This is a genomic window from Gordonia cholesterolivorans (assembly GCF_039531975.1).
GTDB classification, from domain to species: Bacteria; Actinomycetota; Actinomycetes; order Mycobacteriales; family Mycobacteriaceae; genus Gordonia; species Gordonia sihwensis.
This window is the reverse complement of the sequence record NZ_BAAARB010000002.1, coordinates 1-115343: the sequence shown is the minus strand read 5'-3', so window position 1 is coordinate 115343 and position 115343 is coordinate 1. Positions and strand designations below refer to the sequence as shown.

Annotated in this window: 107 protein-coding genes and 3 tRNA genes (1 of these 110 running past the window's edge); 53 read left to right on the top strand and 57 right to left on the bottom strand. The window is 67.2% G+C overall.

From position 1 onward, the window contains the following. The 3 genes in view from ABFX36_RS02200 to ABFX36_RS02190 are tightly spaced (at most 42 nt apart) and all read right to left on the bottom strand, a layout consistent with a single transcriptional unit that may run on beyond the window. Nucleotides 1–165, bottom strand: partial view of a nucleotide exchange factor GrpE gene (locus ABFX36_RS02200; protein WP_006896711.1) — the 5' portion only. 315 nt of this gene lie to the left of the window's left edge; the window shows 165 of its 480 coding nt (coding positions 1–165); it begins with the start codon at nt 163–165; the stop codon falls past the left edge of the window. 11 nt (nt 166–176) lie between these two features. Next, entirely contained in the window at nt 177–1697 is a 1521-nt protein-coding gene (locus ABFX36_RS02195; protein WP_346074763.1) for an Hsp70 family protein, read from the bottom strand. Nucleotides 1698–1739: 42 nt separating this feature from the next. Then, nucleotides 1740–2855 carry a DnaJ domain-containing protein gene (locus ABFX36_RS02190; protein WP_006896713.1) on the bottom strand — a complete coding sequence of 372 codons (1116 nt, stop codon included), beginning with the start codon at nt 2853–2855 and terminating at the stop codon, nt 1740–1742. 764 nt (nt 2856–3619) lie between these two features. Between ABFX36_RS02190 and ABFX36_RS02185 the strand changes: the two genes are divergently transcribed. After that, a complete protein-coding gene (locus ABFX36_RS02185; protein WP_346074762.1) occupies nt 3620–4675 on the top strand; it encodes a DUF475 domain-containing protein in 1056 nt (351 codons plus the stop codon). Nucleotides 4676–4733: 58 nt separating this feature from the next. After that, the gene (locus ABFX36_RS02180; RefSeq protein WP_346074761.1) at nt 4734–5933 is read left to right on the top strand and encodes a cation:proton antiporter; all 1200 of its coding nucleotides are present in this window, start codon (nt 4734–4736) and stop codon (nt 5931–5933) included. 83 nt (nt 5934–6016) lie between these two features. Here the strand turns inward: ABFX36_RS02180 and ABFX36_RS02175 are convergent, their stop codons facing one another. The 7 genes from ABFX36_RS02175 to ABFX36_RS02145 all read right to left on the bottom strand — a co-directional run bounded on the left by ABFX36_RS02175 (nt 6017) and on the right by ABFX36_RS02145 (nt 14332). Further along, the gene (locus ABFX36_RS02175) at nt 6017–6643 is read right to left on the bottom strand and encodes a helix-turn-helix transcriptional regulator (protein ID WP_346074760.1); all 627 of its coding nucleotides are present in this window, start codon (nt 6641–6643) and stop codon (nt 6017–6019) included. 135 nt (nt 6644–6778) lie between these two features. Then, the gene (locus ABFX36_RS02170) at nt 6779–7819 is read right to left on the bottom strand and encodes a hypothetical protein (protein ID WP_346074759.1); all 1041 of its coding nucleotides are present in this window, start codon (nt 7817–7819) and stop codon (nt 6779–6781) included. Then, nucleotides 7819–9024, bottom strand: coding sequence for a sensor histidine kinase (locus ABFX36_RS02165; RefSeq protein ID WP_062367431.1), 1206 nt, complete (start codon nt 9022–9024; stop codon nt 7819–7821). Before ABFX36_RS02165 ends, ABFX36_RS02170 begins: the two co-directional genes overlap by 1 nt. Next, the gene (locus ABFX36_RS02160) at nt 9021–9668 is read right to left on the bottom strand and encodes a response regulator transcription factor (RefSeq protein WP_006896719.1); all 648 of its coding nucleotides are present in this window, start codon (nt 9666–9668) and stop codon (nt 9021–9023) included. The genes ABFX36_RS02165 and ABFX36_RS02160 overlap by 4 nt, the downstream gene beginning before the upstream one ends. 5 nt (nt 9669–9673) lie before the next feature. Next, complete coding sequence (gene argG, locus ABFX36_RS02155; protein WP_006896720.1) at nt 9674–11089, bottom strand: argininosuccinate synthase; 1416 nt, start codon at nt 11087–11089, stop codon at nt 9674–9676. Between the two features lie 321 nt (nt 11090–11410). Continuing rightward, on the bottom strand, nt 11411–12859 hold the full coding sequence (gene gndA, locus ABFX36_RS02150) for an NADP-dependent phosphogluconate dehydrogenase (RefSeq protein WP_346074758.1): 1449 nt from the start codon (nt 12857–12859) through the stop codon (nt 11411–11413). A gap of 171 nt (nt 12860–13030) precedes the next feature. Continuing rightward, complete coding sequence (locus ABFX36_RS02145) at nt 13031–14332, bottom strand: TrpB-like pyridoxal phosphate-dependent enzyme (RefSeq protein ID WP_346074757.1); 1302 nt, start codon at nt 14330–14332, stop codon at nt 13031–13033. 36 nt (nt 14333–14368) lie between these two features. Between ABFX36_RS02145 and ABFX36_RS02140 the strand changes: the two genes are divergently transcribed. Further along, nucleotides 14369–15307, top strand: a complete 939-nt coding sequence (locus tag ABFX36_RS02140; protein ID WP_346074756.1) for a quinone oxidoreductase family protein — start codon at nt 14369–14371, stop codon at nt 15305–15307. A 36-nt stretch (nt 15308–15343) separates the two neighbouring features. Here ABFX36_RS02140 and dinB read toward each other — a convergent pair whose 3' ends face one another. After that, complete coding sequence (gene dinB / locus ABFX36_RS02135) at nt 15344–16555, bottom strand: DNA polymerase IV (RefSeq protein WP_346074755.1); 1212 nt, start codon at nt 16553–16555, stop codon at nt 15344–15346. A 63-nt stretch (nt 16556–16618) separates the two neighbouring features. Continuing rightward, nucleotides 16619–17245 carry a class I SAM-dependent methyltransferase gene (locus ABFX36_RS02130; protein WP_006896725.1) on the bottom strand — a complete coding sequence of 209 codons (627 nt, stop codon included), beginning with the start codon at nt 17243–17245 and terminating at the stop codon, nt 16619–16621. Between the two features lie 96 nt (nt 17246–17341). Here ABFX36_RS02130 and ABFX36_RS02125 point away from each other — a divergent pair, with 96 nt between their 5' ends. Both ABFX36_RS02125 and ABFX36_RS02120 read left to right on the top strand, forming a co-directional pair. Continuing rightward, on the top strand, nt 17342–18136 hold the full coding sequence (locus ABFX36_RS02125; RefSeq protein WP_346074754.1) for an LLM class F420-dependent oxidoreductase: 795 nt from the start codon (nt 17342–17344) through the stop codon (nt 18134–18136). Nucleotides 18137–18200: 64 nt separating this feature from the next. After that, nucleotides 18201–19853 carry a hypothetical protein gene (locus ABFX36_RS02120; protein WP_346074753.1) on the top strand — a complete coding sequence of 551 codons (1653 nt, stop codon included), beginning with the start codon at nt 18201–18203 and terminating at the stop codon, nt 19851–19853. Between the two features lie 27 nt (nt 19854–19880). Here ABFX36_RS02120 and ABFX36_RS02115 read toward each other — a convergent pair whose 3' ends face one another. Continuing rightward, the gene (locus tag ABFX36_RS02115; RefSeq protein WP_346074752.1) at nt 19881–21290 is read right to left on the bottom strand and encodes a phytoene desaturase family protein; all 1410 of its coding nucleotides are present in this window, start codon (nt 21288–21290) and stop codon (nt 19881–19883) included. Nucleotides 21291–21343: 53 nt separating this feature from the next. On the opposite strand from ABFX36_RS02115, the gene ABFX36_RS02110 reads away from it, so the two are divergent. The 4 genes from ABFX36_RS02110 (at nt 21344) to ABFX36_RS02095 (ending at nt 25923) form a co-directional block, all read left to right on the top strand. Continuing rightward, nucleotides 21344–23368 carry a TPM domain-containing protein gene (locus tag ABFX36_RS02110; RefSeq protein WP_346074751.1) on the top strand — a complete coding sequence of 675 codons (2025 nt, stop codon included), beginning with the start codon at nt 21344–21346 and terminating at the stop codon, nt 23366–23368. Nucleotides 23369–23515: 147 nt separating this feature from the next. Next, nucleotides 23516–23956 (top strand): MarR family winged helix-turn-helix transcriptional regulator, encoded by a 441-nt coding sequence (locus ABFX36_RS02105; protein WP_045538193.1) that lies wholly within the window; start codon nt 23516–23518, stop codon nt 23954–23956. Continuing rightward, nucleotides 23953–25191 (top strand): MFS transporter, encoded by a 1239-nt coding sequence (locus ABFX36_RS02100; RefSeq protein ID WP_006896731.1) that lies wholly within the window; start codon nt 23953–23955, stop codon nt 25189–25191. The genes ABFX36_RS02105 and ABFX36_RS02100 overlap by 4 nt, the downstream gene beginning before the upstream one ends. A gap of 45 nt (nt 25192–25236) precedes the next feature. Beyond that, nucleotides 25237–25923 carry an SDR family oxidoreductase gene (locus ABFX36_RS02095; RefSeq protein ID WP_278125540.1) on the top strand — a complete coding sequence of 229 codons (687 nt, stop codon included), beginning with the start codon at nt 25237–25239 and terminating at the stop codon, nt 25921–25923. A gap of 23 nt (nt 25924–25946) precedes the next feature. Here the strand turns inward: ABFX36_RS02095 and ABFX36_RS02090 are convergent, their stop codons facing one another. Then, on the bottom strand, nt 25947–26342 hold the full coding sequence (locus ABFX36_RS02090) for a nuclear transport factor 2 family protein (protein WP_346074750.1): 396 nt from the start codon (nt 26340–26342) through the stop codon (nt 25947–25949). A 134-nt stretch (nt 26343–26476) separates the two neighbouring features. Between ABFX36_RS02090 and ABFX36_RS02085 the strand changes: the two genes are divergently transcribed. Further along, complete coding sequence (locus tag ABFX36_RS02085) at nt 26477–26818, top strand: YnfA family protein (RefSeq protein ID WP_006896734.1); 342 nt, start codon at nt 26477–26479, stop codon at nt 26816–26818. A gap of 23 nt (nt 26819–26841) precedes the next feature. Here the strand turns inward: ABFX36_RS02085 and ABFX36_RS02080 are convergent, their stop codons facing one another. Continuing rightward, nucleotides 26842–28032, bottom strand: a complete 1191-nt coding sequence (locus ABFX36_RS02080; RefSeq protein WP_006896735.1) for an acyl-CoA dehydrogenase family protein — start codon at nt 28030–28032, stop codon at nt 26842–26844. A gap of 71 nt (nt 28033–28103) precedes the next feature. On the opposite strand from ABFX36_RS02080, the gene ABFX36_RS02075 reads away from it, so the two are divergent. Continuing rightward, nucleotides 28104–30257 (top strand): FUSC family protein, encoded by a 2154-nt coding sequence (locus ABFX36_RS02075; RefSeq protein WP_346074749.1) that lies wholly within the window; start codon nt 28104–28106, stop codon nt 30255–30257. Between the two features lie 67 nt (nt 30258–30324). Next, nucleotides 30325–31380 carry a DUF2804 family protein gene (locus ABFX36_RS02070; protein WP_346074748.1) on the top strand — a complete coding sequence of 352 codons (1056 nt, stop codon included), beginning with the start codon at nt 30325–30327 and terminating at the stop codon, nt 31378–31380. 13 nt (nt 31381–31393) lie between these two features. Here the strand turns inward: ABFX36_RS02070 and leuS are convergent, their stop codons facing one another. Further along, on the bottom strand, nt 31394–34261 hold the full coding sequence (gene leuS, locus ABFX36_RS02065; protein ID WP_346074747.1) for a leucine--tRNA ligase: 2868 nt from the start codon (nt 34259–34261) through the stop codon (nt 31394–31396). A 128-nt stretch (nt 34262–34389) separates the two neighbouring features. On the opposite strand from leuS, the gene ABFX36_RS02060 reads away from it, so the two are divergent. Genes ABFX36_RS02060 through ABFX36_RS02050 form a run of 3 tightly spaced genes read left to right on the top strand, consistent with a single transcriptional unit; the run spans nt 34390 to nt 36408 of the window. Beyond that, a complete protein-coding gene (locus ABFX36_RS02060) occupies nt 34390–34908 on the top strand; it encodes an SdpI family protein (RefSeq protein ID WP_006896739.1) in 519 nt (172 codons plus the stop codon). A 4-nt stretch (nt 34909–34912) separates the two neighbouring features. Continuing rightward, a complete protein-coding gene (locus ABFX36_RS02055; RefSeq protein ID WP_006896740.1) occupies nt 34913–35899 on the top strand; it encodes a bile acid:sodium symporter family protein in 987 nt (328 codons plus the stop codon). Nucleotides 35900–35946: 47 nt separating this feature from the next. Beyond that, nucleotides 35947–36408: a hypothetical protein gene (locus ABFX36_RS02050; RefSeq protein ID WP_045537085.1), complete on the top strand. Its 462-nt coding sequence runs from the start codon at nt 35947–35949 to the stop codon at nt 36406–36408. Here the strand turns inward: ABFX36_RS02050 and ABFX36_RS02045 are convergent. Beyond that, nucleotides 36351–37649, bottom strand: coding sequence for an MFS transporter (locus ABFX36_RS02045; protein ID WP_101841505.1), 1299 nt, complete (start codon nt 37647–37649; stop codon nt 36351–36353). The two genes, ABFX36_RS02050 and ABFX36_RS02045, sit on opposite strands and share 58 nt — an antisense overlap. A 70-nt stretch (nt 37650–37719) precedes the next feature. Here ABFX36_RS02045 and ABFX36_RS02040 point away from each other — a divergent pair, with 70 nt between their 5' ends. Next, a complete protein-coding gene (locus ABFX36_RS02040; RefSeq protein ID WP_045537089.1) occupies nt 37720–38310 on the top strand; it encodes a YqgE/AlgH family protein in 591 nt (196 codons plus the stop codon). A gap of 13 nt (nt 38311–38323) precedes the next feature. Here the strand turns inward: ABFX36_RS02040 and ABFX36_RS02035 are convergent, their stop codons facing one another. From ABFX36_RS02035 to ABFX36_RS02020, 4 genes are all read right to left on the bottom strand, one after another. After that, nucleotides 38324–39469, bottom strand: a complete 1146-nt coding sequence (locus ABFX36_RS02035; RefSeq protein ID WP_231875724.1) for an MBL fold metallo-hydrolase — start codon at nt 39467–39469, stop codon at nt 38324–38326. Between the two features lie 293 nt (nt 39470–39762). Continuing rightward, entirely contained in the window at nt 39763–40398 is a 636-nt protein-coding gene (locus tag ABFX36_RS02030) for a DedA family protein (protein WP_006896745.1), read from the bottom strand. A gap of 56 nt (nt 40399–40454) precedes the next feature. Then, on the bottom strand, nt 40455–41546 hold the full coding sequence (locus tag ABFX36_RS02025) for an aminotransferase class V-fold PLP-dependent enzyme (RefSeq protein ID WP_006896746.1): 1092 nt from the start codon (nt 41544–41546) through the stop codon (nt 40455–40457). A gap of 32 nt (nt 41547–41578) precedes the next feature. After that, on the bottom strand, nt 41579–43030 hold the full coding sequence (locus tag ABFX36_RS02020) for a CCA tRNA nucleotidyltransferase (RefSeq protein ID WP_428832039.1): 1452 nt from the start codon (nt 43028–43030) through the stop codon (nt 41579–41581). A gap of 104 nt (nt 43031–43134) precedes the next feature. On the opposite strand from ABFX36_RS02020, the gene ABFX36_RS02015 reads away from it, so the two are divergent. Genes ABFX36_RS02015 through murJ form a run of 3 tightly spaced genes read left to right on the top strand, consistent with a single transcriptional unit; the run spans nt 43135 to nt 50496 of the window. Next, nucleotides 43135–44229, top strand: a complete 1095-nt coding sequence (locus ABFX36_RS02015) for an NUDIX hydrolase (RefSeq protein WP_346074745.1) — start codon at nt 43135–43137, stop codon at nt 44227–44229. Next, a complete protein-coding gene (locus ABFX36_RS02010) occupies nt 44219–46849 on the top strand; it encodes a DUF6049 family protein (RefSeq protein WP_346074744.1) in 2631 nt (876 codons plus the stop codon). The genes ABFX36_RS02015 and ABFX36_RS02010 overlap by 11 nt, the downstream gene beginning before the upstream one ends. Further along, entirely contained in the window at nt 46846–50496 is a 3651-nt protein-coding gene (gene murJ / locus ABFX36_RS02005) for a murein biosynthesis integral membrane protein MurJ (protein WP_346074743.1), read from the top strand. Before ABFX36_RS02010 ends, murJ begins: the two co-directional genes overlap by 4 nt. Nucleotides 50497–50500: 4 nt before the next feature. Here the strand turns inward: murJ and ABFX36_RS02000 are convergent, their stop codons facing one another. Continuing rightward, nucleotides 50501–51388, bottom strand: a complete 888-nt coding sequence (locus tag ABFX36_RS02000) for a sterol desaturase family protein (protein ID WP_006896751.1) — start codon at nt 51386–51388, stop codon at nt 50501–50503. A 121-nt stretch (nt 51389–51509) separates the two neighbouring features. Between ABFX36_RS02000 and ABFX36_RS01995 the strand changes: the two genes are divergently transcribed. After that, complete coding sequence (locus tag ABFX36_RS01995; RefSeq protein WP_346074742.1) at nt 51510–52199, top strand: TetR/AcrR family transcriptional regulator; 690 nt, start codon at nt 51510–51512, stop codon at nt 52197–52199. 27 nt (nt 52200–52226) lie between these two features. Here the strand turns inward: ABFX36_RS01995 and ABFX36_RS01990 are convergent, their stop codons facing one another. Continuing rightward, nucleotides 52227–52547, bottom strand: a complete 321-nt coding sequence (locus tag ABFX36_RS01990; protein WP_006896753.1) for a hypothetical protein — start codon at nt 52545–52547, stop codon at nt 52227–52229. Nucleotides 52548–52726: 179 nt separating this feature from the next. Between ABFX36_RS01990 and sigM the strand changes: the two genes are divergently transcribed. From sigM to ABFX36_RS01965, 5 genes are all read left to right on the top strand, one after another. Continuing rightward, nucleotides 52727–53290, top strand: a complete 564-nt coding sequence (sigM, locus tag ABFX36_RS01985; RefSeq protein WP_006896754.1) for an RNA polymerase sigma factor SigM — start codon at nt 52727–52729, stop codon at nt 53288–53290. A gap of 105 nt (nt 53291–53395) precedes the next feature. After that, complete coding sequence (locus ABFX36_RS01980; protein WP_260868163.1) at nt 53396–53671, top strand: anti-sigma factor; 276 nt, start codon at nt 53396–53398, stop codon at nt 53669–53671. 154 nt (nt 53672–53825) lie between these two features. After that, nucleotides 53826–54770 (top strand): thioredoxin-disulfide reductase, encoded by a 945-nt coding sequence (gene trxB, locus ABFX36_RS01975; protein ID WP_006896756.1) that lies wholly within the window; start codon nt 53826–53828, stop codon nt 54768–54770. A gap of 48 nt (nt 54771–54818) precedes the next feature. Continuing rightward, the gene (gene trxA, locus ABFX36_RS01970; protein WP_006896757.1) at nt 54819–55154 is read left to right on the top strand and encodes a thioredoxin; all 336 of its coding nucleotides are present in this window, start codon (nt 54819–54821) and stop codon (nt 55152–55154) included. Nucleotides 55155–55317: 163 nt separating this feature from the next. Next, nucleotides 55318–56469 carry an N-acetylmuramoyl-L-alanine amidase gene (locus tag ABFX36_RS01965; protein WP_045537103.1) on the top strand — a complete coding sequence of 384 codons (1152 nt, stop codon included), beginning with the start codon at nt 55318–55320 and terminating at the stop codon, nt 56467–56469. Here ABFX36_RS01965 and ABFX36_RS01960 read toward each other — a convergent pair. The 9 genes from ABFX36_RS01960 to rpmH all read right to left on the bottom strand — a co-directional run bounded on the left by ABFX36_RS01960 (nt 56424) and on the right by rpmH (nt 63411). Beyond that, on the bottom strand, nt 56424–57185 hold the full coding sequence (locus tag ABFX36_RS01960; protein WP_045537124.1) for a hypothetical protein: 762 nt from the start codon (nt 57183–57185) through the stop codon (nt 56424–56426). The two genes, ABFX36_RS01965 and ABFX36_RS01960, sit on opposite strands and share 46 nt — an antisense overlap. Nucleotides 57186–57296: 111 nt before the next feature. Next, nucleotides 57297–58382, bottom strand: a complete 1086-nt coding sequence (locus ABFX36_RS01955; protein WP_045537105.1) for a ParB/RepB/Spo0J family partition protein — start codon at nt 58380–58382, stop codon at nt 57297–57299. Beyond that, nucleotides 58379–59323: a ParA family protein gene (locus ABFX36_RS01950; protein WP_081598115.1), complete on the bottom strand. Its 945-nt coding sequence runs from the start codon at nt 59321–59323 to the stop codon at nt 58379–58381. Before ABFX36_RS01950 ends, ABFX36_RS01955 begins: the two co-directional genes overlap by 4 nt. A gap of 71 nt (nt 59324–59394) precedes the next feature. Next, a complete protein-coding gene (rsmG, locus tag ABFX36_RS01945; protein ID WP_045537107.1) occupies nt 59395–60099 on the bottom strand; it encodes a 16S rRNA (guanine(527)-N(7))-methyltransferase RsmG in 705 nt (234 codons plus the stop codon). 627 nt (nt 60100–60726) lie between these two features. Then, nucleotides 60727–61281 carry a Jag family protein gene (locus ABFX36_RS01940; protein ID WP_045537109.1) on the bottom strand — a complete coding sequence of 185 codons (555 nt, stop codon included), beginning with the start codon at nt 61279–61281 and terminating at the stop codon, nt 60727–60729. A 45-nt stretch (nt 61282–61326) separates the two neighbouring features. Next, entirely contained in the window at nt 61327–62502 is a 1176-nt protein-coding gene (gene yidC / locus ABFX36_RS01935; protein ID WP_222110784.1) for a membrane protein insertase YidC, read from the bottom strand. A 3-nt stretch (nt 62503–62505) separates the two neighbouring features. Next, nucleotides 62506–62823 carry a membrane protein insertion efficiency factor YidD gene (gene yidD, locus ABFX36_RS01930; RefSeq protein ID WP_006896765.1) on the bottom strand — a complete coding sequence of 106 codons (318 nt, stop codon included), beginning with the start codon at nt 62821–62823 and terminating at the stop codon, nt 62506–62508. Continuing rightward, on the bottom strand, nt 62820–63242 hold the full coding sequence (rnpA, locus tag ABFX36_RS01925) for a ribonuclease P protein component (RefSeq protein ID WP_045537112.1): 423 nt from the start codon (nt 63240–63242) through the stop codon (nt 62820–62822). Before rnpA ends, yidD begins: the two co-directional genes overlap by 4 nt. Before the next feature lie 25 nt (nt 63243–63267). After that, nucleotides 63268–63411, bottom strand: a complete 144-nt coding sequence (gene rpmH / locus ABFX36_RS01920; protein ID WP_006896767.1) for a 50S ribosomal protein L34 — start codon at nt 63409–63411, stop codon at nt 63268–63270. Nucleotides 63412–63720: 309 nt separating this feature from the next. On the opposite strand from rpmH, the gene dnaA reads away from it, so the two are divergent. From dnaA to ABFX36_RS01860, 12 genes are all read left to right on the top strand, one after another. Next, nucleotides 63721–65340 (top strand): chromosomal replication initiator protein DnaA, encoded by a 1620-nt coding sequence (gene dnaA, locus ABFX36_RS01915; protein WP_006896768.1) that lies wholly within the window; start codon nt 63721–63723, stop codon nt 65338–65340. Nucleotides 65341–65889: 549 nt separating this feature from the next. Next, on the top strand, nt 65890–67092 hold the full coding sequence (dnaN, locus tag ABFX36_RS01910; protein WP_006896769.1) for a DNA polymerase III subunit beta: 1203 nt from the start codon (nt 65890–65892) through the stop codon (nt 67090–67092). 41 nt (nt 67093–67133) lie between these two features. Further along, complete coding sequence (gene gnd / locus ABFX36_RS01905) at nt 67134–68126, top strand: phosphogluconate dehydrogenase (NAD(+)-dependent, decarboxylating) (protein WP_346074741.1); 993 nt, start codon at nt 67134–67136, stop codon at nt 68124–68126. A gap of 18 nt (nt 68127–68144) precedes the next feature. Further along, nucleotides 68145–69395, top strand: a complete 1251-nt coding sequence (recF, locus tag ABFX36_RS01900) for a DNA replication/repair protein RecF (protein ID WP_346074740.1) — start codon at nt 68145–68147, stop codon at nt 69393–69395. After that, on the top strand, nt 69388–69939 hold the full coding sequence (locus ABFX36_RS01895; protein ID WP_006896772.1) for a DUF721 family protein: 552 nt from the start codon (nt 69388–69390) through the stop codon (nt 69937–69939). The genes recF and ABFX36_RS01895 overlap by 8 nt, the downstream gene beginning before the upstream one ends. Nucleotides 69940–70123: 184 nt before the next feature. Next, nucleotides 70124–72178 carry a DNA topoisomerase (ATP-hydrolyzing) subunit B gene (gyrB, locus tag ABFX36_RS01890; RefSeq protein ID WP_006896773.1) on the top strand — a complete coding sequence of 685 codons (2055 nt, stop codon included), beginning with the start codon at nt 70124–70126 and terminating at the stop codon, nt 72176–72178. 91 nt (nt 72179–72269) lie between these two features. Further along, entirely contained in the window at nt 72270–74768 is a 2499-nt protein-coding gene (gyrA, locus tag ABFX36_RS01885; RefSeq protein WP_006896774.1) for a DNA gyrase subunit A, read from the top strand. 53 nt (nt 74769–74821) lie between these two features. Further along, on the top strand, nt 74822–75736 hold the full coding sequence (locus tag ABFX36_RS01880) for a DUF3566 domain-containing protein (RefSeq protein WP_006896775.1): 915 nt from the start codon (nt 74822–74824) through the stop codon (nt 75734–75736). Between the two features lie 61 nt (nt 75737–75797). Then, a tRNA-Ile gene (locus tag ABFX36_RS01875) sits at nt 75798–75874 on the top strand. Nucleotides 75875–75900: 26 nt separating this feature from the next. Beyond that, nucleotides 75901–75973 (top strand) — tRNA-Ala (locus ABFX36_RS01870). Between the two features lie 121 nt (nt 75974–76094). Further along, nucleotides 76095–76436 (top strand): hypothetical protein, encoded by a 342-nt coding sequence (locus ABFX36_RS01865; RefSeq protein ID WP_006896776.1) that lies wholly within the window; start codon nt 76095–76097, stop codon nt 76434–76436. A gap of 97 nt (nt 76437–76533) precedes the next feature. Then, entirely contained in the window at nt 76534–77109 is a 576-nt protein-coding gene (locus ABFX36_RS01860) for a dihydrofolate reductase family protein (protein WP_006896777.1), read from the top strand. A 70-nt stretch (nt 77110–77179) separates the two neighbouring features. On the opposite strand, the gene ABFX36_RS01855 is transcribed toward ABFX36_RS01860, so the two are convergent. Continuing rightward, complete coding sequence (locus tag ABFX36_RS01855; RefSeq protein WP_006896778.1) at nt 77180–77509, bottom strand: PLD nuclease N-terminal domain-containing protein; 330 nt, start codon at nt 77507–77509, stop codon at nt 77180–77182. An 89-nt stretch (nt 77510–77598) separates the two neighbouring features. Further along, complete coding sequence (locus ABFX36_RS01850) at nt 77599–78717, bottom strand: alpha/beta hydrolase (RefSeq protein WP_039867593.1); 1119 nt, start codon at nt 78715–78717, stop codon at nt 77599–77601. 153 nt (nt 78718–78870) lie between these two features. On the opposite strand from ABFX36_RS01850, the gene ABFX36_RS01845 reads away from it, so the two are divergent. Both ABFX36_RS01845 and ABFX36_RS01840 read left to right on the top strand, forming a co-directional pair. Further along, nucleotides 78871–79083, top strand: coding sequence for a hypothetical protein (locus ABFX36_RS01845; protein ID WP_006896780.1), 213 nt, complete (start codon nt 78871–78873; stop codon nt 79081–79083). Between the two features lie 87 nt (nt 79084–79170). Continuing rightward, a complete protein-coding gene (locus ABFX36_RS01840) occupies nt 79171–79428 on the top strand; it encodes a hypothetical protein (RefSeq protein WP_006896781.1) in 258 nt (85 codons plus the stop codon). A gap of 84 nt (nt 79429–79512) precedes the next feature. On the opposite strand, the gene ABFX36_RS01835 is transcribed toward ABFX36_RS01840, so the two are convergent. After that, nucleotides 79513–79707, bottom strand: coding sequence for a hypothetical protein (locus ABFX36_RS01835; RefSeq protein WP_045537118.1), 195 nt, complete (start codon nt 79705–79707; stop codon nt 79513–79515). 144 nt (nt 79708–79851) lie between these two features. On the opposite strand from ABFX36_RS01835, the gene ABFX36_RS01830 reads away from it, so the two are divergent. Beyond that, complete coding sequence (locus tag ABFX36_RS01830; RefSeq protein ID WP_346074739.1) at nt 79852–80544, top strand: hypothetical protein; 693 nt, start codon at nt 79852–79854, stop codon at nt 80542–80544. Here ABFX36_RS01830 and ABFX36_RS01825 read toward each other — a convergent pair. From ABFX36_RS01825 to ABFX36_RS01815, 3 genes are all read right to left on the bottom strand, one after another. Beyond that, nucleotides 80525–82027: a CoA-acylating methylmalonate-semialdehyde dehydrogenase gene (locus tag ABFX36_RS01825; protein WP_006896784.1), complete on the bottom strand. Its 1503-nt coding sequence runs from the start codon at nt 82025–82027 to the stop codon at nt 80525–80527. The two genes, ABFX36_RS01830 and ABFX36_RS01825, sit on opposite strands and share 20 nt — an antisense overlap. A gap of 65 nt (nt 82028–82092) precedes the next feature. Further along, a complete protein-coding gene (locus ABFX36_RS01820; RefSeq protein ID WP_006896785.1) occupies nt 82093–83250 on the bottom strand; it encodes an iron-containing alcohol dehydrogenase in 1158 nt (385 codons plus the stop codon). A gap of 177 nt (nt 83251–83427) precedes the next feature. Next, on the bottom strand, nt 83428–85080 hold the full coding sequence (locus ABFX36_RS01815) for a sigma-54-dependent Fis family transcriptional regulator (RefSeq protein WP_346074738.1): 1653 nt from the start codon (nt 85078–85080) through the stop codon (nt 83428–83430). A gap of 302 nt (nt 85081–85382) precedes the next feature. On the opposite strand from ABFX36_RS01815, the gene ABFX36_RS01810 reads away from it, so the two are divergent. The 8 genes from ABFX36_RS01810 (at nt 85383) to mftM (ending at nt 94610) form a co-directional block, all read left to right on the top strand. After that, a complete protein-coding gene (locus ABFX36_RS01810; RefSeq protein ID WP_006896787.1) occupies nt 85383–86837 on the top strand; it encodes an aldehyde dehydrogenase family protein in 1455 nt (484 codons plus the stop codon). A 99-nt stretch (nt 86838–86936) separates the two neighbouring features. Next, on the top strand, nt 86937–88049 hold the full coding sequence (locus ABFX36_RS01805; RefSeq protein WP_006896788.1) for an NDMA-dependent alcohol dehydrogenase: 1113 nt from the start codon (nt 86937–86939) through the stop codon (nt 88047–88049). Nucleotides 88050–88142: 93 nt separating this feature from the next. Continuing rightward, nucleotides 88143–89042 carry a DUF7973 family transport facilitator gene (locus tag ABFX36_RS01800; RefSeq protein WP_006896789.1) on the top strand — a complete coding sequence of 300 codons (900 nt, stop codon included), beginning with the start codon at nt 88143–88145 and terminating at the stop codon, nt 89040–89042. Next, nucleotides 89042–90016, top strand: coding sequence for a LysR family transcriptional regulator (locus ABFX36_RS01795; RefSeq protein WP_006896790.1), 975 nt, complete (start codon nt 89042–89044; stop codon nt 90014–90016). The genes ABFX36_RS01800 and ABFX36_RS01795 overlap by 1 nt, the downstream gene beginning before the upstream one ends. Further along, complete coding sequence (locus ABFX36_RS01790; protein ID WP_006896791.1) at nt 90003–90779, top strand: enoyl-CoA hydratase-related protein; 777 nt, start codon at nt 90003–90005, stop codon at nt 90777–90779. The genes ABFX36_RS01795 and ABFX36_RS01790 overlap by 14 nt, the downstream gene beginning before the upstream one ends. Next, entirely contained in the window at nt 90772–92742 is a 1971-nt protein-coding gene (locus tag ABFX36_RS01785; RefSeq protein WP_006896792.1) for an AMP-binding protein, read from the top strand. The genes ABFX36_RS01790 and ABFX36_RS01785 overlap by 8 nt, the downstream gene beginning before the upstream one ends. A 15-nt stretch (nt 92743–92757) precedes the next feature. Beyond that, the gene (locus ABFX36_RS01780) at nt 92758–93759 is read left to right on the top strand and encodes an acrylyl-CoA reductase family protein (protein ID WP_006896793.1); all 1002 of its coding nucleotides are present in this window, start codon (nt 92758–92760) and stop codon (nt 93757–93759) included. Next, complete coding sequence (mftM, locus tag ABFX36_RS01775; protein ID WP_081598116.1) at nt 93759–94610, top strand: mycofactocin oligosaccharide methyltransferase MftM; 852 nt, start codon at nt 93759–93761, stop codon at nt 94608–94610. Before ABFX36_RS01780 ends, mftM begins: the two co-directional genes overlap by 1 nt. 16 nt (nt 94611–94626) lie before the next feature. Here the strand turns inward: mftM and ABFX36_RS01770 are convergent, their stop codons facing one another. The 8 genes from ABFX36_RS01770 to ABFX36_RS01735 all read right to left on the bottom strand — a co-directional run bounded on the left by ABFX36_RS01770 (nt 94627) and on the right by ABFX36_RS01735 (nt 100023). Then, nucleotides 94627–95250, bottom strand: a complete 624-nt coding sequence (locus ABFX36_RS01770; RefSeq protein WP_006896795.1) for a PAS and ANTAR domain-containing protein — start codon at nt 95248–95250, stop codon at nt 94627–94629. A 123-nt stretch (nt 95251–95373) separates the two neighbouring features. Beyond that, nucleotides 95374–95667, bottom strand: a complete 294-nt coding sequence (locus ABFX36_RS01765) for a hypothetical protein (protein ID WP_039867573.1) — start codon at nt 95665–95667, stop codon at nt 95374–95376. Continuing rightward, nucleotides 95664–96017, bottom strand: a complete 354-nt coding sequence (locus ABFX36_RS01760) for a hypothetical protein (RefSeq protein ID WP_006896797.1) — start codon at nt 96015–96017, stop codon at nt 95664–95666. The genes ABFX36_RS01765 and ABFX36_RS01760 overlap by 4 nt, the downstream gene beginning before the upstream one ends. Next, a complete protein-coding gene (locus tag ABFX36_RS01755) occupies nt 96014–97252 on the bottom strand; it encodes an NRAMP family divalent metal transporter (protein WP_006896798.1) in 1239 nt (412 codons plus the stop codon). The genes ABFX36_RS01760 and ABFX36_RS01755 overlap by 4 nt, the downstream gene beginning before the upstream one ends. Then, nucleotides 97252–97689, bottom strand: a complete 438-nt coding sequence (locus tag ABFX36_RS01750) for a hypothetical protein (protein ID WP_039867574.1) — start codon at nt 97687–97689, stop codon at nt 97252–97254. Before ABFX36_RS01750 ends, ABFX36_RS01755 begins: the two co-directional genes overlap by 1 nt. 55 nt (nt 97690–97744) lie before the next feature. Next, entirely contained in the window at nt 97745–98497 is a 753-nt protein-coding gene (locus tag ABFX36_RS01745; RefSeq protein WP_006896800.1) for a SigB/SigF/SigG family RNA polymerase sigma factor, read from the bottom strand. Between the two features lie 203 nt (nt 98498–98700). Next, nucleotides 98701–99129: a ChaB family protein gene (locus ABFX36_RS01740; protein WP_006896801.1), complete on the bottom strand. Its 429-nt coding sequence runs from the start codon at nt 99127–99129 to the stop codon at nt 98701–98703. 21 nt (nt 99130–99150) lie between these two features. Beyond that, entirely contained in the window at nt 99151–100023 is an 873-nt protein-coding gene (locus tag ABFX36_RS01735) for an SDR family oxidoreductase (RefSeq protein ID WP_006896802.1), read from the bottom strand. A gap of 126 nt (nt 100024–100149) precedes the next feature. Between ABFX36_RS01735 and ABFX36_RS01730 the strand changes: the two genes are divergently transcribed. Continuing rightward, nucleotides 100150–101289, top strand: a complete 1140-nt coding sequence (locus ABFX36_RS01730; RefSeq protein ID WP_222110794.1) for an alpha/beta hydrolase family protein — start codon at nt 100150–100152, stop codon at nt 101287–101289. A gap of 7 nt (nt 101290–101296) precedes the next feature. On the opposite strand, the gene ABFX36_RS01725 is transcribed toward ABFX36_RS01730, so the two are convergent. Beyond that, the gene (locus ABFX36_RS01725) at nt 101297–102082 is read right to left on the bottom strand and encodes a DUF4190 domain-containing protein (protein WP_157225326.1); all 786 of its coding nucleotides are present in this window, start codon (nt 102080–102082) and stop codon (nt 101297–101299) included. Between the two features lie 24 nt (nt 102083–102106). Then, the gene (locus ABFX36_RS01720; protein WP_169317717.1) at nt 102107–102256 is read right to left on the bottom strand and encodes a hypothetical protein; all 150 of its coding nucleotides are present in this window, start codon (nt 102254–102256) and stop codon (nt 102107–102109) included. Between the two features lie 68 nt (nt 102257–102324). On the opposite strand from ABFX36_RS01720, the gene ABFX36_RS01715 reads away from it, so the two are divergent. Further along, nucleotides 102325–102855 carry a peptidylprolyl isomerase gene (locus ABFX36_RS01715; RefSeq protein WP_006896805.1) on the top strand — a complete coding sequence of 177 codons (531 nt, stop codon included), beginning with the start codon at nt 102325–102327 and terminating at the stop codon, nt 102853–102855. A 125-nt stretch (nt 102856–102980) separates the two neighbouring features. Next, nucleotides 102981–103727: a rhomboid family intramembrane serine protease gene (locus tag ABFX36_RS01710; protein ID WP_222110795.1), complete on the top strand. Its 747-nt coding sequence runs from the start codon at nt 102981–102983 to the stop codon at nt 103725–103727. Nucleotides 103728–103739: 12 nt separating this feature from the next. On the opposite strand, the gene ABFX36_RS01705 is transcribed toward ABFX36_RS01710, so the two are convergent. Beyond that, the gene (locus ABFX36_RS01705) at nt 103740–104168 is read right to left on the bottom strand and encodes a PH domain-containing protein (RefSeq protein ID WP_308128684.1); all 429 of its coding nucleotides are present in this window, start codon (nt 104166–104168) and stop codon (nt 103740–103742) included. 108 nt (nt 104169–104276) lie between these two features. Continuing rightward, the gene (crgA, locus tag ABFX36_RS01700) at nt 104277–104555 is read right to left on the bottom strand and encodes a cell division protein CrgA (protein ID WP_006896808.1); all 279 of its coding nucleotides are present in this window, start codon (nt 104553–104555) and stop codon (nt 104277–104279) included. A gap of 55 nt (nt 104556–104610) precedes the next feature. Between crgA and ABFX36_RS01695 the strand changes: the two genes are divergently transcribed. Beyond that, complete coding sequence (locus tag ABFX36_RS01695; RefSeq protein WP_006896809.1) at nt 104611–105261, top strand: aminodeoxychorismate/anthranilate synthase component II; 651 nt, start codon at nt 104611–104613, stop codon at nt 105259–105261. Between the two features lie 12 nt (nt 105262–105273). Here the strand turns inward: ABFX36_RS01695 and pknB are convergent, their stop codons facing one another. The 7 genes from pknB to ABFX36_RS01660 all read right to left on the bottom strand — a co-directional run bounded on the left by pknB (nt 105274) and on the right by ABFX36_RS01660 (nt 114794). After that, complete coding sequence (gene pknB / locus ABFX36_RS01690; protein ID WP_222110797.1) at nt 105274–107190, bottom strand: Stk1 family PASTA domain-containing Ser/Thr kinase; 1917 nt, start codon at nt 107188–107190, stop codon at nt 105274–105276. 6 nt (nt 107191–107196) lie between these two features. Beyond that, on the bottom strand, nt 107197–108537 hold the full coding sequence (locus tag ABFX36_RS01685; protein WP_222110798.1) for a protein kinase domain-containing protein: 1341 nt from the start codon (nt 108535–108537) through the stop codon (nt 107197–107199). Further along, nucleotides 108534–110036, bottom strand: a complete 1503-nt coding sequence (locus ABFX36_RS01680) for a peptidoglycan D,D-transpeptidase FtsI family protein (protein WP_006896812.1) — start codon at nt 110034–110036, stop codon at nt 108534–108536. The genes ABFX36_RS01685 and ABFX36_RS01680 overlap by 4 nt, the downstream gene beginning before the upstream one ends. Next, nucleotides 110033–111460, bottom strand: coding sequence for an FtsW/RodA/SpoVE family cell cycle protein (locus ABFX36_RS01675; protein ID WP_346074737.1), 1428 nt, complete (start codon nt 111458–111460; stop codon nt 110033–110035). Before ABFX36_RS01675 ends, ABFX36_RS01680 begins: the two co-directional genes overlap by 4 nt. Beyond that, entirely contained in the window at nt 111457–112932 is a 1476-nt protein-coding gene (locus tag ABFX36_RS01670; protein ID WP_006896814.1) for a PP2C family protein-serine/threonine phosphatase, read from the bottom strand. Before ABFX36_RS01670 ends, ABFX36_RS01675 begins: the two co-directional genes overlap by 4 nt. Then, nucleotides 112929–113393: an FHA domain-containing protein FhaB/FipA gene (locus ABFX36_RS01665; protein WP_006896815.1), complete on the bottom strand. Its 465-nt coding sequence runs from the start codon at nt 113391–113393 to the stop codon at nt 112929–112931. Before ABFX36_RS01665 ends, ABFX36_RS01670 begins: the two co-directional genes overlap by 4 nt. Before the next feature lie 111 nt (nt 113394–113504). Then, entirely contained in the window at nt 113505–114794 is a 1290-nt protein-coding gene (locus ABFX36_RS01660; RefSeq protein ID WP_062367473.1) for an FHA domain-containing protein, read from the bottom strand. Nucleotides 114795–115055: 261 nt separating this feature from the next. On the opposite strand from ABFX36_RS01660, the gene ABFX36_RS01655 reads away from it, so the two are divergent. Then, a tRNA-Leu gene (locus ABFX36_RS01655) sits at nt 115056–115138 on the top strand. Nucleotides 115139–115343: the final 205 nt, after the last annotated feature.

The following is a 115343-nucleotide window of genomic DNA, read 5'->3' as shown; positions in this document are numbered from 1 at the left end:
GACGGGCCGGAGCACTCGCCCTACCAGCAGGGTCTCGTCGAGCGCCGACTTGGCCCGCAGCTCCCCGAGCAACTCCTGGCCACGGTTGTCGTTGAGGAGCCGTCTCCGGAAGAGCTCCGTGAGGTCGTCGAGCCGCTTCGAGACATCGGCGAGCGTCTGATCCACCGGTTCTCCGATCATGTGAACTGCGCGGACGCGACCAGCTCGCGCGCTTGCGCCATCCGCTTGGGATCCATCTCGCCGGGACGCTTCACTTCCATCTCGCCGAGGTTGATCCCTTCGGTCAGATCGATGACCTGGACGTGAATGATCCCGTCGATGTCCGCCGAGAAGATCACCCGCACGCCACTGCCCGCTGCACGGCCCGGCGGAACCTTCAGCATGCTCTCACCGAGACTCTTGACCTGCGCTTCAAGCACCCCGTCGACGTCATGCGACACGATCTGCAGCCTGATCTCCTGCTGATTCTCGACGGGTAGGCCGAAATCATGCTCCGCCTGAGCCGGAATGGACGTCTGCGGCGGGATCAACTGGGTGTAGGCAAGCTGTGAGGCGGCGTTGAGCGCCAGCACCCCGACACCTTGCGAGATGACATCTGAGAAGTCGATGCTGCCACCGGCCGGCATGTCCGGCGCCGCTCCGGCCCTGTCCGCCGACACCTTGTCGGCGACGATCGCCGCACCGAGCGCCACCGCCTGATCCGGGTGGACCGACTTGTCCGGAGTCTGACCGGTCAACCGTTCCACCAGATTCTGGACCATCGGCATACGAGTGGATCCGCCGACCAGAAGGACCTTGTCGATCGCCGAGTACGAGACCCCCGCCGTCTCGACCGATTCGTCGACCAGGAACTCCGTCGTCTTGAGCAGGAACGACGCCGCCGACTCGAACTCCTGCCGTGTCACCTGAACTTTCACGTTCTGACCCAGGGTCGAGATGAAGACGGTCGCCTTCTCCGCCTGCGACAACCGGCGCTTGGTGTCTTCGACGGCATCCATGACCTGCAGATACTGGTTGGTGGGAATCGGCTGACCGGTCTGCTCCTTGAACTTCTCGTTCACCACACCGAACAGGGCGTTGTTGAAGTCGAAACCACCGAGGTTGCGGTCGCCGAGCGAGGCCAGGACGGTGAAGTCATTGTTCTGGCAGCGCAGCACCGTGACGTCGAAAGTGCCGCCGCCGAGGTCGTAGACGAGGAGGGTTCCGGAGAATCCCGAACCGACTCCGAAGCTCAGAGCCGCTGCGGTCGGCTCGTTGATCAACTGCAGCACGGTGAGGCCGGCGATCTCCGCGGCCGTCCGCGTCGCGTTGCGGTGTTCGTCCTCGAAGTACGCGGGCACCGTGATGACCACGTCGGTGATCTCCTCGCCCAGGACGTTCTCGGCGCTGGCGACCAACTTGGTGAGGATCAGAGCGGACAGGTCCTCCGCGCGGTACTCGTTGTCGTTGCTGTCCGGAACGAAGACGAAGTCGGTGTTGCCCATCTGGCGCTTTATGAGCGACGCCACATCGCCTTCCGCCTTCGCCCGCATGTTCTCAGCGCAGACGCCGAGGGAGACCTCCTCGCCGTCGAAGTACAGCACCGACGGCGTCGTGTAGTCGCCGTCGTCGTTCCGGATCACCTCCGGCGCCCCAGCCTCGATGGCTGCCACCGCGGAGTACGTCGTCCCGAGGTCGATTCCAACGGCTCTACCCATGTCCATGAACCTTTCGTCGCAGTCGGTACCCAGCCGGCCAGGTCAGCCGATGTATCCCTGCAGGTAGCCCTTGCGCAGGTCGTCACGGTCGTTGGCCTTGTATCGCGGCACCCAGCAGGTGAAGTAGATGCCCGCACCGGCCGCGACAGCGAGGAGCACACCGATCACCGTGAGGCCGATGATCGCGCCGATGACGATGCACAGGATCGGGGAGGCGAGGATCAGCGCCTTCTGACCCCATCCGTCGCCGGGGACGCTGAAGACCTGCTCCTCGCTGGTATCGAGGAAGCGGCTGATCTTGTCCAGTTCCTTCGCCATCTCCGGATCTCGGTTGTGCGCCATCGCCTCGGCGATCAACGGTCGCATCTGCTCGATCTCGGACTTCGACGTGATCATGTACTGACCGCGCCCGTTGTATCGCGGGATGCTCTCCGCCTTGAGTGCGAGGAGGGTTGCGTAGTAGTCGAAGACGATCTGCGCGCCCTGGAAGCGCTGCAGGTGCTGCCGGATGAAGTCGAGCGCATCGTCGAGCTGCCCGTTGTCGGACATGACGTTGGCGACCGCCACCATGTACTGCGGCGCGGAAGGATCCAGCTGCATCGACACTTGGTATGCGTTGATCGCATCCTGGAACTGCGCCAACTTCTCGAAGATCATGCCCAGCTGGAAGTGGTACTCCGGGTTGTTGGCCTCGATGGTGGTCGCCTGGCGTGCCTCGTACAGAGCGTCCTGAAGGTTTCCCAGACCGGCATTGGCGCGAGAGCGGAGACCCCACGACTCCGCGCTGTTGCCGATCGAGTGAGTGGCCTCGCGAGCCGAGTACGCCGCAGAGTGGTAATCGCCTCGGCCGAGCTCCTCCCGCGCCCGAGCCACCCAGTCCGTGCCCTCGCCCGCCGCCTGCTGCGTCTGCGGCTGCGCGACGCCGGCGGTCTGCAGTTCGCGGTCATAGGCCGCGCGGCGCTGCGGATCGAGCAGCGTGTCGCTGGCCTCACGAAGCCGCGCCATCCACGTCTCCGCCTCCTGCCGAGTACTGAGGTCCGGAGAGTTCGTCGCTTTGCGCCACAACCGCAGTTTCGATTTCAAAGCCGCATTGATGGTGTCATCGTCGGCATCGCGCGCGATCTCGAGCACGGCATAGAAGTCAACACTGACTGCCATCAGGAAATTCTCCTCAAATTCGAGATACGACTTCCGGTTCGCATGGAGAATCCGGTAAATCAGATACGCGGTCGATGGTATTCGGCCATCCCAGACCGTGTCAGTCGTCCATTGCGAGTAACCGTTTCTGGTGGACCGAACCGCGTGTCCCATTTCTGGGGTCAGACGTTCAATCCAACTGCCAGGCAAAATGGGCGGGTGTCGACCATTCGGTCGACACCCGCCCATTCTTCCGATTCGTCAGTTCCCCGCGCCGCAGTGCGGACAGTTCACCGTGACCCGGTTCCACGACCGCTTACCCCAGAAAGCTCGGCTGCAACTCCGGCATCTGTGCGGTTCCGTGAAATCGCCTGACCGCGACGATGATCCAGTCTCTGCCATGGTCGTCAGCTCTTGGACGCAACCGAACAGCGCGGCAAGTTCTTGCACTGATGCACGCTCCGGTCGTTCACATTAGCCTCTTTGCAGTATGCACAACTGCAGTTGCACTGAGCCATTCTCAATTCTCCTTCTTCGGTGTCAGACAAGCATATTTTGAAAGCTCGGAAGATTGCGTCGGCCAAAGCAATTAATTTCTTACCAGGCATGCCATCGCGTGTCCGAGCCCGATTGCTGGACTGAGTGCCGCAAGTTTCATGAGTGCCTCCTGACTCGAACTGTCAGTCAGTTCCCGTTTCCCCACGGCCTGGCCGGCTCGCCTCCGGGAAGCGCCAGCGACGCCTCGCCCGGGTACCGTTGCCTGTCATGAAGGTTGGGATCCCCGCGTGACGCTTCGCATCTTCGGGATGTCGTTCGTCGTCTCGATCGCGGCGCTGGTCGCCGCGTTCCTGTACGGCGGTTCGACGGCCGTACTGCTCACCCTGGTCCTGGGTGTGCTGGAGGTCTCGCTCTCCTTCGACAACGCCGTCATCAATGCCACGGTCCTGCAGCGGATGAGCGACTTCTGGCAGCGGATGTTCCTCACGATCGGTGTCATCATCGCCGTGTTCGGCATGCGCCTGGCCTTCCCGCTGGGGATCGTCTGGCTCACCGCGGGCCTCGACCCGGTCGACGCGCTTCACCTCGCGCTCAACCCGCCGACGGACGGCTCGCCGACCTACGAGAGCATCGTGACCGCGGCGCACCCGCAGATCGCCTCGTTCGGCGGGATGTTCCTCCTCATGCTGTTCCTCGGGTTCCTGTTCGAGGACAAGGAGCTCACCTGGCTGTCGTGGATCGAGCGGCCCCTGCTGCGCATCGGCCGGCTCCGCGAGGCACCGGTGGTGGTGGCGTTGACGATCTTGGTGCTGGCGGCCACGCTCGTCGCGCCGGATCACGATACGTCGACGGTGATGGTTGCCGGCGTCCTCGGCGTGATCACCTACATCGTGGTCAACGGGCTCGGCCGTCTCTTCCACATCGAGACCGAGTCGGGGGACGGCCCGACCGCACTCGCCAAGGCGACGGGGCGCGCGGGCTTCTTCCTGTTCCTCTATCTGGAGGTGCTGGACGCGTCGTTCTCGTTCGACGGCGTGATCGGGGCCTTCGCCATCACGGCGGACCCGATCATCATCGCTCTGGGTCTGGGCCTCATCGGCGCGATGTTCGTGCGGTCGCTGACGATCTACCTCGTTCACCGGGGAACCCTGACTGAGTACGTCTTCCTCGAACACGGCGCCCACTGGGCGATCGGCGCGCTGGCGCTGCTTCTGCTGTACTCACTCGGCACCGAGGTCCCCGAGACGGTGACCGGTCTCATCGGCCTGGTGCTGATCCTCGCCTCCCTGGCGACCAGCATCGTGTACCGCCGACGGAACCACACCGAAGGTGTCCACATCTGAGACCACCGCAGACGCCGCACCGTCTCCGGCGCGTGTCACCGCGTTCTAGAATCAGCCGGTGAGCCCCACCGCGACCACCGTGCTCGTCGTTCCCCTCCTGGTCTTCGCAGCGCCGCTGCTGGCGAGATCGGTCTCTCGATGGGCGGCGATTCCGGTGGTCGTCTTCGAACTCGGCCTCGGCATCGTGGCCGGCCCCGCGCTGCTGGGCTGGGTCGGTGAATCGGAACTGTTCGGCCGGCTCTCCGACTTCGGTGTCAACCTGCTGTTCTTCATCGCAGGAACCGAGATCACCCGGTCGGCGGTTCGCGGACGCACGGCTCGGCGCGCCTGGCTCGGCTGGCTGATCAGCATCGCGGTCGGGATCGCGGCGGGCTTCGCTGTCTCACCCGGATTGGGCGCGGTGATCATCGGGATCAGTCTGGCGTCGACGGCTCTGGGAACCTTGCTGCCGATCCTCCGCGACTCCGGTGACCTCGCCACACCGTTCGGCGTCGCCGTCGGAGCGATCGGCGCCGCGGGCGAGTTCGGGCCGATCATCGCCATCTCGCTATTCCTCGGCGGCCGCTCGTTCGGTACGGCGAGCGTGGTGCTCTTGGTCTTCGGCGTCATCGCGGCGGCCGCCGTGATCCGGGCGCGCCGCACCTCTCATCGCCGCCTGCACGCCTTCGTCGAATCGACCCTGCACACGTCGGCGCAGTTCGCCGTCCGCACCGTGCTGGCCATTCTGGCCGTGATGATCTTCCTGACCGTCCAGCTCGGCATCGACATGCTGCTGGGCGCATTCACCGCGGGGATCGTCTGGAAGCTCCTCATCCGAGATGCCGACGAACAGACGCAGCGGTCGGTGGAGGCCAAGATCGACGCCGTCGCGTTCGGCTTCCTCGTCCCGATCTTCTTCGTCTACACGGGTGTGAAGTTCGATCTGCAGTCGCTGCTCGATCATCCGCTCGCCTTCGCCTGGATCCCCGTCGTCCTGGTGGCTCTGCTCCTGGTCCGCGGGCTGCCCTCGATGCTCGCCGCACCCGAGGGCGCCGGCCGCCGCGAGCGAATCGCCACCGGGCTCTACGGCGCCACCGGCCTTCCGATCATCGCGGTCGCCACCGACATCGGTGTCCGCCAAGACGTCTTGACCGGCACGCAGGCAGCGGTCCTCGTCGGCGCCGGCGTGCTGTCGGTGCTCCTGTTCCCGCTCGCCGCGAGCGCACTGCGCCCGGGGTCGGTCGAACGGAGTCCGGCGGCGCCGGTGGTGGAGGAGTGAGGCGCCGCTAGTCTCGCCGGTGCCTGACGCCGCCGGCGGTCATCGAGCCCGTCGGCTCTTCACTCCAAGCCGAGGCCCGCCCCTCACGCCACCTCGATCGCGGACGTCGTCGGCTCCGATTCGGGAAGCACGCCGTCGAGCTGAATCCAGCCGTCGGCGACCATGCGCAATAACAGGTGGGTCTTGTTCGCCACCGGCAGCCCGGCGTCGTCGTACCTGGCCGAGACACGCCGGTAGTGAGTCCGGACGGTACTGGCGGCAACGAAATGCCGGGTCGCGGTCTCCTCGACGGTCGCACCCATCACATACGTGGTCAGGATCTCCCGTTCCCGCGCCGACATCGGAGTCCGGCCGGACGTCGGACCCAGCGTCCTGGTCAGCAGGAGGGTAAGACGGTGCTCGATGTCTGGGCCTTCGGTCACATGGTGAACGCCGGAGCAGATATCGGCCTCCTCGACCGTACCGCCGACGACGATGACGCGTCCGGCCATTGAGCGGCCGAACCGACGAAGCGCGAGACGATCGCCGGCTCCGACCACCACGACGCGCGGCGCCCCCGCCAGGAGTCCGGCTATGTCGACAGCGACCACCGGATACCCGAACCGATTCATCCACACCGCGAGCACTTCCCGCTGCCACGGATTCTCACTCCACACCCCGACCGACTGGCCTATCGCCGACTGCTCTGCCACTGCCCCGGAGCCCGTCATTCTCCTCGCCTCCCCGCCGATGTCCCGCCGTCATGTCTTCCTTCGGACGGTATGGCGAGATCGGCGCGCGAGAAAGACCCCAATTCCTCTGTCCTCCTATGGGACGACAGAGGTCAGGGGCCTGATCTCTACAGGTCAGTCGCTGCCGACCAGGCGACCCTCGCCGTCGTACTCCTCGCGGACGACGACGTCGCCGGCGACCTGCAGAACAGTCGCCACGACGCGACGCCGCGGCGGCAGGATGCGAATCGTGACGGTCCCCGCACGAGCCGCGGCGAGCGCGGTGACGGCACCGCCGATCACCCGCTCGCGGACGTCATCGTCGGCACCGACGAGCCCGTGATCGTCGAGCAGGATCACCTCCACCCCTCGACGTCGTGCCTGCCGCGCCGCGTCGGCGACACTGCGGACATCGAATGTCGGCGCCCGCAGCGAATCACGCAACCGCGCCTCGACCAGGCTGCACTCATCGCGTTCGTCGGCCGAGAGCGGCGCCGCGTCGACGAGCCGCGCGAGCAAGGGGCGCGCTTGGTCGTCGAGTCGGCCGAGTTGCCGGTCGCGTTCGTCGAGGACCGCGCGCCGCGCGGCCTCCGTAGCCGCGGCCTCGGTGCCGGCCCCCTGCATCAGAAAGATCTCGCGCGCCGCCGGCCGGATCGTGACGGCGAAGAATGACGACATCACAAGCGGCGCCAGGTTGATCAACGAGATCGAGATCCCGTACCCGGCGCCTTCGCCGATGCGGACGGCCCACAGTGCGGTCGCGCCGATCGCCGCCAGCATCGAGACCCACGCGACGCCTGTGCGGCCGCGTACACAGAGGTAGGTGCACAGCGCCGTCGTCGCTGACAAAGGCCAGAAGGTCAGGACGCGCACACCCGAATCGTCGACCACCAGCAGCACGGACACCGTGGCCACCGGGCCGGCGGCGGCGACCGCTGCCGTCACCGACCGCCGTAACGGATCACCCGGCACCTGGATCAGTGCGACTGCCGCAGCACTCGTCACCAACCACGCGCCGATCTCCGCCAGCCACCCCGCCACCCCGCTCCCTGCGGGGCGCGTCATCATGCCTACCAGCGCAAACGTTCCGATGAAGACCACCACGAGCGCCTTCGCGGCGACGGTCCGCAGACCCATCAGGTCACCGATATCGCCGCTGACCGGAAGTTGTCCCATCAGCGTGTCCATCCCAGTCGGACGGTGGTTCCGGCGCCGGGCGCCGACTCGATGGCGGTCGAACCTCCCGGGACCCGGTCCATCCGGGCCCGGATGCTCACCGCGATGCCGAGTCGATGGGCCGATACCGCATCCGGGTCGAAACCGACGCCGTCGTCGGTCGCCGCGATCCTGATCGAATCGGCGTCCACTCGGCCACGCACGGTGCACCGCGCATCGGCCCCGGCGTGTCGGCGACTGTTGCGCAGGGCTTCGGCCAGTGCCGCGCTCACCGCACGCACCGCCTCGCTCGGCAGCTCCGCCTGTGCGGCATCAGAATCGGCAGCGGGTGCGTCGACGGCGAACTCCGCCCTCGGGTCTGCCTCGGTAGTGGTCGCACGCAGGTGCACCACGGCGGCCTCGAGGCCGAACGGACGGTCGGTGGGCAGTCCCGAACGGATCTCGTCGAGTTCGGCGAGGGTGGCGGCCGCCAGCCGCGGCACGTGCTCCTGCGCCCCGCCCCGGGAGGCGGTCAGCAGGGTGGACATCACGCTGTCGTGAATCAGCGCGTCGAAGCGTTCGCGTTCGGTGTCGCGGGCCCGCTCGGCTGCGGCGGTCGCGGCCGCCGCATGGGCACGATCGGTGGTCTCGTCCAGAATCCTCCCGGTGCGCAGCGCCATCACGGCCGCACCGACGAATAAGCTGCAGAACATGATTGCGAAGGCGATCTCGGGAGCGAGCTGTCCCGGATCCACTTCGCCGCGGATCACGAAGTTGATGAGCTGCACGCAGACGCAGCCGAACACCATGTGCGCAAAGGCCGCCCAGGCCGGCCACGCCAGCACCGCGGCGATGCTGGCGAGCCCGGGAAACGCCGCCAGCCATACGCCGTCGCCGGCCGGGACGGTGGTGCCGTCCCAGGCGATCGGCCAGGTGAGGACCGCGACGAAGAAGCTGAGGGCGGCGACGGCCGCCGTCGCCCGCGTCCAGCGCGGCACGCCGATCAGAGCGGTCACTCCCAGCGTCAGGCCGGGGACGAAGACGATCGCGCACATCGCCGGCGTCCACCAGGAGCTCATCAGCGGTGCGAGCTGGAGGATCGCCGGCAACAGGAGGATCAAGTACCCCACGTAACCGACCGCCGCGAACAACGCGAACATCCGCCTGATCCGGTCCAGGTTGTCGTGCCGCCGCTCGGGAGCGGCGTATCTGACGGCGCCGCTCACTGGTCGCGCTCGGGGATCGGCAGCAGTCCGTCCTCGACGGCCCGCTGATAGAGATCCACCTTGGTGCCTGCGGGCCGACCGGCTGCGGCGTACTTCGCCCGGATCCGCGCGACGTAGTCGTTGACCGTCTCCGTCGACAACCCCAGCATGCGCCCCACCCGGTCGGCCTTCTCCCCCGAGGCGTACAGCGAGAGCACCTCCTGCTGCCGAGGACTCAGGCCGGTGGCATCGAGGTCGGGGTCGCCGTCGACGGCCGCCGCCCACTCGGTGGTGATGACCGGGTTGCCCTCCGCAGCCGTGGCGATCGCCTCGACGACCCGCTCCACCCGGGCGGATTTACGCACGATGCCGAGCACCCCCGCCTTCGCCGCCAGACGGACCAGGTACGGGTTCTCCGCACCGGTGTAGACAAGGACCGATAGACCCGCGTCGTGCAAGGCCTCGATGTTGGCCGTCGGCGACGACCCGTCGGCCAGCCGCAGATCCAGCAGCACCAGGTCCAGGCAGACCTGCTGCGCGAGCAGCCCTTCGACGGTGTCCGACGACGCCATCAGCGACAGGCCGACGTGGCCGTCGAGCATCGCCCGGACCCCCAGCACCATCGACTCGTGATCTTCGACGATCCCGATCCGTTTGGCGGCCATGAGCGCTAGTCGACGCCGGAATCGATCGCCGCGCGGTCGAGCGACTCGGATGCCGCGTCCTCCGGCTGGCCGCCGGCGATCGCCTGCGCACCGCCCGCGGACAGCTCGCCGACCAGGTCTGCGGTCGCGCCACCGACGATGCCGAGCTGCGCGTACTGCTCCAGGCGCGCACGCGAATCGGCGATGTCGAGGTTGCGCATGGTGAGCTGGCCGATGCGGTCGGACGGACCGAACGCGGCGTCGCCGACGCGCTCCATCGACAGCTTGTCCGGGTGGTACGAAAGGCCGGGTCCGGTGGTGTTGAGGAAGTGGTAGTCGTCGCCGCGGCGCAGTCGGACGGTCACCTCGCCGGTGATGGCCGAGCCCACCCAGCGCACCAGCGACTCACGCAGCATGAGCGCCTGCGAGTCCATCCACCGGCCCTCGTACATGAGGCGACCCAGGCGACGGCCCTCGTTGTGGTAGTTCGCGACCGTGTCCTCGTTGTGGATCGCGTTCACCAAACGCTCGTAGCCGATGTGCAGCAGTGCCATGCCCGGTGCCTCGTAGATACCGCGCGACTTGGCCTCGATGATGCGGTTCTCGATCTGATCCGAGACGCCCAGCCCGTGGCGGCCGCCGATCTCGTTGGCCTTCAGGACGAGAGCGACGGCGTCGTCGAAGACCTCGCCGTTGATGGCGACCGGGCGGCCCTGCTCGTATCGGATGGAGACGTCCTCGGTGGCGACCTCGACGTCGTCCCGCCATGCGGCGACGCCCATGATCGGCTCCACCACGTCGAGACCGTGGTCGAGGTGCTCGAGGGTCTTGGCCTCGTGGGTGGCGCCCCAGATGTTGGCGTCGGTGGAGTACGCCTTCTCCTGGGAGTCGCGGTACGGCAGATCGCGTTCGGTCAGCCACTGGCTCATCTCGTGGCGGCCGCCGAGCTCCTCCACGAACTGGGTGTCGAGCCACGGCTTGTAGATCCGCAGGTTCGGGTTCGCCATCAGTCCGTAGCGGTAGAACCGCTCGATGTCGTTGCCCTTGTAGGTGGAGCCGTCGCCCCAGATGTCGACGCCGTCCTCCTTCATGGCGCGGACCAGGAGCATTCCGGTCACCACGCGGCCGAGCGGCGTGGTGTTGAAGTACGTCTTGCCGGAGGTGCGGATGTGGAAGGCACCGCACTGCAGTGCGACGAGGCCCTCCTCCACGAGCGCGGCGCGGCAGTCCACCAGGCGCGAGATCTCCGCACCGTACTGACCCGCGCGGCCGGGCACCGAAGCGATGTCCGGCTCATCGGCCTGGCCGAGGTCGGCGGTGTAAGTGCAAGGGATAGCGCCCTTTTCGCGCATCCATGCAACGGCGACGGAGGTGTCCAGACCACCCGAGAACGCGATTCCGACGCGCTCTCCCTTCGGCAACGAGCTCAGCACTTTCGACATATGTCCAGCTTAAACAGTACTTCGGCCGCAGTCACAACCCGGTCCCCTTCGGTGGTCGAGGCAAGCGCAGCGATTCGAAAACCGCAAGAACGAGCTGGGATCGGCGCCCCGGTGATCCGCCGGAAGGCGAAGCTGTCGCGATGACCTGTCCACCGTTGATGCGCAGGATCGCTTGTGGGCGGTCTGAGACAACGAACGGGATGTGGGCATAGCGCACCGGCAGCACGCATACCGAGACCGCTGTGCCAAGTTCAGGACGCAGACGGGCCTTCGAGGGAACATTGCCCTCGAAGGCCCGTCTAGTGACTGATCTTGGAAGCGCTACGCCTCGACCTCGCTGCGATCACCGCTCCAGAGCGTGTGGAACGAGCCGGGCTTGTCGACGCGCAGGTAGGTGTGCGCACCGAAGTAGTCCCGCAGCCCCTGGGTCAGAGCGGCCGGCAGCCGCTCGGCCCGCAGCGCGTCGTAGTACGACAGCGACGACGCGAAGGCCGGCACCGGGACACCCATCGCAGTCGCGGTGACGATGACCCGCCGCCAGCTCTCCACCGAGTCCTCGACCGCGTCGCGGAAGTACGGAGCCAGCAGCAGCGCGGGAAGCTCCGGATTCTCGGCGTAGGCCTCCCGGATGCGGTCCAGGAACTTGGCCCGGATGATGCATCCTCCACGCCAGATGGTGGCGAGCTTGCCCGGATCCACGCTCCAGCCGTACTCGGCGCTTCCCGCCGCGATCTGGTCGAAGCCCTGCGAGTACGCCACGACCTTCGACGCGTACAGCGCCTTCCGGATGTCTTCGACGAAAGCCGCCTTGTCGGCCGGGGCCTGCGCGCCGGTGGTGCCCGCGACGAGCCCTCGCGCGCTCTCGCGCTGGGACGTCGAACTCGAGAGGGCGCGCGCGAAGACGGCTTCGGCGATGCCGGTGGTCGGGATGCCGAGGTCGAGTGCCGACTTCACCGTCCAGCGGCCGGTGCCCTTCTGGCCCGCGGCGTCGACGATCACGTCCACGAGCGGCTTCCCGGTCTCGGCGTCCACCTGCGACAGCACCTCGGCGGTGATCTCGATCAGGTAGCTGTCGAGGGTGCCGGTGTTCCATTCGCGGAATACGTCGGCGATCTCGGCGACCTCCATGCCGAGCACGTTGCGCATGAGGTCGTACGCCTCGCCGATGAGCTGCATGTCGGCGTACTCGATGCCGTTGTGCACCATCTTGACGAAGTGGCCCGAACCGTCGGGACCGATGTGCGTGCAGCACGGGACGCCGTCGACGTGCGCCGAGATCGACTCCAGCAGCGGACCGAGCGACTCGTACGACTCGGCGGGTCCGCCGGGCATGATCGACGGACCGTTGAGAGCGCCCTCCTCGCCGCCGGAGATGCCCGCGCCGACGAAGTTCAGGTTCCGCGCGGCCATCGCCGCCTCGCGGCGGATGGTGTCGGTGTACAGCGAGTTACCGCCGTCGATGATGATGTCGCCGGGCTCCATCAGGTTCGCGAGTTCTTCGATCACGGCGTCGGTCGGGTCGCCGGCCTTGACCATGATGAGGACGCGGCGCGGCCGCTCGAGCGCGCCGACGAACTCCTCCATGGTCTCGGTGCGGATGAAATCGCCCTCGCCGCCGTGCGCCTCGATGAGCGCATCGGTCTTTGCGATGCTGCGGTTGTGCAGCGCGACGGTGTGCCCGTGCCGCGCGAAGTTGCGGGCGATGTTGGAGCCCATCACCGCGAGCCCGGTGACGCCGATCTGCGCCAGACGCTGTCCTGTTTCGACCATGAAGTTCCTTCTCTGTCTCCCGGTCGCGCCGTGCGGCGACCCGGCAATTCCACCACTCTCAGTACTACCGTCCCGATTGTCTCAGCATTCGTCGAACCGCAGGAGTCGGGACGCGCACGGACCGCATCGGGCCCGCCCGTCCGGATCCGGAACCGGCGGGCCCGACAGCCGTCAGAAGGAGCCGTTCAAGAACTCCGCGTAGGCGGGCAGATCGAGCTGACCGTGCCCGGAGAGCCCGATCACGACGACCTCCTCCTTGTCGCTGTTCGCCACGTGCTCGGCGCACGCGGCGATGGCGTGGGTCGACTCCGGGGCGGGCACGATGCCCTGGGTGCGCGCAAACGTGATGCCCGCGCTGAAGGCGGCGCGCTGGTCGATCGCGACGCCCTCCACCAGACCCAGCTCCACCGTGTGGCTGAGCGCGGGCGCCATGCCGTGATAGCGCAGACCGCCGGCGTGGATGGGGTCCGGGACGAAGTCCATACCGAGCGTGTGCATCTTCAGCAGCGGCGTGAGGCCCGCGACGTCGCCGTGGTCGTAGCGGTACTCACCCTGGGTCAGAGACGGACAGGCCGACGGCTCGGCCGCGACGATCCGCGGATCGGAACGGCCGTGCAGCTTCTCGCGCAGGAATGGGAAGGACAGGCCCGCGAGGTTCGATCCGCCGCCCGCGCAACCGAAGACGACGTCGGCGCCGCCGGGCTCCACCGCGTTCAGCTGGTCGACGGCTTCGAGGCCGATCACGCTCTGGTGCAGCACGACGTGGTTCAGCACGCTGCCGAGCGCGTAGCGGGTGTCATCGTTCGCGGCCGCCACCTCCACCGCCTCCGACACCGCCATGCCGAGGCTGCCGGTGGTGTCGGGGTCCTTCGCCAGCATCGCGCGTCCGGCCTCGGTGAGGTCGGAGGGACTCGGGTGCAGCGTGCCGCCGTAGGTGCGGATGAGAAAGCCCCGGTACGGCTTGGAGTCGTACGACGCCCGCACCTGCCACACCTCCACGTCAAGACCGAACTGCGCGCCCGCGAACGAGAGAGCACTACCCCACTGACCTGCGCCGGTCTCGGTGGTGAGCTTCTTGACCCCGTCGATGCTGTTGTAATACGCCTGCGCGACAGCCGAGTTCGTCTTGTGGCTGCCGACCGGGCTGACGCCCTCGTACTTGACGTAGATGCGGGCCTTGGTGTTCAGCGCCTCCTCGAACTTGCGGGCGCGGAACAGCGGCGACGGCCGCCACATCTGGTAGATCTCGCGGACGGGCTCGGGGATCTCGATGTACGGCTCGGTCGAGACCTCCTGCGCGATCAGGCCGGCGGGGAACAGCGCGGCCAGATCGTCGGGCCCGACCGGTTCCTTGGTTCCGGGGTGCAAGTGCGGCGGAATCGGCTCGTCGAGCTCCGCGGCGAGGTTGTACCAGTGGGTGGGCACGTCCACGGTGACCAGATCGGGGTTGGACGCGTCAACATTGCTTGTCATGCAGGTCACCATAATGTGCGCAGTAGGCTGCACGTCATGACGGGCATCAGGTGGGTGGCGGACGGCTTCGGCGGGCTCGACGACTTCCGGGCCGTCGCCTGCGAACCCGCAGCTCCCGGCCCCGGACAACTCACCGTCCGCGTCACGGCCGCCGGAGTGAATCCCGCCGACCTCAAGCACACGCTCAGGGCCTCCGACCCCGCTCTCCTGCCGCTGCCGATCGGCTACGAGATCGCGGGGGTGGTGACCGCCATGGGACCGCGGACCCGCGCCGGGTCCGGGGCGGTGTCGGTGGGCGATCGCGTCGCGGCCTTCCGCGTGCACGGCGGTTACGCGTCGGCGATCACCATCCCCGCCGAGAAGGCCTTCGTCCTGGCGGATGCGGTGCCCGACGACCAGGCCGCGGGGCTGCTTCTCGCGGGGTGCACGGCGGCCGAGCTGCTGTCGCGGTCCGGTGCGGTGTCCGGCGAGACGGTGCTCCTGCACGGCGCCTCGGGCGCCGTCGGCGCCGTCTTCCTGCAATTGGCGCGTCGAGCCGGGGTCACCGTCGTCGGCACGGCCGGTACCGGTCGGTCGGACGCGGTCTCACGGTTCGGGGGTATTCCGGTGACCTACGGTCCCGAACTGGCTCGGCTCGTCCGCGACGCCGCACCCGGTCCGGTGGTCGCAGCGCTCGACGCGGCCGGAGGCCCAGAGGCGACGGCCGCGTCACTGGAACTGGTGGCCGATCGCGATCGGATCCTCACCGTCGTCGACCGCGAAGCCGCGCGCGAGTACGGCTTCGACGCGCTCTCGGGCGCCGACCCCGCCAGCGCGGCGTTCCGGGACGGTGTGCGCGGCGAACTCCTCGAGCTGCTCGCGGCCGGCGAGCTGACGGTGCCGATCGCGCGCACCTTCCCGCTCGATCGTGCGGTCGAGGCACTGCGGCTGGTGGCCGCCGGGCACGCCGGCGGCAAAGTGGTCTTGATTCCGTAAACCCATCAGACCGTGAACCCCCAGACCGGGGCGCCGTCAATCCGGCAGCATCGGGCTCTCGGGCAGATGTGGACGACCCACTAGCACTCCCCGCGTCACCGCACCCTTCCCGAATCTCGACCGCAGCGAGTCGATGGCCAGGTCGAGGTCGCCGGCGTGGTCGGCGCCGTCGAGCGGTAACGCGAGCTGAACGGCTCCGTGACCGGCGAGGTTGGTCAGCGACAGCCCGATCAGCGTGCAGCCGCGCTCACGAATGAGCGGCATCACCTCCTCGAGCAGGCCCCGCGCCACCGCGAGCACGATCTCGGTGCGGTCGGTCGGTTCGGACAGCGTCCGCGACCGCGTCACTCGCTCGAAGTCGTGGAAGCGCAGACGCAGCACCACCGTTCGCACGAGCCGCTGCGCCGACCGGAGACGGCGGCCCAGGCCGTCGACGATCGCGACGAGTGTTGCTTCGATATCCGCCTCCGACCGCCACCGACGACCCATCGCCCGTTGAGCCCCGATGGAACGTCTGCGTCTGCCTGTCTGAACGCGCCGTGGATCGCGAGCCATCGACAGTGCGTACAGGTGCCTGCCCGGGCCGCGACCCAGCAGCATCGACAGCCGTTCCTCTCCCAGCGACGCGATCTGGCCCACGGTCTCGATCCCGGCCTCGGCCAGGCGTTGCTCGGTCTTGGCGCCCACGCCCCACAGCCGTCGCACGGGCAACGGGTGAAGGAAGTCGAGTTCGCCTCCCGCGGGGACCTCGAGCAGACCGTCCGGCTTGCCCACCGCGCTCGCCACCTTGGCCACGAACTTGGTGCTCGCGACCCCGACAGTGATGGGCAGGCCCACCTCGCGGCGCACCCGCTCCCGCAGCCGTGCCGCGAGCTGAACGGGCGATCCGGCGATCGCGTGCATGCCGCCGACGTCGAGGAAGGCCTCGTCCACGGAGATGCCCTCGATAAACGGCGAGAAGTCGGAGAAGATAGCGAAGACCGCGCGGCTGGCCTCGGTGTACGCCTCGAACCGAGGGTGCACCATCACCGCGCGAGGACAGAGCGCTCGGGCTTCACGACCGGCCATCGGCGAGCGGACACCCATCGCCTTGGCCTCGTAGCTCGCCGCCACCACCACCCCGCCACCGACCAGCACCGGACGGCCGCGCAGTGACGGGTCGTCGCGCTGCTCCACGGACGCGTAGAAGGAGTCGAGGTCGGCGTGCAGGATCGATGCCTGCTTGCGTGTGCCCGCGTCCACTCTCATACCGCGAGGGTCTCACCGGGGTCCGACATCTCCCAGCCGCGGCACCACCGACCGGCGGAAAGCTCAGACCCGGCGCATACGGAGGACCACATCCCGCACATGATGGCCGCCGCCCGCCGGGATGCCGCGGTCGCGCGCCTCGTCGGTCACCACTTCCCAGCCCTCGCCCAGCAGACGTACCATGTCGCGGGGCCAGAGGAACCCGTCCGGGCTCCGCCCGTGCGCGCGCATCCCCTCGGGGTCGTGCATCACCACGAGCAGCGTGCCGCCGGGCCCCACGGCATCGGCGATCTTCTGCAGGACCGCGACGTCGTCGCTCGCGATGTGGAAATAGCTCAGGGCCACCAGGTCGTACGTGCGGTCGAACTGATCTGCGGTGACGTCGAACGGCAGCCAGGTGATTGTTTCACGTGAATCAGTCGCGGCCGCACGCTTGAGAGCCACGGTGGAGATGTCTGCTCCCACCACCGTCCAGCCGTGGTCGGCGAGCCACCGGGCGTCGGCGCCTTCGCCGCACCCGAGGTCGAATGCCGAACCGGCAGGCAGATCACCGACTTCCGCGATGAGCGCGGGGTTCACGTTGGTGGTCCACAGCCGGTCCGACGACTCGTAGAGTTCGTCCCACTCGGCCGCGGAGACGGGATGACGGGGAGCCTGCTGCTGATCGTGGTCGTGCTGATGTTCACTCACTCCTCGACGCTCCCACAATCACCGGCCACGCCGCGACGCGGCTTGCGCGCGCGGCAAGAACCGGCGCCGCGGCGGGCCGCACGGCACACTGGAGCCATGAGTCACCCCATCCGAATCGGCGTCCAGCTCCAGCCCCAGCACTCACCGGAGTACTCCCTCATCCGGGACGCGGTGATGCGTGCCGAAGACGCGGGAGTCGACATCGTCTTCAACTGGGACCACTTCTTCCCGCTGTCGGGCGACCCCGACGGCGCCCACTTCGAATGCTGGACCATGCTCGGCGCCTGGGCCGAGCAGACCTCCCGCGTCGAGCTCGGCGCTCTCGTCACCTGTAACAGCTACCGGAATCCGGAGCTGCTCGCCGACATGGCGCGCACCGTCGACCACATCAGCCGCGGTCGTCTCATCCTCGGCATCGGCAGCGGCTGGTTCCAGCGCGACTACACCGAGTACGGATACGACTTCGGCACCAAGGGCAGCCGACTCGACGCCCTCGGTGCCTCCCTGCCGCGACTCACCGAACGGCTCGCGAAGCTGAATCCCGCACCCACGCGCCATATTCCGCTGCTGATCGGCGGCAGCGGCGAGAAGAAGACACTGCGGCTCATCGCCGAACACGCCGATCTCTGGCACGGGTTCGTCGACGTCGAGTCCTATCGCCACAAGTCTGGTGTCCTGGCTCGGCACTGCGCCGACGTGGGACGCGATCCGGCCGAGATCGAGCGGTCGGCGGAGGTCCGCTTCGACGGCGACGTCGGCGCCATGCTTCGGTTCGCCGACGACATCACGGCCGAGGGCGTCACCCTCCTCACGGTCGCCACCGGCGGACCCGACTACGACCTGACGGCGGTCCGGGAACTGGTGCGCTGGCGGGATTCGCGCACCGCATAATCGGTGCCGGCCCGATGGGCCGAAGCGGACACCGCCCGGGACGCGCCCGATATAGTCCGGATTCATGACCCGACCCCGGAACCGGCTCTCTCGAATCCGTCTGGCGACGGCGCTCTCCGGCATCGTCACGACGATCGTTCTGCCACTGACCGGCACCCCGGTCGCGCACGCCGGACCGGCGTCGTGTGTTCCCTTCGGCACCGCACAGATTCCGCCGGGCGTTCCGTCCACCGGTGATCGCACCGGACTGACGACCTTCGCCGAGTACACGGGCAAGCAGGCGCCGTCACGCGTGGACCTGCGGACCGAGAAGACCCAGTTCAATCGATTCTGGGAGTTCGCACTCACCGACGCCGGCACGCTGGTGACCCGGCCGCGTCCCCCGCGGTCCGCAGCGGACAGCCGCTGGCGGACGGTCCCCCTGCCGTCCTGCCTGCGCGGACGGCTCGTCGCGATCTCACTGGACGACGACGAGCTGGTCGGCGTGGATCGAGAAGGCTGGATCTACACCATGGACAACGTGACCCAGTCCCCGCTGCTGTGGAACTGGACCTCCGCGTGGGGCGCCATGCTGTGGACGGGCCCCGGCCGCAAGCTGCCGGACGACCGCCGCGGCGGCTGGGCGCTCAGCGTGACCTCGCCGTCGGACAACCGGGCGTACCTGGATATCGCCGGCCGCGTCCACCCCTCCGGTCAGGCGAAGATGACGATGATCCCGGCGCTCACCGGCGACGGCAGCCGGATCACCTACGCCGATCCGTGGCTGCCCAACGACGACAGCTACGAGATCGGCAGCCCGCTCGGCGGCCGGTTCCAGTCCGTGGCCCTCTCGGCCGCCGGATCCACCACCTTCGTCGTCAACCGGTACGGCGACATGTTCACGCGCACTTTCGATTTCGACTCGTCCGGATCGGATTCGGTGTTCTTCCGCTACAGCTGGGACCCGCAGACCGGGAAGCCCAGCGCCACCAACCTGACGGTCGAGGCCTTCGATCGGTCGACCGCCGCGGTCCAGCTTCCCGCACCCGACTGGACACACCAGCCCAAGATTCCCGGCGAGATCACCTCCGCGATCACCGTGATCTCCACCGGTCCCGGCACCGAGAAGCGCGAGCTCCGGGTGGAAGGCCGGAGCAACGGCCGAACGGGCTTCTGGCACAAGGACCTTCACGCCTCGACATGGACGTTCACCCCGACCGGCAGCACGCTGCAGGGCCGGCTCCTGGAGAACTCGCCCGACGATCGGTCCGCGGAGACGCTCGCCCCCGAGAAGCCGTGGAATCTGTCGGCGTCCCTCCCCTCCCGCTCCGCGCTCGTCGACGGGCAGACACTCATCGATATCGGCATCCCGTACAGCGTCATCGACCCGCGGATGCTCGACGAGGTGGGACTCACCGCGGCGCCGTCCGGCTACCGACTGTCGGTGTCGAGTTTCGATCCCGCGGTCACCACTCGGCCGGCGACCGTCACCACTCCCGACGGCCATCGGATTCCGGTGCTCCTGCACACCGCCGACGGTATGCGGATGACGCCCGGGCACGTCGGCCTCACCCGCACTCCGCGCCATCTGGTCGGCGCCGTGGAGATCCCCCGCGAGGCCTTCGCGAATCGCGACCAGGACCCGGAGCTGCGCCGCTTCGTCGACACGTGGATGCGAGGCAAGTCGATCGCCCCGATCACGCTGAGCGCCACCACCACCGACCTGGTGGTGCGCTGAGGCAGCGCACGGGTCCGCGACGCCGGATCAGCCGTCCCGGAGCGCCGTCTTCGCCGCGCGGTAGCCGGACATACCGTGGACACCGCCACCCGGGGCCGTCGCCGACGAGCACAGGTACACGCCGGGTACCGGAGTCCGATGCGGTCGCGCCGACAGCACCGGTCGTGCCAACAACTGCCGCAGATTGGCTGCGCCGCAATTGATGTCGCCTCCGACGCAGTTGGCGTTGTAGTCCTCGTAGCCGGACGCGGTCGTGACGATCCGACCCTCGATCGTGTCGGTGAAACCCGGTGCGCACCGTTCGATCTCGGCGACGATCCGGTCGGAGACGTCGCTCCCGCAGCCCGCGGGCACGTGGCAGTACGCCCATGCCAGGTGAGTTCCCCCCGGCGCACGCGAGGAATCGACCCGCGTGGGTTCGCCGCCGAGCACCCACGGTCGGTCGGGCACCCGGCCGGCCGCGACGTCGGCCTCCGCGCCGCTGATCTGCGCGCGGTCGCGCGCGATGTGAAAGGTGGCCGTCGACAACAATTCCTCGGCGCCCGCCCCCGACCAGGGAATCGGCTCGCGCAGCAGGAAGTCGACCTTGCAGACACCGCCGCCGTACTCGAAACGCTCGAGACGCCGGACATACCGGGACGGCAGCCGCTCCCCCATGATCTGCACCAGCGCGCGGGGCGAGACGTCGAAGAAGACCTGCCCGGCGGTCGGCAATTCGCGAGCCGAGCGCACTCGCCGGCCGGTCTCGATCCGCCCGCCGTTGCCGAGGATGATCGCGGCCAGCGCGTCGACGACGGACTGGGATCCGCCGGCGGCAACGGGCCAACCCGCCTCGGCCAGCGTTCCCAGCAGAAGTCCGGGGGCGGCCGAACCGAGCGCGTCCGAGGGCCGGATGGCGTGCGCGGCCACCGCCGCGAACGCGGTGCGCACCCGTTCGGTACGGAAAGCCCACCGGACCAACGCGTCGACGGGCATCAGGGCCTGCGGACCGAAACGCGCCATTCGCGGCAGATGCCGGGGAAACGCGGGCATCCGTAACGCGTCATGCGCCGCCCCGGTGCCGAGCGCGACCGTCCGACGCCACGCCCGGGCATCGTCGCCCAGCTCACTCGCCCGTCGCACCGGATCGCGGTATACGCCCAGGGCATCACCTCGCGAGAAGACGTGGGCGAAAGAGACTTCCGGCACCAGCCACTCGACCCGGTCCGCCAGGCCGAGTTCGGCGAACGCCGGCGACGCGTACCCGGTCGGATGGACGGCCGCGCAGACGTCGCGCCGAATTCCGGTTCCGAACGCCTCGTCGGTCCGCGAACCGCCGCCGATCGTGTCCTCCGATTCGATGACCAGCACCGATCGGCCCGCACGCGCCATCACCGCTCCCGCGGTCAATCCGTTCGGACCGGAACCGATCACGATCGCGTCCCATTCGTTACCCACCGTGCCCCGTTCACCGACCCAGAACCGTCAGACTCACAAGCTAGATTGAGTCCATGGTTTTCGCGAGCATCCAGCGTCTGATCCGGGCCCGCCTACTCATGGTGACGGTCTCGGCTCTCGCGGTCCTCGCGGCACTGCTCTTCACCGGGGCCGGCAGCGCTCGGGCTCAGGCGCCGCTGCGCATGGCCGATCAGGTGGTCGACACCGCCGGCGTCTTCAGTGAGGCCGACCACGACAAGATCGCCTCCGCGATCGACGCTCTCTACAACGACCACAAGATCCAGATGTGGGTGGTCTACGTCGACTCCTTCGACGGCATGAAGGCGGCCGACTGGGCCCGCCAGACCGAAGACCTCAGTGATTTCGGCGACCGCGACGTACTGCTGGCGGTGGCCACCGGGGACCGCGGCTACCGGCTCACCGCGCCGGCCGCGATCGACGGTCTCACCCAGGACGAGATCAACAGCATCGCCACCGACACGTTGGTCCCGGATCTGAAGCGGGGACGGTGGGCGGCGTCGGCGCTTGACACCGTCGACGAGATCGACGCGGCGGCGGCCGGCGATGAGTCCCACGCCGGAGCGATCGCCGCGGGGGTGGTCGGCGGCGCGGCCGTGGTCGCGGGCGGCAGCTTCCTCTACCTCCGCAGGCGGCGACGCCGGGCTCACGCCGCGCACGTGGACGATCTGCGTGAAGCCGGCGACTCGTTGACCGTCGACCAGTTGTCCGAGCAGCCCCTCGAAGTACTCCATGCATGGTCGCGGGAGGTGCTCACCGACACCGACAATGCCGTCAAGACCAGCGCCGACGAACTCGTCCTCGCGATCGACGAGTTCGGTGAGGCGGACGCCGCGCCGTTCACCGCGGCGCTCGGCGCCGCCCAGCGCGCGCTGGCGTCGTCGTTCGCTCTCCGTCAGAGATTGGACGATCACATCCCGGAGACCGCCGACGAGCAGCGGTCGATGCTGGTGCAGATCATCACCTCGTGCTCGGATGCGGATGCGCTGCTGGACGAGCAGGTGGAGAAATTCGACGCCATGCGCAACCTGCTGATCAACGCCGCGGAACGGCTCGACGAGCTGACACGGCGGATCGTGGAGACCACGGCCCGCCTGCCCCGATCCGAAGCCACCCTGGCCGAGCTGACCGAGCGGCACGGCGGACCCGTGGTCTCCTCGATCAGCCAGAACGTCGCCCTGGCGCGTGAGCAACTCCGGTTCGCCGAGGACAGCACCGATCAGGGCCGCGAGGCGATCGCCCTGCCCGCCGGACAGCAAGGACCCGTCGTGGCCGACATCCGGTCGGCCGAGGGAGCGCTGGAGACCGCCGCCAAACTGCTCGACGCGATCGACTCGGCCGACGCGACCCTGGCCCGCGCTCGTCACGGCCTGTCGCCGCTGACGGCCGATGTCACGGCCGCGGTGGCGCAGGCCGAGGGACTGCCGGCTCCCCCACCCGATCTCACGGCTGCGATCGGGAAGGCGAAGGCTGCGCTCGCCACCGCGGACTCGGAGGCCGACACCGACCCGTTGGACGCCTTCGCTGCCCTCTCGGAGGCCGACGCGGATCTCGATGCCGCACTGGCCGCCGCACATCGGACCGCCGACGAGACGTCGCGGCGCACCCAGCTGATAACCAATGCGCTCGAGACGGCCGAAGCCAAGACGCAGGCCGCGGCCGACTTCATCGAGACCCGGCGCGGTGCCGTCGGCTCCGTCGCCCGGACCCGCCTGTCGAGGGCGCAGCAACTCGGCGCCGAAGCGGTTCGGCTCTCCGACACCGACCCCGACCGGGCTCTGGAGCAGGCGCGGCAGGCGTCCCGGAACGCCGACGAGGCGCTGATGGCGGCACAGAACGACGTCGTCGCCTGGCAGGACCAGCAACGGGCTGCCGGCGCGGCCGACCGGACCGGTCCTCCGATCGCCGGTGCCGTCCTCACCGGCATCCTCGTCGACAGCGTTCTGCGCGGCACGATGCGTCCGGGATCGTTCGGCGGCTACAGCTCCGGCGGACGCAGTCCCGGTTCCTACGGCGGGTCGTCGAGTTCGGGCCGCATCGGGACCGGCGGTCGCTTCTGACCGGCGTCGGTCCGTCTCACTCCGGTGGTCGAGGTATCCCGGACGTGTGACGTTCCCCATTTTCCTGACGTGAACTCCCTGTTCACAGGGCGATCGATGGCTCCGCGGTCTTTTATTTAGGCTTACGAAGTATTAGGCTTACGAAGTGTGACCGATGAGAACGCCCCCGACCTCGCCTCAGGACTGCGGCACACGGTGACGCGGTTGTACCTGACCTTGCGACGCAACTCGCCCATCAGTGAGCTCAGCGCCGCCCAGGCCTCGGGACTGGCCTCGCTCGTGGACTACGGGCCGATGAGGATGGGCGAGTTCGCCGAACGCGAATCGATCCGGATGCCGACCGCGACCGCACTGATCGACGGCCTGCACCGGGGCGGATACGTATCCCGCGAACCCGATCCCGACGACCGCCGGGCAGTGATCATCGCAGCCACCGACACCGGCTCCGAGATCGTCAGCGACATCCGGACCCGTCGAGACGACAGCGTCACGCGCGCACTGCAGACCCTGTCCGACGATCACCGCGCAGCCCTGGCAGCCGCCCTGCCCGCCCTGCGTGAACTGCAAACTCGAATGGAGCTTTCATGAGCACTGACTCCCACTCCCTCACCGCGGCCTTCAAAGGGCAACCGCGGACCGTCTGGGTGACCGCGTTCGCCGCGGTCATCGCGTTCATGGGGATCGGCCTCGTCGACCCCATCCTCAACACCATCCGCGAGGCGCTCGGCGCGCCCGAGACCAAGCTCACGCTGCTGTTCGGCGTCTACATGGGCGTCCAGGTGGTGGCCATGCTGCTGACCGGATGGTCGGCGTACCGGTTCGGCCCCAAGCGGACCCTGACCACCGGACTGGTGTGCATCGTCATCGCGGCCGGTCTGTCGACCTTCGCCGGAAACATCGACCAACTCATCGCCCTGCGCGTCATCTGGGGTCTGGGCAACGCACTGTTCATCGCCACAGCGCTCGCCTTCATCGTCGGACAGGCCACAGGCGGCCAGCAGGGAGCGATCCTGCTGTACGAGGCCGCACTGGGAGCGGGACTGGCCGTCGGTCCGCTGCTCGGCGCCGTCCTCGGAGAGTGGACGTGGCGCGCACCGTTCGCCGGCACCGCACTGCTCATGCTCGCGGGCGCCGTCCTGTGCGCCGTCATGCTCCCCGCCGACGGACCTCGTGAACAGCGGCAACCAGTCAAACTCCTCGATCCGATCAAGGCGCTGAAGAACCGCAGCCTGCTCATCAACTCGATCGGCTCGGCCTTCTACACCGGCGCACTGTTCACCGTCATCGCCTGGGCACCGATCGCGATGGGCCTGCGCCCCATCTACGCCGGAATGGTCTTCTTCGGATGGGGTCTGCTGACCGCGCTCTCCGGCGTCTTCGTCGGGCCGCGCATCGCCTCGGCCATCGGTGCTCGCGGCGGCGTCCTCTCCGCCATCGGCGCCTACCTGGTGACGATGGTGCTCGCCGCGATCGGCGTCGTCGATCATCACGTGTGGCTGATCGGTCTGGCCGTGGTGCTCTCGGGCATTCCCTCCGGTGTGCTGAACACGCTGTTCACCGGCGTCGCGATGTCGGCCGCCGACGACTCCACCCCGCGGTCGGTGGCCAGCGCCGGATACAGCTTCCTGCGCTGGATGGGCGCCGCCGCCTCTGCGGTGATGGTCGCCTACCTCGCCGAGTGGTTCGGCATGGCCGCCCCGTTCTGGTTCGCCGCAGGCTACTGCGCGGTGGCCGTGGCCGCCCTGGTGCTCGCGGGAGGCAGCAAGCCCGACGAGCACACGGTGGACCCGGAGGCCGTCCTGGTCGGCGCCGAGGAGTACTGAGCCGAGAGACGTCATGCAGAGCCGGCATTCAATAGGATCGACGGTATGCCTACCGCTTTGATCACCGGTGCCAGTCGTGGGGTCGGTGCGCAGATCGCGAAAGCGCTCGCACCGACCCACGACTTGATTCTGGGCGGCCGCGGGTCGGCCGAACTCGACCGTGTAGCAACGGAATTGGACGGCGCCGTGACTCTTCCGGTGGACCTCACCGATTACGCCGCCCTGGAAACCGCTCTGGAGACCGTCACCCGTCTCGATGTGCTCGTTCACAGCGCGGGAGTCGCGAGCAGCCTCGAGGCCGTCGCCGACACGCCCGTCGAAGAATGGCGGCAGGTGATGGATGTCAACGTGATCGCAGCCGCCGAGGTCACCCGACTGCTGCTCCCGGCGTTGCGGGCCGCCGACGGGCACGTCGTCTTCCTCAACTCCGGCGCGGGAATGAACGTGCGGGCCAATTGGACGCCCTATGCCGCAAGCAAATTCGCGCTCCGGGCCCTGGCCGACGGCCTGCGCGCCGAAGAACCCGCACTCCGGGTCACGTCCATCTTCCCCGGACGCATAGACACCGATATGCAGCGCGACATCGTCGCCTTCGAGGGCGCCGAGTACGACCCGTCGAAGTACCTGCGCGCGGAGACCGTCGCCGCGGCGGTGGCGTCAGCGGTGAACGCGCCGGCCGACGCGCACCCCACCGAAGTGGTGCTCCGGCCGCGCGGCTCACGCAACCGATAGCCGGCGTCGGCCGACCGTCCGACCTACAGCTGCTTGAGGTCCGACTGCTCCCACACGGCCCGCATGCCGGCGATCTTGCCGTCGCCGTCGAAGACCATGATGTCGACCGGGGTGATCTCGAACTTCATCCCCGCGGTGCCGGTCACGAGCGTGAACTCGAAGACCGCGGTGTCGCCGGCGATCTTGGTCCACTTCAGCGTCGCTTCGCGGCTCTCGAGGCCGGTGATGATGCTGTAGAACTCGACGAGCTCGTCACGCGTGCTGCGCACGGGTGCGCCGATCGGGTCCTCCACCGTCGCGCCGTCGGCGTACAGGTTCACGATGTCCTCCGCCGACCCCGAGTTGAGGCCGTCGATGTAGGCCTCGACGGTGGCCGCGATCTTGTCGGAAAGTCCGGTTTCCTGCTGCTCAGCAGTCATTTCCACTCCCTGAATTGAAACATGTTCTAGTGGGAAGGTTAACAGGAGCGACCCACTGGCGCGAGGGTCCGCGAAAGATTGCCGCGACCGCGTCCGCGAGCCCCGATTCCGGTCCGCTGGCATGATCGACTGCCATGACCGTCGCCCGTTCGCTCATTCTGTTCGCGCTAGCGGCCGTCGCCGAGATCGGCGGGGCCTGGCTCGTATGGCAGGGCGTGCGCGAACACCGCGGTTGGCTGTGGATCGGTGCCGGAGTCGCCGCACTCGGCGTGTACGGATTCGTCGCCACATTGCAGCCCGACGCCGAGTTCGGCCGCATCCTCGCAGCCTACGGCGGCGTCTTCATCGCGGGCTCCCTGCTGTGGGGGATGGTTGCCGACGGCTACCGGCCCGACCGCTGGGACGTCATCGGCGCGCTCATCTGCCTCGTGGGCGTCGCCGTGATCATGTACATGCCGCGCGCGGTGGACGGTTAGCCCCGGGCACAGCCGGAACAGGTCTACTTCAGCTCGGCACTGGTCTTTCCGAGCACCCGACGGGCGATGATCAGCTGCTGAATCTGCTGTGTGCCCTCGAAGATGTCGAGGATCTTGGAGTCGCGAGCCCACTTCTCGAGCAGTTCGGTCTCGGAGAACGCGGCCGTGGCACCGATCTCGACGGCCTTGTTGGTGAGTTCGGTGACGGTGCGGCCGGCCTTCGCCTTCGACATCGACGCCTCGGTGGAGTTGGGCTGCTTGTTGTCGGCCATCCACGCCGCGCGCAGCGTGAGCATCCACGACGACTCCCAGTCGGACTCGAGCCGGATGAACTCGGCGACGGCAGCGTGCTGAGCGGCGACCGGACGGTCGTAGTCGACCTGGTGACCGGACTCTTCGAGCATCCGGCGCAACTCCTCGAGAGCGGCCCGCCCGAGGCCGACGGCCATCGCGGCCACCACCGGCCTGGTGTTGTCGAACGTCTGCATGACGCCACCGAAACCCGTCTTCACCTGGATCTCCGGCGTGCCGAGCAGGTTCTCGGCCGGCACTCGAACGTCCTCGAACCGGACCACCGCGGTATCGGATGACTTGATGCCGAGCTTGTGCTCGAGCCGCGCGACGGTGACGCCGTCGGCGTTCATCGGCACCACGAAGCTCTTGATGGCGGCGCGGCCGACGCTCTTGTCGAGCGTCGCCCACACCACGACGTGGTCGGCGCGGCTTCCGGCGGTCACGAAGATCTTCTCGCCGTTGATCACGTACTCGTCGCCGTCCAGGACGGCGGTGGTGGAGACGGCGGCCGAATCCGATCCGAAGCCCGGCTCGGTGATGGCCATGGCGGCCCAGACATCGGCGAAACGCTCGAGCTGCTCGTCGTTCGCCACCGCGGCGATCGCCGCGTTTCCGAGGCCCTGGTACGGAATCGACAGCATCAGACCGACGTCGCCCCAACCGAGTTCGCGGGCGTTGAGCACTGACCGGAGGTTGGCGCCGTTGACGGTCTCCTCCGCGGACTCGTCCGCCTTGTCGGCGTCCTTATCGCCCCCGCGGGCCTGTTTGGCGATCTTCCCGAGCTCGTCGAGTTCGACGGGGTACTCGTGCTCGGCCTTGTCGTACTTGCGGGAGATCGGCCGGAAGATGTGCTCGGCAGCGAGACGGGCGCGCTCGACCGTGGAGTTCAGCTTCTCCGGGAGCTCAAGGTTGATAGCCATGGCGCTACCTTACTACTGAGTAAGTTCGTTGCCAAGCGTCTGCAGGCTCCCCGTTTCGGCACAATCGTGAAATGGTCCGATTCACGGCGAATCCCGTGCGTGCACTCGCCGGGACCGATCCCGGCCGTACCCGGCTGCTCAACGCGAGCGGGGTAGCGGTGGCTGTGCTGATCAGCACCGGGTGCGCCTGGCTGATCGTGAACGCGACCCACGCGGACGGCGGCTACCTGGCGGTCGGAGCGTTTCTCGCGATGCAAGCGGGTCTGAGCGTGCGCGACGCCACCGCGCCGGCCCGGGTCGTCACCACGGCCCTGTTGGTGATTCCCGTGGTCGGCGGCCTCGCCGGCACCACATTGCTCGCACACAACAGGTACGTCGAGATCGCCGCCTTCGTCGTGATCGGCGGCGTCGCCACCTGGATGCGACGCTTCGGTCCGCGCTGGTCGGCGGTGGGAATGATCGCGTTCTTCTCCAGCTTCTTCGCGTTGTTCCTGCGGCCGACGGTCGACGATCTCGGCCCGCTGCTGCTCATCGGCGTCGGCGCTGTGGCGGCGAGTCTGATCGTCAAGTCGACCATACTGCTGCACGCACCAGACCGGTCGCTGCGACTGCTGATGCGCCAGTTCCGCGGCGCCGGGGACGCGGCCGTGCGCGCGGCGGAAGGCTCCGTCGGCCGGCCCCGCGCGACACTGCAGGCCCGGCTCGATCGCCTCGGCGACGTCGCCATGGCGATCACCGACTGGCAGAGCCAATACGACACCGCCGCCCGCACCGGATTGACAGCACACGAACTGGCCCGGCTAGTCTTCGACGCCCGCACCGATCTTGTGCAGGCATGTCTGCATCTGGCGCAGGTCCCAGAGCCGAACGCCGACCGGGAACTGACCGCACTGCTGGACGCCATGCATCGCGTGCTGGACACGGACCTGCCGGCGTCCGAGCGGTCGGCCGCGTCCGCCCGCGCGCGCCGGACGCTGGAGGCCGTCGATCCCGACGTCCCCGGGCGATTCGCGGTCGCGCTCCTCGCCCGCGCGGTCGAATCGCAGATCGCTCTGCGCGAGGCGCTCGAGTCACCGCATCCGGCGGCGACTGCCGAACCCGACACGGACGTCTCGAGCGACGAGCCGACGGACGCCGAACCGGCGGTCGCGCGCGATGCCGAGATCGCTGAGGCCCCAGACGCCGGAGGCGGTCCGCATCGTTTCTGGCACGAGTGGACTCCGACCACGCGGATGGCCGTGCAGGTGATGCTCGCGGCCACCCTCGCCACCGTCGCCGGCGAGGCCATCTCGGCGTCACGCTGGTACTGGTCGGTGCTGACGGCGTTTCTGGTGTTCGTGGGCGTCAACACCCGTGCCGCGATCCTGACCAGGGCCTATCGCCGAGTGATCGGCACCGTCTGCGGAGTCTTCGTCGGCTTCGGCTTCGGCATCGCGATCGACGGCGCGGAGTTGCCCCTCATGCTGCTGTGCGCGGTCAGCGTCTTCTGCATGGTGTACCTCGGGCCCCTCAATTACGCGGTGATGGCCTTCTTCGTCACCGTCCTGCTGTCGTCCATGTACGGCCTTCTGGGGATCCTCAACCGGCACATCCTCGAACTGCGGCTCGAGGAGACCCTCACCGGAGCGGTGATCGGCGTCGCGTGCGCCTTCCTGATCTTCTCCAGCAGTTCCCGTCCCGAGCTGATCACCCGCATCCGCGCATACTTCGCCTCGCTCGAGGAGGTCCTCACCCGATCCGGCGACGTCCTCATCGGCCACGGGCCGACCACGGCGGTGCTCGACGCGGCGCATCGGCTCGACACCGATCACCGCGAACTGGAGACCTTCGTCTCGTCGATGGCGGTCTCATTCGCAGGCGGTCAACGCCGCACCCTCCGTCGATCGGCCACCGCGCTGCTCAAGAACGCCGGTGTTCACGCCGACCGGCTGGCCCAGGAATCGGTGATCCTCGGAAAGGAGGGCGGTACCGCGGCCTTCCACGGCGACGCCGCCGACGCGGCGCGGCGCGGCATCGACGCAGTGGTCGCCCAGTCGGACGCCGCATGCCGCTCGTTGCTGCACCGCAGACGCGACAATCCGGCCAAGAGCGAGGCGTCCGAGACCTTCGACGCCGTCCGTCGGGTTCCGTGCCGACCGCACACCCCGCAGTATCGGGCCATGCTGGCGCTGTCGAATCTGAGCATCACCATGGCGAACATCGAACGACTGCGGGAGCGCGACTGACGCCTCGGCCGCATCATCGGGTCGCGGCTTTTGCCACGAATCGGCGACTGCGCGATCATCGGTGACCATGACACTGTTTCCGCCCGTCGCCACCGAGCCGCCCGCGTCCCTGGTGACCCGCGGCCGATACAACTTCGGCACCTACGACGGCCCGATCGCCGACATCAACCCGCTCGACGCCGCCGGCTCCGGTCCGCTCGCCGGCACCCGGCGCGCCGTGCGCAACCTCGGGTTGAAGGAGTGGGAGGCCTTTCAACTGGGGGACGACGACCTCTTCGTCCTGGGTGCGGTCTACAACGCGAAGACCCTCGGTCTGCTCCAGGTCCTGGTGGTGGACAAGCACGCGGCGACCATCCGGCGCTGGGAGACCAAACTCCCGTCGCCGCTGCTGACGGTCGCGCGCGGACTCGACGGCACCGTCTCCGAGGGGGAGTTCGCGGGACTGGAGATCGAGATCGGTAACCAGCTCCCCGGCGGCCGGGTCACCGTCGACGCGACGCACCGCGGCACCGCGCTGACACCCGAACTCGACCTGCACATCACGGGCGACTGCGAGCCCGGTGCGGCCGGTCATCTGGTGATCGTGCATCCCTTCGACGAGAACCGGGCCCTGTACTCGCACAAGGCGATGATGCCCGCGTCGGGCTCGCTGCTGATCGGCGGAGCCGACGTGGGTCTCGCCGACGGTCGCGGCTTCCTGATCCTCGACGACCACCACGGCGACTACCCCCGGCCGATGAAGTACGACTGGGTCACCGGTGTCCGGCGCACGCCCGCCGGCGTGGTCGAGGGCTTCAACCTCACCGACAATCAGGTCCGCAATCCGGGTGTCTACAACGAGAACGCCATCTGGATCGGCGATCAGGTGCACCGCCTGCCCGCGGTCACCGTCGACCGCCCCGACGGCCCATGGGGCACCTGGTACATCCGCGACTCGGGGGGCGCGGTGGACGTGACGTTCACACCCACCGTGCAGTCGACGATGCACGTCGGACCACGCAAGATCCTCGCCGAATACTACGCGCCGTACGGGTGGTACGAGGGCACCATCCACGCGCAGCATGCGACGCTGAGGGTCGACGGCATGTTCGGCGTGGGGGAGTCCAAGCGCATCTCGGTGTGACCGTCGAGCGCGGTCAGGGAACCACGTTCACCATCTTGCCGGGCACATAGATCACCTTGCGCGGCTCGCCGTCGAGCAGCGCGGCGATCTTCGGGTCGGCCAGCGCGGCGCCGACGACCGTCGGCTCGTCGGCGTCCGCGGCCACCTGGATACGGCTGCGGACCTTGCCCTTGACCTGCACCGGGATCTCGATGCTCTCCTCCACCAGCCACTGCTCGTCGACCTCGGGGAAGGGTCCCCGCGCCAGCGAACCGTCGTGGCCCAAGCGGCTCCACAGTTCCTCGGCGAGATGGGGAGCGAGGGGAGCGAGCATCAGGACCAGCGACTCCACCGTCTCCCGCGGCGCGCCGCCGGGGTAGTTCTTGGTGAGGAAGTTGGTCAGCTCGATCAGCTTCGCACCGGCGGTGTTGGTCCGCAGGTTCGCGAAGTCGTCGCGCACGCCCTCGATCGTCCGGTGCAGCGCCTTGTTGGCCTCGTCGGACGGCGCCTCGTCGACGACGCGGACTCCGCCGGTCTCCTCGTCCAACACCAGGCGCCAGACGCGCTGCAGGAAGCGCTGCGCACCGACCACGTCCTTGGTGGCCCACGGGCGCGACTGGTCCAGCGGACCCATCGACATCTCGTAGACGCGCAGGGTGTCGGCGCCGTAGTCACGGCAGATGTCGTCGGGAGCGACGGAGTTCTTGAGCGACTTGCCCATCTTCCCGTACTCCTGCGTGACCTCCTGGCCCTGGTAGAAGTACTTGCCGTCCCGCTCGGAGACCTCCTCCGCCGGAACGTAGACGCCGCGCGAATCGGTGTACGCGTAGGCCTGGATCATGCCCTGGTTGAACAGCCGGCGGTAGGGCTCGCTGCTGGTGACGTAGCCGAGGTCGAACAGGACCTTGTGCCAGAAGCGCGAGTACAGCAGGTGCAGGACCGCGTGCTCGACGCCGCCGATGTACAGGTCGAGGCCGCCGGGATCGTCCGGCCCGTGGATCGCCGGTCGCGGACCCATCCAGTATGCCTCGTTCTCCTTGGCGCACAGGGTCTCGTCGTTGGTCGGGTCGATGTAGCGCAGCTGGTACCACGAGCTGCCCGCCCACTGCGGCATCACGTTGGTGTCGCGGGTGTAGGTCTGCAGACCGTTGCCGAGATCGAGTTCCACGGTGACCCAGTCGGTGGCCTTGGCCAGCGGGGGAGACGGCTCGCTGTCCGCATCGTCGGGATCGAAGGAGACGGGCTGGTAGTCGGCCACCTCCGGCAGCGCGATCGGCAGCATCGACTCTGGCAGCGCGTGCGGGGCGCCCTGGGCGTCGTACACGATCGGGAAGGGCTCGCCCCAGTACCGCTGCCGGGCGAACAGCCAGTCGCGCAGTTTGTACTGCACGGTGCCGGTGCCGGTGCCGTCGGTCTCCAGCCGCTCGATCATCGCGGCCTTGGCCTCGTCCACACCGAGCCCGTCGAGGAAGCCGGAGTTGATCAGCGGACCGTCGCCGGTGAACGCCGACTCCTCGATGCCCTGCTCCGAACCGATCACCTCGAGCAGCGGCAGCCCGAAGGTGCGCGCGAACTCGTAGTCGCGGGTGTCGTGCGCCGGGACGGCCATGATGGCGCCGGTTCCGTATCCGATGAGCACGTAGTCGGCGATGAAGACCGGCACCGGACGACCGTTGACGGGGTTGGTCGCGAACGCACCGGTGAAGACGCCGGTCTTCTCCTTGTTCTCCTGACGCTCCAGATCGCTCTTGGCGGCGATCGACGCGCGGTAGGCCGCGACGGCCTCGGCGGGCGTTGCCGCGCCGCCGGTCCATCGCTCGTCCACCTCGTCGGGCCACTGGTCGGCGACGATCTCGTCGACCAGCTCGTGTTCGGGCGCCAGGACCATGTAGCTGGCACCGAAGAGGGTGTCGGGCCGGGTGGTGAAGACCTCGATTGAGGCGTCCGTCCCCGGGACCGGGAACTGAACCTGCGCACCGCGCGAGCGGCCGATCCAGTTCCGCTGCATCGTCTTGACCTTCTCCGGCCAGTCCAGCAGCTCGAGATCGTCGAGCAGGCGGTCGGAGTATGCGGTGATCCGCATCATCCACTGACGCAGGTTCTTCCGGAACACCGGGAAGTTGCCGCGTTCGCTGCGACCGTCGGCGGTGACCTCTTCGTTCGCCAGCACCGTGCCCAGGCCGGGGCACCAGTTCACCAATGAGTCACTGAGGTACACCAGGCGGTACTCGTCGAGCACCTCGCGACGCTCGGCGGCGCTGAGCGCCACCCAGTCGCGTCCGTCCTCGAGCTCGCGCGAACCGTTCTCGAACTCCTCGATCAGCTCCGAGATGTGACGCGCCTTCTTCGCCTCCGGATCGAACCAGGCGTTGTAGATCTGCAGGAAGATCCACTGCGTCCACCGGTAGAAGTCGATGTCGGTGGTGGCGACGCGGCGGCGCTCGTCGTGCCCGAGACCGAGACGGCGGATCTGCTGCAGGTACCGCTCGATGTTCGCCTCGGTGGTGGTGCGCGGATGAGTGCCCGTCTGGACGGCGTACTGCTCGGCCGGCAGGCCGAACGAGTCGAAGCCCATGGTGTGCAGGACGTTCTTGCCGGTCATCCGCTGGTAGCGGGCGAAGACGTCGCTGGCGATGAAGCCGAGCGGATGGCCGACGTGCAGACCGGCGCCCGACGGGTACGGGAACATGTCCTGAACGAACAGCTTGTCCTCGGCGTCGGGGGAGTCGCCGGAGAAGTGCGAGAAGTCGCCCGCCAGCGGGCCGACGGGGTTCGGGGCGGCGAAGGTCTGGTTCCGCGTCCAGAACTCCTGCCAGCGCGCCTCGATCTCGCCGGCGGTCTGCGCGGTGTACCGGTGGGCGGCGCTGTCGGCCGGACGATTCGTCGAATCAGCAGAAGTCACCCGACCAGCGTAAATCCTCGCGTCCCGGTGCCCAAAAGCGACCAGTGCCCACCGCGAAGTGAACCCGCCGCGGCCCGCTCGCCGTTATCCATTTCGCCCGGACGACGAGCCCGTCGTACAGTGACCGTGTGTCTATCGCGTCCACCGTCGTCTCAGTTCTCGCGCTGGTGCTTGCGGCCGGATGGCTCGGAGTCGGCGTAGCCGGCCTGACCGGTGCGCTCCGCCGCAACCGCTGGCTCGGTGTGCGTTCTCCGGAGACGCTGCGGTCGGAGGAGACCTTCGCCGTCGCCAACAAGGTCGCGGCGCCCGGCTTCCTCGGGGCCGCTCTGATCCTCGCCGTCACCGGCGGTCTCGGACTCGCCTTCGGCGGCTGGGGCCTGCTGTTCGCGGTGTTCGGCATCGTGGTCGCGGTCGGGGTGATCTCGGCGGTCGGGGGCATGGCCATCCAGGCCGCGCAGAGCGTGCCGGTGCCCGACGCGGGCGGGTGCGGCTGCTGTTCCGGCGCCGCCGATACGACGGCGGGAGGCTGCTCGGAGACCGCGGGCGACGACGACGCGGCGGCCGCGGACTGCGGCGAATCGAGCTGCGGTACGTGCGCACTGAGCGGCATGTGCCTGTCGGAGGACAACCCGCACAACGCCGGGTAGCTCGATGCGCAGACTTCTCGATCGTTCCCCGATCGACGGTTTCGTCCTGTCGATACTGCTCGCGGTGGTCGTCGCCGCGGTCTTCCCGGCGCGGGGCGCCTTCGCCGACGTCATGGACTGGGTCGTGACCATTCTGATCGGACTGCTGTTCTTCCTCTACGGCGCCCGGTTGCATCCGCGGGAGGCCCTCGACGGTCTCACCCACTGGCGGCTTCACCTGACGATTCTGAGCTTCACCTTCGTCCTGTTCCCGATCATCGGGCTCGTTCTGCTGCCCGCGCTGACACCGGTCATCGGCGATCAGCTCGCACACGGCGTGCTGTACCTGACCCTGGTGCCTTCGACCGTGCAGTCGTCGATCGCCTTCACCTCCATCGCCCGGGGCAACGTCGCCGGCGCGATCGTGAGCGCCTCGGCGTCCAACCTCCTCGGCGTCTTCGTGACGCCGCTGCTGGTGGTACTGCTGATGAGTTCGGAGGCCGGCGTCCACATCACCGCGGCGTCGGTCACCAAGATCGTGCTCGAGATCCTGGTCCCCTTCATCGCCGGTCAGCTGTGCCGGCCGTTGGTGGCCGGATTCCTGACGAAATACGCGGCACCGACGAAGTACGTGGACCGCAGTTCCATCGTGGTGGTGGTCTACGTCGCCTTCAGCGAGGGCGTGGTCTCGGGGATGTGGTCGATCGTGAGCGTCTGGGACGTGATCGCGGTCTGCCTGCTGTCGCTGGTGTTCGTGATCGCCATGCTGGCTCTGACCGGCTGGTTGCCCAAACGTCTCGGCTTCTCCCGTGAGGACACGATCGCGATCCAGTTCTGCGGGACCAAGAAGTCACTGGCGACGGGACTTCCGCTCGCATCGGTGATGTTCGCCGGAAGCGCCGTCGGCTTCATCGTGCTGCCGCTGATGATCTTCCATCAGATCCAGCTGATCCTGTGCTCGATGCTGGCCAGCCGTTACGAGAAGCAGGCACTGGCGGTCACCGAGGCCTGAGGCGGCGTGTCCCGGAACCGGCGTCGCCGCCGGTGCGTCCAATCGGTATGGACACCGCCATCGAGTACTGCTTCGGCACCGGACACGCACCGCCGACGCACTGGTGGACCGCGCCCGACCTCGACCTCGACGGTGACGGCCGGCTCGATGCCGTCGCTCTCGACTTCGACGGCGACGGTCGTAGCGACGATGCGATGTGGGATACCGACGGAGACGGCGTCGCCGATCTGGCAGCCCTCGATCTGGACGACGACGGCGTCCGCGAGAGCTTCTACGCCGACGGCGGCGGGGGGCTGTGGGAGACGGCCGCGGACCCGCCGCCCGATACCGGCGCCGTCTCCGCCCGGCCTCCCGCCGAGACACCGCTCGACACCGACGGCGACGGCAGACCCGACACCGTCCTGCTCGACGGCGACGGCGACGGTTTCGCCGATGCCTACCGGCGCGTCGGCTACCGGGCCACCGGCTCCGACAGCAGTACGGGCGGAGCCGATCCCTCGGCCCGCTGACCGGACCGCCAGACGCCGGCGGCGGCGACGGCGTACAGCGCCGCACCCGCGAAGATCAGCTGCACACTGAAGCCGGTGGGCGGAATGACGAGTGCGGCCACGAAGATCGCCGCCACGAAGGCCGTGTTGAACAGCGCGTCCTGCACCGCGAACACCTGCCCGCGATAAGAGTCGTCGATGTCGCATTGCATCGCGACGTCGCCGCAGAGCTTGATCGTCTGTCCGGCGAGACCGACCAGCAGCGCCGCGATCAGCACCGGGACCGGACGGACCGAGAGCAGCATCAGTTCCGCGAACGCCCCGATCAGCAGGGCCCAGACCACTGTGCCCCGACGCCCGGCGCGCCGGACCGACACCGGCGTCGTCCCGGCCGCGATCAGCGCTCCGACAGCGACGAAGGCGCCGATCATGGCGATGGCCCGAACGTCGGCGCCGAGAGCGTCTCCGAGTTCGGTGTTCCGCACCAGCATGAGGAACATCAGCGTGTTCAGCCCGAACACCAGCCGGTGCGTCCCGATCGCGCTCAGCACGATGGCGACACTCGGCGTGCGCACCACGGCGCCGAGTCCGTGCGAGAGCCCCCGGACCACCGAATACGCCGCCGTGTGACCGACTCCGTCCGGATGGTCCGGTCCCAATTGACGAACCGCGAACCTGGTGGCCAGCAGCGCCGAGCACACGGCGAAGACCGCTCCCGCGAGCAGGGTGGCGCCCGAACCGCCGTTGTCGGCCCCGAAGATCATCCGCAGCACCCCGGAGACACCCGCTCCGGCCGCGAGCATCGCGGCGCCCACCGTCGTGAACACCGCATTCGTCTCCACGATCAGTTGCGGCGGCGCCACGTGCGGCAGGCTCGCCGACAGGCCCGACGCCACCAGCCGGCTGCAACCGGTCACCAGCAGCGCCGACAGCAGGACGACGGGTTCGGCGGTGTCGGTGCTCATGGTGATCGCCACCACGACCACAGCCGCGGCCCGCAGCAGGTTGACGAAGACGAGCACGCGTCGACGATCCCAGTGGTCGAGCAGGGCGCCGGCGAAGGGACCGAGGAGCGAGTAGGGGAGCAGCAGTACGGCGAAGCCGCCGGCGATCGCCATCGGATCGGTGTGCCTGTCGGGGTTGAAGAGGATCGAGAAGGCCAGCGCGGCTTGGAAAGCGCCGTCGCTCAGCTGGCTCAGCAGACGGACCGCGAACAGCCGGAACAGCCCCGGGGCATGCGTTACCGACTGCAAACTCTTCACCAGTCGAGTTTACGGCTCATCTTGAGCCGGGGTGGCGGCGTCACCGGGCGCTGAGTGTCATTATTGAGGTGTGTCCGGCGCCGACTATCTGACCGATCAACCCGAGGTGAGTGCGGGAAGCCTGCTGATAGCGTCCACCGCTCTCACCGGGCCGACGTTCGCCCGCACGGTGATCTACGTGATCGAACACGATGAGCAGGGCACTCTCGGCGTGGTTCTGAACAGGATGTCGGACGCCGCGGTGTACAACGTGCTGCCCGCGTGGACCGAGCTCGCCGCCAGTCCTCGCGCGGTCTTCGTCGGCGGTCCCGTGGCGACCTCGTCGGCGCTCTGCCTCGGAGTCGCGAAGACCGGCGTCGACGTCAGCAAGCAGCCGCGTCTGCACCAGGTGCTCGGTCCGGTGGCGATGGTCGACCTCGACGCCGATCCGGACGAACTGGCACAGGTGCTCACCGGCGTCCGGATCTTCGCCGGCTACGCAGGCTGGGATGCCGGTCAGCTCGACGAGGAACTGGCGGAGGGCAGCTGGATCGTCGCCCAGGGCCTGCCCACCGATCTGCTGGCCGAACCCTCCGTCGACGTATGGCAGCGAGTGCTCGCCCGGCAGCCGTGGCCCCTGCCACTGCTGTCCACCTACCCTCGCCATCCCGAGGAGAACTAGGGCAGGTCGCCGGTCACCGCTTCGCCACCGGAACGACCATCATGTCCTCGCCGACGGTGACCCGGCCGTCGTATCCGCGTTGGGCTTCCTCGGTCCATACCTTGGGGTCGATCGTGCGTCCCCCGGTTTCTTCGATGTGTGACAGGACCAGAGACGGCACGTTCGCCTTTTGGGCGATGGGACCGACTTCGTTCACGAAAACGTGAGACTTGCGGTGGTGATCGATCACGTCCTCGGTGAGCCCGGCATCCGGCGGGATGCGGAGTGCCTCGTGGACGAGAACGTCCGACGAGTTCGCCAGCCTGATGAGGTTCTCCGAGTGTCGAGTGTCGCCGGAGAACGTGACGGCGCCGTGGTCGGTGTCGAATCGGAAGGCGAAAGAGGGAAACACCGGGCCGTGTGGAACGAGCGTGGCCGTCACCTTGACCCGATCGTCTTCCATCACGGTGAACGGTGCCATGTCGGGGGCAGTGTTGTCCCACCGCGCACCGGTTGCCGCCGGGATGGCGATCTCGTGGATGTCCGGGATGTCGCGGGGGTCACGGAAACCCGCATCGCGCATGAGGACGTTGCTGTTGTATGCGAAGGCCTCGTGGAGCCTGTCTGTCATCTCGCGGGTTCCGGGCGTCGGACTCTGCGGGGCGACAGTGGTCACCCGCCGGCCACCCAGCGCTTCCGGAAGCCCTCCGGCGGATCCGGGTCCGTAGACCGGGATACCGGTCGGGACGACGTCTCCGTTCTTCTCGCCGGTGGTACCGGCCATCATGAAGTAGTTGTAGTAGTCGGCGACATGGTCGGCGTGCAGATGGGTCAGGAAGACTCCCGCCATTTCCCGGTAGTGCAGTCCGGACCTCTTGTACTGCGTCACCGAGCTGCGACCGCAGTCGATCAGGTAGGTCTTCCCGTCCACCACCAGGGCCGTCGAGATGCCCACTCGCTCGGTCGCCGGCGGCGGTCCGGCCTTCGTGCCGAGCGGAACGAGCGTCAACTTCGACTGCTGCAGATCGGGTGGCATCGCCGTCGGCGTCAGCGAACTGGCCACCGGTTGGGTCGATCCGCATGCGGCGACCAGACCGGCCCCGGTAAGCGCCGCCCCGCCTGCGAGCGCGGCGCGGAGGAAGTTCCGGCGGCCGAGATTCGACGAAGCCTTCTCGGCCACAGGCCGGCTAACGTGCTCGTGATGTGAACCGCAATTCATTGCGGATTCCTTTCGATCAGTGGCGAAGAGAGACGGCGTGAGTCACAGCGGCGTCCGTGCGTCGCGGGCGTGCTGTGCCGGGCGGACGAGGAGGGCCTCGACGCCGTACTGCCGCCCATATGATGTGTACCCGGTCACAATTAGAATAGTCAATAGACTTTCTAAAGTTTCCGATGTTTTCGATGTTGTGGCGCGGTTCCGCATCACCGCTGAGCCGGGTGACCCACCGCCGAGTTCCGATCGTCAGCCATGTCTTAGCCGCCGCTGCCCCGACGGCGTTCGGCCCGGCCGGCCCGGACGCGGCGGAAAATGAGGAATCCGAACGCCGCGACACCGACGGCGACACCCACGATCAATGCGACCTCGGCGCCCAGAGTGGCGCCCACGCCGTACGAGACCAGCAGCACGGTCATCGTCCAGCTGATTCCGCCGATCGCGGAAGCGAGAGCGAACCGGGTGTATCTCATCCGCCGGGACCCCGCGAGCAGTGGCGTCACACTCCGGACGTATCCCACCCAGCGCGCCGAGGCGATCGCCAGGACCGCGTCGCCCGACTCGGGCGCCCGATAGCCGGAGGCGATCGCGCGGCGGACCACCTTCCGGCCGAGCCGCGTCCGGGCCAGCCGCGGGCCGGTGACCACGCCCACCGCGTAGCCGGTCGAGTCGCCGGCGATGGCCGCCACGGCGCAGACCGCGATCAGCACACCGATGACGGGCTTGCCGACGGCCGCCACCACGCCCGCGGCGATGAGCACTGCCTCGCTCGGGGCCACCAGTCCCACCACCGCGACCGCCGTCTCGAGATAGACGACCCCGCCCGCGATGAGGTAGACCGCCCATGCCGGGGCGGAGTCGACGAGATCGGTCAGCCGATCGGTCAATGTGTGCATATCCGCGCTTTTCGGGGCGAGACCGCGCGTGACGAGCGGCCGAATGGTCCGGCGGCTCAGTACCCCATGGTCCGGATGGCGTTGGCGAGCTGATCCAGCTGTTCCGGGCGCACATCGAGGTGAGGGCTGATCCGCAGCAGCGAATCTTCACCGGCGAGGGGCGCGCGCCAGGAATCCGCCGCCGTGACCAGAAGCCCGATCTCCCGCAGTCGGTCGCGCGCGGCCTGCACGTCGGCCGGTCGCCATCCGGGCGGCGGCGCCAGGGTCACCAGTGCCGAAGGCTCGTCGACCGGCTCCATGACCTCCCAACTGCCGATCCCGTGCAGTCGTTCGCGCGCGATCCGTCCGATACCGGCCAACTCGGTGTACACACGCTGCTGTCCGATGTCGAGGAACTCGGCGACCGCCGTCGAGAGTGCCAGCTGACCGGCGATGAACGATTCCGACGGCAGCAGTCGCACGTCGATGCGCGAGTCGGGCCGGATGGCGATGAATCCGACGCCCCGGGGTCCGGTGAGCCACTTGCGCGAGGTGCCGTAGACCACATCCGCGCCGGTCACGGTGGGCACATGCCCCACCGACTGCGCCATGTCGACGATCACCGGAACGCCCGCGTTGTGCGCCACCTCGACGATCTTCGCCACCGGCTGCACCAGTCCGCTCGCCGAACCGATGTGGCAGACATGGATGAAGTCGGGCTGCTCGAACTGCAGCATGTTCTCCAGCGAGTCGACGTCGACGTGCCCGTACACGTCGCCCTCGGGCATGGTGCGGACCGCGAAGTCGCGGCGTTCGAACTCCAGCAGGTTGGGACCGAACTCATTCTTCGCGACCCATACCGTGGGGGAGAGCGGGAGCGCCATGGTGTTGAGCAGCGCCCGCAGCGCCGACCGCGCGCTGTCTCGGAAGACGATCTCCTCGGCGCGATGGCCGATCAGCGAGCCCAGTGCGCGGCGGCCGGCTTCGAGGGCCTCTGCGCGTTCGTCGGCGGCGATGTAGGAACCGTTCCTGGCCTCGCGGATCAGGTGTTCGTGCAGAGTCGTGATGACCGCATTCGACGAACGCCCGGCCGAGGCGGCGTCGAGATGCCCGATCGAGGGTTCCACTCTCGCTGCATGCCACTGTTCACCGAGTTCGCTGCAGTACATGCCTTGAATCTACCCTGTGGCTCCGGGCCCGATCAGTCGCCGTTGCGGTCCGCCCACCATGCGCGCAGGGCCGCCTCCGCGTCCTCGCGGCTCATCGGCCCGCTGTCGAGCCGAAGCTCCTTCAGGTACCGCCAGGCCTCACCGACCACCGGGCCGGGCGGGAGACCGAGCAGCTGCATGATCGCGTTGCCGTCGAGGTCCGGTCGGACCCGATCGAGGTCCTCGGCCTCCCGCAGCACGGAGATGCGGTGCTCGAGATCGTCGTACGTCTCCTGCAGACGCCGGGCGCGGCGCTTGTTGCGGGTGGTGCAGTCGGCGCGCACCAGCTTGTGGAGCCGGTCGAGGAGCGGACCGGCGTCGTTGACGTACCGGCGGACCGCCGAATCGGTCCACTTGCCGTCGCCGTAGCCGTGGAAGCGCAGGTGCAGGAAGACCAGCTGCGAGACGTCGTCGACGACCGCCTTCGGGTACTTGAGCGCCCGCATCCGCTTGCGGACCATCTTGGCGCCGACCACCTCGTGGTGGTGGAAGCTGACGCCGCCGCCCTCCTCGTGCCTGCGGGTGGCGGGCTTGCCGATGTCGTGCAGCAGCGCGGCCCAGCGCAGAACCGGGTCGGGGTCGCCGGTCTCGAGGTCGATCGCCTGCTTGAGCACCGTGAGCGAATGCTGGTAGACGTCCTTGTGCTGGTGATGCTCGTCGATGGTTAGCTTCATCCCGGGGATCTCGGGAATGATCAACTCGGCCAGACCCGTGTCCACCAGCAGGTCGACGGCCTCGATCGGATGCTCGCCGCAGATCATCTTGTCGAGTTCCACCCGGATCCGCTCGGCGGTGATCCGCTCGATCTGCCCGGCCATCTCACCGATGGCGCGGCGCACGCGGTCGGAGAGCCGGAAGCCCAGCTGTGAGACGAAACGCACGCCGCGCAGCATTCGGAGGGGATCGTCATTGAACGACGACTCCGGCGCGGCCGGGGTGTCGATGACGCCGGCGAGCAGATCCGCCATGCCGTCGAGCGGATCACAGAACTCCTGACCGCCCCCTGGGAGCAGCCGGACCGCCATCGCGTTGATGCGGAAGTCCCGGCGGATCAGATCGCCTTCGAGCGTGTCGCCGAAGGTCACGATGGGGTTCCGGCTCTGCTGGTCGTAGATGTCGGAGCGGAAGGTCGTGATCTCCACCGTCTCGCCCCCGCGCGCGGCGCTGACCGTGCCGAACTCGATGCCGGTGTCCCATACCGCGTCCCCCCAGGTCGAGAGGATCTCGGCGATCGTCTCGGGCCGGGCGTCGGTGGTGAAGTCGAGATCGCCCGCCAGTCGGCCGAGGACGGCGTCGCGCACTGAGCCCCCGACGAGATACAGCTCGTGCCCGCGCTCGGCGAACCGGTCCGCCAGCGGAGTCAGGACGTCGCCGAGAGAGTTCAAGGTCACCGCCGCCGACGCCAGCAGTCGCGTACGCCGTTCGGAGCGCTCGGCGGCGCTCATCTGTCCACGTGGCGCTGTGTCGGTCATGGGATGACAGACTACCGACTGCCGACCCGCTCAACCTGTTCGGCTAACACCCGGTTACAAGCGGCTAGCATCGGGGTGTGTCCGCTGAACCCTCGCTGCAGCGCCCGGACGTCGATTCCGACGCTCCGGTGTCCGAGGGTGCCTCCGGGCCGAACGGCTCCGGCTCTCAGGATAATGCGGCGCAGGCCGCGGGCGGAAGCACCCAGGCCGGACGTTCCCGGCACAATCGGCGCGGCCGACGCCGGCGCGGCAGGCGTTCCGGACGCGGAGGCGGGCAGCAGCAGAGCACGGACTCTGCGGCCGAAGGGGGGTCCGGCGAATCGGCGAAACCGAAACCGGGACCGCGAAACGCGGGGTCGAAGGGCAACGGCGGCGCCAAGAACGCGGCGCCGAAGAACCTCACTTCGAAGGCAGGGTCGCAGCAGAGCGCCGACGACGGGCGGACCAAGCCGTCCGATCTCGCCAGCCGGGCGCGCCGCAGCGGGTCCAACAGTCCCGCGGCCATGCCTCGCACCAAGCGCCGTACCGCACGCAAGCCCGAGGCCGAGGGCGGACCGCGGCTGCACACGGTCCGCGAGACGTCGGCCGGCGGCCTGGTGCTCTCCGACATCGACGCTCCGTTCGGAGAGCTGTCGGCCGCGCTGATCGGCCGCATCGACAGGCGCGGGCGCATGATGTGGTCGCTTCCGAAGGGGCATATCGAGACCGGCGAGACGGCTGAGCAGACCGCGATCCGGGAGGTCGCCGAGGAGACCGGCATCGAAGGCACCATCGTCGCGCCGCTCGGCAAGATCGACTACTGGTTCGTCAGCGAGGGTCGCCGCATCCACAAGACGGTGCATCACTACCTCCTGCGATTCACCGGCGGCGAGCTGTCGGACGCCGACTACGAGGTCAGCGCCGTGGCGTGGGTCCCGTTGAGCGAGCTGCCCCGTCGACTGACGTACTCTGACGAGCGACGTCTGGCGCGGATGGCCGAATCGGTGATCGCTGATCTGCAGAGCGACCCACACCGGTTGGCGCAGTCAGAAGCCAGCTGCCTCCGCACCGAGCCGAACGACTATGAGAAAGCCGCAGCCGCACGCAACCAGCGACGCAACGAGCCGCCGCCGGCGCCGAAACCTCGTCGACGCCGGCGGCGCCCGCGTCGCACCGCATCCGGTGACAGCTGACCGAATCCCGTCGCGGCGTTCGTCACTTCTGTTCGTGCTGTCGGCGGTCGCCGTCCTGCTGGCCCTGACCGTCGGCGCAGTGCCTGTGGCGCACGCTGATTCGGCTTCCACCTCGTCGTACGCCACACTCGGACTGACCGAGGTCACTCCGACCACCGTCACCAGTTCCACCGGCGATCGTGTGACTGTCCGCGGTCGCGTGGTCAACACCGCGGGCAAACCGATCAGCGACGTCAGCGTGCGGCTGCAGCGCGGTCACGCGCTCACCGAGTCCTTCCAGCTGCGCAGCTCACTGACCTCACCCTCGGCCGACTACTCGGTGAGCAGCACCTCGCGGCACGTCACCGGCACCCTGGGAACCGGCGAGTCGGCCGATTTCACCATCTCGGTCCCCGTGAACGGCCCCACCGGTCTCGATCTCACCGAGGCCGGGGTGTATCCGCTGATGGTCGACGTGATCGGCACTCCGCGCGACGCGGGCACCGTGTCGATCGCGGATTCGCGCACGCTGCTCCCGGTGCTGTCGCTGCCCGCCAGCCGCACCCGCGCGCAGAACTACGTCGACCCGGCCACCGGTGCGCCCGGCGCTCCACTGCTCGGCCGGGACGGATCGATCGCGCCGAACACCTCCCGCCCCGCACCGTTCACGATGATCTGGCCGCTCGCGGCCGCACCGCAGGAAGCCGCGGGCATCCTCGGCGGCGGCACCGCGGAGCTGCGGCTCACGAGCGACGCCCTGGGCCATTCCCTGCAGCCCGACGGCCGCCTCGGGATGTCGTTGCAAGCGCTGGAGCAACTCGCGGGCACCGCGTCCTCCGACACTCCGCCGACCGTCGGCCCCGGAACCACCGAACCGGCGGCGAGTCCCGACGACCCGGTGCGCGACTCGACCTGTCTCGCCGTCGACCCCGACCTGCTGCTCACAGTCACGAGAATGGCCGACGGCTACGTCGTCACCGACGATCCGGCAGACCCCGAGGCCCGCACCCACGACGGGCAGGGCGCCTCGGCGGCCAAGTCGTGGCTGCGCGGCCTCACGCAGGTCGCGAGCCGAATGTGCGTCACCGCACTGCCTTTCGCACAGGCCGGCCTCGACTCCCTCCGCACCGTCAACGACGCCGGGCTCGCGCGGCGCGCCGTGCTGAATCCGTACGACACCGTCGATGCGATCCTCGGCGTCAAGACCGTGCGCGGTCTCACCATTCCCGCCACCGGAACGCTCACCGACGCCGGCCGCGATCTGCTGTCCGAACTCGGCGTCACCTCGGCGGCCATCGCAGCCACGTCGCTGACTCCTCTCGGCGCCGACCGCGCACCCACCTCGGGATCGGCGTCCGGCCGTTACCGGAGCCAGGCGACGCATCTGCAGAGCTACGACATCGCGATCAGCGCGGCCATCGGAGGCGCCGGGCTCACGCCGGTGGTGCCTGCGATCGTTCCCAACTGGCAGCAGCCGAACCTCTCGGGCGAGTCGGCGGTGAGCCGCAGGCAGGCGGCCGCCGCCGCCCTGGCCTTCCCGATGCTTGACGCTCCGGCGCCCACCGCGTCGGCCGAAGCGGATTCGACCAGGCTCCCGACCACCGGGCGGTCGGCGTTCATCATGCCGCCGACCTATTGGTCACCGACCGTGCAGGACGCACAGGCACTGCACGACACCGCCGAGCTCATGCTGTCTTCGGGCACCGCCCGCCCGGTGCCGCTCGCGACCGTGGTGGACGAGCTGCCTGCCGCCGCCACCCCCGCCGAACTCGACGTGCCCGGCGACATCTCGCCCGACGCGGCGGCGGGATACCCGATCACGCAGAGCGACGCCGAGACGGTGCGTCAGCGGCTGGACCGTATCGACCACATGCAGGCCGCCCTGGTCGGAAACGCCGAGACCGTCACCACGCCGGCCGAATACCTGGCGCCCTTGCGCGACGACCTGCTGCGCGCGGTGTCGAGCGCGTCGACCACCGATAACGCGGTGGCGCGCGGCCAGCGCACCGATCGGCTGACCGCGGTGGGCATCACTCTCGGCAACATGCAGCAAGCGGTCTCCCTGCTCGATCCCAGCGGCCGATACACCCTGGCCTCCGAGCGGAGCCCGCTGCTCCTGGTGGTCCGGAACGATCTGGCGCTTCCGATCCGGGTACGGCTGGACATCGACGCACCCAGCGCCCTGGAGGTGGGCGACGTCGGCACCGTCGAGATCCCGGCCGCCGGAACCCGGCAACTCCAGATCCCCACCCACGCGTCGAGCTCGGAACCGGCGACGGTGCACATCTCGCTGGTCACCTCCAGCGACGTGCCGCTGAGCACGCCCATCGAACTCTCGATCTACGCGAACGCGTACGGCAAGCCGCTGTTCTGGATCACCGTCGGTGCGGCCGTCATCTTGATCCTGCTGACCGCACGCCGGCTGTGGCATCGGTTCCGCGGCGAGCCCGACCCCGCCGACGAGGACCGGCCGGAGCCGGACGAGGAGGACCTGGAACAGGCGACGCTGAGCTATCAGGACAGACTTGAGGCGGAACGGGCCGCGGATGGGCAACTCGACGGCGAGTTGCCCGGAGAACGCGCGGCGGGGGACTCTGGGCCGTGGGACAGTGGGCCGAGGGACAGCGGGGAGCGTGAATGAGCAATCGTCCGAACCAGCGCACCGGAGATCCGCGCGACGCCGGGCCGGGCGCCGCCAGGGCTGAGCCGGCGGCGGTGAGCCCCGGGGCGGCGAACGGCGGCGGAGCGGACGCTCCGGCGGTGAAGCCCGACGACTCCGACGTCGGCATCATGCGCACCGGCGGCTCCATCGCCATCGCGACCCTGATCAGCCGGATCACCGGATTCATCAGGACCGTCCTGGTCCTGGCGATGCTCGGCGGCGCGGTCGCGTCTGCCTTCCAGGCCGCCTACGTGCTCCCGAGCATGATCGCCGAAGTGGTCCTCGGCGCGGTGCTGACCGCCATCGTCATCCCGGTGCTGGTGCGCGCCGAGAACGAGGACGCCGACGGCGGCGCCGGCTTCATCAACCGCATCTTCACCCTGACACTGGTGCTGCTCGGCGTCGCCAGTCTCATCGCGATCGTCGCGGCGCCCCTGCTGACCCTGTTGAACGTCGGCGACGGCCAGGTGAACCGGCCGCTGACCACCGCACTCGCGTATCTGCTGCTGCCCGAGATCCTCTTCTACGGACTGTCGGCGCTGTTCATCGCGATTCTGAACATGAAGGGCCTGTTCAAACCCGGTGCGTGGGCGCCGGTCCTGAACAACGTCGTTCAGATCACCACGCTGGTGCTGTACTGGGCGATGCCGGGCGAGATGACGCTGAACCCGGTCCGGATGTCGGAGCCGAAACTGCTCGTCCTCGGCATCGGCACCACGCTCGGCGTGGTGATGCAGGCCGCGATCCTGATGCCCTTCCTCCGCAAGGTCGGCGTCCATCTGAAGCTCGAGTGGGGTATCGACGCCCGGCTGCGGCAGTTCGGGGGCATGGCCGTCGCGATCGTCGCGTACGTCCTGGTACTGCAGGTCGGGCTCGTGATCACTTACCGGATCGCCGCCCACGCCACCGCGTCGGGAATCTCGGTGTACGCGACCCACTGGCAACTGCTCCAGCTGCCTTACGGCGTCCTCGGCGTCACCATCCTGACCGCGATCATGCCGCGTCTCTCGCGCAACGCGGCCGCCGACGACACCGACGCCGTCATCGATGACATGTCCCTCGCGACACGACTGACGATGATCGCGCTGGTACCGACGGTGGCCTTCATGACCTTCTTCGGCCCGGCCATCGGCATCGCGATCTTCAATTTCGGCAAGTTCGACGCCGATACCGCGTCTCAGCTGGGGTCGGTGCTGTCGTGGGGCGCGTTCACGTTGATTCCGTACGCGATGACCCTCGTGCAGCTGCGTGTGTTCTATGCGCGCGAGGACGCCTGGACCCCGACCCTCATGGTCGTCGGGATCACGGCCGTCAAGGTCGCGTCGTCGTATCTCGGTCCGGTGATCTTCGACGATCCCGAGCTCATCGTCCGGTGGCTCTCGCTCTCCAACGGTCTGGGCTATCTGGTGGGCGCGATCGTCGGTCAGATGCTGCTGCACAAGCGCCTCGGCATCACCCGGCTCTCCGACGTCACCCGCACGACATATCAGGCGATCGGAGTCTCGCTCGCCGTCGCACTCGCGGTGTGGCTCGTCGCCGATCTCACCGGGCTCGACGAGATGTCGACGCAGGCGGGCAAGATCGGCTCGGTGGTCTATCTCGGATTCACCGCGATCATCGTCCTGGGCGTCACCTACCTGCTGCTGACCGCACTGAAGATCCCCGAGATGGTCACCATCAGCAACACGGTGCAGCGTCTCCTCGGACGGTTCATTCCGGCACTCGCCCCTGCACCCACACCGTCGGCCGACGACTCCGACTCGCGGACGATGACCATCCAGATCCCGCGGATCACCTCGGACGATTCGGTCCCGTACGCTGGTCAAGTAGACGTCCGTCGCCGGTTCGATCGAGGCACCGCGACGTGGCAGGAGTATTCGGTGTTGTCCGGCGGGGCGGTGGGCGAGACCATGGTCCTCCCGGTTGTGGGAGGTCCCGGTCCTCGACCTCGGCCCTACGGGCCACCACGTCAACGAGGAGTTCCGCCGATGGGCCAGAACGGCAACAAGGGCGGCCGTCCGACCGGCCCGGCCGCCGGTTCGCCGACTGGTCCGTCCAGTGAGGCCACCCGCATCATGGGACCGCCGCGCGGACCTCGCCTGGTTCCGGGCGCCGCCATCGCCGGTGGGCGCTACCGCCTCCTCGAGAAGGAGGGCGGAACCCGCGGCCTGGAGTTCTGGCGCGCCAAGGACACCGGACTCGACCGCGAAGTCGGCCTCACGTTCGTCGACCCCGAACAGAAGGCGCCGCCGATCCGGCCGGGCGACCGCGACGACGACACCGGTCCCCGCGCGATTCTGAATCGCACCCGTCGGCTCGGCCAGCTCCACTCGGCCGGCGTGGCCCGGGTGCTCGACGTGGTCCGCAGTGCTTCCGGCGGCGTGATCGTCACCGAATGGATTCACGGCTCCTCGCTCAAGGAGGTCGCGGCCACGTCGCCGTCGGCGATGGGTGCCGCGCGCGCGGTCCGGGCTCTGGCCGCGGGCGCCGAAGCAGCGCACCGCACCGGTGCGACTCTGTCGATCGACCACCCGGACCGGATCCGCGTCAGCACCGACGGTGATGCGGTCCTCGCCTTCCCGGCGGTCATCCCCGGTGACGACCGGACCGGCGACGTCCGCGGTCTCGGAGCGGTCCTGTACGCGCTGCTGCTCAACCGCTGGCCGCTCGACGCCGCCACCGGTGCGGTCGCGACAGCGGGTTCCGCGCCGGTCGGCGGGATTCCGCCCGCCGAGCCCGATCCCGAGCATCCGTCGCGTCCGATCGCACCGCGCGCGGTGAAGCCCGAGATCCCGTTCGAGATCTCGGCCGTCGCCTCGCGCGCTCTCGAGGGCGACCGGGGCATCCGCACCGCGGCCACCGTCCAGCACGTCCTGGACCAGGCGACCGTGGTCGATCTCAAGACCGACATGATCCCGCGCGTCGAGTCCCGGGAGGCTCCGGTCTCCGTGGCGCCGCTGTCGAGGACGCGCAAGGAACGCCTGCTGGGCGAGGGTGAGGCGGGTCGCCGCAACACCGCGCTGCTGGCGGGCGCCGGTCTGTTCGTGCTCTTCCTGATCGTCGCCGTGGTGGTCGCGATGACCAACGTCTTCGGCGGCTCGGGCAACACCGAGTCCGATATCGACTCGATCCTGCCGAGTGAGAGCGCATCGGCGACGTCGGCACCCGCTCGCACTCCCGCGGCTCCGGCGGTGAGCCTCAAGTCGGTGACGCTCCTGGACGTGTCCGGCGAACCGCCCGACTCCGCACCGAACATCCAGAACCTGCTCACCGGCACCCCGCCGGCCTGGCGGACCGACGCCTACCGTGGCAGTCCGCAGTTCGGCGGTCTCAAGTCGGGGATGGGGCTGCTCTTCGCCACCGGCGGCGACAACACCGTGCGATCGGTGACGATCACGACCACCACTCCCGGCTTCCAAGTGGAGCTGCGGACGTCGGACCAGAGGTCTCCGACCAGCCTCGATCAGACCACGCAGGTCGGCGGCGGAACCGTGGACTCCAAGTCCACGACGATCAAGGTCGACGAGCCGGCGTCGGCGCCGTACTTCATCGTCTGGCTCACCACTCTGCCCGTGGGGCCGAGCGGCGACTACCAGGCCGTGATCTCGAAGGTCAGCGTCTCCTGACGGCTCACGACGAGACCTTCTCCGGAGCCGGCGCCCACCCGGGCGGACCGAAGACGTAGCCGAGCTTGGCGCGCAGAGACGGGGCCTCGCGGACGTCGCGGGCGATGTTCACGTACTCGTGCGTCTGCAGGGTCCAGATGTTGTAGGTCTCGACGGGCTTGGTGAGCCCGTAGTGCGGCCGGTCGAGTTCGGGCTGGAACGAGCCGAAGAGCCGGTCCCAGACGATGAAGGTGCCGCCGTAATTGCGGTCGAGGTATTCCGGATCGCTGCCGTGATGCACTCGGTGGTGCGAGGGCGTGTTCATCACGAACTCGAAGGGTTTCCACATCTTGTCGATCCGCTCGGTGTGGATCCAGAACTGATAGACGAGGTTCAGCGAGTACACGGCGAAGACCACCGCGGGCGGGAAGCCGAGCAGGGGGAGGGGCGCCCACATGATGATACCCATGCTGTTGTTCCACTTCTGCCGGAGCGCCGTCGCGAAATTGAAGTACTCGCTGGAGTGGTGGGCTTGGTGAGTGGCCCAGACCAGGCGTACCCGGTGGGCGATCCGGTGCTCCCAGTAGAAGAGGAAGTCGAGAGCGATGAAGCCGATCACCCAGGTGTACCAGGCGTCGACCGGCAGATGCCACGGCGCGACGTACGCGAACAGCGCGCTGTACCCGAACAGAGCGACGAACTTCCAGAAGGCCGACGTCCCGATCGAGACGAGGCCCATCAGGATCGACGTCCGCGCGTCCCTGCGCTCATAGGAGCCCTTGGGCGGCCGGCCGTCGCCGTCCTCCCGCTCCAACTTGGCCGCGGCGTAGGTCTCCAACAGCAGCAGAACCGCGAAGAACGGGATCGCGAGCACCGTCGGCTCCCGCATCGGTTCGGGCAGGAAGTCCAGCAATCTCCACCCCTCCAGAACGCACGGACGGATTGTTCTCGTCCGATTTATTTGACACAGTACCGTGTCAGATATGCGGTGCCAACCCCTGGCCCGAATCGCCTCGGCGGTAGAATCTGATTCGATGAACAAAAACAGTGGTGGGCGAACATACGGGGGTGTGTCCGCCGCGGAGCGACAGAAACAACGACGATCCACGCTCGTGGAAGCGGGTGTGGAGTTGTTCGGCACCGAGGGATACGTCAACGTCTCGGTCAAGAAGATCTGCGACGAAGCCGGTCTGACGCAGCGGTACTTCTACGAGTCGTTTCCCGACCGAGTGAATCTTCTTGCAGCGGTGTACCAGCATTGCGTCGACATCGCTCGCAGCGCGACGATCGCCGCGGCCACCGAGGTCATCGATCGCGCCGGCGTGGCCGACGGACCGGTTCCGGCGGCTGTCATCCCGATCCTCGCCGAGGAGGCATTGGGCGGCTTCATCAACAGTCTCGTGGAAGATCCGCGGCGGGCGCGGGTCATCCTCATCGAGGTGGTCGGCGTGGCACCCGAGATCGAGAAGTTGCGGCTCGGCGCCATTCACGACTGGGCCGATCTGATCGCCGGATTCGCGAGCAACGGACGGCCGACCACTCCGAAGCAGAAGCTCGCGGCCATCGGCCTCGTCGGCGCCATCACGCAGTTGCTCGTCGACTGGCAGATGGCACTGACCGACCCGATCAACGAGCAGGCCGGCCCCGATCTGTTCCAGGTGGACTCGGTCCACGAGGTGGTCACCGAGATGTTCGTCGCCACCTACGACAAGATCTTCGGCTGAGCCGGCCGCCGTCGCACCGGGCGACGGTCAGCGGTTCGCCGTGAGACGCTCACGGATCCGTGTGCACGCGTCGTCCAGTTCCGCGATCACGAACAACCACTCCGAACCATCACCGAGGGTGAGACACAGACGATCGGCCTTGCCGCCGGAGAGCAGTCTGCCGGTTCCCGGCGCCGACCCGACGGCTGCCACGAACTTCAGCGCGACCGAGAAGCGCGCGCCGGCGGCTCGCTTCGACTTCGGCTCGAAGACGACGTGCGTCTTGGTCAGCGCCAGCTCACCGGGAACGGCCATCCGGCCCATCGATCGGGCGGCCCGCCAAGCGGCCAAGGGCTTGTCGTCGCTCATGAGACCAGCCTAGTAAGAGCTGCGGCGACAACGGCACCGAGGCGGACAGAGCCTCGAGAACACACTCTGATGTGCATAAGTCGGCTTCACCGCCCGATTCGTCCACAGGTTCGCCAACAACCATCCACAAAGTGAGGAAAAGCTCGAATCCGGCACTGTTTCGCGCTTAGTGTCGTCGCATGACTCGGGGGATCATCGATCAGAAGACCGATGCGCACTTGCTTCGCGCACACATCGGGGGCGACGCCGGAGCGTTCCGCGAACTGTACGAACGGCACCGGAATCATCTCTGGGCCATCGCCTTACGCACCACAGGCAATGAGGACGACGCCGCGGACGCGATGCAGGACGCGTGGATCTCCATCTACCGCACGGCCACCTCCTACCGAGCCGACGCCTCGGTGTCGAGCTGGTTGCACAAGATCGTCGTGAACTCCTGCCTCGACCGCCTGCGCCGCATCCGCTGTCACGAGACCATGCCCCTCATCGAGTTCGAGTCGGCACTGCTCGCCGACGAACGCGACTACACGGTCGGGATCGACGTCGGACTGTCGATCGGCCGAGCTCTCGACGTACTGCCGCCCGACCAGCGGGACGCCGTCATTCTCGTCGACTATCACGGATACTCGATCCGTGACGCCGCGGCGATCCTGTCGGTGGCCTGCGGGACGGTCAAGAGCCGCTGCTCCCGCGGCCGGGCCAAGCTCGCGATGGTTCTCGAGTATCTGGACGATGACTGTTAGGGCTCCGACCGACTCACCGGAGATCATCGCCGGAACCGATTCGTCGGCACGTGCGTCTAAGTAGTGTGGATGGCGACGACGGACGATAGGCGATTCTCAAACATCATGGTTCCTTCAGCGAAGCACCGGGCGGGCCGCCCCGCGCCTGAGCCGCCGTACTCGACGGAGCTGCTGGCGGATCTGCACGCGGACGCACTCGAGCCCGAGGTCGCCGCACACGTCCGGAGTCGGCTCGCCGCCGATCCGCACGCCGCTCAAGTGCTCGCCGCGCTCGATCGCGTGCAGACCGAGCTGCGAGAACACGGGCAGTCGGCGGCGCCGATGCCCGATGCGATCGCGGCCCGTCTCGATTCGGTGATCGACCGACTCACCGGTGGCTGAACCGTCGCGCCGAATGGCTCCTCGGTGAGGTGCGCCGCACCGGAACGCACACGCGGGAACATCGCGCCATACTCTGGTGTTGACTGATGCGTCTGCCCGGCGTCATCGCACGATGCAGGCCGCACCGAGCGGACTACGCGACAACGGAGGATTGATGAGCGACAACCAGAACCAGATCCATGACGTGATCATCGTCGGGTCGGGGCCTGCCGGCTACACGGCGGCGATCTACGCTGCCCGGGCCGAACTGTCGCCGTTGGTCTTCGAGGGCATCTCCTTCGGCGGCGCCCTCATGACGACGACCGAGGTCGAGAACTTCCCCGGCTTCCAGAAGGGGATCCAGGGTCCCGAACTGATGGACGAGATGCGCGAGCAGGCGCTCCGCTTCGGAGCCGACCTGCGCATGGAGGAGGTCGACGCCCTGCGGCTCGAGGGCGAGATCAAAGAGGTCGAGGTCGCCGGCGAAGTCCACCGGGCCCGCAGCGTCATCCTCGCGATGGGGGCGGCGGCACGTTATCTCAACGTCCCGGGCGAGCAGGAACTGCTCGGCCGCGGTGTCTCCGCATGCGCCACCTGCGACGGCTTCTTCTTCCGGGACCAGGACATCGCGGTGGTCGGTGGCGGCGACTCAGCGATGGAGGAAGCGACCTTCCTGACCAAGTTCGCGAAGTCGGTCACGCTGATCCACCGCCGCGACGAGTTCCGCGCCTCGAAGATCATGCTCGAACGCGCTCGCGAGAACGAGAAGATCCGATTCATCACCAATGCGACCGTCTCGGCGGTCAAGGGCGAGAACACCGTCACCGAACTGGAGCTCACCGACACCGAGACCGGGGAGGTCCGGACGCTCGACGCGACGGGAATGTTCGTCGCGATCGGTCACGATCCGCGAAGCGATCTCGTCAAGGGACAGGTCCAGCTCGACGACGACGGTTACGTCAAGGTCGTCGGCCGCACCACGTACACCAACCTTCCCGGCGTCTTCGCTTGCGGCGATCTCGTCGACCACACCTACCGACAGGCGATCACCGCCGCCGGCAGCGGCTGTTCGGCCGCTATCGACGCCGAACGATGGCTCGCCGACCAGGCCCACGCCTGACCGAACCTCACGCCGGCCATCCGAGCCGACGACCATTCAGGAGGAAGAATGTCTGAGAACACCGTTGCAGTCACCGACGCGACCTTCGCCGGCGACGTGATCGAGGCCTCCGGGTCCAAGCCCGTCCTCGTCGACTTCTGGGCCACCTGGTGCGGCCCCTGCAAAATGGTGGCTCCGGTGCTCGAGGAGATCGCCCGCGACAACAGCGACAAGCTAACCGTCGCGAAGGTCGACGTCGACCAGAACCCGAACGTCGCCCGCGAGTACCAGATCATGAGCATTCCCACGCTCATGCTCTTCTCCGGCGGTAAGCCGGTCAAGACCATCATGGGCGCCAAGCCCAAGGCGGCTCTGCTTCGCGAACTGTCCGACGTCCTCGCCTGACATCGCTGCCGATCGGCCCACGCCCGCACCCGGGCCGTGGGCCGATCGTCACAGAACGGCGCGATCATTTGTCGCGCCCGGCGCTGGCTGAGAGAATGGTGCGAGTCTCGGATCAGCAATGCCTCGGTCCGGGTCGGCGGTATCGAGAGAGTGGGAAGTACGTATGCAGGTGTTGCGTCTGGGGGACCACGGTTCTGCGGTAGCCGAGATCAGGGCCATTCTGGCCACCCGTGGATTACTGCCCGACGCTGCACCCACCCCGCCGTCCACCACGCAGGGCCCCTGGTCGCCGCCCGAGGCGGTCTTCGACAAGGACTGCGACCGTGCGGTGCGCGCCTTCCAGCAGGAACGCGGACTGATCGTCGACGGGATCGTCGGATACGCCACCTACACCGCCCTGCGCGAAGCCTCGTACCGTCTGGGCGCCCGCATTCTGCTCTACCGGCTCTCCGCGCCGATGACGGGCGACGACGTCGCCACGCTCCAGTCGCGCCTGCAGAATCTCGGCTACTACCACGGACTGGTGGATGGAATCTTCAGCGAGGTGACGCACCACGCCGTCTGCCTGTACCAGACCGAGTACGGTCTCTCGTCCGACGGCATCTGCGGGCCCGCGACGCTGCGATCACTGGAACGTCTCGGCACCCGCGTCACCGGCGGCTCGCCGCACGCGATCCGCGAGGAGGAGCACGTTCGCAAGTCCGGTCCGCAGCTCACCGGCAAGCGCATTCTGATCGATCCCGGCGACGAGAGCCCCATCGGGAACGAGAACACCCTGCTCTGGGATCTGGCGGCCCGTCTCGAGGGCCGGATGTCCGCCGCGGGTATGGAGACATTCCTGTCGCATGACGCGAAGACGACTCCGACCGACGACGACCGTGTGCGGGTGGCAAATCTCGCCGATGTCGACCTGATGATCTCGTTGCGAACCGGCCACTACCCGAACGAGAAGGCCAGCGGGCTCGCGACGTTCTACTTCGGCAACACGCACGGTTCCTACTCCACGATCGGGCGCAATCTCGCCGGGTACATCCAGCGGGAGATCGTGGCACGCACCGGCTTCCTCGACTGCCGCAGCCATCCGCGGACCTGGAACATCCTGCGCTCCACGCGGATGCCGGTCATCGTGATCGAAGCCGGCTACATCACCAATCCTCACGACGCAGCGCAGCTGAGCGACCCCGCCATCCGCGACACCATCGCCGAAGCCGTCCTGGTCGCAGTCAAGCGACTGTACCTGCTCGGTGAGAACGACCGGCCGACCGGAACTTACACGTTCGCCGAACTCCTTGCGGCAGAACAGGTCACCGGCTGACTGATCGGGTCCGCCAGCATTTCCGCCGGCGGGGTCTCCACCAGTTTCCGGAGCGCACGCTCCACCTGGCTCTTCCAACCCAGGCCCTCGTCGAGTTCGAGCCTCAGACGCGGCAGGTACGGGTCGTCGGCGACCACCTCGAACCCGAAGTCCGTCAGCAGTCGGGTCGGCAGAATGCACCGGCGGCACACGTCAGCGGCCAGGCCGCTGCCGAGAAGCAACGTCACCAGATCCATCGCGAGGGACTCGTCGTCGCCGCTGAAACCGAACGCCTCCACCGCGCGCACTCCGCGCCGGACGAGGTCGGCCACGACGGCGTCGAGCAGCGCCGTCGACTCGCTCTCGAAGCCCGGTTCCATGCGAATCGTAGTGAGTAGAACGGCATCCGCACCGACCGGGGCGGTGGGGAAGTGCTGCGCGCGGGGCACCCGTCCCGGCGGGGAGTAGAAGGCGGCACCGACGACTCGTCCGGTCGTGGGTTCCACAGCGACCTGACAGCACACACCCCACTCCAGCAGCAGTCCCGACAGCCACGCCTCTTTGTCGAACTCACTCTCGGGTCCGGCGGAGTCGGTGCGCCTATCACCTCCGGTGATCACCGTGTCGATCGCGGGCGACCCACCGGTCCGATCGACCTCCCAGAAGACGCAACGACGGGAATGCAGCGGCAGAGTCTCGAAGTCTTCGAGCTCCAGTGGCACCACAGACAGACCCATCGCTGCGGTCTCCTCCTTCTCGCGGCGGAAGATCGTCAAGGTTTCGCGTCACCCAGGGACGCCGTCACAGTGACGAAACAGCCGCGTATTCTCGTATACCCCTTTGCGGGACTACTTTTCGGTCTGTTCGGCGATCACGTTGACGATCCGCTCCAGATCGTCGACCGATCCGAATTCGATCGACACGCGTCCCTTCCGCTTACCCAGGCTCACCGTCACCTTGGTATCGAGACGATCGGACAGCCGGTTCGCCACATCCTGCAGTCCCGGCATCTCCATCGGCTTCCGCTTCTTCGCGGCGGGCTTGTCGTCGACGCCGTCCCGATTCGCGAGAGTGACCGCTTCCTCTGTGGCTCGGACCGACAATCCCTCCGCGACGATCCGCGCCGCCAGTGCCTCCTGTGCGTCGGCACCCGCTTCCAGAGCGAGGAGTGCGCGAGCATGCCCGGCGGAGAGGACACCGGCCGCAACCCTGCGCTGGACCGGAATCGGGAGCCGCAGCAGCCGGATCATGTTGGTGATCACCGGGCGTGATCGACCGAGCCGAGTGGCGAGCTCTTCGTGTGTCACGTCGAACTCTTCGAGCAACTGCTGATAGGCGGCGGCCTCTTCGAGTGGGTTCAGCTGTGCTCGGTGAATGTTCTCCAGCAAAGCGTCTCGGAGCAGATCGCCATCCGGGGTCTCCCGAACGATGGCCGGGATGGTCTCCAGGCCCACATTGCTGCCGGCGCGCCACCGTCGTTCGCCCATGATGAGCTGATAGCGCGCGCCATTCGCGCCGGGGGAGGGGAGCTCCCGCACCACGATCGGCTGCATGAGACCGAACTCCCGAATCGAGTGCTCGAGTTCGGAGAGCGCCTCCTCGTCGAAGACGGTGCGCGGCTGCTTCGGGTTCGGCTCGATATCGCTCGGTGCGATCTCACGGTAGACGGCGCCGATCTCGTCTGCTCCACCGCTCGCGGAAGAGGCCGGTGACGCTGAGGGCGCGGGACCGGTCGGCGCGAGGAGATCCGACGATGGCTTCTCCGCCACCGCAGCGCCGACCTTCGGTGATCCGCCACCGATGACGACGTCCGCGGCGGCGGAACCCATCTTCGTGGTATTCACACCGTGATCGTCATCGCTCGGCCCCGTAGGAATCAGCGCTGCCAGACCTCGTCCCAGACCTCCGCGACGTTGAGTGTCTCGCTGACTCATACCGTTCCTCCTACAGCAGCGCCTCGCTCCGCCAACTCACGGGCGGCGTCGAGATAACTCATGGATCCACGTGAACCCGGGTCGTACTCGATGATCGTCATACCGAAGCCCGGAGCTTCGGAGACCTTCACACTGCGGGGAATGATCGTCGACAGCACCTTGTCGCCGAAGTGATTCCGAACCTCCGCAGCCACCTGATCCGCGAGCTTGGTGCGGCCGTCATACATGGTCAACAGAATGGTCGACACATGCAGTTCTTTGTTCAGATGTGCCTGGACGAGTTCGATATTCCGCAGCAGCTGGCCCACGCCCTCGAGCGCGTAATACTCGCACTGGATCGGAATGAGGACTTCACGGGCAGCGACCATCGCGTTGACCGTCAACAGCCCGAGCGACGGAGGGCAGTCGATCAGCACGTAGTCGATCTCGAGCTCGGCCAGCACGGCCGGATCGAGGGCATTTCGCAGGCGACTCTCGCGCGCTACGACGGAAACCAACTCGATCTCGGCGCCGGCGAGATCGAGAGTTGACGGCACGCAGTACAGCCGATCGTTGGCCGGCGACTTCTGGATCGCTTCCCGCAGCGGCACGTCGTCGAGAAGCATCTCGTATACAGACGCGATCCCCGGCTTGCGATGGTCGATGCCCAGGGCCGTACTCGCATTACCCTGCGGATCGAGATCGATGACCAGGACCCCGAGGCCGTGCAGCGCGAGGCCGGCCGCGAGGTTCACGGCGGACGTCGTCTTCCCGACTCCACCCTTCTGGTTCGCGATAGTCATCACCCGCGGCTGTGGCGGTCGGGGGAGCCTGCCGGTGCCGCCGGGGGTCAAAACCTGGCTCGCGCGGGCTGCCGCGGTCGCTATCGGGGTGTCGTCGTAGCTCTGCACTGGCGGTACTGGTGGCGTTTCACGTGAAACGCTGGGCTCGTGGTTGGGCACCCCGGAACTCCTTCGGTCAGTGCTTCCATTGTGCGCCCTCCGGCGAAATGACACCAATTCTTGAGCCTCCATCAGTTCCGGCGGGCAGCCCGACGGGCCGCCCGCGCATCACGTGCTGTCTCATTCCGCCGCCCGACTATCAACGTGGTCGGCGTCTCCAGCATCGTCCCGCATTGAGCCACTGCCAGATCCCGGATCCCGGACCTCATCACCTTCTCCCAATCGCGAGCGATCTCGTCAGGCGCAGACTGCCCCTTCAGTGCGACCAATCTGCCGCCTCCTCGGATCAGGGGAGCGGACCATTTCGCCAGCCGTTCCAGCGGCGCGACAGCCCGCGACGTGACTACATCCGCCGGCTCCACGGCCTTCAGCACCGCCTTCTCTTCGGCGCGACCGCGCACCACCGTCACGTTGTCGAGCGGAAGCCCGGAGACCACTTCCTCAAGGAAGGTGGTCCGGCGAAGCAACGGCTCGATGAGGGTGATCGCCAAGTCCGGACGAGCGATCGCGAGGGGGATACCGGGCAAGCCCGCGCCGGACCCGATGTCGATGACGCTCGCACCATCAGGAATCTCCTCGGAAACCACGGCACAGTTGAGCAGGTGCCTGGTCCAGAGTTGCGGCAGTTCACGGGGACCGATGAGTCCGCGGACCACGCCCTCCTCAGACAGAATCCGCGCATAATTCTCGGCCAGCGGCAGTCGTTCGCCGAATATGGCCGCAGCGATCTCCGGCGTCGATTCGGCAGCCGCCGGCGTCGAGTCGTCCTCTGACATCTATCCATCCCTTCGATGTTCCACGTGGAACACGGCCGTTGTGGTGCCCGATCGGTTGAGTGGTTTCACGTGAAACCCGCTCCGCTCGCGAGCCGCGATCCTGAAGCACGCAGCAGATCCACGATCGAGACAACTACCGGCCACCCTGCTAGGGGAGCGGACACGCTCAGAGCAAGCACAGGTCTGAGGACAGACTTCGCACCGTAGCCGGACAGCCTCATTCAGTTTAGTCCGCACCGACCCGCCACCCGACGTCGGGAACCGATTTCCACAGGTTGCCGATCTAACCCACAACCTGACGCCACGCGTCGACCGGAGCTTCAGCCCCTGGTCTTGTTCCACGTGAAACACAGGGCCAGCCGCGAACGGTATTGATCGAACTGGGCAGTCGGACACGAGCGGGGTTTCACGTGAAACTCGTTCAGAGCATCAGATGACGCTAACCCGGAGAATCACACGGACGTAAGTCAAAACAACCGAATGGGAGAGTTACGGACAAGGCCTTAGACCCTGGACCCATAAAGTCACTGTGTCGAAAAGACGATCCCCGCGACACCCTGTTGTCAGAGCGTTGCGGGGATCGTCTGCGGATATCCAACCGGGGCTAACCCCGGATCAGGGGAGTCGTCATTCCTTGATGACGACCACACGGCGGTTCGGCTCCGCCCCCTCACTCTCGCTGTAAACTCCGTCAACCGCGGCGACGGCGTCGTGCACGATCTTCCGCTCGAAGGGAGTCATCGGGTCGAGCGACTCACTCTCGCCCGAATCCCGCACACGCTCGGCGACCTCGTTGCCGATGCGAGCGAGACGGTTGCGGCGATCAGCACGCCAGCGGCTGATGTCGAGCATCAAGCGGCTGCGGTCACCGGTCGACTGCTGCACAGCCAGTCGCGTCAGCTCTTGGAGTGCGTCGAGCACCTCGCCGTTGCGACCGACGAGCTTGGTCAGGTCCTTGCCGCCGTCGATGCTGACGATCGCTCGGTCACCGTCGACGTCGAGATCGATGTCGCCGTCGAAGTCGAGAATGTCGAGCAACTGCTCGAGATAGTCGCCGGCGATCTCGCCCTCCTCGACCAACTGATCCTCTTCATCGATCTCGTCGAGATCAGCGTCCTGCTCGATGGGCTCCACAGGATCGACCTGTTCAGTGTCGTCACTCGACACAGTCTGGTCCGTCATCTTCTACCTCACTTAATGGAAACGTCTGAATGAGTCGCGGCGCCGTCAACGGCCGCCGGGCCGACCCTTCTTCTTATTGCGCTTGCTGCCGGATTTCCTGGCTCCGCCCGGCTTCGCTTGACTCGGCTTCTGCCCCGGAGACGGCTTGTTGGCCGCCGGCTTGGTCGTGCCCTGTCCCTTGGCTGGACTCGACTTCTTGCCGCCGGCGGACTTCGTCTCATCTGACGCGTCGTCCACTTCACCGTCGACGACCGCAACCGTGGTCGGTGCCCTCTTCGTCTTGTCGGGTCGGGCGCCGGGCTTCGGTGCTGCGGCCCTGAGCCGCTCTTCCTTCGCGGCCTTCGCCTCTTCTTCTTCACGTGCGATGCGTCCGAAGACAATGTGCTGCTGGCCGTAGGTCCAGAGGTTGTTGCTGACCCAGTACAGGAGGATGGCGACCGGGAAGAACGGACCGGTGACCAGAATGCCCAGCGGGAAGACGTACAGTGCGAGCTTGTTCATGATCCGTGTCTGAGGATTGTCCATCGCCTCAGCACTCTGCCGCGCGACCGAGGCCCGCGAGTTCATATGCGTGGCGATCGAGGCCACGATCATCAGCGGGATCACCACGGCGGCGATCTGCCAGCGCGAGAAGTCGATGGGCTGGCCAGGATCGACGAACGCCTTGAACTGGTCGACCGGTTCGGTGATGTACGACGAGAGCGGAACACCGAACAGTCGCGCATCCAGGAAGTTCTGCACCTGGTCGGCACTGAAGACGTAGTTGGCGGTATTGCGGGTCTGCTCGGCAGTCATGCCGCCGCTGGCCGAACCGCCGATCGGCATCGAAGTGCCCGCACCCATCCGGTTGAACGAACGCAACACGTGGAACAGACCGATGAAGACCGGGATCTGCATGAACATCGGCAGACACCCGAGGAGGGGATTGAAGCCGTGCTCCTTTTGGAGCTTCTGCATCTCCTCGGTCATCTTGACCCGGTCGTTGGCGTACTTCTTGCGAATCGCCTGCATCTGCGGGTTGATTTCCTGCATCTGCTTCGTCGTGCGGATCTGCTTGACGAACGGCTTGTACAGAATCGCGCGGAGGGTGAAGACCAGGAACACCACCGACAGGGCCCACGCTATTCCGTCCCAGCCGGGGGAGTTCGGCATGATGCTGTCGAACAGCCAGTGCCAGACCCACATGATCCAGGACACCGGGTAGTAGATGAAGTTGAGCACGGCTCACTTACCCCTATCTGAAGTTGGTGCGGTGGCACCACTGTTTGAAGTCTTGCTGCGCAGCCACTCCACGGGTCCTCGTTCGGGGACCGGGTCGTAACCGGGCTTGTGCCACGGGCCGCACTTCAGCAGGCGCCACGTCGCGAGTACCGAGCCCCACACGAATCCGTGTCTGTCGAGCGCCTCGACGGCGTAGCCGCTGCAGGTGGGTTCGAACCGACAGGTGGGCATTCGAGTCGGCGAGATCCACGTCCGGTAGAGCTCGATGACGAAGATCAGGCTCGCCCGCGGGAGACGATAGAGCCGCTGTCCGAGACTCATGGGACGACCGTTCCCCGGTCCGCACGCGCACAGGCAGCGGCCACCTTGCGGTGGGCGAACGCGCCGAGCAGCGTCTCGGCCAGTTCGGAACTCGAACGATCCACGATCCCGGGGTGCGCTCGCAGTACAACGAAGGTCTCCGGCGGGAGCACCGAGGGCGCACTCTCGGCGAAGGCACGACGAAGTCGTCGTGCGGTCCTGTGACGGATCACGGCGTTACCGACCTTCTTCGAGATGATCAGGCCGAGCCACGGCCCACCGTGCAGGGCCACGTCCGGGCGCAATCCACTCCCGTCCGGCCACGCCGGTGCGACCGGCGCCACGTGAACTGTCAGATCACGTGCCGAAACCCGCACACCCTTGGAGAGTGTGCGGGTGAAATCGGACTTCCTAGAAATCCGCGCCGAGTCGGCCGACACCGATTGCCCGGGCCGGATTCGCGACTCAGGCGGTCAGCTTGGCGCGGCCCTTGGAACGACGTGCGTTCACGATGGCGCGACCGGCGCGAGTCCGCATACGCAGACGGAAGCCGTGCACGCGAGCGCGACGACGGTTGTTCGGCTGGAAGGTGCGCTTCCCCTTGGCCACTGGAAACTCCTCGTGTTGGAACTGCAGGCGGTCTTCGGCCCCTCATGGATCGGCCGGGGCCGAGCTCGTGATGAGCGCGCGTTACCGCAGTCCATGTACAGGCGACCTTTCGAGGGTACTGGCCCCCGGAAACCAAATCAAACGACGGGTTACCTGCAGATATCTCCAGACCCGAATTACACCTGTGGGATTTGTTCACAGAACAATCCACAGGTGTGGACAACTTTGTGGACAACTCGCGCCGAGACCCGCGTTCGTGGCACCCTCTAGGTCTGAAACGATCCGATTCGACCAAACGAGGGGGAGCCAGTGGCCGGCGACCGGGAGTCATTCTCCGACATCTGGAACGCAGTCGTCGCTGATCTGTCGGCCAACACCGGTCCGGCCGAGGTGGAGCCGCTCACCCGACAGCAACGAGCCTGGTTGTCGCTGGTCCAGCCGCTGACGATGATCGAAGGATTCGCACTGCTGGCCGTCCCCAACACGCTCGTGCAGGAGCAGATCGAACGGAATCTGCGCGACGCGGTGCGCCTCACACTCAGTCGACACCTCGGCCAGAGCGTCGACATCGCGGTCCGCGTCGCCGAGCCGGAGGAGATCTCTCCCCAGCCCGTGGATGGTGCGGAAGCGGCTGGGGATACTCATCCACACTCAGGCGCCACAGGTGCAACAAACGTCACACCGGAACCATTCGTTCCGAGCTCCCCGTACGACGCCGCGAACGCCGCCGGCCCAGCGATCCCGACACCGACCTATCCCGCGAGTCCCGCGATCCCGTCCGACGAGCAGCTCGCTGCGCTGAACTACCCGCAGTCGGCGCCGCCGTCGCGTCCGGTGGAACCGCGCGAGTGGTCGAACTACTTCGAGCAGCGAGAGACGAGCGCACCAGACAACGGCACCACCTCACTGCATCCGAAGTACACCTTCGACACCTTCGTCATCGGCGCGTCGAATCGATTCGCACACGCCTCGGCCGTGGCCGTGGCCGAAAATCCGGCGCGCGCCTACAACCCGATGTTCATCTGGGGCGAGTCCGGCCTGGGCAAGACCCACCTGCTGCACGCCGCGGGCCACTACTCGCAACGACTCTTCCCCGGCATGCGCGTGAAGTACGTGTCGACCGAGGAGTTCACCAACGACTTCATCAACTCCCTGCGAGACGACCGCCGCGTCGCCTTCAAGCGCAGGTACCGCGACATCGACATGCTGTTGATCGACGACATCCAGTTCCTGGAGGGCAAGGAAGGCATCCAGGAGGAGTTCTTCCATACGTTCAACACGCTGCACAACGCGAACAAGCAGATCGTCGTCTCCTCCGACCGGCCGCCCAAGCAGCTCGCGACACTCGAGGACCGGCTCCGCACCCGGTTCGAGTGGGGCCTCATCACCGACGTCCAGCCACCGGACCTGGAGACGCGCATCGCGATCCTTCGCAAGAAGGCCCAGATGGACAAGCTCGCGGCACCGGACGACGTCCTCGAACTGATCGCGTCGAAGATCGAGCGCAACATCCGCGAGCTGGAGGGCGCCCTCATCCGAGTGACCGCGTTCGCCTCGCTCAACAACACAGAACTCGACATCACCCTGGCAGAGGTGGTGCTCAAGGCGCTGATCCCGGACTCGGGTCCGATGGACGTGAGCGCCGCGAGCATCGTGGCGGTGACCGCGGACTTCTACGATCTCTCGATCGACGATCTCTGCGGTCCGAGCAAGGTCCGTGCACTGACGCTGCCGCGGCAGATCTCGATGTATCTGTGCCGTGAGCTGACGGATCTGTCGTTGCCGAAGATCGGTGAGACCTTCGATCGCGACCACACCACGGTGATGCATGCGGACAAGAAGATCCGCAAGGAGATGCATGAGAACCGCAACATCTACGACCAAGTGCAGGAGTTGACCGCGCGCATCAAGCAGCGCGCGAACCGCTGATCGGCACACTGGCGCGCACTCTCGACGTCGGCGGCAGACTCTGACGAGTCCGCCGCCGACTTTTTTCACGTTTCCTCCGCGAGGGGGACCCCATGGAAATGCCCAGGACGCGCGTGCGTCGCACGTGTGGATGATCTGGTGACAACAGGGGCGATTTCTGTGGACAACAGGTGCGTGTCGGTTGAACAGTTCGATCCGTCCACAACCGCCCCGATTCATCCACCGCCGTCGTCCACCGGGAGTCCACACCTCGTCGGAGGCCGTGACCAGCACAGACGAGCTGTTACCCACAGAACTCACACCGCCTATTACTAAGAAGATTTCTTCTTTGAAGAAGATCTTTTAAAAGAAGCTGTGTGCATACACAGCCTGCGGCGACCGCGCGACCGCGTCCGCTTCGCCGGACGCTCCGAAGTCGCGACCGAGTTATCGATCCGGTTCCGCATCCGAGGCCGAAGCGCTCTACAGTGGGGTTCTGCGACCAACCACCGCCGGGCCCTGCTGCACCCTGCGCCAGACCCGGCATGTCGAGAAGGGGTTACACCACCGATGAAGTTTCGTGTCGTGCGTGACGAGTTCGCCGATGCTGTCGCGTGGGTGGCCCGGAGCCTGCCTTCCCGGCCGCCCGTCCCTGTTCTCGGCTGCGTCGTCCTGACCGCGGACGAGCACGGACTCCAGGTAGCCGGTTTCGACTACGAGGTCTCGGCCACCCAGACCATCTCGGCCGAAGTCGCCGAAGGAGGAAAAGCCCTGGTCTCGGGCCGGCTGCTCGCCGACATCACCAAGGCGCTGCCCAACAAGCCGGTCGACGTCACGATCGACGGCAGCCGCGTCGCGATCAGCTGCGGCAGCGCCAAGTTCTCGCTGCCGACGATGCCGGTCGAGGACTACCCCGAGCTGCCCGAAGTGCCGCAGAACACCGGATCGGTTCCTGCAGAGCTGTTCTCCGAAGCGGTCTCGCAGGTGGCCGTGGCCGCGGGCAAGGACGACACCCTGCCGATGCTGACCGGTGTTCGCGTCGAGATCGACGGCGACAAAGTGGTTCTCGCGGCCACCGACCGCTTCCGGCTCGCGGTCCGCGAGCTGCAGTGGAACCCGGCGGATGCGAGTGCGGCCGGTGCGGCGCTCGTTCCCGCCAAGACCCTCTCCGAAGCCGCGAAGTCGGCCGGTGCCGACGCCACCGGCAACGTCGAACTCGCGTTCGGCGCCGTGAACGCGATCGGCTCCGAGGGGATGCTCGGCATCACCAACAACGCGAAGAAGACCACCACCCGGCTCCTGGACGCGGAGTTCCCGAAGTTCCGCCAGCTGTTTCCGGCCAACCACACCTCGATCGCGGTGGTCGAGAGCGCCCCGCTGATCGAATCCATCAAGCGCGTCTCACTGGTGGCCGAACGCGGCGCCCAGGTGCGGCTCGACTTCTCCAGCGACTCGGTGCTGCTCACCGCGGGCGGCGACGAAGCCGGAAAGGCCGAGGAAGAGCTGCCTGTCCAGTTCTACGGCGAACCGATCATCATCGCGTTCAACCCCCACTATCTGCTCGACGGACTGGCGGCGATCGGCACCGACACGGTGGAGTTCGGGTTCACCAACCCGGAACCGGACGGCTCGGGCCAGCGTCGTGCGGCGATCCGCCCGGCGGTGCTGCGGCCGTCTTCCGGTGACGAGCCGGCCGCCGACGAGTCGGGTGCTTACGCCGCGTCGGCGAGCGAATTCAGCTATCTGCTGATGCCGGTCCGTCTCCCGGGCTGAGCCTCTGCAGCCGACCTGAATTCCTTCCCGGAGAGGACGCCATGCAACTCGGACTCGTAGGACTCGGCAAGATGGGCGCCAACATGCGCACCCGACTGAGGGCCGCCGGACACGAGGTAGTCGGCTACGACCCGCGGCCCGAGGTGTCGGACGCGGAGAGCCTCGAGGCGATGGTCGGCGCGTTGTCGACTCCGCGCGCGGTGTGGCTGATGGTTCCCGCCGGGGACATCACCAGGCAGAACGTCGCCGCTCTCGCCGATCTTCTCGCTCCGGGCGACATCGTCATCGACGGCGGCAACTCGCACTACTCCGACGATCGGCCCCACGCGGATCTGCTCGCCGAGCGTGGTATCGGGTACCTCGACTGCGGAGTCTCGGGTGGCGTGTGGGGTCTCGAGAACGGCTACGGTCTCATGGTCGGCGGCTCAAAGGCCGACGTCGAGACGGTGATGCCGATCTTCGACGCTCTCCGTCCGGATGGAGAGCGTGAAGACGGCTTCGTGCACGCCGGCCCCGTCGGCGCCGGTCACTACGCGAAAATGGTGCACAACGGCGTCGAGTACGGGCTGATGCACGCCTACGCCGAGGGGTACGAACTGCTCGATGCCGAGCCGCTGATCGAAGATGTGGCGGGCACGCTCCGGGCCTGGACCCAGGGTACGGTGGTGCGGTCGTGGCTGCTGGAACTGCTGGTCCGGGCGCTGGACGCCGATCCCGGCCTCGCCGGGATCTCGGATTACACCACTGATTCCGGCGAAGGTCGCTGGACGGTGGAGGAGGCGATCAGGCATGCGGTGCCCGCGAACGTGATCTCGGCGGCACTCTTCGCCCGATTCGCCTCGCGGCAGGACGAGTCGCCGGCGCTGAAGGCCGTCTCGGCTCTGCGGAACCAGTTCGGCGGCCACGCGATGATCGACACCGCTGGTCAGAGCATCGGCGAGACCGCTGGTCAGAGCTCCGACGAGACCGGTGGTCAGAGCATCGACGAGACCGGTGGTCAGAGCTCCGGCGAGACCGCAACGCCGAACTCGTGACGGCGAGGTAGCGGTTCGTTGTTCGTTCGCGAGCTGACTCTGCGCGACTTCCGGTCCTGGCCGCACGCGCAGTTCGCGTTGTCGCCCGGGACCACGGTCTTCGTCGGTCGCAACGGTTTCGGCAAGACCAATCTCCTCGAATCGCTGTTCTATGTCGCGACCCTGCGCTCGCATCGGGTCTCGTCCGACGCTCCGCTGGTGCGGACCGACGCCGAGGCGGCTCGGGTGACAGCAACGGTGGAGAACGACGGCCGCGAACTCACCGTCGAGCTGACGATCCCGGCCCAGGGCGCCAACAAGGCGACGATCAACACGCGACCGGTTCGGCGCACCCGCGAAGTGCTCGGAATCCTGCGTGCGGTGCTGTTCGCACCCGAGGACCTCGCACTCGTGCGCGGCGAACCGGGGGAGCGTCGCCGCTTCATCGACGAACTGGTGGCGCAGCTGCGACCGCTCGCGGCGGGCGCGAAGGCCGACTACGACCGGGTTCTCCGACAGCGATCCGCGCTGCTCAAGACTGCGAGTGCGGCGATGCGCCGGGGCGGGTCACAGGCCGATTCGGTGCTCGGCACCCTGGACGTGTGGGACGCCCAACTCGCCGAGACGGGTGCGCAGGTCACCGCCTCCCGCATCGCGGTGGTGCGGCAGCTCGCCCCGTTCGTCACCGAGGCCTACTCGTCGATCGCCCCGCACTCGAGGCCCGCGCACATCTCGTACCGGTCCGCCGCCGGCGCCGCCGTCGACGCCAGCCCAGGCGGTGACGACGCGGTGCCCGCGATCCGCGACATCCTCGCCGAGCGTCTCGCCGAACTGCGCAGCAAGGAGATCGAGCGGGGGATGTGCCTGGTGGGACCGCACCGCGACGACCTCCTGCTCGGTCTCGGCGACGAACCCGCGAAGGGTTTCGCCAGCCACGGCGAGAGCTGGTCGTTCGCGCTGTCGCTGCGGCTCGGCAGTGTCGAACTGCTGCGGGCCGACGGCGTCGAACCGATCATCATGCTCGACGACGTCTTCGCCGAACTCGACGTCACCCGGCGCAGACTGCTGGCCGAGTTCACCTCCGGCGCCGATCAGCTGCTGATCACCGCCGCCGTCGCCGACGACATCCCCGAATCGATCGGCGGACGCCGGATCTGTGTCGGAGTCACCGACGATGATGGTCGCAGGCACTCGGTGGTGACCGCCGACGACGCGCCCGAAGGGGGACCGACCTCGGCCGGGGCGTCCGGCGCGGATACCGCTCCGGACGAGGGGAGTGATTATGACTGACGAGAAACCCACTGTGCAGCCGGAGGGGCTGTCGGGGTACGACCTCGCGAGGGCTGCTCTGGAAGAGGCCCGGGCGCTGGCCCGCGCTCAGGGCAAACCCGTCGGCATGGGACGGTCAGCACCCATCAGAAGCAGGCGCCGGACCAGTGATCGATCGCGTCGGCGCTGGTCAGGAGCAGGTCCGGACCCTCGCGACCCGCAACCGCTGGGAAGCATGGTCGGCAGGGTCGCCAAGCAGCACGGCTGGGAGTCCCGCATCTCCGAGGGCGCGCTGTTCGGCATGTGGCCGTCGATCGTCGGCGACGACATCGCCTCCCACGCCGACCCGACGAGGCTCGAGGGAACCGTCCTGCACGTCAGGGCCGAGTCGACGGCGTGGGCCACACAGCTGCGGTACATGCAGGGTCAGATCATCGCGAAGATCGCGAAGGTGATCGGCCACGGAATGGTGACGAGTCTGCGGATCACCGGCCCCCAGGCGCCGTCCTGGCGGAAGGGGCCGCGGCACATCTCCGGACGCGGTCCGCGCGACACGTACGGCTGAGCCGCGCAACGATCGCCCGATTTCGACACGAGAGGCTTTAAACCGGATCGACCCATGATCGGTCCCGGCTTGAACCAAGTTCGTCGGTCTCCGTCGCTACTGGGGCGTGGTAAACGCGGCTCTGGGTTGATTACCAAGTACACTGGTCGGTAACTGTCCCCAACACGAATGGGAGCTGACCGGAGTGGCAGACACCAGCGGCAACGCACCTAAGAAGTCAGGCAAGTCAAAGCCGAGCGAATACGGTGCCGACTCGATCAGCATCCTCGAGGGTCTGGAAGCTGTCCGCAAGCGTCCCGGCATGTACATCGGTTCCACCGGTGAGCGCGGTCTGCACCACCTGATCTGGGAAGTCGTCGACAACTCGGTCGACGAGGCGATGGCCGGCTACGCCACCCGCGTCGACGTGACCCTGCTGGCCGACGGCGGCATCCGCGTCGTGGACGACGGTCGTGGCATGCCCGTCGGCATGCATGCGACGGGTGTGCCCGCGGTGGAGGTCATCATGACCCAGCTGCACGCCGGCGGTAAGTTCGATTCCGATTCATACGCGGTGTCGGGCGGTCTGCACGGCGTCGGCATCTCGGTGGTCAATGCGCTGTCCACGAAGGTCGAGCTGGAGATCAAGCGCAACGGTTCGGTGTGGCGGCAGACGTACACCAACGCCGAGCCGGGTCCGCTCGTCGAGGGCGAGGCCGCGTCCGGCACCGGGACCAGCGTCTCCTTCTGGGCCGACGGGAAGATCTTCGAGACCACCGAGTACAACATCGAGACGATCGCCCGGCGGCTCCAGGAGATGGCCTTCCTGAACAAGGGCCTCACCATCACCCTGACCGACGAGCGGGTCCACGAGGCCGTGCTCGAGGCAGAGGTGGAGGAGTCGGAGGACGGCGACGCCAGCATCAAGACCGAAGAGCAGAAGGCTACTGCCATCGCCAAGGTCAAGACGCGGACGTACCACTACCCGGACGGCCTCATCGACTACATCAAGCACCTCAACAGCCGCACCAAGGCCCCGATCCACAAGACCGTCGTCGGCTTCACCGCCAAGGGTGAGGGCCACGAGGTCGAGATCGCGATGCAGTGGAACGAGGGATACGCGGAATCGGTCCACACCTTCGCCAACACCATCAACACCGCTGAGGGCGGTACTCACGAAGAGGGCTTCCGCGCGGCGCTGACCAGCACGGTCAATCGGTATGCGATCGACAAGAAGCTCATCAAGGAGAAGGACGGCAAGCTCTCCGGCGACGACATCCGAGAGGGTCTGGCCGCCGTCATCTCCGTCAAGGTGGCCGACCCGCAGTTCGAGGGCCAGACCAAGACCAAGCTCGGTAACACCGAGGTCAAGAGCTTCGTCCAGAAGACGTGCAACGAGCACCTGGCGATGTGGTTCGACGCGAACCCGGCCGAGGCCAAGACCATCATCCGCAAGGCCGCGGATTCGCAGCAGGCCCGACTCGCGGCGCGTCGCGCACGTGAGCTCGTCCGCCGCAAGACCGCGACCGACATCGGCGGCCTGCCCGGCAAGCTCGCCGACTGCCGCAGCAACGACCCCAGCAAGTGCGAGGTCTACATCGTGGAGGGCGACTCCGCGGGCGGTTCCGCCAAGTCGGGCCGCGACTCGATGTACCAGGCGATCCTGCCGCTGCGAGGCAAGATCATCAACGTCGAGAAGGCCCGCATCGACCGCGTTCTCAAGAACGCCGAAGTCCAGTCGATCATCACCGCCTTCGGCACCGGCATCCACGATGAGTTCGACATCAGCAAGCTGCGCTATCACAAGATCGTGCTGATGGCCGACGCCGACGTCGACGGTCAGCACATCGCGACGCTGCTGCTCACGCTGCTGTTCCGCTTCATGCGGCCGTTGATCGAACAGGGACACGTCTTCCTCGCGATGCCCCCGCTGTACAAGCTCAAGTGGCAGAAGGGCGCCGAGCCGGAGTTCGCGTACAACGACCGCGAGCGCGACGCGCTGCTCGAGGCCGGCCGCGCCGCGGGCAAGAAGATCAACCCGGACGACGGCATCCAGCGTTACAAGGGTCTGGGCGAGATGAACGCCAGCGAGCTGTGGGAGACCACGATGGATCCGGAGGTCCGCGTCCTCAAGCAGGTCACCCTCGACGACGCCGCTGCCGCCGACGAACTGTTCTCGATCCTCATGGGCGAGGACGTGGTGGCACGCCGCACCTTCATCGCGCGCAACGCCAAGGACGTTCGCTTCCTCGACGTCTGATCCGTCCACCGACTTCGACTCCGCGGATCCCGGCAGTGCCGGGGACCGCACCCGATGCCAGCACGCGGCGTTGGCCGCAGGAAAGTGATTCATGAGCGACGAAACTGATCTGCCAGAGAACAACGGCGGGGACCGCATCGAGCCCGTCGATCTCGGGCAGGAGATGCAGAACAGCTACATCGACTACGCCATGAGCGTGATCGTCGGACGCGCCCTGCCGGAGGTCCGCGACGGCCTCAAGCCGGTGCACCGCCGGCTTCTGTACGCATCATTCGACGCCGGTTTCCGTCCCGACCGCGGCTACGTGAAGTCGGCCCGCCCGGTGTCGGAGACGATGGGTAACTACCATCCGCACGGCGACAGCTCGATCTACGACGCGCTGGTGCGTCTGGCGCAGCCGTGGTCGATGCGGTACCCGCTCATCGATGGTCAGGGCAACTTCGGTTCGCGAGGCAACGACGGCGCCGCCGCCATGCGATACACCGAGGCCCGACTCACTCCGCTGGCCATGGAGATGCTGCGCGACATCACCGAGGAGACCGTCGACTTCATCCCGAACTACGACGGCAAGACGCAGGAGCCGACGGTGCTGCCGTCGCGCGTCCCGAATCTGCTGATCAACGGTTCCGGCGGCATCGCGGTCGGTATGGCGACCAACATCCCGCCGCACAATCTGCGCGAGGTCGCGGACGCCGTGTTCTGGGCGTTGGAGAACCCGGAGGCCGACGAGGAGGCGACGCTCGCCGCCTGCATGGAGGCCGTCAAGGGGCCGGACTTCCCGACCGCCGGACTGATCGTCGGCAGCCAGGGCATCCGCGATGCCTACATGACCGGCCGCGGCAGCATTCGGATGCGCTCGGTGGTCGACATCGAGGAGGTCAAGGGCACCACTCAGCTGGTCGTCACCGAGCTCCCGTACCAGGTGAACCCGGACAATCTGATCAGTTCGATCGCCGAGCAGGTCAACGACGGCAAGCTCAAGGGCATCAGCAAGATCGAGGATCAGTCGTCCGATCGTGCCGGCCTGCGCATCGTCATCACCCTGCGACGTGACGGCGTGGCTCGCGTGGTGCTCAACAACCTGTACAAGCACAGCCAGCTGCAGACCAACTTCGGCGCCAACATGCTGTCGATCGTCGACGGTGTGCCGCGCACCCTGCGGCTCGACCAGATGATCCGCCTCTACGTGGCGCATCAGATCGACGTCATCATCCGGCGCACCCGGTACCGGCTGCGCAAGGCCGAGGAGCGCGCACACATCCTGCGCGGCCTGGTGAAGGCGCTCGACGCGCTCGACGAGGTCATCGCCCTCATCCGCGCGTCGGCCAACACCGAGGCGGCACGGACCGGCCTGATGGATCTGCTCGACATCGACGAGATCCAGGCCGATGCGATTCTGGCCATGCAGCTGCGTCGACTCTCGGCTCTCGAGCGGCAGAAGATCATCGACGAACTCGCCGAGATCGAGCGCGAGATCGCCGACCTGAAGGACATCCTGGCCCGCCCGGAACGCCAGCGCGCCATCGTCAGGGACGAACTCAAGGAGGTCGTCGACAAGTACGGCGACGATCGCCGCACCCGGATCATTCCGGCCGAGGGCGATGTGACCGACGAGGACCTGATCGCCCGCGAGGACGTCGTCGTCACGATCACCGAGACCGGGTACGCCAAGCGCACCAAGACCGATCTCTACCGCAGCCAGAAGCGCGGAGGCAAGGGAGTCCAGGGCGCCGGATTGAAGCAGGACGACATCGTCGCCCACTTCTTCGTCTCGAGCACCCACGACTGGCTGCTGTTCTTCACCACCAAGGGTCGCGTCTACCGCGCCAAGGCCTACGAACTGCCGGAGGCCAACCGCACCGCCCGCGGCCAGCACGTCGCGAACCTGCTGGCCTTCCAGCCGGAGGAGCGGATCGCGCAGGTGATCCGGATCTCCGGCTACGACGACGCGCCGTACCTGGTGCTCGCCACCCGCAACGGACTGGTCAAGAAGTCGCGGCTGGACGCCTTCGATTCCAACCGCTCCGGCGGCATCGCGGCGATCAATCTACGGGGCGACGACGAGCTGGTCGGCGCGCGGCTGTGCAGCGCCGACGACGACCTGCTGCTGGTGTCGAAGAAGGGTCAGTCGATCCGCTTCACCGCGGACGACGAGACGCTGCGGCCGATGGGACGTCAGACCTCGGGCGTGCAGGGTATGCGGTTCAATGCCGACGATGAGCTGCTCAGCCTCACCGTCGTCCGGCCCGACACCTTCCTGCTGGTCGCGACGTCGGGCGGCTACGCCAAGCGGACCGACATCGAGGAGTATTCGGCGCAGGGCCGCGGCGGCAAGGGCGTGCTGACGATCCAGCACGATCCCAAGCGCGGCGACCTGGTGGGTGCTCTCGTCGTCGATCTCGACAGCGAGATCTACGCGATCACCTCCAGCGGAGGCGTGATCCGGACCAAGGCCAAGCAGGTCCGAAAGGCCGGCAGGCAGACCAAGGGCGTGCGCCTGATGAATCTGTCCGAGGGCGACAACCTCATCGCGATCGCGCGCAATGCGGACGAGCCCGATGAGGACGAGGGCGCGGCAGACGACAACTAGCCCATCTCAGCGGTTAGGGTTTGGGGTAGTACCCGTTCAGTGAGGAATCGCCTGTGAGCACACCGAATCAGCCGGACGACAAGAACGTCGAACGCGGGGTCGTGCCCCCGCCGTGGAAGCGTGCGGAGACCTCCGCCGCGACCGGGCTGACCGCGGGGGAGATGGCCAAGGCCGCCGGGACGGTCGGCGACGACCGTCCCGGCGGTCCGCCCCCGCGCGGCGTTGTCTCGGGTGCTTCCCCGCGGACGGAGTCGAAGCCACCGGTCCCGTCGAGTCCGCCCTCCGGTCCGATGCCGGCGGTCAAGGCTCAGCAGGGGCCGACGCCTCAGCCCGGAAAGCCCGGTCCTGCGGGACCGCCGGCCGGCGCCCAGCCGGGTGCGAACCAGCCGGGTGCCAAGCCGCAGGCCCCGGCCGCTCCGGCTGCTGCGGGAGCGGCCAAGCCCGCCCCCTTCGTCGAGTCGGAGACGCGGAACATTCCGCGCGAGGATCTCGCACCGAAGGACGAGCTGCCCGATCTGGACTCCATTCATCACACCGAGCAGGCGAAGGAACAGGCCATCGCCCGCGCCGCGAGTCAGACGATCCCTGCCCGGGCCGTCGGCACGCCGCTGCGCGCCGCGGTTCAGATCCGCCGCGTCGACCCGTGGTCGGTGTTCAAGGTGACCGGGGTCCTCTCGGTCGCGGGGTTCTTCATCTGGATGATCGCCGTCGCCATCCTCTACGGCGTGCTGGGCGGCATGGGCATCTGGGATCAGATCAACAGTTCCTTCGGCACGCTCGTCAGTGCGGACGGCAGCACCAGCGGTCAGGACTTGATCAGCGGCGGCCAGGTATTCATGTTCAGTGCGCTCTTCGGTGTCGTCGCTGCGATTCTTCTCACAGCCCTCGCCACCATCTCGGCCTACATCTACAACGTGTGCGCGGACATGGTCGGTGGTGTCGAGGTGACGCTCGCGGATCTTGACTAGCGCTGTGACCAGCCGTTTTGGAGATGTATCGCGGTTCGGGTAATCTTCATTCTCGGTTCAAGGGCCTATAGCTCAGGCGGTTAGAGCGCTTCGCTGATAACGAAGAGGTCGGAGGTTCAAGTCCTCCTAGGCCCACCAGAATTCACCGGCCGGTGACCCGGCACGGGGCCTTAGCTCAGTTGGTAGAGCGCCGCCTTTGCAAGGCGGATGTCAGGAGTTCGAATCTCCTAGGCTCCACAATTTCGACAGAAGTCAGAGCTACTCCCTCTCACGAGGGGTAGCTCTTTTCCTTCCTCGGGCACATTCCGAGGCACCACACCACCAAGAATGGCCAACCTCCCGGGTAGCGTGCGAAGCCATGAGCGCCATCCCCAGTCACTGGATCCCACACCGTCGTGAGGACGGAGAAGTCGTCGGATGGATCGACCTCGAGTCTCAGGCGCCCGACCTGATTCCGTTCGACCGTCTGGGCCGGCCGCTGGAGCCAGTGGCCGATTGGTCCGCAGCCGAGGAAGCACTCGAAGAGCGCGGGCTGGGGTTCCTGCGCAACCGGTTTCACTACCGCGGATACACGGTGCGGATCCGGCAGCTCTACTCGGATCGCGTCATTGTCACCACCGCGGTCTCCGACGCCATCGGTGACGTCGGCGACGAATTCACACTCCCATTCCCTGCCGGAGAAGTGCTCACCGAGATCTAGTCGAGTTCCCGCCGCATTGTCACCGTCGACCGTCTCCCGACCGGTGATCCGTCGTACGCTGCACTGAGCTGGAACTTCACGAGCTGAGGAGAGAGCGATGCGACCACTCCGATACTCGATCAACGTGACGCTCGACGGGTGCTGTCATCACGAGGCGGGGATCGCGCCGGACGAGGAGTCGATGGCCTACTGGACAGCCGAGATGGCGAGAGCCGATGCTCTGCTCCTCGGCCGGGTGACGTATCAGATGATGGAGTCGGCGTGGCGGAGACCGCCGACCGGCGTATGGCCGGACTGGATGGAACAGTGGGAGGTTCCGTTCGCGGAGGCGATCGACGGGGCGAAGAAGTACGTGGTGTCGAGCACCCTGGCCACCGTCGACTGGAATGCGGAGTTGGTGTCGGGAGATGTCGGGGAAGCGGTTCGGCGGCTCAAACAGGAACCTGGCGGGGGACTGTGGGTCGGCGGAGTGACGCTCCCGCTGGCCTTGGCCGACTCGGGCCTCATCGACGAGTACGAGTTCATCGTCCAGCCGGTCCTGGCCGGGCACGGGCCGACATTGCTGTCGGGTCTGCGCGAGCGCATCCGACTCGAGCTGGTGCACCGTGAGGAGTTCCGGTCGGGGGCGATGGCTTTGCGCTACCGGCGTGTTGAGAATCCGGGCGGACAGTAGAGACGCGCTCCTCAGTCCGCTGAATCCCGACCGGCACGCGCCGTCCGTTCACGATGGCCGTGCGGCGCAGTCACTCCCCATCGTCTTCGGCACGGCGGCGCTGCGCCTCGGCCCGTTCGCGAACCCGGCGACGGAACTCCTCTTCCTCGCGGGCGGCGATCGCCGCCTTGTACTCGGGACGCTCGTATTCGGGGAAGCCGGTGGTCCGGGGTGGCACGGGAGCACCGCCTTCGGGGCGGCCGACCAGGAACCAGACCAGCGATCCGGCCAGCGGAATCAGGATCACGATCAGCACCCAGGCGACCTTCGGCAGGTGACGGACGCGGAACTCGTCGGCGATGATCACGTCGATCAACGCCGCCACCCAGATCAAGAAGACGATTCCACCGAGATACGGCATGCTGACTCCCCCATAGCAGTCGAAACGGATGCCTCACGGTAGCGCAGTACGCACCGCGCCGGAGGCGGGGAAGCCGGAATCGCCCGAGTTCAGGGCACCGGTGCGACGGTCGGCTGGGGCCGCGGGTCGGATTCGAGGTTCTCCTTGGCGAGCTCGCGAATCGTCGTGAACACGCGCTTGGCGGACTCGGCCCACGGCATCAGGATGGGGAAGACGTGGAACATGCCGGGTTCCTCCATCGCATGCAGATTCACGCCGCCCTCGCGCAACCGCTCGGCGAACTCCCGGATCGCGTCGCGGAACATCTCCTCGCCGCCCCAGCACACGAACGTGGGTGGGAACCACTCCGGATCCGGATGGCTGTAGACCGCCGAGACCCGCTCGTCGTTGGGCTGGATGCCCCGGAGATAGAAGGTGACGGGGATGTTCCAGGGCAGGACATCCTTCGACGCGTTGTCGACGATGGAGTCCTGCGACAGGTCGAGGTCGACCTCGGGCGAGAACAGCACCAACGACCGCGGCTTCGGCATGCCCTGCTCCTGCAGGTAGACGACCAGCGAGGTGCTGAGCCCGCCGCCGCCGGAGTCGCCGGCGACGATGATGTCCTCGGCGGGGATACCGAGGTCCATCAGCCCCTGGTAGGCATCGGCCGCGTCGTGCAACGCGGCGGGGAACGGGAACTCCGGCGCCATCCGATAGTCGGGGATGAACACCTGGCATCCCGTGAGGCGGACGAGTGCTGCAGCGAACATCAGATACATGTTCGGGGTGGTGCCGAAGTAGCCGCCGCCGTGCAGATACAGGATGGTCTTGTCGCGCGCCTTCACCTCCGGATCGGCCTCGCGCACGGCGACCTTCTCACGGCACCAGACGCCCTCTTGGCCGCCGACGACGTCGCTCTCGATCTCGACGCCGCCGAAGTATCCGACCACCGGATGGAGGATGGCCCCGCACACGGTGTCGAGGATCTTCTCCATGGAGCGGAAATCCTCGATCGGCAGGCTGACCGAGTATCCCAGGAACGATCGGACCGTGGCCCGGGTGACGGACTGACCTATGTTGTCGAGGATTCCCCCTGCGCCCTGGAAAGGCCGACTGAAGGGCACCCGAGCCAGCCCGTTGAGCATGTTGTCGACCAGACCCACCACCGTCAGCGCGGTGATCGGTCCGGAGGCTGTCTTCACACCGTCGCGGTCTGCCATAACCATGGCTCTCAGGATAGTGACAAGACCGTGCCGGACCGCGGTATCGGCCGACCACCGCATTCTCGATCCGATGCGGCGTCGGGGTTTGACGCCCGTGCACGCGGGTACTCACTGACTGTGGGGGAGAACGCCCCACCTGAGGGAAGGAGAGTTCTCATGGCAGATCCGAACAACCCCGGCCAGTTCGGTAACCGGTCGGACACAGAGGAGCAGGCCCGCAAGGGCGGAGAGTCCAGCCCCGGTCAGTTCGGTTCGTCCGAAGGCGCAGACCCGCATGAGGCGGGCAAGAAGGGCGCCGAGAACGAGCCCCACGAGGCCAAGGTCCGCGGCGGCGAGCACAGCCACGGCGGCGGAGGCGGTCAGAGCTGAGTCGACTGACCGTCGGCGGCGGACGGGGATCTCCCTGTCCGCCGCCTTCTGGCCGTTGCACAGCAGACCGACGGAAGGAGAGCCGACATGGCGGTCTGTGACATATGCGGAAACGAGTACAAACATGCGCTGCTGATCTCGGTGGAGGGCCGTGAAGGACGCGGCGTCTACGACAGCTTCGAGTGCGCGATTGCGGGACACGCGCCCCGCTGCACGGTCTGCGACACGCCGATCATCGGGCACGGCGTGCAATCGGACGGCAGGGTGTTCTGCTGTGTGCACTGCGCCCAGCGCGGCGGAGACACCGAACTGGTCGACCGGGTCGGCACGGCGACGCTGCATTGACCTGCGGCGACCCGCGGCCTCGGCCCGCACGACAACCGCCCACCTCTACGTCGGGGTGGGCGGCTTCGCGTGTGCGCGTCGAGCCTAGACCGGTGTGATCGCACTCGCGATCGCCGAGCCGGTGAACGCCATCCGGCGGCCGTCCTGCTCGAACTGCACCTCGAGGAAGTCGACCGGGAAGTGCCGCACGGCCACCACGACGCAGTCGGCGACGTGACCGGACGCCAGACGGCACCGCACGCTGGTCCCGGGGGCGTATACCACAGTTGTCGCGGTCATGACGTGCTCCTTCGGTTCGCTGTCGGTGAGTCCTCTCCGGCTACCCCGAGCGGAGCGATCCCAAACACCGGCGATCGATGGTTGGCCGTGCGGTGATCCGGGTACTCGTCGGTGGTCCGACGAACCGAGCCTCAGGAGGAAGCCATGCCGGCAACGAGCACGAGTTCGCTCGTCGAGAAGACTTTCGCGACTGTGGCCGGTCTGCGTCACGGCCGCGCCGTCCATCGACACGGTCTGGTGTGCGCTGGCGACGCCACAATCGAAGCCGAGCAGCTGCCGCTGGCATCGGGTCCGACAGTGGTGCGGATATCGAAGGGACTCGGCACCCCGGCCGGGCTGCCCGACCTCGTCGGAGTGGCCCTCCGACTGCCGACCGGAGACACCGACGACGTCGGCGAGCCCCGGCACTGGGATCTCCTGCTGTCGGGTCCGGTGCGCAGAATCGGTGTCGTCGACGTCCCGACCCCGACTGCCACGTGGAACGACCTCGAGGTCTCGACGATCAGTCCCTTCGCGTGGAATGGCGAACACTGGACGGTGTCGGCGCGACTGCTGGCCCCGCACGTCCTCGGAGGCCTTGATCTCGCCTCGCTCGCCGACGCACTGCAGGCGGGCGGTGGCCTGTCGTTGGAGGCGCGACAGACAGATCACCGCACACCGCTCGGGTTCGTCGATCTGACGCGGGTCGGCGTCGATCCCGATGTGGCCTTCGATCCGGTCGACACGATGCCGTCGGGTGTCGAACAGGTACCCGCCTGGCTGGGCTCGCTGCGGCGTAACGCCTACCGGGGAAGCAGGCGCGGCCGGCCGGCTCCGCCTACTTCGCGGTCGGCATGACGAATTCCGCAGCGGAGCTTCGCCCCTGCGGCCAACGGATCGTCGCCGTCTTGTACCGCGTGTAGAACCGGACGCCCTCCCTGCCGTGGATATGGTGGTCGCCGAACAACGAGCGCTTCCAGCCGCCGAAGGAGTGAAACGCCATCGGGACCGGAATCGGGACGTTGATCCCGACCATCCCTGCCCTGACTCGCGAAATGAACGTGCGCGCGGTACCGCCGTCGGCAGTGAACAACGCAGTCCCGTTGCCGAATTCGTGGTCGTTGACGAGTTCCAATGCCTCCTCGAACGACTCGGCTCGCACCATCGCGAGAACGGGCCCGAAGATCTCCTCACGGTAGATCCGCATCTCGGGAGTCACATGATCGAACAGTGAAGCACCAAGGAAGAAGCCGGGTCCATCGCACCGGTCTCGGCCGTCCACAACGAGTTCCGCACCGTCTTCCACACCGGCCGACAGGTAGGAGATCACCCGATCGCGATGCTCGCGTGTAATCAACGGACCCATCTCCACGTCGGGCTCGGTGCCCGCGCCTACGCGCAATGCTGCGATCCGCTCGACGAGTCTGTCGCGGACTGCTTGCGCGACCTCGTCTCCGATGGGCACGACGACGGAGATTGCCATGCAGCGCTCGCCGGCCGAGCCGAAGGCCGATCCCATCAGGGCATTGACCGCGCTGTCTATGTCCGCGTCCGGCATGACCACGAGGTGGTTCTTGGCGCCGCCGAGCGCCTGCACGCGTTTGCCGGACTCGGTAGCGGTCCGGTAGATGTGCTCCGCGATGGGCGTCGACCCGACGAAACTGACGGCTTCTACTCGCGGATCCGTTATCAGGGCGTTCACAACCGTCTGACCGCCTTGGACGACGTTGAAGACTCCGTCCGGCAAGCCCGAGTCGGCGAGCATTGATGCCATCTTCAACGCCAACGTGGGCACCTTCTCGGATGGCTTGAGAACGAAAGTGTTGCCGCAGACCAGTGCGATCGGGAACATCCACATCGGAACCATGGCCGGAAAGTTGAACGGAACCACACCGACCACCACGCCGAGAGGCTTCCTCATCGACATTCCGTCGACGTTCGTTCCGACGTTCTCTGTGAACTCGCCTTTCATGAGATCAGGTATGCCACAAGCGAATTCAACGACTTCGATACCGCGTTGCAGCTCGCCCCTCGCATCGTCTAGAACCTTGCCGTGCTCGTCGCAGATGATCGCGGCGAGATCGTCGATGTCGGCGAGCAGGCGGTCCCGGAACGCGAACATCACCCTGGCGCGAATGTGGGGCGGTGTAGCAGACCAGCTTTCGAAGGCTCGGTGCGCCGCCGCAACCGCGGCCTCGGCGTCGGTACGGGAACCCGCGGGGACCCGTTTGGTCACCTCGCCGGTGGCAGGACGGTAGACGTTGGTGGCGTCGGGACTGTCGGAGGTGGCAGTGCGGCCGTTGATCCAGTTCCCGACGGTATCGATGGTGGTTGAAGGCATGGGTACTCCTCAGGTGTGCATGTAGGCAGGGTGGAAGTGATTCCGAACAGTGTCGAAGTAGAGAGTCAGTACACGCGCCGATAGATTTCGCAGATCTCGTCGGTGCTCGGAACTACCGGATTGTTCTGCGGGGAGCCCGATGCGAGTGCCTGTTCGGCCATGGTCGGCAGAAGCGCGGACCAGCGCTCGGGCTCGATCCCCAACTCGCGCGGGCTGGGTACGCCCAGATCATGGTTGAGGTGCTTCAATTCGTCGAGGAACAGCCTGCTCGCGACCTCGTCCGAATCTTTGTCGCCGGCGACGCCGTATGCGCGGGCACAGTCGGCGTAGCGGGATAGGGCACCCGGCAACGAGTACTCGGCGACCGTCGGAAACAACATCGCGTTCGACAGTCCGTGACTGATATGGAAGTGAGCCCCGAGAGGCCGGCTCAGGCCGTGCACCAGAGCAACGCTCGAATTGGAGAACGCGATGCCGGCTTGTGTCGCCGCCAGCATCATCTGCTCGCGCGCATCTTCGTCGGAGCCGTCCGCATAGACACGACGCAGGCAGGAGCCGATAGTCGAAATTGCGGTGAGGGCGAACCCGTCGCTGAACGGATTCGACTTCACGCTGACGTACGCCTCCACCGCGTGCGTCAGAGCGTCGATGCCGGTGTCGGCGGTGAGTCGTGGCGGCATCGACATGGTCAGTTTGAAATCGATGATCGCTGCTGTCGGCAGGAACGCCAGGCCGGGGCACAGCATCTTCTCGCCGGTCTCCGAATCCGTGATGACCGTGAACCGCGTGGCCTCCGACCCACTGCCCGCGGTCGTCGGAATCGCGATGAGTGGCAGCAACGGTTGATCGGTCGACGTCGGAGCTTTGAAGTCGCGCATCGGGCGATCGGTGGTGGCGAGCAGCGCAACCGCTTTCGCTGTGTCGAGTGAGCTGCCGCCGCCGAAGCCGATCACGGCGTCGCACCCATCGGCGCGCACCGTCTCGGCGGCGGGCTGCAGGGAATCGGTCGTGGGATCGGGGATCACGCGGTCGAAGACGCTGCAGTCGACGCCGGCAGCCGACAGGGCTCCGGCGATCCGGGCCACCGCACCCGTCGACGTCAGAAACTGATCGGTGACGATCAACGGCCGTCGACTCCCGAGATCGGCGAGAACTGCGGGAAGATCGTTCAAGGAGTCGGCGCCGACCCGCAGTATGCGGGGCAAAGCGATGAGGTTGGACATGAGACGGCCTCTGGTCGGGAAACGGGTCGACTGTGACTCTGCTTCACCGCAGACGGCTCGACAACGGCCAGATCCACACATCCCTGTGCGTTGTTGCACGACCTCCCGCAGCCTTCGCCAAGCACGCGAGCAAGAGCAATGCTCATACTTCGCTGGTATGGCCCGACGCGGGTCGGTCTACACGGTGATTCCGTACTCCTTGATGTGGTGGTAGAGAGTGCTGCGACTGATGCCCAGGTAGTCGGCCGCGTGGGCCTTGTTCCCGTGGCATATCTCCATGGCTCGCATGATCGCGTCGCAACTCGCCTGCTGCCACGGTGTCATCTGCTTCGTCGTGGCCTTCATCCGCAAGGCGATCGGCAGATCAGTGACATCGATGAGAGTGCCCCGAGAGCGCTCCAGCGAGCGCAACACCCCTGCGAGTTCCCGGTGGTTGCCTGGCCATGAGTACGATTCCAGGACACGGGTGGCGTGAGGTGTGAAGCGGTACCGGACGCCAGGTCCCGCGACTTCATTGAGCAGATCGATGAGCTCGGAACGCTGATCGCGGAGAGCCGGCAGATCCAGACGATCTTCGAACAAGTCGAGCAGGCGGGCATTGTCAGCGTCCCCCGGTCTCGGGGCGGATGTGGCGGCTAGAACTCGCTGCGCCTGACCGACGAGCAGATTCTCGGTGAGGTTGCGGGCGGACTGGGGCAGTAAGTCGAGATTGTCGATCGTCAGCACTTCGCGACCGGGATCGTTGATCAACGACCGCAGTCTGTTCTCGACCTCGGTGGGATCATCGGTCCGCCCGTCGATCGCATGGCGAGCCCGCCCGCCAGCCGCGCCGGCCAATGCTGTGGTGCGACCACTACCCGGCTCACCCACGATCACGCCCGAGCGGCAGCTGTCTCGAATGTCGTCGACCCAGTTCTGCACCCGGCTCCAATAGCGCAGGCGGTCGGCAGTGCGAGGTACAGCCGGACGTTGACGAGCCTGTACACGGATCAGGACTCCATCGGCGCCGTCGATCGGCTCCATCTCGACACGGGCGGTGTTGCCACTGGTCAATTCGAGTTCCGTACGTGTGGCTGTCCGCACCCCGTCGGCCAGTTGCTGCAGGGCCGAGACGTCGGTTGCGGACAGAGTGCGAGCTGCCATCGAACTCTGCAGAACCATTGCCCGAGAGAGCGCCACGACGACTACGGCGGGGTGCCGGGCCGCGTCCTCGAAGGCTCGGATCACTGACCGTGTGCTGCCACTCGAGGTGCTCCGAATGTTCCGTTCGATCTCCGCGATCGCCGTGTCGATGAACGGTCGCATCAGTCCCGATTCGGCTCCGGCGACACTCATGATGTCGAGTACGCCCATCAGTCGGCCGTTCAGCGGATTGAAGATCGGCCGGCCGTAGCAGCTGTAGCCGTGGAGATCTTGTACGTAATGCTCAACGCCGCGGACGAACAGTGGGCGCCGGGTCTCGAATGGGGTCGCCAGCGCGTTGGTGCCGGTTGTGTCTTCGCGCCACACAGCTCCCGGCGTTGCGCCGATCCTTTCGACCACGTGATCGATCTGGGCGCACCCGTTCACCGTGGTCAGGATCTCTGCTTGAGCGCCGATGAGCATGACGGACAAACGTTCGCCCTCGATCCCGGCGCACATACGGCGAAGCACGGGAGTTGCAGCGCGGAAGAGCCGGCTCCCCGTGTCGATGCCGTCAGTGGTCGGCGGATCCATCGGTTTGGACGGGTCGAGTCCGTACTGCTGAGACCTCATCCACGACGCGTGCAGCGCGCGGTCGGACCAGAGCGCTCCGCGCGATGTGAGTGTGACTGCGTCGTTATTGCTCATGGGGTCGGACCTCTCGCTATCCCGACTGGGAAGACCAGCGCATGCATACGCGATGGCCTGACATGCCGCCTGTTCCTGTGAGTTCCATCACTGGAGTTCAAAGCCAGTCTATCGAATGTTCTGCCGACGGAAACCGGCGATTTCAGGTGTACGGATACCGAACACATACGTGTGACGCAAGTCGCAACACTGAATCGTGTCGCTCTTCCCGGTACGCCGACCGGACCCGCCGTGGCTCTCACGAAGCGCTGTGCGAGGCGACCTCCACTGTGCCGGGTGGCACTCGAATCGAGAGGAATGCAATGACCTCAGTTACACCTCCAGCCACTGCTCTGACCTTCGATCTGGCGACGAAGAGGTACGGGCAGTTGATCAACGGGCGGCTCGTCGACGGAGCTTCCCAGGTGTCGGTGATCGACCCGGGGACGGCCCAGCAGGTCGCGACCACGCCGGCGGCATCGGTGGAACAACTCGATGACGCCGTGGAAGCGGCGAAGCGGGCGCTGCCAGGGTGGTCCGCGCTCAGCGTCGATGCGCGCGGTGCGATTCTGCATCGGATTGCCGACGTCCTCGTCGAGCACCACGAGAAACTCGCGCATCTGACCACCCTGGAACAGGGAAAGCCGATCGCGCAGGCGCGTGACGACGTCAGTTGGTCGATCGACTTCACTCGGTACTTCGCCGACTATCGACTGCCGAACGAAGTACTGCGTGACGACGAGAACGGCTACGTCGAACTGCGTCACCGACCGGTCGGTGTGGTCGGTGCGATCACTCCGTGGAATTTCCCGCTGTTCCAAGCGCTCTACAAGCTCGCTCCCGCATTGATCGTCGGAAACACGATGGTCCTGAAGCCGTCGCCGACCACTCCGCTGGCGACGATGCACTTCGCAGAACTCGTCCGCGACGTGATTCCGCCCGGCGTGTTCAACGTCGTCGGAGATGCCGGCGACCTCGGAGCCCACCTCACCGGGCATCCAGGCATCAACAAGGTGTCGTTCACCGGCTCAACGGCGACTGGCCGCCGTGTGATGGAGGCCTGCGGCCCCACTCTCAAGCGGCTCACCCTCGAACTCGGTGGCAACGACGCAGCGATCGTTCTCGACGACGCGGATGTCGAGAAGACCGCCGAAGGGCTGTGCACCTGGGCCTACGCCAATGCCGGACAGGTCTGCGTCTCGATCAAGAGGATCTATGCACCCTCGTCGATGTACGACCCGCTGGTGGAGGCCCTCGCTCGGCGAGTGTCGGAACTGACCGTCGGGCACGGCCTCGACGAGGACACTCGGCTGGGCCCGGTGCAGAATGCGGCGCAATACGAGAAGGCCCGCGCCAGCCTGGAGTTGGCACACGAGCACGGGACGGTCGTCGCCGGCGGCCACATGCTCGACCGGCCCGGTTACTACGTCGAACCGACGCTTCTCCGTGATGTCGACGAAGACAGCCCATTGGTCAGAGAAGAGACCTTTGCTCCGATCCGTTCGGTTCTCCGCTACGACGATCTCGAGGACGCGATCGACCGTGCCAACGACACGCCGTATGGCCTGGGGGCCTCTGTCTGGGGGACTGACACCGACCGAGCCGTCGCAGTCGCCGACCGCCTCGACGCCGGGACCAGCTGGATCAATCATCACTTCCAGCTGACCCCCGACGTGCCGTTCGGCGGAGTGAAGCAGTCAGGCCTCGGCGCGGAGTTCGGTCGCATCGGCGTCGAGGGATTCGTCGACGTCCACGTGGTGAACCTCAAGCGATCCTAGCCGGGTCGATACGCACCTACCCGTCCCTCCGAACGTGCCGCATGCGGTGCGGTCGGGCCGCATCCACCCATTAATCAGTCCCCACCACAAGGAGAAGTCATGAAAACTCTCGCAGCAGTCGTCGTAGAGCCCGGAAAGCCGATCGAGATCGAGGAACTCACGCTGGCCAAGCCGGGTCCGCACGAGGTCTTGATCCAGTACCAGTACGGCGGTCTCTGCCACTCGGACGTGCACATCGCGATCGGTGACACCATCGCCAGGCTGCCGATGGTGCTGGGTCACGAGGGTGCGGGAATCATCCAGGAGGTCGGCCCGGGCGTCACCCGCGTCAAGCCCGGCGACCACGTCATCTGTTCGTTCACCCCGGCCTGCGGCCGCTGCAAATACTGCGCCACCGGCCGGCAGTCGGTGTGCGACATGAACGCCGCGATGCTGGAAGGTCATCTGGAAGGGCCGCGTTGGCCCATCAGTGGTCCGCGCGGACAGTACGGTGCCATGTGCACCCTGGGCACTTTCAGCCAGTACAACGTGATCAACGAGTACTCCGTGGTGAAGGTCGACGACGATATTCCGCTCGACAAGGCCGTGCTCGTCGGTTGCGGCGTCCCTACGGGTTGGGGTTCGGCGGTGTACGCCGCGGACACCAAGCCCGGTGACATCGTGGTGATCTTCGGTATCGGAGGCATCGGCATCAACGCGGTGCAGGGCGCCAAGCACGCCGGTGCCGAGCACATCATCGTCATCGACCCGCTCCAGAACAAGCGGGACAAGGCCATCGAACTGGGCGCGACCCAAGCATTCGACAATGCCGCCGACGCGAAGCTAGCCGTTGATGAATTGACCAACGGCCAGGGCGCCGAGTCGGCCATCATCACGACGGATCTGATCACTGCGGAGCAGGTCAGTGCAGGATTCTCGATGATCGGGCGCTGCGGCACTCTCGTGCTCACCGCGTTGAACCGGATCGATGAGATCACGGTCAAGGTTCCCAGCACTGAGATGAGCTACTTCCGAAAGACGATCAAGGGCTCGCTGTTCGGTGACTGCAATCCCACGTACGACATCCCGAAGCTCGTCCGGATGTATGCCGACGGAAAGCTCAAGCTCGACGAACTCGTCACGAGGGAGTACAGCCTCGAGCAGGTCAATGAGGGCTACGACGACCTCCTCGCGGGCAAGAACATCCGCGGAATCATCAAGCACCAGCACTGACCGATCGCGCTGCGGCGCCGCGTCGTCGATCCCACTTCGATCGGCGGACGGCGCCGCAGCGGCGCACGCCAGAACCTTATGTGAGGAACCACCATGACACTCACCGTGAGCGAACTCGTCGGTGCGGCCGGCGGGGGTGCGCTCGGAGCAGCGCTGGGCGCAATCGGCGCCTTTTCGCTGATGGGCGTGATAGTCGTCGTCGCAACGCTGATGACAGCGATCAGTCCAGACGCCGAACTCGTCCAGAACCTGGCGTTCGGGCCCGTCTTCGGTCCGCACGTGATGTTCGCCGGCGGCGCCGCCGCTGCGGCGTATGCGGCGCACATCCGTCGTCACGAATCCGGCCGCGACATCGCCAAGCCGCTGATCACCTATGACGCGATGTCGATCATCGGGGTCGGGGCCGGCTTCGGAGTCGTAGGCCAACTGCTGGCCCGTGCAGTCGAGCAGCTCCCGACGTGGCATGCATCGGACGGTTCGGAGGTCGCATTGGTCGATTCGCTCGCGGTGAGTGTCGTGTTGACCGCGTTGATCGCCGCGGTGCTCTGGGCGCGTACGCCCGCGCCGGTGCGCCTCGAGTGGTTGCCCTGGCAGCACCGACTGTCGTCGGTGCTCGTCGTCGGCGCAGCCGGTGGGGCGATCGCCGGGTCGGTGTTTCTGGCATGGCCGCAGGACTCGCGGCCGATGGTCGGACTGTTTCTGTACGGCGCGTCTGCGGTGACCCTGTTGGCACTGGTGTTCGGCGCGGCGGTGCCGGTAACGCACCACATCACTCTCCCCGCGGCTCTGGCGGCAGGTGTTGCAGCAGCGCACACCGGCGAGTCCACGTGGATTCTGGTGTCGGCTGTGCTCACCGGCATCGTCTCGTCGCTTGTCGCCGAGGGCTGGGCTCGGCTGATACTGGAACGCTGCAGGATCCATCTCGATCCGCCCGCCTTCGCGATCGCGGTCATGGCGACGCTGTTGGCGTTGATCAAGATCGGGGTCGCGTGATGGGTCCGGCTCGGCCATTGCACGGGAAGGTCGGCGCGGACGATCTGCTGATCCTCCTCGCAGTCGCACGCAACGGTTCCATCACCGGCGCCGCGGCCCGCCTCGACGTCGATCACTCGACAGTGAGTCGACACATCGCGCGGATGGAGAGAAAGGTGGGACGGCGGCTGTTCGACCGATCACCGAACCGATGGCAGCTCACGGAGACGGGACGCCGGCTGCGGGCTATCGGAGAACGGATTGAACACAGCATCGACGATGCGGTCCGGGTCGTCGACTCAGACCCCGGGGACGGAGTGTGCGGACCCGTACGCCTCCTCACTCCCGATGCCTTCGGTTCGTACCTGGCCCCGCATGCGCTCGCATCGGCACTGCGCAAGCACGGATCGCTGCGGATCGAGTTGCTCACGTCGACCACCCAACTTGATCTGCGCAATTGCGAGTACGACGTCGCCGTCTCGTTGGAACCGCCTCCCTCGCGCGCGGTCGTCTCTCGGAGCCTGTGCACCTATTCCTTGGGGCTGTTCGCGTCCGTGGAGTACATGGCGACGCACGGTCCGATCGCCGGAATCGAGGATCTGCGGGCGCACCCTCTCGTCTACTACCTCGACGGCTGCCTCGATATCGCCGCTCTGCGAGTACTGGACGGCCTCCTGCCCGGCGTATGCCCGCGGGTGCAGTCGAACAGCGTCGGCGCTCAGATTCAGTCGGTCCTCGCCGGTCACGGCATCGGATTGCTTCCGAACTACGCCACCTCATTCCATCCGGGCCTCGTGCCCGTGCTGCCCGACTGTGTCGCGGTCGGACAGCAGTACTGGATCGTCGTGCCTTCGGCGGTTCAGCGGGCGCCCCACGTCCGCGTCGTCGTGGACGCCCTGATCGAGAGGCTGTCCGGGCATCTCGACCCCTCATCCGCGTCCCCTGGCCAAAGTCCCTTCACACAAGGAGTTCTCCTCAGCGATGTCCGAATATGACACTCTTACTCTCGCCGTCGGCGATGACCGCGTGGCCCTTCTGACTCTGAATCGGCCCACGGCGCTCAACGCGTTGAGCTCGCAGATGATGCGGGAATTCACCGAGGCTCTCGACGAGGTGACACGCGCTGACGCTCGCGTCCTGGTACTCACAGGGGCCGGGCGGGCGTTCGCCGCAGGCGCCGACATCGCCGAGATGCGCGATCGCACGTTCGGAGAGATGACCGACGCCGACCATCTCTCCGCTTGGGAGCGGCTCGCAGCACTGCGTATTCCCACGATCGGTGCGGTCAACGGGTTCGCGCTCGGTGGCGGTTGCGAGATCGCCATGATGTGCGATCTTCTGTTCGCCGGTGAGGGCGCTTCGTTCGGACAGCCCGAGATCGCACTCGGGATAATCCCCGGCATCGGCGGAACGCAGCGGCTGACTCGCGTGGTGGGCAAGCCACAGGCGATGGATCTGATCCTCACCGGGCGTCGGATAGATGCCGATGAGGCCTTCCGTCTGGGTCTGGTCAGCCGTGTGGTACCCGACGACGAGGTTCTCGACTCGGCGATGACCGCCGCACGTCAGATCGCCGGCTTCTCCTCGAGGGCGGTCCGGGCGGCCAAGGAATGCGTGCTGCGCGCTGATCAGACATCGCTCTCCGAAGGTCTCCTCTTCGAACGCCGGTGGTTCCACTCGTTGTTCGCATTCGCAGACCAGACAGAAGGCATGACAGCGTTCCTCGACAAGCGTCCGGCGAGGTTCAGTGATGACTGACAATCGTCCATCCCAGGGCAACGAGCCCGATCGATACACGCGCGCAGCCGCCGACGCGGCACACGACCTCGGCCAGTTCTGGTTATCGGCGGCGCGTGACATCGACTGGGAGAACCGGCCACGTGATCCGTTCCATGAGAGGACCGACGGCACCGCCGACTGGTTTCCCGGCGCGAGCATCAACACGGCCTACAACGCGCTCGATCGTCATGTCGCCGCAGGGAACGGTGACCGTGCTGCGCTCGTATATGTCTCACCGCTGACTGGCCGCGAAGAGACCATCACCTACGCACACCTGCTCGACGACGTCCGCCGTGCCGCGGGCGCGCTGAGCCGACTCGGGGTCGGCGTGGGAGATCGCGTCCTGGTCTACTTGCCGATGATCCCGGAGGCGGTGGTCACGATGCTGGCCTGCGCCCGACTGGGCGCGGTGCACGCGGTGGTCTTCGGGGGCTTCGGGTCCGCCGAACTGGCCGTACGGATCGACGATGCGCGGCCGACCGTGATCGTCACCGCGACCGGGGGCTTGGAGCCGGGACGAACGGTCCCGTACTTGCCGTTGCTCGATGCGGCGCTGGAGGAGGCCGGCCACTGTCCGCGGCACGTCATCGTCGTCGATCGGCCGGAAGTTCCTCCGCCCCCAGACAGGGTCGTCGTCTGGCCCGCGGACGAATGGGCCGAGCACGACTGGGGAGAGTTGCTGGCCTCGGCCGGACCAGTCGACCCGGTGCCGGTGCCCTCCGCGGCCCCGCTGTACATCCTCTATACGTCGGGCACCACTGGACTGCCGAAGGGAGTAGTCCGTGACAACGGTGGCCATGCGGTTGCCATGGCGTGGTGCATGCGTCATGTCTACGGCGTGGAGCCGGGGGACGTGGTCTTCGCCGCCAGCGACATCGGATGGGTGGTGGGCCACTCATTCATCGTCTACGGCCCCCTCATCGTGGGTGCGACGACTGTACTGTTCGAAGGCAAACCGGTGGGGACGCCCGACGCCGGTGCGTTCTGGGACATCGTCGAACGGTATCGGGTCAACGTGCTCCTCACCGCACCGACCGCGATGCGTGCTGTTCGGCGCGAGGACCCGAATGGAACCATGCTCGCCGAGCGCGATCTGTCCAGCCTGCGCGGCTTGTTCCTGGCCGGGGAGCGTCTCGATCCGGACACTCAGCGCTGGTTGGGTGAGGTGCAGTCGTCTCCGGTCATCAACAACTGGTGGCAGACCGAGACCGGATGGCCTGTGATATCGAATTTCCTCGGTCTGACGTACTACGAACCCCGTCCGGGTTCGTCGACCAAGCCCGTTCCCGGCTTCACTGTGGAGATCCTGGGACCCGACGGCGATCCGGTTCCCCAGGGCCGAGAAGGAGCAGTGTGTCTGCGTCTCCCGCTGCCTCCAGGCGCACTGATCGGCATATGGGGTGATGAGGGCCGACTGGCGCAGACCTATCTGACGGAACATCCCGGCTTCTACAGTTCCGGCGACGGAGGCTGTATCGACGCCGATGGTTACGTCTACATCTTGGGCCGGACCGACGATGTCATGAACGTCGCCGGCCATCGAATGTCGTCCGGGCAGATAGAGGCCGCGATCTCAGAGCACCCTGGTGTGGCCGAGTGCGCGGTCGTCGGAGTCCGCGACGAGCTGAAGGGTCAGCGCCCGCACGCGATTCTGGTGCCGGCCATCGACTACACGGACCGGACAGGCGAATTGCAGAGTGATGTTGCGACGCTGGTGCGCAACAGAGTCGGTCCGATCGCATCGCTCGGCGGAGTCCACGTAGTCGGCGCACTCCCGAAGACCCGGTCGGGCAAGATCGTTCGCCGCTGCCTTCGCCAGCTACTCGACGGCGCAGATCCAGATGTCCCACCCACGATCGAGAACCCGGCCGTCGTCGCCGATCTCGTACGAATTCTCGATACGCGGCGCGCGAATGACCCAGCACGCCGCGGCAACACCTAATTCCAGGAGGAATACATGTCCACTTTCCAGGCCCTCACGGCCGTTCTCGACGAGGACTCGATCCGCGCAGAGTTCGCCGACCGCGAGCGGCAGCCCCTTAGTCCAGGCGACCTGCGTCTCGAGATCGCCTATTCGAGTGTGAACTTCAAAGACGCTCTCGCATTCGCGCCTCGCGGGGGAGTGGTCCGCAACTACCCGATCGTCCCGGGAATCGATATCGCAGGTGTGGTCACCGAGTCGGCGTCACCAGACTTCGCGGTCGGCGACCACGTGATCGCCCATGGTTACGAGATCGGCACCGCTCGCGATGGTGGTTACGCTCAGGAATCTGTGGTTCCGGCCGACTGGGCGGTGAAGCTGGAGACCCTGACATTGCGCGAGGCCGCCACGATCGGCACCGCGGGTTTCACTGCTGCGATGAGCGTTGCCGCAATTCTCGACTGGGGCGTCGCGCCTGCTTCGGGGCCGGTGATTGTCACCGGCGCCACCGGTGGAGTGGGTTCGGCGAGTATCGATCTGCTGGCCGCAAAGGGATTCGACGTGGTCGCGTCGACGGGGAAGTCGACAGAGGCAGACCGTTTGCGCGCATACGGCGCGAGTGAGGTCATCGGTCGTCTGCCCTTGGATCCGGACGCTAAGCCGCGCCCCCTCGGCCGTGCGCGGTGGGCCGCGGCGGTGGACTGCGTCGGGGGCGCCACGCTGGCCGACATTCTCAGTACCACTCACTACGGAGGCGTGGTCGCGGCCAGCGGACTGACGGGCGGCGCCCAGCTCAGTACCACGGTCATGCCGTTCATTCTGCGCGGAGTCGGCCTTCTCGGCATCGACTCGGTGCAGATGCCGATCGATCGTCGGCGTGCACTGTGGCGTCGGATCGAAACCGAATTGAAGCCGCGCAACCTGGACTCGATCGGAGTCGGTGTGCACATCGGGGAAGTGCCGGACGTCGTCGAACGCCTGCGTCGAGGTGAGTTCACCGGACGCGCGGTGATCGACATGAGCCGGGGGTGGCCGTGATGGAACTGCTGAACGCATCGGTACCGCGCCTGGAGCCCGGTCGGGTGAAAGTGCGCGCCGCACGCCGTGGCGAGTTGCTCGAGGGCGACGGACTGCTGTCGTGGTTCGTCAGCCAGGACGGAAGCATCTCCCTGGTACACAACTTCACCCCGACCACCCTCCGTGACGACACGCTGGTGGGCGCGCTCTCCTCGTTGGTCGACATCGGGGCTCTGGCGGGACAGGCCGAGTTCGAAGCGGCGGCCGTGGAGATCATCCAGACGTCCGGCCCTACGGCGTCGCAAGGATGGAAGGCCTTCTACGACAACACCCTTCGCAGTCTCAGTGACGGCACAGCGGCCTTCGCACCGATCCACCGACGTGCGCGGTCGCTCGTCGAGGGCGAATCGGTTCTCGAGGTCGGCAGTTGCTTCGGCTTTCTCGCTATCCAGTTCGCGCGGGACGGCAGAGCCGTCTCCGCATGCGATGTGAGTCCCGGTGCGATCTCGTTGTTGGACGACGCGTCGCGTCGGTACGGGCTGAGCGTGAACTGTGAAGTCGCAGACGCGACTGCACTGCCTTATCCGAGCGCGAGCGTCGACACGGTGACTCTGATCCACCTCCTCGAGCACCTGGAGTCGGCAGAGGTGCTCGCCGCGGTCTCCGAGGCCCTCCGAGTCGCTCGCCGCACGGTGGTCATTGCGGTGCCTCTCGAAGAGACGCCGAGCGAGCACTTCGGTCACCGGCAACGGGTCACGATGGAGACGCTTCATTCGTGGGCAGATCAGGTCGCACACGCAGGAGCGGAGGTATTCGCCGATCATGGCGGCTGGTTGGTGCTGAGGCCTGTTTCGGAACCAGTCCAGTCCTGACAGTCCTCCGGCCGGCCTAACGGCGACCGAGCACGATCAAGTCGAACTCGCTTCGGGTCTCCCGCGGCAACTGGGCGTTCCGGATCGCGGATTCGACGATCGCGTCGCACAGATCCTTGAGCTTGATGTTCTCCTGTTGTGATCGCCAGCGCAGCACGTCGAAGGCGTGCTCGGCGGTGACCCCGTAGACCACCATCAGCATCCCCTTGGCCTGCTCGATGGTGGCGTGCGACTGCCGGAAGTCTTCGATGTGCGCGGCCACCTCGGCGCGGACGGTCTCGTCGGGAACGGTGACGTCGACGTAGTAGCCCTCCGTGCCGATCGGAGTTCCCGACCCGCCGTCGAAGGTACGGCCGATCACGGTCACATCATGGACTCGCCCCTGCACGTCGATGATTCGGTGGCGGCTGGACAGGTGCGTGTGTTCCCGGTGCACCCGGGTCAGTTGGTATTCGAAGGCACCGCGGTCGTCGGGGTGCTTATGACTGATGATGAGTTCCGTGGTCGGTTTCACGCTGCCGGGCCGATAACCGTGCATGCGAGCCACCTCGTCGGACCATTCCCATTCGTCGGTCGCGAACAGATACCGGAAACTGCCGACCCGGGAGTCCTGGGAGTGCTCAGTGGTGTCCCCGGTCATCACAGCCCCTTCTCGGGTTGCGGTCCGCGCACGCACGAAGCGTTTGGCGACCCAATCATTCGGATGCGAACGATGTGAGTTCAACATCTACCACGCGGACGGGGCTCGTACCCGGCGTCGGCGTCAGTCGGCGCCGGGGCGGACCGTCACGACGTCGTCGTCGACGGAGACGACGTCGCACCACGGGATCAGCCGGGACCCGCGCTCGCGCCACCTCAAGAGCCGCGCGATGATCGACGGCCGCACGCCGTCGAACCGGTACGAGCCGAAGAACGAGGCTCGAGGCCGCCGGCCGACGACGAGTCCGGCGATCAGCAATGCGCCGCCGTCGTCCTCCCGCAGGCGCACATCCATCACCTGTCCGATCGATCGGCCGTCGCACCGGACCTGCGCGCCGAGGAGTGTCGAGGCCCTCATCGCCGGCCTCCGGAGCCGGGGATGCGGGAGACGATCTGATCGCGGAACCACCGCTCGGGCCAATTCGAGAGCAGGTCCTCTCCGCTGCCGGTCAGCTCGACCGTCACTCCCACGTCGGCGATCGCCTCCGCCGGGATCGATTCCAGCGCGGTGGTGTCCGGTGTTTGCGCCACCAGCCGGTCGAGCAGGGCCCGCCCGGTGAGCAGGGCCACCACTCGTGGCGTCTGCCCACCGGGCGACATGTCGAACTCCACGTCGTCGACCACACCCACCGGCACGCCGTCACAGTCGATGATCTGGCGATCGAGGAGATGCACCCGTAGATCGAGGGTGCGTTCGGAGTCCGTCATCGGCCCGCTCCCGTCGCGATCATCAACGGGATCGCCGCCGCCGACGCCACGAGGACGACGCCGAGGAAGATCAGGCCGAAGAAGTTGGTGACCCGGCCGTTCACTTGGTCGCCCATGTACTCGGGATCGTTGGCCACCACGAGGATCGGCAGATAGGTCAGCGGCAGTGCCACCGCGGAGAAGACCACCGAGTACTCGGTGACGGCGATCGGATCGACGCCGGTGGCGAGAATCGCCGCGGCGATGAGGATGAACACGCCGATGGTCACGTGGAATCGGGCGGCCTCGCGCGGCGGGCGGGACGCCCCCCACGACCACCCGGCGTACTGGGCCAGTGCGTAACCGGTCGACAGGGCCGTCTCGAGTGCGGCGCCAGTGGTCGCTGCGAGGATTCCGACGAGCGCGAAGCCGACTGCGACCAGGCCCCCGGCCTGCGCCACCGGAAGCATCAGTGCCGACAGGGAGTCGACCTCGACCGACATCGGCTGGAAGGCCACCGCAGTGACACCCATGATCGCGAGGGCGCCGAGACCGCCGAGCGGGAATCCGACGAAGACGTTCAGCCGCATGCGCCGCAAGTCGCGGGCTCCCCAGCGTTCCTCGACACCGCCCGACGAGAAGAAGAAGACTTCGTACGGTGTCATCGCGGCGCCGAACAGCGCGATGGCGTAGTACCAGTACGTCGGAACCGTCTCGTCCTGCGGCACGGCGGGAACCAGATCGCCGGCGAGCTCCGGCGCCGGCCGCAACAGGAAGAAGACGACGGCGAAGACCATCAGGAACAGTCCGAGCAGACCGGTGACGTTCTCCATCGCCGAATACTTCGCTCGCCAGAGGATGATCCAGACCCCGAAGGCTGCGACCGGGATCCAGAGGAAGGGCGCCACACCGCTGACCAGCTGCAGAACCAGCGCGATGCCGCCCAGTTCGGCCGTGAGTGTGAGACCGGTGACCGCCAGCGAGGCGAGCAGGTTGAGCCCGCCGACTCGAGGTCCGAGCCGCTCGCGAATGATCTCGAACGTCGCCCGGCCGCTGCACGCCACCACTCGCCCCGACATCTCGGCGAACAGGATGATGCCGACCACGCCCACCGGAACCACCCACGCGAGAGACAGACCGAACCGCGAGCCGACCACTCCGTCGGTGACGATGTCGCCGATGTCGAGAAACCCACCGATCGCGGTGAGGATCCCGAGTGACGCGGACGTGATGCGAATCTTGTTCTGCTGCAACATCATCGACCACCACTGACGTCTTCGGACAGCGTGTCGAGGCCGGATGCGACCCGCTCGAGTCGACGTTGCGCGGACTTCGCGGCGGCGGATCCCGGGTCGCCGAGCAGCACGCCGCGAGCCGCCACCGCGGCTTCGACCGACGAGGCCAGAGCCGCGTGCACTCGCGCCCGGACCCGTTCGTCATCGGCCGACTCGACCTTCAGCGCGACGATGATCCCCTGGGCTTCGAGCGCATGCGAGACGGCGTCGTCGAGCACGACGCGGGCGGTGGGGCGCAGCAGGTTCCGCTGATTCCACTCGTTGATTCCCCAGGCTGCGGTCAGCACCGCCGACCTCGAGCTGCGCAGCGATTCGGCGAACTCACCCGCCGGTCCTCCCGGAGCACTGGCGCAGGCGCAGATCCCTACCGCGGTCACGATCGCGCAGACGGCTGCCACCGTGCGCCGCGCAGTCCTCCGCCGTCGTGACGGCGTACCGGTCACCGGCACCCGTTCAGGCGATCTGGGTGCGCAGCTGACCCAGCGAGGACGCCAGAAGACGAGAGACGTGCATCTGAGAGATACCCATTCGGCGCGCGATGTCGCTTTGTGAACGACGCTCGAAGAACCTCATGCCGACGATCCGCCGGTTCCGTTCGGGGAGGCGGCGCAAGGCCGGCCGGAGAGTGAGCGAGCGTTCCACTTGCTCGTAGCCGGGCTCGTCGGAGCCGACCGTCTCGAGCAGCGAGCGTGCGTCGTCGGTACCCGACGTGCTGCCGTCGAGAGAGACGGTGGACTGCGCGGCCGACGCGGCCTGCGCACGTCGTACAGCGGACTCCGGCTCGTCGAGCGCCTCGGCGATCTCGGCGACGCCGGGCATGCGTCCGTGGGCCTGGGCGAAGGACTCCTCGGCCTCCCTGATTCGGCTGCGGAGTTCACCGGCGCTGCGTGGAATCCGGATCGACGCCGATCGGTCGCGGAAGTGGCGTCGCACCTCGCCGGTGATGGTCGGTACCGCGAAGGACAGGAAGTCGGTCCCCATCGAGGGATCGAATCGGTCCACCGCGTGCACCAGCCCCAGGCGCGCCACCTGGATCAGGTCGTCCATCGACTCTCCGCGTTCGCGGTACCGCTGGGCGATGTGTCCGGCCAGCGGCAGACAGGCTTCGATCGCCTCGTCGCGGAGACGGTCGTTCCGCGGGTCGGTGACGGGGATGTCCGCGCGTCGGCGCAGAAGTTCACGGACACGGTGGTACTCGTCGGTCATCTGCTGAGCTCCTTTGATCGCACTCTCGCCGTCGCGCGGCGGGTCCGAAAAAGGAGCGGCCGCGCGCGGCGGATCGGAGAGTTCTTGCTCGACGAGAGCGGGAGAATCCGCCGCTCAATCGTCTGCGGGAACCCGGCTGTGCGTTCAACCGAGTGATATCGACCCTACCGACCGGGCAGGTCCGCGACAACCGCTTGAAGGGATCAATCCTTCTTTCGCGCCGAACGCGTCGCCTTGCGGTTCGCCTTCTCGATGGCGTCGACGAGTTCCGCCTTCCGCATACGCGACCGACCCCGGATGTCGAGCTTGCGGGCGACGTTCATCAGATGCTCCTTGGTGGCCTTGGTGTCCACTCCGCCGGCGCTCTTGCCCGATGGATTGGGCCCGCCGCTCTCGTCGCGGGAGTCGGACGGTCCGCGCCTGCTCTTGGCCTCCCAGTGGTCGCCGACCTTCTCGAACGAGTGCTTCAGCGCGCTGTAGGCCACCCGATGCGCTCGCTCTTCCGAGCCGTACTCCTCGAGCGCCGCATCATGGGCCTCGGCGAAGGTGCGCTGAGCCTTGGCGGGCGATCGTTTGATCGTGTCGGGGAGTTCGGACTTCTTCGGTCGGTTCTTCTCATCGGTCTTGGGCATGACCGTCACCTTCCTCTCGGATCAGCCGGGCAGTGTCTCGCCGCCGGTGGGCGCGAGAACCTCTCCCGTGTAGTACGACGACAAGCGGTCTGCGGCGAAGAAGACGTACGAGGGCGCGATCTCATCCGGCTCCGCGGCGCGGCCGTACGGGGCCTGCTCGCCGAACCCCTCGACCTGGTCGGGAGGCATGGTGGCCGGGATCAGCGGTGTCCAGACGGGACCGGGCGCGACGCAGTTCACCCGGATCTCGCGATCGAGCAGGGCCTGCGCGAGCGAGAAGGTGAGGGCGTGCACTGCGCCCTTCGCGGCCGAATAATCGATGAGCTTGCGGTTTCCCCGCAGACCGTTGATCGAGCCGGTGTTCACCACCGTCCCGCCCGGCGTCAGATGCTCGAGAGCCGCATGAGTGGTGTGGAAGACGGCCGCGACGTCGACGGCGAAGGTACGGTTCCACTGCTCTGCAGTCAGCTCCGCGAAATCGTCCACCACCGTCTGAGTGCCCGCGTTGTTCACCAGCAGGTCCAGGCCGCCGAGGGCGTCGACGGTGCCGTCGACGATCCGGCGGCATTCGGCGGCCTCGCCCAGATCGGCTCGCAGGGCGACGGCGCGTCGTCCGGTCTGTTCGACCAACGCGACGGTGTGCTCCGCGTCCGCGTCCTCAGACAGGTAGGCGATCGCGACGTCGGCGCCCTCCTTCGCGAAGGCGACGGCCACCGCGCGTCCGATGCCCGAGTCGCCGCCGGTGACCAGTGCGCGCCGGCCCTCGAGCAGACCGCTCCCGACATAGCCGCGCATCTCGTCCTTCGGCTGCGGATCCATGTCCGCGGTGTCGCCGGGATACGCGATGTTCTGCCGCGGCGCGCCCGCGCCGCTGCGTTCGGTGCTTGCGTTCATGGTCGAGGCTTCCCGGTACGCCCGCTTCTGAAACATTCGCCAGTGAGCCCGACGGTACTCGGCCGCCGCCGTCGGATCCGCGGAATCGCGGGTACGTCGAACGGCCGACACGTACCGTCGACGAACATGAGATCGGGTATTCGCGGAACACTGGCGGGCCGAATCTTCGTGCTGGTGGCGCTGGTGGGGACGGCCCTGGCGCTCGTGCCGGGGACCACTCGGGCGGCGCCGTCGAACTCGGCGGGTTCGGTGATCGACGTGGTGACCCGACCGCCCGGCTGGCGCGGTCTCCAGAACGGCCGCGCCATCGACTACTGGACTCAGGACCCGCAGGGACGACCGGTACCGACCAGCGGCGCACTGTTCGTACCGGCCGGACCGGCGCCGAAGGGCGGCTGGCCGGTGGTGGCGTACACGCACGGCACCTCCGGATACGGTCCCGGCTGCGGAGGCCAGAGCGCACCGGACGCCGAGCCGAATCGGTACATCACCCGCCTCGTGCACTCCGGCTACGCCGTGGTCGCCACCGACTACGTGGGCTTGGGCCGCTTCGATACAGGCGTTCACCCATACCTGAACACTCGCAGTGAGTCCGCCGCGACCATCGACATGCTGCGCGCGGCCCGCAGCGTGGAACCCACGCTCTCGAACCGCTGGGCCGTGACGGGCGATTCGCAGGGTGGCCAGGCCGCACTGGCGACCGCGCATCGACAGCGGTGGTACGGCCCGCGCACGGACTTCCGCGGCACCGTCTCCCTCGATCCGGAGTCGGACGTCGAGAAGGTCATGCCCTTCCTCGGCCCGTACATCCCGGCGATGCCGACACCGCTGAACGGCTCGTACAACTTCCTGCTCGCGATTCTCGCGGGCCTGCGAGCGGCCGACCCCGCTGCGGACGTGAACACCTATCTCACCCCGAAGGGGGAGGCGCTCGTCGATCAGGTCGGCCGGACATGCGACGGTCCGGCCGTCGACCCGGGGATCGCCTTCGGTTCGCTGCTGTCGCGGCCGCTGGGCACCGGGCCGCTGGCACCCGCGCTGATGAAGTACATGGCGGTGCCGGTGTCGGAATACGACGCGCCGATACTGCTCCTGCTCAACACTCGGGACACCACCGTGCCGTCACCGCTGCACGCCAAGCTCGCGGCGGACTTCGCACTCAATCGAGTCGATTACCGAATGGTGGTGGGCAACGGCTCACACACCGACATGGACGCCGCCCAGTGGGCAGCGTTCGACCGCTTCTTCGCGACTCACTTGAAGTGAGTCTGAGTCAGATCAGAATCCACAGGTACGCGAGCAGGCCCAGGACCACGAAGACGATCCACAGCCATCCGATGATGATGGCGGCGGTCGCGAACTCGCGGCCGAGCTGCCGCTTCGCATCGATCTGCCTGCGGGTCTTGTAGCCCAGCCAGATGCCGACCGGCGACAGCAGACCGATCGCGGACAGGACGAAGGCGATCACCGCGTTCCAGTTCAACGGGGCGGCGACTGACGATCGAGCGGTCGATGCGTTGGTCACGGGCTGGGAGTCCTTGTCGGTGACGGGCGACGGCTTGGCCGGTGCGGGCGCGCCGGCCGCCGGAAGGGCGGTGGTGGGGTCGGGTCGCTGCTGATCACCGACCGCCGAGTAAGCGAGTGCGGGTCCCGCACCGGGGCGTTGACCGCCGGTGGGGGGAAGAGGGCTGTTCGGCGGCGGAGAGCCCGCCGGCCGTTGCTGCGCCGGAGGCGGGGGAACGCTGCCCGGCCGGGGCGGTGCCGCGCTCGGAGACGGACCTCCCGGCCGGGCCGCCGACGGCGCCGGACTGCCGGTGGGCCGGACCGTCGGCGGTGGCGTGGGCGCCTGCGGAGTGGGGGTCGGTGCACTTGCGTGACTCGGCCGCCCCGGCGGGCCGGCGGGAGCGGGTCGCTGCCCGGGTGCCGTGTTGGGGGCGACCGGCGGCTTCTCCCACGGCGCGGCCTGCCGGCCGGGCTGCGGGGTCGGCGGTGCCGGGGGCGTCGAACCCGGTCCCGGAGCGGGATTCGGGCTCTGATCGCGCGAGTCGTCGGAAGTCACGATCTACAAATTACCTGTCGGCGGTCAGTCACCGCTCCCGCGCACGTCTTCGATACGCGGTACCGCGGCGGCGACGGGCGGATGCGCGGTCCGCGACCGACGCAGCACCACGGTGATGGCGGTCAGCAGGAGAAGCAGCGTGGATGCGAGGGCGACCAGGAGTTTGTTCGGCATCCGTCCAGCGTGCCAGGAGGCACCCGGTGCACGCCACTGCCGGTCACGGTCGGCGCCGACGTGGTTTCATGGAGCGTGTGAGTGAGCAGAACAAGACCGCGACCCTGCACACCAATCGCGGCGACATCGTCATCGAACTCTTCCCCAACCACGCGCCCGTGACCGTCGAGAACTTCGTCGGGCTGGCCGACGGCTCCAAGGAGTACTCCACCCAGAACGCGAAGGGCGGCACCAGCGGGCCGTTCTACGACGGGGCCGTCTTCCACCGCGTGATCGACGGCTTCATGATCCAGGGCGGCGACCCGACCGGCACCGGCCGCGGCGGCCCGGGCTACCAGTTCAAGGACGAGTTCCACCCGGAGCTCCAGTTCGACCGCCCGTACCTGCTCGCGATGGCCAACGCGGGACCCGGCACCAACGGCTCGCAGTTCTTCATCACCGTCGGCCCGACCCCGCACCTGAACCGTCGCCACACCATCTTCGGCGAGGTCAAGGACCCGGCGTCGCAGGCCGTCGTCGACGCGATCGCGACCACCGCGACCGACCGCATGGACCGTCCGGTCGACGCCGTCGTGATCGAGAGCGTCGAGCTCAGCTGAACTTGACCCAGACCTGTTACCGGCACCCCGACCGCCCGACAGCGCTGTCCTGCACACGCTGCGGGCGGTCGGCCTGTCCGGACTGCCTCCGGCCCGCCTCCGTCGGGCAGCACTGCGTCGACTGTGTGAACGAGGCCAACGCCACCGCCCGTGTACGGACCGACGCTCCCGTCGTCGACGACTCGGCCGCCGCACGCAGACCGGTCGTCACGTACGGTCTCATCGCGGTGAATCTGGCGGCCTTCATCGCTGTGGTGCTGCAGGCGGGCGGGACGTCGAACCTGCTCCTGAAGTCGAGCATCATGCAGCAGGGCGCCCTGGTCACCGGACTCGGTCTCGAGAACGAGTACTGGCGACTGCTGACTTCCGGCTTTCTGCACTGGTCGATCCTGCATGTGGCGATGAACATGATCTCGCTGTACCTGATCGGCGCCGATCTCGAACGCGTCCTCGGTCCGGCCCGCTATCTCGCGGTCTACCTGATCGGCCTCTTCGGCGGCAGTGCGGCGGTGGTGGCGCTGGGTCCCGAGCTCGCTGCGACCGCCGGCGCGTCGGGTGCGATCTACGGCCTTCTGGGTGCGCTGCTGATCGTGGTCATCCGGCTCAAACTGCCCGCGACCACGCTGATCACGGTGATCGTGCTGAACGTGGTGCTCTCGCTCAGCATTCCGGGTATCTCGATCTGGGCGCACTTCGGCGGTTTCGTCTTCGGAGCGGCGAGCGCGGCCGCGATCATCTGGCTCCCGGTCAAGGTACTGCCGCCCGAGAAGCGGACGTATCAGCAGGTCACGCGCGTCGGGTGGATCGGTCTCGCGGCGCTTCTCGTGATCGCGCTGGCGATCGGAACCGGGTTCGCCGCAGCCATCGGCTGAGCGCTTCGGCTCTCAGTTCGTCGAGTCCTTCACCGGCAGGCCCGCGGCGCGCAGCTTCTCGGCCACGGCTGCCGGCTCCTCGCCGAGATCCCACCGGCCGAACACCAGCAGGCGGTCGTCCGGCAGGTCGATCACCAGTTGGCGGCTGCGTCCCACGATCCGCCGCGTGGTCAGCACCGACACCGCGGCGATATCGCCTGATCCGAGGCGGACGGTTCCCCGGAGCGTTCGCACTTCCAACTCCGGACCGTCGAGCAGGACCAGCCGCGGTCTGCGGAGCAGGGAGACCGCGCCGGAGACCATCAACGCCACCGCGGCCAGCCCGATGAAGACCATCGCGGGCGGTTCGGCGTACGACGCGGCCGCCGCGGCGCCCAGCGCGATGCCCGCTCCCACGAGTGCGAGGGCGGCGGGAAGCGGCGTCGCCCACTGTTCATGCACAGCCAAGTCGTTGTTATCCACAGGATCTATCCACAGTGGGGATGAATAACATGTGTGTCATTTCGGCAGCGGCAGTCGCGACCTGGGACTTCGTCGTTTCGGCAGCGGTCAGCGCCAACCCATGGTCATCAACAGGCCGACGACCATGAAGCCGAATCCGATCAGCATGTTCCACGGGCCGAGCGAGGTCATCCAGTCGAGCGCCGAGTACTTCGCCGTCGACGCGCCGAGGTAGTACACCATCAACCAGACCAGACCGATGAGCATCAGGCCGAACATGACGATCTGGTACCAGAGGCCGGACGGTCCCGCCTTCACCTTCACCGGAGTCCGGCTCGCGGTGTTGATGGTGTAGTCGGTCTTCTTCCGGACTTTTGACTTAGGCATATGTCTACGGTAACTGAGTCGAAGCCCAGGTGGGGAACCCGTTAATCTGGACGACGTGCGCATCCTCGTCATCGACAACTACGACAGCTTCGTCTACAACCTGGTCCAGTATCTGGGTCAGCTGGGTGTGGATGCCGTCGTGTGGCGCAACGACGACGAGCAGCTGGCCGACCTGCAGAAGGTGGTCGGCGAATTCGACGGAATCCTGCTGAGCCCCGGGCCCGGAACCCCCGACCGTGCGGGTGCCACCGAGCCGATCATTCCGGTCGCGGCTGCCGCGGGCACTCCGATCCTGGGCGTCTGCCTCGGCCACCAGGCGATCGGGGAGGCGTTCGGCGCCACCGTCACCCGGGCACCCGAACTCCTCCACGGCAAGACCTCGCTCGTCTTGCACGACGGCGTGGGTGTGCTGGAGGGACTGCCGCAGCCCTTCGTCGCGACCCGGTACCACTCGCTGACGGTGGCACCGGAGACGATCCCGGACGAACTGGAGGTGACCGGCCGCACCGAGACCGGCATCGTCATGGCGATGCGGCACCGGGAGCTGCCGATCCACGGAGTGCAGTTCCACCCGGAGAGCGTGCTGACGCAGGGCGGTCACCGGATGCTGGCGAACTGGCTCCGGATCTGCGGCCTCACAGTTCCCGAGGGCAGGGTCGCCGAACTCGAAGATCAGATGGCGAAGGCGCTGGCCGGCGCCGAGTAGCCGGCGTCCCGGTCAGCCGGGGAGCAGGCTCGCCCGGCCGATGACCACCGACACCGTCGCGTTCTTGCGCAGCTTGCTGCCCGCGGCCGGGCTCTGCGAGATGACCTTGCCGTCGTCCTTGCTGGCGAGACCGACGCCGCGCTCGCTGGAGCTGAGGGTGTTCGGCTCCCAGCCCGCGTCCTCGAGCGCCCGCTGGGCGTCCTCGAGACTCTTGCCGCGCAGATCCGGCATCACGAACATGTTGCCGCGCGAGACCTGAACCTGGATCACGCTGCCGACCTCCACCGTCGCTCCGGGGTTCGGCGAGGTGCTGACCACCTGTCCCGCCGGAAGCTCCGAATCGACCTGCACGGTCTTCATCTCCAGTTGGAGCTGGTCGAGCACGTTCTGGGCCTGGCCGGAAGTCTGGCCGCGCAGGTCCGGAAGGGTGACCTCCTTGGGGCCGGTACCGATGTACAGGATCACCGGTGCGTTCACCGCCGCGGGAATGCCCGTGCGCGGATTGGTCCGGACCACTTTGTCCTTGAGCGCGACCGTGGATTCGGAGTTCTGCGTCTTCACCTCGGTGAATCCGAGCACCTTGAGAGCTTCGGTGGCCTCGTCGGCGGATTTGCCGCGCAGATCGGGGATGGGCTGTCGCTGGGGTCCGGACGAGATGTACAGCGTCACCTCGGAGCCCTTGGGGGTCGGGACGTCGTCGCCGGGCGCCGTCCGGGTGGCCAGGCCCGTCGCGATGTCGGTGCTGGCCTCCTCGGTCCGCTTCACCGTGAAGCCGGCCTGCTCCAGGTTCGCCTGTGCGGCGTCTGCGGCCAGCCCGGCGACTTTCGGAACGGCGATGAGCGGCGCCGTGGTCTTCCACGGCGACCACGCGAACAGACTGATCAGGAGCACGACGATCGCAGCGATAGCGATCGCCACCTGCACGCGCCCGCGCCGCAGCAGACCGCCGCGTCCTCCGGTCTCCTCCTCATCGCCGTCGTCTCCGGTTCCGCGACGGCTGGGCAGAGTCTCGTTGCGCACCGCGAGGCGCGGCGACTCGATGAGGGCGGTCTGCTCCTCGTCGGTCAGCAGCATCGGCGCGGACGGTTTGCCGCCGGCGAGGACCTTGATGAGGTCGGCGCGGAAATCGGCCGCGGTCTGGTACCGGTTGGCCGGGTTCTTGCTCATCGCCTTCATGATCACCGAATCGAGTTCGGGGGTGATCTCCGGCCGGATCGACGACGGGCGCCGCGGATCCTCGTGCACGTGCTGGTGGGCGACGGCGATCGGGGAGTCACCGGTGAACGGCGGTTCTCCGGTGACGAGTTCGAACAGCACGCAGCCCATCGAGTAGATGTCGCTGCGGGGATCGACCTTGATGCCGCGCGCCTGCTCGGGCGAGAGGTACTGCGCCGTCCCCATCACCGCGGACGTCTGCGTCATGGTCGCCGACGTATCGTCCATGGCGCGGGCGATGCCGAAGTCCATCACTTTCACCGCGCCCGTGCGGTCGATCATCACGTTGGCCGGCTTCATGTCGCGGTGGACGATGTTGTTCCGGTGCGAGAAGTCCATGGCCGCGGCCACGTCGGCCATCCAGGTCATCGCCTGCTTCTGCGCGATGTGTCCCGACGAGCGCAGCAGATCCCGCAGAGTCTCACCCTCCACGTACTCCATGACGATGAACGGCAGCGGGCCCTCGTCGGTCTCCGCTTCGCCGGTGTCGAAGACCTGCACGATGCTCGGGTGGTTCAGCTTCGCGGCGTTCTGCGCTTCGCGGCGGAACCGCAGATAGAACGTGGGGTCCCGGGCGAGATCGGCACGCAGGACCTTGATGGCCACGTCACGGTGCAGCAGCAGGTCGCGCGCGAACTGCACCTCGGACATACCGCCGAAACCGAGTGTCTCACCCAGCTCGTAGCGGTCAGAGAGATAGTGCGGATCGATCATGATCGCTCACCCCCCGCCGCCGGGCAGGCCCGGAATCGTGATCGGGGGGAACAACGGCCGCGTCGTCGGCTCCTCCGTCGTCGGCTCCTCGGAGGTCGTCGTCGGCTCCTCGGTGGTGGTGGGCTCCTCGGTGGTGGTGGTCGTGGGCGTGTCCGACGTCGTCTCACGAGTCCGGGTTGTGGTCTCGTCGGTCGTGGTCTCCCGCTCGGTCACCGTGGTGGTGACGTGCGAAGACGAGGGCGTCGGTGCGGTGGGCGTGCGAGGGCTGGTGGTGAGCCAGTAGGCGACGAGCGCGATGGCTGCGAGCAGCAGCAGTGCGGCCACCGCCGTGAGCACCTTGTGCGTGGTGCTCCATCCGCCGTCGTCGACCGGCGTGGCGGCCGTCGAGACGCCGGTCTGCGGCGGCTGCTGCTGGCCGGGCGAAGTCATCGCACGGGTCGACGGGCGCGGTGCCGCGGCAGCGGCGGCGACTCCGGCGGCGCCGAGAGCGCTCCGGGGAATCGGCGGACGGTTGCCCGCGCGGACCGCGGCGACGGCGTCGGCGAACTCGCCGCCGGTCGCATACCGCTGCGCGGGGTCCTTCGACAGCGTGATCTCGATGAGTTCACGCACCGGTGCCGGCAGGTTCTGCGGCAGCGGCGGCGGAGGCTCCTGAATGTGCTTCATCGCGACGGTGATGGCACCGTCGCCCAGGAAGGGCCTGCGGCCGGTGAGCGCCTCGTATCCCACTACGCCGAGCGAGTACACGTCCGATGCGGCGGTCGCCTCGCCCCCGGTGGCCTGCTCCGGAGAGATGTACTGGGCGGTGCCCATCACCATGCCCGTCTGGGTGACGGGCGCGGCGTCGACCGCCTTGGCGATGCCGAAGTCGGTGATCTTGACCTGACCGGTGGGCGTGATGAGGATGTTGCCCGGCTTCACGTCGCGGTGCACGAGACCCGCCGTGTGCGCGGCCTGCAGTGCGCGGCCGGTCTGCTCCAGCATGTCGAGGGTGTGCGGCAGCGAGAGGTGGCCCATCCGGGCGATCACCGAGTTCAGCGGCTCACCGTCGACGAGTTCCATCACCAGGTAGGCCAGCGGGTCGCCGCCGTTGCGATCGGGGGTCTCGCCGTAGTCGAAGACGTTGGCGATGCCCGGATCGTTGAGCCGCGCGGTGGTCTGCGCTTCGGTGCGGAACCGGCCGAGGAACTCCGAATCGTTGGAGTACTCGGCCTTGAGCACCTTGACCGCCACCCGGCGGCCGAGACGTGTGTCCAGGGCTTCCCAGACCTGGCCCATGCCACCAGTGGCGATCAACCGGACCAGTCGGTACCGGTCGGCGATGATGGTGCCGTTCTGCAGGCTCATCGAGCACCTCCCGCGTATGCGTTGATGACAGCGCGTCCGATCGGGGCCGCTGCGAGGCCGCCGTACGAATTCTGTCCCCTATTGCCGTTTTCAATGATGACCGCGACCGCGATCCGTGCGTTCGAACTCGGCGAGAACGCGATGTACCAGGCGTACGGCGTCTCACCTCCGCCGGCCGTGTCCGAATGCTCTGCGGTGCCCGTCTTGGACGCGATGCCCGCCTGGGCGCCGGACGTGTGCTGCTCCGACTTCACCATCATGTCGGTGATCTGATCGGCCTCCTCGGCCGTCAGCGGCCGGTTGAACGCCGACGGCGCCGTGGTGGAGATGGTCCGCAGGTCGGCGGTCTGCAGCTTGTCGACGAGATACGGGCGCATGCGGACGCCGCCGTTGGCGACGGTCGCGGCGATCTCCGCGTTCTCCAGGACGGTCAGCCGCACATCGCGCTGTCCGATCGCCGACTGCGCCAGCGCGGCCCGATCGTCGCCGATGTCGCCGACGGTCGACTTCGCGACGTCCATCGGAATCCCCGGGGGATCCTCGCCGACGCCGAACTGCTTGGCCGTGGCGGTGAACTCCTCCGACGCGTCACCCGGCACCTTCTCGGTCATCAGCTGGGCGAAGGCGGTGTTGCACGAGTACTCGAAGGCCTGCGTCAGGGTCACCGTGCCGTTCGAGGCACCGGGACACGTGCTGCCGCTGTCGTTCGAGAGGGTCGCGGTGCTGTCGGGAAGCGTGATGACCGACGACGACGTCAGCCGTGCGTCCGGCGACACCCCGGCCTTGAGCGCGGTCGCAGTGGTGACCACTTTGAAGGTCGAACCCGGCGGATACAGCGCGTTGATCGCACGATTGGTCAGCGGATCGTCGTTCCCCTCCGCGTTGAACTTCTCCCACGCCTTCTCGGCCTTGCTGAAGTCCTGGGTGGCCAGCGCGTTCGGGTCGTAGCTGGGAGTGGACGCGAGCGCGAGGATCTTGCCGGTGCTCGGTTCGAGCGCGACCACCGCGCCGCGGCACGGCCCCTCGCAGCCGGCGTCGGTGAGTTCGCGGTAGGCCACTCGCTGCAGCTTCGGGTCGATGGTCGTCACGACGTTGCCGCCGCGCGGATCGCGGCCGGAGAACATGTCCATGAACCGCTGGGTGAAGAGGCGGTCGTCGTTGCCGTTGAGGATCGAGTCCTCGGCGTACTCGATGCCGCGGTCGGCCCGGTACACGAACGAGAAGTAGCCGGTGACCGGGGCGAACGTCGTCGGATCGTTCGGGTACTGGCGCAGGTACTTGAAGCGGTTGTCGGTGGGGACCGATTCCGCGAGCACTGTGCCGTCCGCGGCCACGATCACGCCGCGCTGACGCGCGTACTCGTCGAGCAGGACACGTGAGTTGCGCGTGTCGGTGCGGAGCTTGTCGGCCTTGAAGACCTGCACGTAGGTCACGTTGGCGAGCAGGGCCACGATCATGACGATGCAGGCGATGGCGACCTTCTGAATGGGACGGTTCACTGGCGACGCACCGCCCGGGTGGCCATCGCGTCGACCGGACGGCTCGGGCGCGGCTTCGGAACGTCGGGCTCGCGCGAGGCGTTCGAGACCCGGATCAGCAGTGCCAGGAGGATGTAGTTCGCCAGCAGCGACGAGCCGCCGTAGGCCAGGAACGGCGTCGTCAGACCGGTGAGCGGGATCAGCTTGGAGACGCCGCCCAGGACGACGAAGACCTGGAAGACGATCGTGAAGCTCAGGCCGGCGGCGAGCAACTTGCCGAAGCTGTCGCGGACGGCGACTGCCGCGCGGAGTCCGCGGATCGTGACGATCAGGTAGAGCATCAGGATCGCCGCCACGCCGACCAGTCCGAGTTCCTCGCCGAACGAGGTCAGGATGAAGTCGGTGTTGGCGAACGGCACGATGTTGGGACGCCCGGAACCGAGTCCGGTGCCGAACATGCCGCCCGTCGCGAAGCCGAACAGGCTCTGCGCGATCTGATATCCGTACGTGTCATACTGCGCGAACGGGTCCTGCCAGATGGATACGCGGATCCGGAGGTGCTCGAACAGCTGGTAGGCCACCGTGGCGCCGAGGGCGAACAGCGTGACGCCCAGCATCAGCCAGCTCACCCGCGAGGTGGCGATGTACAGCATCGTCAGCACCGTCGCGAAGATCAGCAACGGCGTGCCGAGGTCGTTCTCGAGCGCGAGGACGCCGATCGCGATCACCCACGCCGCCAGCAGCGGACCGAGGTCGCGCAGGCGGGGGAAGTCGATGCCGGCGAACTGCTTGCCCGCAGTGGTGAACAGGTCGCGCCGGGACACCAGGAACGCCGCGCTGAAGATGATGATGAGGATCTTCGAGAACTCACCCGGCTGGATGCTGAATCCGGGGAGGATGATCCAGTTCCGCGAGCCGTTGACCTCGGCCATCGACGCGGGCAGGATCGCCGGGATGGCGAGGAAGATCAGCCCGCTGACACCCAGGGTGTACGCGTAGCGCGACAGCGTCCGATGGTCGCGCACCACCATCAGGGTGACGCAGAACGCGACGATGCCGAGGACCGCCCACAGCAACTGCTGGTCGGCGTTGTGGGTCACCTCGTCGGCCTTGACGACTTCGTCGTGCCGTGACGATCCCAGGTCCAGACGGTGGATCATCACCACGCCGAGGCCGTTGAGCAGGGCCACGCACGGCAGCAGCAGCGGATCGGCGTAGGGAGCGAACCGGCGGATCGCCAGGTGCGCGACGCCGAAGAGCGCGATGAAGGCCGCGACGTACTTGACCAGATCCCAGCTGAGGGTCTGGTCCTGCGCGGCCTGAACCGTCAACAGCGCCGCGAAGACCACGAAGACCGCGAACGAGAGCAGCACCAGCTCGGTGCGCCGTCCCGCGCTCTTGGGCCGCGGAGCGGGAGGTGCGTGGACAGGTGGAGCCGACGTCATCCGTCGCTCCTGCAGGTGTTGTGGCCGTCCGCACCGACCGTAGGAATGGGCGCAGACGAGGTCTCACCGGACTTCGGCGCACCGCTGGGTTTCGGGGCCTCCGGCTTCGACGTCTCGGGCCTGGGCGTCTCCGACCGCGGCTCGCCCGGCTTGGGTGCTTCGGGCTTGGGAGTCGCCGGCGGCTCGGGCGGTGCGCACTTGGGCAGGAACTCGAGTCCGCGGACGCGGTCCCGGGTGCTCTCGAGTGAGTTGTTCTTGATGCTGTTGGAGGTCACGGCGCTGCGGCCGATACCGGTGAGGTCGTCGACCTTCATCGGCGTGCACGACGCGGTCGAGTCGGACGGCTGGAACCGGACGGTCGGCGAGTCGGCGGTCAGGTCGTCGACGCAGACCCGCTCCTTCGGCGCCCGCACTGTGAAGAACAGCAGGTTGTCGGGGGTTCCGGAGTAGATCTCGACGTTGCCGTCGACCGCGGTGACGAAGGTGCTCGCCATCGCCTTCGACCGCACCACGAAGAACGCGGTCACCAGAAGTCCGATGATCGCGAGGACCGCGATGATGAGGACCGGCCAGCGCCAGCTCGCCTTCTTGGCGGGCTCGGGTTCGGTGGCGGTGATGGTCGGGCGCGCCGGTGCGGGTGCGGGCGGGCGGAGGGCGGCCGCGCGACCGGCCGCCGTGGCCGGATTGGGGACGTATCCCGCGGAATCGTCCTCGCCCGCGGCGCCGCCGACGATCGGCGTCGAGTCGCCGTACTCGTCGTCGACGACGTCGGCCACCACGACGGTCACGTTGTCCGGACCGCCGCTGCGCAGTGCCAGCTCGATCAGCCGGTCGGCGCAGGCCTTGTGGTCTTCGATGGAACCGAGGGTATCGGCCAGCGTCTCTTCGCTGACGACGTCCGACAGCCCGTCGCTGCAGAGCAGGTAGCGGTCGCCGGCCCGGGCTTCGCGCATGATGAGTGTCGGTTCCACGGCCTGCCCCGTCAGGGCGCGCATGATCAGGGAGCGCTGCGGGTGGCTGTGAGCCTGCTCGGGGGTGATCCGGCCCTCGTCGACCAGACTCTGGACGAAGGTGTCGTCACGCGTGATCTGGCTCAGCTGGCCGTCGCGGTACAGGTAGCCGCGGGAGTCGCCGACATGGCACAGGCCGATCCGGCTGCCGGCGAAGAGGATGGCGGTGAGCGTGGTGCCCATGCCGTCGAGTTCGGGTTGCTTGGCGACTTGCTCGGCGATGGCCGCGTTGCCGTCGGCGGTGGCGCGTTCGAGTGCCGACAGGAGATCGCCGCCGGGCTCGTCGTTGTCGAGCGGTCGCAGCGCCTGGATCACCAGTTGGCTGGCGACCTCGCCCGCCGCGTGACCGCCCATGCCGTCGGCGAGCGCGAGGAGTCGCGCGCCGGCGTAGACGGAGTCTTCGTTGTTCGAGCGGACCAGGCCGCGGTCGCTCCGCGCGATGTAGCGCAGCACTAGGGTCACGGGCGTAACTCAATCACGGTCTTGCCGACCCGGATCGGTGTGTTGATCGGAGCGCGGACGGCGGTGGTCACCTTGGCACGGTCGAGGTACGTGCCGTTCGTCGAACCGAGGTCTTCGACATACCAGTCGTCACCGCGCGGAGAGATGCGCGCATGACGCTCTGAGGCGTAATCGTCGGTGAGAACCAGCGTGGAATCGTCGGCCCGCCCGATCAGGACCGGTTGCGTGCCGAGGGTGATGCGGGTGTTGGCGAGAGCGCCCGCCGTCACCACCAGATAGCGCGCGGTACCGCGGGATCGCGCGGCCCGCTGCTTGCGCTCGGCTCGTCCGGAGGTCAACGGCATCCGTGCGCCACCGGCCGCGGCCAGATCGGCGCGCATCGCCCGGATGATGGCGTACACGAAAAGCCAGAGCAGGATGAGGAATCCGAATCGGATCACCTGCAGCAGGATGCCCTGCATCTACTCCCATCACCTCCCTCACAGACGGGTATCCGGTTCCTCGTACCCCCGGATGCATTCAACGGTCGGGTGACCGTGCAGTCACCCGATGAGCATCTTATGCGGAAACTACTACTGGAACCGGACGGTGATGTCCGAGTGGCCGAGCCGGATGCGGTCGCCGTCGGCGAGCTCCCAGCTGCTGACCTGCAGGTCGTTGACGGTGGTTCCGTTCGTCGAGTTGAGGTCGGTCAGCATGGCGGTCTGACCGTCCCAGCGGATCTCGACATGGCGGCGCGAGACGCCGGTGTCGGGCAGGCGGAACTGCGCGTCCTGACCGCGGCCGACCACATTGGAGCCCTGCCGCAGGGAGAAGGTGCGGTTGCTGCCGTCCTCCAGCACGAGGGTGATGGCCGACGGCGCGTAGCCGGCCGGCTGACCGTAGGCGGCCGGAGCGTACCCCTGCTGCTCGTAGGGCGGCTGCTGCGGAGCGTACTGCTGGTCGTACGCGGGCTGTCCGTACTGCGGCTGGCCGTAGCCCGGCTGCGCGTACTGCTGGTCGTAGCCGCCCTGGTCGTACTGCGGCTGCTGGCCGTAACCCTGCTGGCCCTGGTCGTAACCCTGCTGGCCCTGGTCGTAACCCTGCTGGTCGTACTGGGGCTGCTGGGCGTACTGCTGGTCGTAGCCGGGCTGCTGGTTGTAGTCGTACTGCTGGCTGTAGCCCTGATCGGCCGGCTGCTGCGGCGGGTACTGCTGCGCCTGCTGCTGTCCGTATGCCTGCTGGTCGTAGCCGCCGCCCTGGTCGTACTGCGGCTGCTGGCCGTACGGCTGCTGCGGTTCCTGACCCTGCTGCGGATACCCGCCCTGCTGGTTGTAGTCGTACTGCGGGTAGTTCGGATCGCCCTGCGGGGCGTAGCCGTAGTTCTGGCCGCCCTGGTCGTTTCCGGGGGGATTTGTCATGGCTCGGGCTCCTCGGTCGAGACTTTCAGGTCGGTATGTCGGCTGCTGCTCCGCCGGCGCACGGCGCTGTGCCAGTGGTCGTGGCGCGACGTCGGGGTCGACGACGCCACGAGTGTGGAACTGACCGGTGTGCAACGACGGCGCTTGTTCGAACTCTACGACGACAGACCCGTAAGTCTGCCACCCATTGTCCCGGATGAAGTCCTCCAAATGGCGCGAGAAGATCTTCCGGTTCAGTTCGTACTCGGTTGCGACGTGATCAAGATCCGAGTCGCTCAGCGTCACCACGTAGCTGTTGGCCACCAAGGTCGCGCCGTCGCCCAGGTCTTCGGCCGAGGTCTCGGCCTCCCGCTGCAGGGCGTGCTCGATCTCCTGCGGTGCGACCTTGCCGCCGAAGACCCGGGCGAACCCGCCGTCCACGGCGGACTCGAGCTTGCGCTCGATCCGGTCAAAGAAACCCACGAGATCTCGTGCCCTTTCCCTCGGTTGGCGTGTCGACGTGCATACCTTGTCTCAACATGTTACCGGCCGGAAAGACATGACGGAGACTCGTGAATGACTCCTGTACCGGGCGTCACAGGAGTAACAGGTGGGGCAGGCGGGCGCCAATGTGCGTCGTCGCAGGTCATCACCTCTGTGGAGGCGTGGTTTTTCATTTGGCCGGGTGTGCGTGCTATCTTTTTCAAGTCCACACGGACGCCGGTCGTTCGATCGACCAGCCACGGGCGAGTGGCGGAATGGCAGACGCGCTGGCTTCAGGTGCCAGTGTCCTTCGGGACGTGGGGGTTCAAGTCCCCCTTCGCCCACAGTTGTGATGAGTCGCGACATCGTTTACACACGATGTCGCGACTCATTGCTTTTCCGGGGGTTCAGGTGTGGCCTTCCGGGTTAAAGGCCAGAATGTGTGTACGGTTCGGGCGTGGCGTCGGGTGGTTTACCGGTTTCGGCCTCCCCATCCGTGTTGGATGCCGTTGCCGTCTTCCCAGTTGAAGCCTGTGTCGTAGGCGGCGG

Coding starts and splice junctions, on each gene's coding strand:
- ABFX36_RS02195 (WP_346074763.1), bottom strand. CDS start 1,697: ATGGGTAGAGCCGTTGGAATCGACCTCGGGACGACGTACTCCGCGGTG.
- ABFX36_RS02190 (WP_006896713.1), bottom strand. CDS start 2,855: ATGGCAGTCAGTGTTGACTTCTATGCCGTGCTCGAGATCGCGCGCGAT.
- ABFX36_RS02175 (WP_346074760.1), bottom strand. CDS start 6,643: ATGACGGGCTCCGGGGCAGTGGCAGAGCAGTCGGCGATAGGCCAGTCG.
- ABFX36_RS02170 (WP_346074759.1), bottom strand. CDS start 7,819: ATGGGACAACTTCCGGTCAGCGGCGATATCGGTGACCTGATGGGTCTG.
- ABFX36_RS02160 (WP_006896719.1), bottom strand. CDS start 9,668: ATGGCCGCCAAACGGATCGGGATCGTCGAAGATCACGAGTCGATGGTG.
- argG (WP_006896720.1), bottom strand. CDS start 11,089: ATGTCGAAAGTGCTGAGCTCGTTGCCGAAGGGAGAGCGCGTCGGAATC.
- gndA (WP_346074758.1), bottom strand. CDS start 12,859: ATGGTCGAAACAGGACAGCGTCTGGCGCAGATCGGCGTCACCGGGCTC.
- ABFX36_RS02145 (WP_346074757.1), bottom strand. CDS start 14,332: ATGACAAGCAATGTTGACGCGTCCAACCCCGATCTGGTCACCGTGGAC.
- ABFX36_RS02140 (WP_346074756.1), top strand. CDS start 14,369: ATGACGGGCATCAGGTGGGTGGCGGACGGCTTCGGCGGGCTCGACGAC.
- dinB (WP_346074755.1), bottom strand. CDS start 16,555: ATGAGAGTGGACGCGGGCACACGCAAGCAGGCATCGATCCTGCACGCC.
- ABFX36_RS02125 (WP_346074754.1), top strand. CDS start 17,342: ATGAGTCACCCCATCCGAATCGGCGTCCAGCTCCAGCCCCAGCACTCA.
- ABFX36_RS02120 (WP_346074753.1), top strand. CDS start 18,201: ATGACCCGACCCCGGAACCGGCTCTCTCGAATCCGTCTGGCGACGGCG.
- ABFX36_RS02110 (WP_346074751.1), top strand. CDS start 21,344: ATGGTTTTCGCGAGCATCCAGCGTCTGATCCGGGCCCGCCTACTCATG.
- ABFX36_RS02100 (WP_006896731.1), top strand. CDS start 23,953: ATGAGCACTGACTCCCACTCCCTCACCGCGGCCTTCAAAGGGCAACCG.
- ABFX36_RS02095 (WP_278125540.1), top strand. CDS start 25,237: ATGCCTACCGCTTTGATCACCGGTGCCAGTCGTGGGGTCGGTGCGCAG.
- ABFX36_RS02090 (WP_346074750.1), bottom strand. CDS start 26,342: ATGACTGCTGAGCAGCAGGAAACCGGACTTTCCGACAAGATCGCGGCC.
- ABFX36_RS02085 (WP_006896734.1), top strand. CDS start 26,477: ATGACCGTCGCCCGTTCGCTCATTCTGTTCGCGCTAGCGGCCGTCGCC.
- ABFX36_RS02080 (WP_006896735.1), bottom strand. CDS start 28,032: ATGGCTATCAACCTTGAGCTCCCGGAGAAGCTGAACTCCACGGTCGAG.
- ABFX36_RS02075 (WP_346074749.1), top strand. CDS start 28,104: ATGGTCCGATTCACGGCGAATCCCGTGCGTGCACTCGCCGGGACCGAT.
- ABFX36_RS02070 (WP_346074748.1), top strand. CDS start 30,325: ATGACACTGTTTCCGCCCGTCGCCACCGAGCCGCCCGCGTCCCTGGTG.
- ABFX36_RS02055 (WP_006896740.1), top strand. CDS start 34,913: ATGCGCAGACTTCTCGATCGTTCCCCGATCGACGGTTTCGTCCTGTCG.
- ABFX36_RS02050 (WP_045537085.1), top strand. CDS start 35,947: ATGGACACCGCCATCGAGTACTGCTTCGGCACCGGACACGCACCGCCG.
- ABFX36_RS02030 (WP_006896745.1), bottom strand. CDS start 40,398: ATGCACACATTGACCGATCGGCTGACCGATCTCGTCGACTCCGCCCCG.
- ABFX36_RS02025 (WP_006896746.1), bottom strand. CDS start 41,546: ATGTACTGCAGCGAACTCGGTGAACAGTGGCATGCAGCGAGAGTGGAA.
- ABFX36_RS02020 (WP_428832039.1), bottom strand. CDS start 43,030: ATGAGCGCCGCCGAGCGCTCCGAACGGCGTACGCGACTGCTGGCGTCG.
- murJ (WP_346074743.1), top strand. CDS start 46,846: ATGAGCAATCGTCCGAACCAGCGCACCGGAGATCCGCGCGACGCCGGG.
- ABFX36_RS01995 (WP_346074742.1), top strand. CDS start 51,510: ATGAACAAAAACAGTGGTGGGCGAACATACGGGGGTGTGTCCGCCGCG.
- ABFX36_RS01990 (WP_006896753.1), bottom strand. CDS start 52,547: ATGAGCGACGACAAGCCCTTGGCCGCTTGGCGGGCCGCCCGATCGATG.
- sigM (WP_006896754.1), top strand. CDS start 52,727: ATGACTCGGGGGATCATCGATCAGAAGACCGATGCGCACTTGCTTCGC.
- ABFX36_RS01980 (WP_260868163.1), top strand. CDS start 53,396: ATGGTTCCTTCAGCGAAGCACCGGGCGGGCCGCCCCGCGCCTGAGCCG.
- trxB (WP_006896756.1), top strand. CDS start 53,826: ATGAGCGACAACCAGAACCAGATCCATGACGTGATCATCGTCGGGTCG.
- trxA (WP_006896757.1), top strand. CDS start 54,819: ATGTCTGAGAACACCGTTGCAGTCACCGACGCGACCTTCGCCGGCGAC.
- ABFX36_RS01965 (WP_045537103.1), top strand. CDS start 55,318: ATGCAGGTGTTGCGTCTGGGGGACCACGGTTCTGCGGTAGCCGAGATC.
- ABFX36_RS01960 (WP_045537124.1), bottom strand. CDS start 57,185: ATGGGTCTGTCTGTGGTGCCACTGGAGCTCGAAGACTTCGAGACTCTG.
- ABFX36_RS01955 (WP_045537105.1), bottom strand. CDS start 58,382: ATGAGTCAGCGAGACACTCAACGTCGCGGAGGTCTGGGACGAGGTCTG.
- rsmG (WP_045537107.1), bottom strand. CDS start 60,099: ATGTCAGAGGACGACTCGACGCCGGCGGCTGCCGAATCGACGCCGGAG.
- ABFX36_RS01940 (WP_045537109.1), bottom strand. CDS start 61,281: ATGACGGACCAGACTGTGTCGAGTGACGACACTGAACAGGTCGATCCT.
- yidD (WP_006896765.1), bottom strand. CDS start 62,823: ATGAGTCTCGGACAGCGGCTCTATCGTCTCCCGCGGGCGAGCCTGATC.
- dnaN (WP_006896769.1), top strand. CDS start 65,890: ATGAAGTTTCGTGTCGTGCGTGACGAGTTCGCCGATGCTGTCGCGTGG.
- gnd (WP_346074741.1), top strand. CDS start 67,134: ATGCAACTCGGACTCGTAGGACTCGGCAAGATGGGCGCCAACATGCGC.
- ABFX36_RS01895 (WP_006896772.1), top strand. CDS start 69,388: ATGACTGACGAGAAACCCACTGTGCAGCCGGAGGGGCTGTCGGGGTAC.
- gyrA (WP_006896774.1), top strand. CDS start 72,270: ATGAGCGACGAAACTGATCTGCCAGAGAACAACGGCGGGGACCGCATC.
- ABFX36_RS01865 (WP_006896776.1), top strand. CDS start 76,095: ATGAGCGCCATCCCCAGTCACTGGATCCCACACCGTCGTGAGGACGGA.
- ABFX36_RS01860 (WP_006896777.1), top strand. CDS start 76,534: ATGCGACCACTCCGATACTCGATCAACGTGACGCTCGACGGGTGCTGT.
- ABFX36_RS01855 (WP_006896778.1), bottom strand. CDS start 77,509: ATGCCGTATCTCGGTGGAATCGTCTTCTTGATCTGGGTGGCGGCGTTG.
- ABFX36_RS01850 (WP_039867593.1), bottom strand. CDS start 78,717: ATGGTTATGGCAGACCGCGACGGTGTGAAGACAGCCTCCGGACCGATC.
- ABFX36_RS01845 (WP_006896780.1), top strand. CDS start 78,871: ATGGCAGATCCGAACAACCCCGGCCAGTTCGGTAACCGGTCGGACACA.
- ABFX36_RS01840 (WP_006896781.1), top strand. CDS start 79,171: ATGGCGGTCTGTGACATATGCGGAAACGAGTACAAACATGCGCTGCTG.
- ABFX36_RS01835 (WP_045537118.1), bottom strand. CDS start 79,707: ATGACCGCGACAACTGTGGTATACGCCCCCGGGACCAGCGTGCGGTGC.
- ABFX36_RS01830 (WP_346074739.1), top strand. CDS start 79,852: ATGCCGGCAACGAGCACGAGTTCGCTCGTCGAGAAGACTTTCGCGACT.
- ABFX36_RS01825 (WP_006896784.1), bottom strand. CDS start 82,027: ATGCCTTCAACCACCATCGATACCGTCGGGAACTGGATCAACGGCCGC.
- ABFX36_RS01820 (WP_006896785.1), bottom strand. CDS start 83,250: ATGTCCAACCTCATCGCTTTGCCCCGCATACTGCGGGTCGGCGCCGAC.
- ABFX36_RS01815 (WP_346074738.1), bottom strand. CDS start 85,080: ATGAGCAATAACGACGCAGTCACACTCACATCGCGCGGAGCGCTCTGG.
- ABFX36_RS01810 (WP_006896787.1), top strand. CDS start 85,383: ATGACCTCAGTTACACCTCCAGCCACTGCTCTGACCTTCGATCTGGCG.
- ABFX36_RS01805 (WP_006896788.1), top strand. CDS start 86,937: ATGAAAACTCTCGCAGCAGTCGTCGTAGAGCCCGGAAAGCCGATCGAG.
- ABFX36_RS01800 (WP_006896789.1), top strand. CDS start 88,143: ATGACACTCACCGTGAGCGAACTCGTCGGTGCGGCCGGCGGGGGTGCG.
- ABFX36_RS01795 (WP_006896790.1), top strand. CDS start 89,042: ATGGGTCCGGCTCGGCCATTGCACGGGAAGGTCGGCGCGGACGATCTG.
- ABFX36_RS01790 (WP_006896791.1), top strand. CDS start 90,003: ATGTCCGAATATGACACTCTTACTCTCGCCGTCGGCGATGACCGCGTG.
- ABFX36_RS01785 (WP_006896792.1), top strand. CDS start 90,772: ATGACTGACAATCGTCCATCCCAGGGCAACGAGCCCGATCGATACACG.
- ABFX36_RS01780 (WP_006896793.1), top strand. CDS start 92,758: ATGTCCACTTTCCAGGCCCTCACGGCCGTTCTCGACGAGGACTCGATC.
- mftM (WP_081598116.1), top strand. CDS start 93,759: ATGGAACTGCTGAACGCATCGGTACCGCGCCTGGAGCCCGGTCGGGTG.
- ABFX36_RS01770 (WP_006896795.1), bottom strand. CDS start 95,250: ATGACCGGGGACACCACTGAGCACTCCCAGGACTCCCGGGTCGGCAGT.
- ABFX36_RS01765 (WP_039867573.1), bottom strand. CDS start 95,667: ATGAGGGCCTCGACACTCCTCGGCGCGCAGGTCCGGTGCGACGGCCGA.
- ABFX36_RS01760 (WP_006896797.1), bottom strand. CDS start 96,017: ATGACGGACTCCGAACGCACCCTCGATCTACGGGTGCATCTCCTCGAT.
- ABFX36_RS01755 (WP_006896798.1), bottom strand. CDS start 97,252: ATGTTGCAGCAGAACAAGATTCGCATCACGTCCGCGTCACTCGGGATC.
- ABFX36_RS01745 (WP_006896800.1), bottom strand. CDS start 98,497: ATGACCGACGAGTACCACCGTGTCCGTGAACTTCTGCGCCGACGCGCG.
- ABFX36_RS01740 (WP_006896801.1), bottom strand. CDS start 99,129: ATGCCCAAGACCGATGAGAAGAACCGACCGAAGAAGTCCGAACTCCCC.
- ABFX36_RS01735 (WP_006896802.1), bottom strand. CDS start 100,023: ATGAACGCAAGCACCGAACGCAGCGGCGCGGGCGCGCCGCGGCAGAAC.
- ABFX36_RS01730 (WP_222110794.1), top strand. CDS start 100,150: ATGAGATCGGGTATTCGCGGAACACTGGCGGGCCGAATCTTCGTGCTG.
- ABFX36_RS01720 (WP_169317717.1), bottom strand. CDS start 102,256: ATGCCGAACAAACTCCTGGTCGCCCTCGCATCCACGCTGCTTCTCCTG.
- ABFX36_RS01715 (WP_006896805.1), top strand. CDS start 102,325: ATGGAGCGTGTGAGTGAGCAGAACAAGACCGCGACCCTGCACACCAAT.
- crgA (WP_006896808.1), bottom strand. CDS start 104,555: ATGCCTAAGTCAAAAGTCCGGAAGAAGACCGACTACACCATCAACACC.
- pknB (WP_222110797.1), bottom strand. CDS start 107,190: ATGATCGATCCGCACTATCTCTCTGACCGCTACGAGCTGGGTGAGACA.
- ABFX36_RS01685 (WP_222110798.1), bottom strand. CDS start 108,537: ATGAGCCTGCAGAACGGCACCATCATCGCCGACCGGTACCGACTGGTC.
- ABFX36_RS01675 (WP_346074737.1), bottom strand. CDS start 111,460: ATGACGTCGGCTCCACCTGTCCACGCACCTCCCGCTCCGCGGCCCAAG.
- ABFX36_RS01665 (WP_006896815.1), bottom strand. CDS start 113,393: ATGCAGGGCATCCTGCTGCAGGTGATCCGATTCGGATTCCTCATCCTG.